A 112,258-nucleotide genomic window follows, 5' to 3' on the forward strand; every position below is an offset into this window, starting at 1 on the left:
GCTGGCTCAAAAAAACCTCGCTAGGCCTGTGATCAATGATCGCCACAGGGGAAGCGAAGGCATGACTGAAGCCGTTTTGGGCGCAATGAGCGGACTGCGCGTCATCGATCTCACGCGCGTGCTCGGCGGTCCCTACTGCACCCAGATCCTCGCCGACCATGGCGCCGACGTGATCAAGGTCGAGCCGCCCGCAGGCGACGAGGTGCGCGACTGGGGCCCTCCCTTCCACGACGAAGACGCCGCCTATTTCATCGGCATCAACCGCAACAAGCGCTCGATCGGCCTCGACCTCGCCTCCGAGGGCGGCCGTGTCGTGCTGCTGAAAATGCTGGAGACCGCCGACGTCCTGATCGAGAATTTCAAACCGGGCACGCTGGAGAAATGGGGCATCGGCAACGACGTCCTCAGCCAGAAATATCCGCGCCTCGTACATTGCCGGATCTGCGGCTTCGGCGCCGACGGTCCGCGCGGCGGCAATCCCGGCTATGACGCCATCATCCAGGCCATGACCGGCATGATCGCGGCGACCGGCTCGCCCGAGAGCGGACCGATGCGGATCGGCGTGCCCCTGGTCGACATCGGCACCGGACTGTATGCCGCGATCGGCATCCTGATGGCGCTGTCGGAGCGGCAGCGCTCAGGGCTCGGCCAGTTCCTGGAGACGACGCTGTACGAAACCGGCCTCGCCATCATGCATCCGCACACCGCGAATTATTTCATGCACGGCAAGCCGCCGTCGCTCACCGGCAACGAGCACCCGAACCTCGTGCCTTACGCGATCTTCCCGACCAAGACCGACAACATCTTCATCGGCGTCGGCAATGACGGCACCTTCCGCAAGCTCGCCAAGGAGATCGGCAAGCCCGAGCTCGGCACCGATCCGCGCTTTGCCCGCAACAAGGACCGCATCGCCAATCGCGAGGCGCTGCGCGCCGAGCTTGCCGCGGTGTTCAGCCAGCACGAGGCCGAGCCGCTGTGCAATCGCCTGCTCGCCGCAGGGCTTCCCGCAGGCCCCGTGCAGAAGATCGACCAGGCGTTGACGAATCCGCACACGATCGCGCGCGGCGATGTCATCGAGAAGGACTGGTACAAGGGCGTGGCCTCGCCGATCCGGCTCGATCGCAGCAAGCCGAACCTGCGCCGGCTGCCGCCGAAATTCAGCCAGCACGCACAGGAGGTGCTGGGCGAGTTCGGGTATTCCAAGGCCGAGATCGACGCGATGGTCGAGCAAGGCACCGTCTGCGGCCCCGAGCGCAAGCGCTGAGGTGATGCGCTCCCTCTCCCGCTTGCGGGAGAGGGTCGGGCATAGGTTTCGGAGCTCGCGGCCTGACGGCTGCCTCACACAATCGATGCCGCACTGCGGCGCGGGCGCGCATGTGCACCGCGAACGGAGGAGGCTGTCCGCTTCGTCTTCGCCTATTTGACGGCTTCCCTTTTCCAGCGCTTGCCGCTTTCGTTTCTCCCGCTTACACAGTCATGTGAACGTCATATGGCGCTGCTAGCGCAAGCGATCATTTTTGACGGCCCAAGGGAGGTTTCTTGATGGCTCTTCGACACTTTGGCGCGGCTGCCGCGCTTGCAGTCACCGTTGGTTTTGGCGCGTCGCCGGCATGGGCCGCGACTGAAATCCAGTGGTGGCACGCGATGACCGGCGCCAACAACGACGTCATCGTCAAGCTCGCCACCGACTTCAACGCGTCACAGACCGACTACAAGGTGATCCCGACCTACAAGGGCAACTATCCCGATACGATGAACGCCGGCATTGCCGCGTTCCGTGCCGGCAACGCCCCGCACATCATGCAGGTGTTCGAAGTCGGCACCGCGACCATGATGGCCGCAACCGGCGCCGTGAAGCCCGTCTACAAGCTGATGGCCGATGCCGGCGAGAAGTTCGATCCCAAGATCTACCTGCCCGCCATCACCGGCTACTACTCGACCTCGAAGGGCGAGATGCTGTCCTTCCCCTTCAACTCGTCGTCGACCGTGATGTGGGTCAACCTCGACGAACTCAAGAAGGCCAATGTCGAGATCCCGAAGACCTGGCCCGAAACCTTCGAGGCCGCCAAGAAGCTGAAGGCTGCCGGTCACGACACCTGCGGCTTCTCGGGCTCCTGGGTCACCTGGGTCAATCTCGAGCAGCTCTCCGCCTGGCACAACGTGCCGCTCGCCAGCAAGGCCAACGGCCTCGACGGTTTCGACACCGTGCTCGAGTTCAACGGTCCGCTGCAGGTCAAGCATCTCGAAACCCTGGTCGAGCTGCAGAAGACCAAGGTCTACGACTATGCCGGCCGCACCAACACCGGCGAAGGCCGCTTCACCTCGGGCGAATGCGCGATCTACCTGACCTCCTCGGCCTTCTTCGGCAACGTCAAGGCGCAGGCCAAGTTCAACTTCGGCGCCGTGCCGATGCCGTATTATCCGGACGTCAAGGGCGCGCCGCAGAACTCGATCATCGGCGGCGCATCGCTCTGGGTCATGGGCGGCAAGTCGGCCGACGAATACAAGGGCGTCGCGAAGTTCCTGACGTTCCTCTCCGATACCGACCGTCAGGTCTACATCCACAAGGCCTCTGGCTATCTGCCGATCACGAAGGCGGCTTACGAGAAGGCCAAGGCCGAAGGCTTCTACAAGGACCAGCCCTATCTCGAGACCCCGCTGCTCGAGCTGACCAACAAGGAGCCGACCGAGAATTCCCGCGGTCTGCGCCTCGGCAACATGGTCCAGCTGCGTGACGTCTGGTCGGAAGAGATCGAGCAGGCGCTGGCCGGCAAGAAGACCGCCAAGCAGGCGCTCGACGCCGCCGTCGAACGCGGCAACACGATGCTGCGTCAGTTCGAAAAGACCGCTGTAAAATAAGGTGAAGGCGTCGGCAGGCCGCAGGGCCCGCCGACGCCGCCCATCATGCAAAAACAGGCCATTTTCCAGTCCAAGCTATTGCCCTACGCGCTGGTCGCGCCGCAGCTGGCGATCGTCCTGATTTTCTTTTACTGGCCGGCGTTCCAGGCGGTGATCCAGTCGTTCCTGCTCCAGGACGCCTTCGGCCTGTCGACCACCTTCGTCTGGTTCGAGAATTATATCGACCTCTTCAAGGACCCCGCCTATTTCGAGGCGATCGTCCGGACCTTCCTCTTCTCGTTCGCCATCGCGGTGTCGTCGCTGTCGTTCGCGCTGCTGCTCGCGGTGATGGCGGACAAGCCGCTGCGCGGCTCGATGCTCTACCGCACGCTGCTGATCTGGCCCTATGCGGTGGCGCCGCCCGTCGTCGGCGTGCTCTGGATCTTCATGCTGCATCCCTCGCTCGGCGTGCTCTCGCGCTATCTGCGCAATTTGGGCGTCGACTGGAATCCGCTGCTCGATGGCGACCAGGCCGCGGCGCTGATCATCCTCGCCGCCGCGTGGAAGCAGATCTCCTACAATTTCCTGTTCTTCCTCGCCGGCCTGCAAGCCATCCCGAAGAGCGTATTCGAGGCCGCCGCGATCGACGGCGCGCGCCCGATGCGCAGGTTCTGGACCGTGACCTTCCCGCTGCTGTCGCCGACCATCTTCTTCCTGCTGGTCGTCAACATCGTCTACGCCTTCTTCGACACTTTCGGCATCATCGACACCATGACACGCGGCGGGCCGGGAACGTCGACGGTCACGCTGGTCTACAAGGTTTATTCCGACGGCCTGCTCGGCGGCAATCTCGGCAGCTCCGCGGCGCAATCGGTGATCCTGATGGTGATGGTCATCGTGCTGACGGGAATCCAGTTCCGCTTCGTCGAACGCAAGGTGACCTACTGATGGTCGAGGAAGAAGGTTTTCGACGCTACGTCGCGCACGCCATTCTCTGGATCGGGATCGCGATCGTCGCATTCCCCGTCTACGTCGCGTTCGTCGCCTCGACCCAGGACAACGCGCTGATCGCGAACGGACAGATGTCGCTGCTGCCGGGCGGCCATTTCTTCGAGGTCTACTACCAGACCATCTTCGTCGGCACGAGCGGCTCGACCCGCGAGCCCGTCGGCAACATGATGCTGAACTCGCTGGTGATGGCGCTGGCCATCGCGATCGGCAAGATCGCGATCTCGATCATCTCGGCCTATGCGATCGTGTATTTCCGCTTTCCGTTCCGGATGGCGATCTTCTGGATCATCTTCATCACGCTGATGCTCCCGGTCGAGGTCCGCATCTATCCGACCTACAAGATCGTCGCCGATCTGCACATGCTCGACAGCTATGCGGGTCTCGCGCTGCCGCTGATCGCGTCGGCCACCGCGACGCTGCTGTTCCGGCAATTCTTCATGACCGTGCCGGACGAGCTGCTGGAGGCCTCGCGCATCGACGGCGCCGGTCCCTTGCGCTTCTTCTGGGACACGCTGCTGCCGCTGTCGCGCACCAACATGGCGGCACTGTTCGTGATCCTTTTCATCCTCGGCTGGAACCAATATCTCTGGCCGCTGCTCATCACCACGCGCGACGACATGCAGACCATCCAGGTCGGCATCCGCAAGATGATCACCACCACCGACGCGCTGACCGAATGGCCGATCGTGATGGCCACCGCCGTGCTGGCGATGCTGCCGCCGGTGTTCGTCGTCGTCGCCATGCAGAAACTGTTCGTGCGCGGCCTGGTCGAGACGGAGAAGTAGAGAGTTATGGCCAACGTCACCCTGCGCAACGTCCGCAAGACCTATCCCGGCGGCTTCGAGGCCATCAAGGGCGTCAACGTCGATGTCGCCGACGGCCAGTTCTGCGTGCTGGTCGGTCCCTCCGGCTGCGGCAAGTCCACGCTGCTGCGCATGGTCGCAGGCCTCGAAACCGTCACCGGCGGCGAGATCGACATCGGCGGCCGGGTCGTCAACCAGGTCGAACCCGCCGATCGCGACATCGCGATGGTGTTCCAGAACTACGCGCTCTATCCGCATATGAGCGTCTTCAACAACATGGCCTACGGCCTGCGCAACCGCGGCATGAAGGAGGCCGAGGTCAAGACCCGCGTCGACGAAGCCGCGCGCGTGCTCGAGCTCATCCCGATGCTGGAGCGCAAGCCGCGCCAGCTCTCCGGCGGCCAGCGTCAGCGCGTCGCCATGGGCCGCGCCATCGTGCGCCAACCAAAGGTGTTTCTGTTCGACGAACCGCTGTCGAATCTCGACGCCAAGCTGCGCATCGCGATGCGCGTCGAGATCCGCAAATTGCAGCGCCGGCTCAACACGACGTCGATCTACGTCACGCACGACCAGCTCGAGGCGATGACGCTCGCCGACGTGCTCGTCGTGATGAATGGCGGCCAGGTCGAACAGGTCGGCAATCCCCTCGCGATCTACGAGAAGCCGGCGACGACTTTTGTGGCCTCCTTCATCGGGGCGCCGCCGATGAATTTGATGTCGACGCGCGCGGACGAGATCAAGTCGCAGCTCGGTGGCGGCGCAGGCGAGGCCGGCATTCTCGGCATCCGCCCCGAAGACTTCGTCATCACCGACCAGACTCCGGCAGGCGGCATCGCCTTGCCGCTCACCGTGGAAGCGATCGAACGTGTCGGCGCCGAAACTTTTGTTTACGGCTCGCGTGCTCAGGACGAGCAGCGCGTCGCCGCCACCCCCGGCGAGCTGCCGCCCGGTGAGGTCATTGTCCGCATCCCGGGTTCCGAGGCTCCGCCGATCGGCCAGAAAATCCGCGTCGCGGCGATACGGCCGAAGCTGCACCTGTTCAGTGGCGACGGTCGGACGCGAATCGAGGCCTGACGGGTTCCGAAGGGCCGGGGTAACAAAAAGCGCAAAAACAACCCCATGCACAGTAGCCGGCGGTCTGTTTTCACTCGGAAAATTCGCCGCGCAAAATCCTTACGCCGAGGCCTGTCAGCTTGACCCGGACAAAATCGCCAATGGGGCGTTCGGAGACATGGCTGACACATCAGATGGCGGAACGGGCGGGACTGCCGCCATGCCCCATCCACAGCCCTCCCGCTACCTGCTTGAACCACCACGGGGATATGCCCATATTGCTGACCAAGGGGCGCCTCTCAGGGCCCTGATGCACCAAAGTCGCTTCGAGAGGACTTTGTAAACTATGTCTCGTGTTCCCACGCTTTCCAGTCCGTTCCTTCTGGGCTTCGACGAGATCGAGCGCGTGCTCGACCGCGTCGTCAAAGGCGCCGACGGTTACCCTCCCTACAATATCGAGAGGTGCGACCGCTCGGACGGCCAGCCGGAGCGTCTGCGGATCACGCTGGCGGTCGCCGGATTCACCCGCGACCAACTCGATGTTACCATTGAGGAAAACCAGCTCGTCATTCGCGGACGCCAGCAGGACGACAAGACCCGGCAATACATCCATCGCGGCATTGCCGCGCGCCACTTCCAGCGCACTTTCGTGCTGGCGGAGGGGATGCTGGTGCTGGGTGCGGATCTGAAGAACGGGCTGCTGTCGATCGATCTAGCCCGGCCTGAACCGGAGAGGATCGTTAAGACAATCGCTATCAATGAGCACGAATAATGGAACGAGTAGCGGACTCGACCGCTTAGTTTCGAGATAGGAGTCGAGACCATGAGTGAAGGTCACGTTGTGTTCGAATACGAAGCCAGGAACGCCTCGCCCGAGACGCTGGCAAACCTCGGCGAAGGTCACATCGCCTATGTGAAGCAGATCCGCTCCGAAGACGTTCCGGGCCTGTTTCCCGAAGCGCCGAAAATCGCGCCGGGCCTCAAACTCTTCGCGCTCCACGCCGCCGACGGCACGCCGATCATGCTGACCGACAGCCGCGAAGCCGCCGTCGCAAATGCCTGGAGCAACGAGCTGCAAGCGGTGAGCGTGCACTGAGCGCACACGCGACGCAGGATTAGGAATTCAAGCGGGCATGCCTTCGGACGAAGGCGTGCCCGTTTTAGGTGATGAGGCCGTTGCGCGCGCCGTTTGGTGCTGCCGTCGAAATTGATCACCGGACTCTAAACTGCTTAGATGGGGCATGTCGCTCAACGCGAAACGTCTCCCCAAGCAACAGTTGTGGTTTCCGGCGGGACCTTATTTCCTCCGCACCGTCAAACGCGAAGATGCCTCGCAACGCTGGGCAGACTGGTTGTCCGATCCCTGGACAGTGCACGTGCTCAACACGTCGCCGCGCGCGATGACCAAGCTGGACATCGCCGACTACATCAAATCATTCGATCAGCGCGAACGGCTGCTGCTGGGAATCTTCGAGAAGGGTAGTCGCTCGCATGTCGGCTTCATCCGCCTGGACATCAACGCTGCAGCCAGCGAGGGGCTCGTCAGCGCCGTAATCGGCGAAAAAGATCACCGAAACGCGGGGGCCACGGTGAACACGTTCATTCCCCTGCTACGATTCGTGTTCGACGATCTCAAGCTCGGTCGTATTCGCGCGTTCGTGCTGGAGCGAAACCAGACGACCATTCAATATCTCTCGAAGCTCGGATGGATGCTCGATCCTGAACCCGAAAAGCCGGTGCAATCGCACACGGATGGATCGCTGCTGGTGCTGCGCCGGATGAGCTGGGATCGACCTGGTTTTCAGGCCTGGCTGAAAAGCCCGATCGGACAGCGGATCGTGAAACGCATGGAAGCGGCGCAGGGCTGATCCCGGCCGCTTCCTGTGTCAGCTTGATTTCGATCAGTACTTGGCAACGATCGCCGACCCACCGAACCGATAGTTGATGCCGACCTTCACGATGTCGATGTCCTGCTTGATGTCGATGAACGCAGTGCTTCCGGCTGGGTTCACGAAGGCGACCCGCTTGCTGTCGAAGCCATAGTGATTGTATTCGACCAGCGCCGACCAGTTGGGCGCGAAAGCCCATTCGAAACCCGCGCCGGCGACCCAACCAACGCGGTCGGTGCTTGCCGACGCGTTACAAGGGCCAAATGCGAAAACACCGGTCGGGCAGATAGCACCGCCTATATCAACGAAATTGTTCAAGCTGTAGCGGTCGTGAGCAAAACCTACACCGCCCTTGCCGTACACCAGGAAGCGATCCCAAGTATAGCCGACGCGTCCCGTGACACTTGCAACCCAATCCGTGCGGCTCGAGAGCGTGGCCGGGTTACCGCTCTTGCCAGCGAAGAACGGATCGTTTGCGACGCCATGGAGGTCGGTACCGGAGAAGTCGCCGGCGAGGCCGATCACCCAATTGTTCGAAAACTGGTAGTCGCAGCCCACCTGCACGCCGCCGACGACGCCAACGTCACCATTCACCGCGATCCGGTCGCCGGGCAGCAACCCGATGGTCGTCACCGGTGCCGGATTCGCCGAAGCAATGGCCGGATCCGTGAAGCCCGTCCGGCTCGCGCCGCCGCCAATGTGGCCGCCGACGTAGCAGCCGGTCCAGCTGAAGGGCACGGCTGCCGCGACCGGGGCCTTCGTGTACGGACGGGCGCCCAAATCCGCAGCCTGAGCGGAGCTTGCAATAATCAGAGCCGATGTCGCCAGAAGCAGTTTTTTCATTGTCATTCCCAACCAATCAGCAAATCGAAATCTTGCGTAGGGTACATTGGCCGGCGCATGCATGCTGTACCGACTCAGCAACACTCCGATACTTTAGGAAACGCTGCTCTGTTCAGAAGTGTACGCAAGGCGCACTTGCGACGCCTCAAGCTTGAAGACGGCGCTTCAATCCCAGCTCGGATGACTGTGCTTCTTTTGGCGCGATAGTTCCGCATCGTCCTTGCGCGAGCGCTTGCTACGACGCAATTCAGAGTCTTTTCGCGGAGAGTTCCAGGGATTGCTTCGCTGCGCTCGCAATGACGGAGGCAGGCTACGGCGTGCTTAGCTCGCGCCCATCCCAACCTGCTACTTCAAAAACCCCAGCCCCTCGCGCGCCGTGTCCACGGCCCATTTGTCGGTCGGCGGCAGCGCGAGCACGCTGTTGAAATCGGCGCGCGCGTGTTTGGTGTCGGACATCATCATGTAGAGCAGAGCCCTGTTGACCAAGGCATCCTGGTCTCTGGGATCGATTCGAAGCGCCTCGTTGTAATCGGCGAGCGCGCGAGCGTGCTCTCCCATTTCGCGCAACGCCATGGCCCGATTTTTATAGCCCGTCGCATTTCCCGGCTGCAGCCTTATCGCTTCATCGAAATCGGCAACCGCGCGTTTATCGTCGCCCTTCTTGTGCCAGGCGAGCGCGCGAGCAGAATAGGCCCTCATGAAGGTCGGATCGAGCCTTGTAACTTCGTTGAACTCCCGTATGGCGCCATCGGCGTCGTCCCTTTTCAGAAGAACGACAGCCCGGCAAAAGTGGCCCCCGGCGCTCCCTGGCTCCAGACGAACTGAATTGTTGCAGTCGTCGAGAGCCGCGTCGAATTCGCCCTTGTTGACACGGACGTTGCTTCGCAGCTCGTAAGGCGATGCGGCGGCCGGATTCAATTGCATCGCTTCGTTGTAATCGGCGACCGCGCGATCGGTGTCGCCCTTCGCCGCATACGCCTGCCCTCTCATGAGGGTCGCAAAGTAGATTTGCTTGGGGTTGCGTTCGATCGCATCGGTGAAGCCGGCGATGGCGAGATCCAGGTCGCCCTTGTTGAAATATTCCTGCGCCCGCGAGGTGTAAGACGGTCCGTAATCGGGATCGAGGCGAATGGCCTCGTTGTAGTCGGCCATGGCGTGATCGTGGTCGCCCTTCGAGGAATAGGCACGGCCGCGGCAATTGTAGGCTCGCCCGAAATTCGGATCGATCCGGATCGCGGCGCTACAATCCTCGAAGGCGCGGTTCTTGTCGCGCTTCATGTAATACGCTTCGCCGCGCAGCTCGTAGGCCACCGCATTGGTCGGGTCAGTCGCAATGATCTCGGTCTTCTCGGCGATGACGCGGTCGTTCGACGCATCGTCGGCATGGGCCACGGCCGTGGCAGCAATGGTGACCGTGCAAAGCAGACCGAAAACCCGGCCGATCGAACCGCAATTCATCGCGCAAAACCCCACGCCGAAATCGTGCCGGTCGCAGGTGGACATGATGGCGAAATATGCCAGCGCCCGGCTGCAAATAAGTCGCAGACGGCGCGGCGCGGGTTCGAACGGGAGAGGTTAAGCGGCAGTCGCCGGCGGCAGAGCGAGCACCGAATAGATCGCCTGGGCGTCGCGCGAGGCGCGGAGCTTCTTGGCGATGTCCTGGTCGCGCAGCAGGCGCGCGATGCGGGCTAGCGCCTTGAGGTGATCGGCGCCGGCGCCTTCGGGGGCGAGCAGCAGGAAGACGAGATCGACCGGCTGGCCGTCCATCGATTCGAAATCGATCGGACGATCGAGACGCGCGAACAGGCCGAAGATCTTCTCCAGCTTGGGCAGCTTGCCGTGGGGAATGGCGACGCCGTAGCCGACCGCGGTGGTGCCGAGCTTCTCGCGCTGGAGCAGCACCTCGAACACGGCGCGCTCGTTCTGGCCGGTCAGCTCGGCGGCCCTGGCCGCAAGCTCCTGCAACGCCTGCTTCTTGCTGTTGACCTTCAATGCCGGAAGTATCGCCTCGGGCGCGACCAGATCGGTAATCGGCATGAACGTCTTCCGAGGTGAATTAAACCGTCAGGTTCCGAAATGGCCGGCTTGGCAAGCGCCGAGCCGGGCCGGCAAGAAGGTGAAGCAGGAAGGGGACTTAGCCCGGTCCTGATGTGGGGCGCTTCTACTCCAACGCAATCCCGGTGCCAACTGCCGCGTGCGGCTTTGCCCCGGTCATTGTTAAGAGCTGTGGTTGCTACGGGGCCCGGTTCCAGCCCTATCCGCCCGCCTTGCCGTCCGGTTTCGCGCCCGGCGGGTCGATCCAGCCCACATTGCCGTCGGCCCGGCGGTAAATGATGTTCACCCGGCCGCTGGAGCCATGCTGGAATACCAGGCAGGGTGCCCCGCTGAGGTCGAGCTCCATGACGGCCTCGCTGACCGACAGCGGCTTCAGCGAAGTGGTGGCCTCGGCGATGATCACGGGGCTGTAGCCGGTGACCTCATCCTCGTCCTCACCCTCGCCCGGCGCCTCCAGCACGTAAGAAGTGGCATCCATGGCGGCGAGCGCGGCGGAGGCGACATGGGCCTTGCGGGCGGAGCGGTCCTTGAGCCGGCTCTTGTAGCGCTTGAGCCGCTTCTCGATCATGATCAGGGCCTGGTCCGCGCTGGCATAGGCGTCCGGCGCGTTCGAATCGGCCTCCAGCGTAATTCCCGAATCGAGATGCAGCGCGCAATCAGTCCGGAAGCCGAAGCCATCCTTGCTCAGCGTGATGTGGCCGGAGTAATTGCCGTCGTAAAATTTACGCAGGACCTCTTCGGTCCGGTCGGTGACGCGGCCGCGCAGGGCCTCGCCGACGCTGACGCTCTTTCCCGAGATTCGAAGAGTCATGTGATGCCTCGCTTGGTTTAAGTGCCCAGCTTGGATCGGTCTCGATGGGGAGGTGAGAGTAACGCGATTTGACGCCAGCGCAATCAGGCCAGCTCGGTGTTGCGGGAGCGATCGGACATTGCGGTGGAAAGGACGTTACCAAGAGCGCTCTGCTTGTCGCGGCGGCGTTGCACCGAGGAAGGAATGCGCATGGCTTCGCGGTACTTCGCGACCGTGCGGCGGGCAATATCAATGCCCGAAGCGCGCAAGCGTTCCACGATGGTATCATCCGACAGGATCGCGGCGGGGGCTTCCGAATCGATCAGCTGCTTGATGTGGTGACGCACGGCTTCCGCCGAATGCGCCTCGCCGCCGTCGGCCGAGGCGATCGAGGCCGTGAAGAAATATTTCAACTCGAATGTGCCGCGATTTGTCGCCATGTATTTGTTGGCGGTGACGCGCGACACCGTGGATTCATGCATCTGGATGGCGTCGGCGACGGCTTTCAGATTCAGTGGCCGCAGGTGCGCCACGCCATGGGTGAAAAAGCCGTCCTGCTGGCGCACGATCTCGGTTGCGACCTTCAGGATGGTGCGGGCGCGCTGGTCGAGCGCGCGGACCAGCCAGGTCGCGTTCTGGAGCGCGTCGGTGAAGTAGGACTTGTCGCCGTCCTTGCCGATCTTCTTCGAGAGTTGCGAATAGTAGGTCTGGTTCACCAGCACGCGCGGCAAGGTGTCGCTGTTGAGCTCGACATGCCAGCCGCCATCCGGACCCGGGCGGACATAGACGTCCGGCACCATGGTCTGGAGCCGCGCCGAGCCGAACTTCATGCCAGGCTTGGGATTGAGTCGACGAATCTCGCCGATCATGTCGGCGATGTCCTCGTCGTCGACGCCGCACAGCTTGCGCAGGGCGGAGATGTCGCGCTTGGCGAGGAGATCGAGATGCTCGACCAGGGCCTGCATCGCGGGGTCGTAGCGGTCGAGCTCGCGGAGCTGGATCGCCAGGCATTCGCTCAAATTACGCGCGCAGACGCCGGGCGGATCGAATTTTTGCAGCACGGCAAGGACGGCCTCGACGTCGGCCTGCGATGCGCCAAGCCGTTCGGCAGCCTGGCCGAGATCGCCCGGCAGGTAGCCGGCCTCGTCGACGAGGTCGATCAGGTACTGGCCGATCATGCGCTGCGCGGGCCCGCTGAAGGCGACCGAAAGCTGCTCGGCGAGATGGTCGCCGAGCGTGGTCTCGGCCGCGACGAAGGCCTCGAGATTGTAGTCCTCGTCACCGGAGGCACCGCCGCCCCATTCGGTATAGGTTGTCGGTGCGGCGTCCTGGGCGTTGCGGGCGGCGGTCTCGGCCGGTTCCTCGGAGAAGACGTTGTCCAGGCCGGTGTCCAGGGTCTGCTCGATCTCGGCGCGGGTGCCGAGATCCTTGCTCATCCATTCTTCCTGGCCCGGCTCGAAGGCGTTGTCGCTGCTGCCAAAGCCGTCGTCGCCGTGACCGTCACCCTGGCCACCGGAATCGTCGCTGAACTGGCCGGCCTCAGCGGAGGCTTCACCCGCGGGGGGCTCGTCGTTGGCGCGCTCCAGCAGCGGATTGCGCTCAAGTTCCTCTTCCACGAACGTCGTGAGATCGAGATTGGACAATTGCAGCAGCTTGATCGCCTGCATCAGCTGCGGCGTCATGACCAGCGACTGCGATTGCCGGAACTCTAATCTCTGCGTGAGCGCCATGAAGCAAGAACCGATCCCAAAAAGTTGGTCCGATTTTTGCTTATCCTAGTCTCAGCCCGATGTACACGGCTTGACGAAACCGAAAAACGGGCTAGAGGCGGAATTCCTCGCCAAGGTAAAGACGGCGAACATCCGGATCAGCGACGATCTCATCCGGGCTGCCCTCGGTCAAGATTTCACCGGCATAGACGATATAGGCGCGATCGGTGAGGCCGAGCGTCTCGCGCACATTGTGGTCGGTGATCAGCACGCCGATGCCGCGATTGGTGAGATGGCGGACGAGGTCCTGAATGTCGCCGACCGCGATCGGATCAATGCCCGCGAAGGGCTCGTCGAGCAGCATGTAGTTGGGACGCGTCGCCAGCGCGCGCGCGATTTCGACGCGGCGGCGCTCACCACCCGACAGCGCGATCGAAGGTGATTTCCGCAGGCGCGTGATGTTGAACTCGTCGAGCAGCGAGTCGAGCTGCGCCTCGCGTTTCTTGCGCGAGGGCTCGACCACTTCGAGCACGGCGCGGATGTTCTGCTCGACGGTGAGGCCGCGGAAGATCGAGGCTTCCTGCGGCAGATAGCCGATGCCGAGCCGTGCGCGCTGATACATCGGCAGCTTCGTCACGTCGTGGCCGTCGAGCTCGATCGCACCGCGGTCGGGCTTGATCAGGCCGGTGATCATGTAGAACACGGTGGTCTTGCCGGCGCCGTTCGGGCCGAGCAGGCCGACCGCTTCGCCGCGGCGCACATAGATGCTGACGCCGCGCACCACCTGGCGGCTGCCGAAACTCTTTTCCACGCTATGCACAGCCAGGAAACCCGGCCGCTTCAAGAGCTGCGGGCCACCGGCGCCGTTGGGCTTGCCGGCAGCCCTGACCGGATGAACGGCCTGCGCGCGCGGCGGCTCGGCCTGATAGTCGGTTTCGTAGTCCGCTTGATAGTCACCCTGGAACTGGCCGGGCGCGTGCATCGGCTGGTCGCGGGAGATCGGCGGCACGTCCCTGATCGGGCTGGCCACGAGGCCGCCGACGCTGTCACCGAGCGCGGTGATGTCCTGGCGCGCAAATCCTGGCCGGCCGCGTTTGGCGGGGCGCCGACGGAACATGCTGAAGAGATCGACCATCCCCGCCTTCTAGCCTTCCAAGGTGATCCTGCGCGATATCCGCACGATCTGCCGCGCCGGCTTTTCGATTCGCCGACACAGCATGAGTGAAGGGATGTCTCATGCCCAGTGAAACACGCCCGAAAAGCGGCAAACCCCGCTTCGAAAGCCCTGCGCGCTAGATACAGTCTCGCCGGGCAAGCTTCAACCTCGGATCGGCCGCATCCGGCCCAAAGCGTTGAAATCACGCCCGGAATTTACTTTTAGCAATTTATTTTTTGCCAACACCGGGCAGTTGCAGCGGCGCGCCCGGGCCGGGCTTCGCGGGAGCTGCGGGACTGCCCGATCCGCAATCATTGCCGGCGCCCTGCGGCAGCAGGACCTGAACCCGGCCGGTGTCTGATTCCACCCGCGACACCCCGGTCGTCATGTCGACCTTCAGCCGGTCGCCCCGCATCACGTTCTTGCACTGCGTCATGACCACCTGGCCCGAGCCGCCGCCAAGCATGGTGATGAGATTGGTCTTGGTATCGAACACGGCGGTCTCGCCCGTCACCACCTGGTCCTTCTGAGTGACCACGACATTGCCATGTGCTTCCAGCCGCTTGATCGAGGAGCTCCCGCCCGGGCCGGGCTGCGCCGATTGCATCGGCGCGCTCTTTGCGCCCTTCGCGGCCGGTGCTGGCGTCGCCGGCTTGTCGCCGCCACCCGATTCGTAAAACACCACGAGAGTCTTCGAGGTCATGGTGGTGTCGCCCTGGATGACCTTCACATTGCCGGAGAAGGTCGCTTCCTTCTTCTTGTCGCGCATCTCGAGCGAGGCGGCTTCGATCTGGATCGGCTGATCGCGGTTCTGCGAGAAGCCCTGCATCGCATTGGGTGGCGCCGGCTGAGCGCCTTGCGCGCGCGCCGCACCCGACGAGGCGAGCAGCACCAGGCCGGCCATCAGCGCGACCTTGCCGACGACAGTCTCGCGCGAAAATGGGGTCATCATGAAAATCACTTCGAATTGGCGGACTTGTTCTGAGGCGTACGTGTCTTTGCAGGCAGCGGCGCGGGCTCGGCCGGCGCCGGCTGCGCAGCCGGGTCGTCCAGCTTGTCCAGATGCATCACCACATTGCCCTCGAAGCGGATGACGTCGCCGCCCTCCGTGATGCGCAGCCGGTCGGCGGTCAGCGTGCCGTTGGTCAGCTTGACGTCGACATGCTCGTCCGACGAAACGGTGCCCTTGCCCATGTCGACGAAGGCCGAGTTCAGCCGCGCCTCGTAGCCGGTCGAGGTGCGCAGGAAGATATCCTTGTGCAGGTCGAGCTGCTGCTGCTTGTTGTCGAAGCGGCCCGTGCGGGCATCGAGCAGCAGGGTGGATTTGTCCTCCATCAGCACCTTTGCGCGCAAATCGTTGAGATCGACATGATCGGGGTCGGTGATGTCCTGCGTCGCGGTCTTGGCCCAGAGCTCGTAGGGCCGCTGGTCCGGGGTGAAGCCGGACATATGCGGCGATTCCATCGTGATCTTGGTGCCGGTCACCACGAGATTTCCGGAGTCGAGCTTCACGGGAATCTTGAAGGGATTGAGGATGGTCGAGATGGCGACGATTGCGGCCATGGATGCAACCACCGTCGCCGGCACCGCAACGCGCAGAATCCGCACCAGGCGGCTGTGGCGCGCCGCGCTGGCAAACTTCGCCGCAAGCGCGGCGTCGTAGGTGGGATTGTGGGCCGAATTCACCGCTGCTCCAGGGTGTCGCTCGCCTTGTCCGGTTGAAGGGCGCCTCATTGTACCCGGCGCCGCCAAAATATGCAGCCTTGGACATATCAGCTTTGGAAAGGCCGCACGAAAGTGACCGAAACGGGGCGGCCGGCAGCCTCAAGCTATGGTCGCGCGCGCGATTTACGAGTGCGCGAAAATGTCCTCTTCCTCCCAGCCCTGAAGGTCGAGCAGGCAGCGGGTCGGCAGGAAGTCGAAACAGGCCTTTGCGAGTGCGGTGCGGCCTTCCCGGACCAGCATGGCATCGAGCCGCTCACGCAGGCCGTGCAGATGCAGCACGTCGGAGGCGGCGTAAGCGAGCTGCGGCTCGGTCAGGCTGTCGGAACCCCAGTCGCTGGATTGCTGCTGCTTGGAGAGATCGACATTGAGCACCTCGCGCACGAGGTCTTTCAGGCCGTGGCGGTCTGTGTAGGTGCGGACCAGGCGCGAGGCAATCTTGGTGCAATAAATCGGCCCGGTCATGACGCCGAAGGTCTGGTAGAGCACCGCGACGTCGAACCGCGCGAAGTGGAAGATCTTGGTGATCTCAGGGTTGGCCAGCAGCGCCTTCAGGTTCGGCGCGTCGGTGTGGCCCTGGGGGATCTGCACCACGTCGGCGCTGCCGTCGCCGGGCGAGAGCTGCACCACGCAGAGCCGGTCGCGGTGCGGGTTCAACCCCATGGTCTCGGTGTCGATCGCCACCGCTCCGGAGTAGCGGGACAGGTCGGGCAAATCACCGCGATGCAGGCGTACGGTCATGGCGTGTCAAAACCTCGGTCAAAACCTTGGGTCGAATCGGTCTGTCGGCATCTTAAGCCAATCGGATGGCCCGCGATGTAGCCACTGGAAGCGGGCCGCGCAAGCGCCGGCTCAGATGGCGGCCAGCATGATGCAGATCATCGCCGCGACCGTGGTGCGGCTCGGGCCGTCGCGGAAGGCGTAGATGATGGGATCGTCGGGCATCTCGCGGCGATGCGCCATCATCAAGGCGCGGCCGAACCAGTAGAGCAGCAGCGGGGTGAGCAGCCACAGCATCCAGGGCCGGCTGTAGAGCGGCATCACCGCTGACGACGAGACATATAGCGAGAACACCGTCACCGCGTTCATCGCGCTTGCGGCCGCCATCGCGCCGATGATGTGGAGGTCGGTGATCCTGTAATCGCGGTTGGAGGGATCGGCGAGGCCCGCGGTCTCGCGCATGCTGAGCTCGCTGAAACGCTTGATTAGCGCCAGCGAGGTGAACACGAACAGTGAGAAGATCAGCAGCCATTCCGACAGCACGACGCCGACACCGACGGCGCCTGCGATGATGCGCAGCGTGTAGAGGCCGGCGAGCGTGACGACGTCGACCAGCATCTTGCGCTTGAGCACGAGCGAATAGGCGATGGTGGTGGCGAGATAGCCGCCGAGCACGGCGAGGAACAGCGGCGAGATGGCGAGGGCGGCCGTGACCGCGAACAGCCACAGCGCAGGGATCGCCAGCAGCGCGGACGAGATCGGCAAATCTCCTGCCGCAAGCGCGCGATGCCGCTTGGTCGGATGCTGCCGGTCGGCGGCGAGATCCAGCAAATCGTTCATCAGATAGGCGCCCGACGCGCAGGCCGAGAACGCCATGAATGCCAGCAGCGCCGAGCCGAGCGTCGCAAGATTCATCTGATGCGCGGTAAGCGCCGGCACGAACACCAGCGTGTTCTTGGCGTATTGATAGACCCGCAGCGCCTTCGCCCAGGTCTTGAGACTCGCGCGGCTGCGGGTTTGGTTGTCGATGCGGTCGATCGATGCGCGATCGAATGGCAGCTTGTTGCCTGCGGCGAGATCGGCCGGCGTCACGATGCCGTCAAAGCCGAGATGCGCGGCGATGCCTGCGGCATGACCGGGAAAGCGGCCCGCAACGAGATAGATCTTCCCGCCCCGCGCCCGTGCCGCCAGCGCCTGGTTCAGCACATCGGGCTCGTAGGGCAGATGGGCGTAGTCGAGTTCGGCCTGCGCCAGGATATCCGTGAGCGCCGCCATGCCAGGCCGTCCCCCCGCACCGAAGCGGGCCAGCAGGCGCCCGGGGCTGGAGAACAGCGCCTCCATCAGCAGTTCGGACCGCAGCAGGGCGCCTTCGAGATCGATGACGAGCGTCCGCGCAGCCGCCGGCGTTGCCGACGATGTCGGGACGCCAGAATCGTACTGCCAGGCAGGCTGCTCCATCCGAAAACGCTCTATTGCCGCAACACAGCCAGCCCGAAGACGAAGGAGGCCGGGGAGCAGGGAAATGGACGGCCGCGAGCCTAGGCGGCATTCACTAAGGGCGGCTTAATCGGGCGTCGAGGCGTAACCGGACATCGGAACGGAACGCCTGGCAGACGCAGCCAAAACTTATGCTTTGTCAGATGGATAAGACAGATATGCGACCCGGACGTCCGTCACGTCCTGTCACGGGTTCGTTCGCCCCATTTGCGAAATTGCAGTCCGAGCAAATCATAGCGGACACGAAGATAGCCATCGGGACCGTGCACCACGGCGTTCGGCGCGACCCGCTCGACCTCCTGGGCCATCACCCCGACATAGAACGTATCGTCCCAGAGATAGCGAAACCGGTAGAGGCAAATCCCGCTGTCGAGACACCGGAGCCGCAAGATATCCCGCTTGAGCCGCTGATCGGACGTCACAGGCGGAGGAGGTGGTGGTGGTGGCGGTGGTGGAGTTGGCGGCACGGGCGGCAATGTCGGAACCACGGCCGGCAGGGGCCGCGGAGGCGGCGGTCCATACTTGTCGTAAGACCGCTCGATCGATCTCGGCGTGCCCGTGTCCTGGCTCTCGCCACGGCTCTGCGAGGCCGACGCGCCGGTGTAGGACAGCTTCGGCTGCGTGAAGATGATCGCGCGCTGGCGCATCGACCTAGCGAGCCCGCCATTGACGCATTTGCCGCCGGCCGTCCTGCCCTCGGGGCATCTTGCTTGTGCCTGCGCCGGATCGGACATCGCCAAGCCGGCGACGAATGATGCGGCAAGAGCAAGGCTGCTCGATCTGATGATATGGCGCGTCAAAATTTCATGCTCCCGCCGAACATCGCGATCCAGCCGCGAACACGAAGGTCCGGCGTCAGCTCGGTGAGGTTCTCATTGATCCAGAAATGCTCCGCACTCGCTTTCAGCGACATTCCCTCGCTGATCGCGTATTGCGCAGAGGCGCCGGTGCCGATGCGCGTCTTTGCCGGAATGAACTGCTGCGTGACCGGATTGTAGGCGTTCTGATCGCGCCGCATGTAGTTCACCATCGGCGCGACAGTCCAGTTGTCGCGCGTGAAGCTTTGCTCGAGGCGGTACCGGTACACGGCGCTATTGGAGCGAAACGATTCGGGAACGACAGCCATCAGGTCCGGATCGAGGACCCTGTTCTTCTCGGCATTCGTCCATGTCGCCGTAAACGCCGTGCTCGACCATGGCGTCCATGCATACCCGACCGTGCCGGAGATCGTGTAACGGTCACCCAGCACATAGGATGCGACGTGATCGAGATAGGTCGTGGTTTCGTGGGCGTAGGACGCCGAAGCCAGCAGGGTCAGGTTTGCCTGCTGGTAGCCCAGCGATGCGCTCTGCGTTGCGATCCGGCCCGGCCCCACCAATGTGGTTGCCTGCTCCGGTGCCGTGGGATCGAGCAGCGCTTCCATGCGGTATCCGCCGCGCCAGGTATAGCCGGAGCCGAATGTCAGGATCAGCGCGTCACCGATGGGAATGTTGACGCCGATGGTCGGGCCCATGTTCAACCCTTCGCCGAATGTTGCGAGGTCGACGATGTCGGGATCCATCCGTGCATTCGCGGTGATGCCGTAGAGCGCCGTCGTTCCGGTGGGAAGGTTCAGGTTCATGGCGATGAAAGGCTGAATGCCGGGAATGCCGAGATAAGTCGCGGTCCCCGAGACGACCGTATCGGTCGTCGTCGCCAACGTGCCGCTCAGTCCGGGCGTCGATTGCCGCGACCAGACGGAGCCGCCCTTGGCCAGCAGCTCCACTTTCGTATCGTCGAGCGGTTGCCCGGTCGCCTGGATCGTGAGCGGCGCATATAGCTGCGCACCTGCACCCGGCGACGTCGAGCCGCCGGCGGGAAAACCTCTCGTTCCGCTCCAGCTGGAATAGCGCAGCTCCTGATCGGCGCTCAGCGACCAGTCGGCCTGAGCGGATTCGGCGGCCCTCACGGCGGAGGAGGCGGTTGCTACATAGGCAATCGCCAGCGTGAGCGCCAAGAGGGCACGGTTGATCGATGGCACGCGTGAGCACCGTGATGGAATGCGCTCGCATCCGTCTCGAACAAAAAGGCGCGCGCGCATGATGGGCTTACACGGAATGCTGCTGCAAACGATTGACGACAGCGAGGCCGCCGGATCTACGGCGACCTCGCTGTTCAACACACGGGTGTGACGGTTACGGCTTTTTGCCGGGAGCGGGCGCAGGCGGCTTGGGCGCGGCAGCAGGCTTCGGAGCCGGCGGCGTGGCCTTCTTCGCCACCATGCTGCTCAGCGACGGCGCATGTGTGTAAGCCATGGCCGGGCCTGCGGTGGTCGCCGCGAGCAGCGTCGCCGCGATCATCATTCGAAACATCATGAACCTGATTTCCTTTTCGAGTTCCGTCCTGGGAGCAATCCAGAATTCCAGCCGATGACGGCCGCGGCTGCGAATCTGTTGGCCGCGCGGCTGCGCCGGTGCGGCTGATCGGTGACTCATGGTGACTTCTTCTGCACGGACGCGACCGGCTTCGCGGGTGCCGCCTGGGCTTGCGGCTGTGCGGATGCGGATTCCGGCGTGGCGATGGCGATCCCGAACAGGCGCCATTGTCCGGCGACGATCTGAAACATGAGATCGAATTTGATCTGTTGCGGCTGGGTCGGAATGTGACCTGCAAGATGCAGCATTCCGCGCTGGTCGAGCGACGGCGCCTCGGTGAATTGCGGCGCCAGCAGTGCCGCGCCGTAGAGGTCGAAATTGCGACGCCGCAGGTCGAGAAAATTCAGCCCGAGATCGGCGGCGGTATTGCGCGCCTGGAAGTCGGGCGCGGCGAGATCGCGCAGCACGGTGTAATTACCGGTCCGGTTGGCGTCGTTGAGCGTAAGCAGCGTCGAGCGGATCAGGTAGAGCGCCTGCTCCAGCGTGACAGGCAGCGACGGCTGCGCGGGAGCGGCCGCCGGCGCAGGTGTCTTCTGTTGAGCCGCCGCCCTGTCGCCCGCACAGGCCAACAGCAGCATCGACGCGATCAGCGCACGCGCGATCAGGTGCATGGAATCACCGCGCCTGCCGTCACCAGCCGACGCGCATTCCGACGCGTCCGCCCAGTCCGCCGCCATTCGTGCCATAAGTGAGGCCGCCGCTGGCCTGCACGTGCTCGCTGATGCGGAGCGCCGCGCTCATCGAGAGTGCATTGGTATTCTGAAACGTGCCCCAATTCGCGGTCACCGCAATCTTCTCGGACGGCATCAGCCACGGCGAGCCGGACATCGCAAAGGCCATTGCGACACCGTTGATCGCCTTGCCGGTCCGGCCGTCGAGGTCGTTGAGGCGCGAATTGATGCCGGCGAGCTGGCCGTTGATGCCCGCGAGCTGACCGTTGATACCGGCGATGTCGCCGGAGCTAGCAAGCCCGAGCGCAGCCAGCGACGAGGAGGCGAGATTGCCGGAAGCATCCGTGGTGACGAGCTGCGTCGGTCCGGACTGCGCGGCCGTGCTCGCGGCCGAGGCGATGCCTGCCATCGTGTAGGTATTGGCGGCGGTGCCATAGACCTGCTGGTTCGCGCGCGTCGCGCTGGCGCCGTTGCCGATCGCGGTGGAATTGGCGAAAGTCGCCGACGCGCCGTTGCCGAACGCCGATGAATTCGCACCCGTGGCGTTGGAGCCGTTGCCCACCGCGGTATTGGCGACGCCGTTTCCACTGGCGTTGGCGTTAAGCCCCATCGCGACGTTTGCGCTGCCGTCGCCGTTCGCCAGGGCGCCAGGCCCCGTCGCGGTATTCCCGGCGTTGGCGCCGCTCGCATTGGAAAGATAACCGGTCGATGCGTTGAAGCTGCCGGCACCGCTTGCGTTGGCGCCGTCACCGGTCGCGACGTTTCGGCTTCCGGCTCCGCTCGCATTGGCGTTGAAACCGCTCGCGACGTTGGAGCTGATGTTACCGCTGGCGTTGGCGCCGACCCCGGACGCAAGGTTGTTGCTCGCGTTGCCGGTGGCGTTGGCGCTGGCCCCCATCGCAGTATTGTTGCTGCCGACGCCGCTGGCGGCGGCGCTGAACCCGGTCGCAACGTTCCGGCTGCCGTCGCCGTTCGCCAGAGCGCCAGGCCCCGTCGCGGTATTCCCGGCATTGGCGCCGCTCGCATCGGAAAGGTAGCCGGTCGATGCGTTGAAGCTGCCGGCGCCGCTCGCGTTGGCGCCGTCGCCGGTCGCGACGTTTCGGCTTCCGGCTCCGCTCGCGTTGGCGTTCAAACCGCTCGCGACGTTGGAGCTGGTGTTACCGCTGGCGTTTGCGCCGACCCCGGACGCAAGGTTGTTGCTGGCGTTGCCGACGGCATTGGCGCCGGCCCCCGTCGCGGTATTGCTGCTGCCGACGCCGCTGGCATGGGCGCTCGACCCGATCGCAACGTTCTTGCTGCCATCACCATTGGCGAGGGCGTCAAAACCGCTGGCGGTGTTGGAGCTGTTGTTGCCGTTGGCGACGGATTCGCCGGTCGCGGTATTGACGCTGTTGTTGCCGCTGGCATTGGCGTTGTCCCCGACCGCGGTATTGACGCTGGTATTGCCGCTGGCGTTGGCGAGGCCGACAGCGAGATTGCCGCTGACGTTGCCGCTGGCATTTGCGCCGGCTCCGATCGCGCTGTTGTTGCCGCCTGTGCCGGTGGCGTTGGCGTTGGTCCCGCAGGCGAAATTAGCGCCTGATCCGGTTGCCGTTGCGCCCTGGGCAGAGGCCGCGGTGTCGACGCACACGAACTGAGCTCGAGCCTGCGGCACGCCGGCAAAGGTCGCGATCACGGCAACAAGCGCGGCCGCAAGGAAAACGGCTGTTCGTGTTGGAGCCTTGGCTGAATTGTTCATGTTCTCCCCCGCCGTCTCCCAACTCGCTGTTGGGAAGAGGGCGCGGGAAGAATGAGCACCGCCGTCAATCCGGGCGTTAATCCGGCGTTAACCAGGCGTGAATGCCGGCTTAGCGGCCTTCAAAGCTGCAAGCTGTGTCTTTAGGGAGACTCGCGCTTGTGCCCACCAGGCTGTTGCCCGGATCCCACACCCGCCGCGAGCTTCGTGTTCGAGCAGGGCTCGTGGCATGCGGGCCCGTGAAAATCGCCCCGGCCCACCCTATCTGCCAGTTCTCTCCCCGCTCGCCATGAATCGAGACAAATGACCGAACAGACGCTCGCCGCGCCTCTCGACGACCCCCAGCAACGCCCACGCGGCTTCTCGCGCTACCAGGCGCTCCTCATCGCGCTGCTCGCGTTCACGCAGTTCACGATCATCCTCGACTTCATCATCATGTCGCCGCTCGGCGCCATCCTGATGCCCGCGCTCGACATCACGGCCACCCAATTCGGCGTCGCGGTGTCGGCCTACGCGTTCAGCGCGGGACTATCGGGCATTCTCGCCGCCGGCTTTGCCGATCGATTCGATCGCAAGCGACTGCTGCTGTTCTTCTATGTCGGCTTCACGCTCGGCACCCTGCTCTGCGCCGCGGCGCAGACTTACCATGTGCTGCTGCTCGCCCGGATCGTGACCGGTTTGTTCGGCGGTGTGATCGGCTCGGTCGTGCTGGCCATCGTCACCGATCTGTTTGCGCTGCATCTGCGCGGCCGCGTGATGGGCTTCGTGCAGACCGCATTCGCCGCAAGCCAGGTGCTCGGCGTTCCCGCCGGGCTGTTTCTCGCCAATCACTGGAACTGGCACGTCTGCTTCGTCGCGATCGTCGGCCTGTCGATCGTCACGATCGCCGTCATCGCGTTCGCCATGGAGCCGGTGGACGCGCATCTGAAGCTGAAGCAGGACAAGAACCCGTTCCATCATCTGATCGCGACGGTCGCCGAGCCGCGTTACACGCTGGCCTTCGCGGTCACGACGCTGCTGGCGACCGGCGGATACATGCTGATGCCGTATTCCAGCGCCTTCACCGTGAACAATATCGGCATCGACATGGCGCATCTGCCGACGATCTATCTCGTCTCCGGCCTGTTCAGCATCGTCACGGGACCGCTGGTCGGCCGCGCCAGCGACGCGTTCGGCAAATACCCGACCTTCGTGTTCGGCTGCGTCATGACCGTCATCATGGTGCTGATCTACACCCATCTCGGCCACGTCTCGCTCGCGACCGCGATCACCGTCAACGTGCTGATGTTCGTCGGCATCTTCTCGCGCATGATCCCGTCGCAGGCGCTGATCTCGGCGATCCCCGACCAGAGCCAGCGCGGCTCGTTCAGTGCAGTCAGCGCGTCATTGCAGCAGCTCTCCGGCGGATTAGGCTCGGTGCTCGCCGCGGCGATCATCTCGCAGCAGCCCGATGGCTCGCTGCTGCATTTCGAGCGGATCGGCTACGTCGTCGTCACGACGACGATCATCACGATGGTGATGATGTATTTTGTGCAGAAGGGGGTGGCGGAGCGGGCGGGGAGACGGGTGGTGTGAGGGCGAGGTCGGCCCGCGCCGCTTGCGTAAAAGGAGCTTGGCCACTTATCGTGACCGGCGCTCAAGCTCGGCGTCGATATCTTCCCAGGGAACCGCATCGCGGCAGTGCGCGTCAAAAGTCGAAAGCCGACGGTCCAGCTCGGCCTCCTGCGCAGGGGTCAGCCGCACGTCGGCCGCGGAGAGACTGTCCCAAAGCTCACCGATGAGGTCGAGCCGCTCCTTGGGCGTCAAGCGACTGATGTCGAGCGTTGCCATAGTCCCAAATTCCTTTGGCGCTTCCACCAACGAAATCACAATCCTTGCGAACCCGTCGAGACCAATATCACTATCGCAGCGGTCAGTGGGAAGAGGGCTTCGCCGAGCATTCATCGATTCCTGGATCGATTCCGCAACATTGTTGCGCACCCGGCCACCACTATGGAGACCGTCCACTAACCTTGGGCTGCGCCTTGAAGGGCATCCGAAAGGAAAGTGGTGCCCAGGAAAGGACTCGAACCTTCACGGCCGTTAAGCCACTGGCACCTGAAGCCAGCGCGTCTACCAATTCCACCACCTGGGCATGCCGTTTGGGGCACGGAGGCGGTTACTACGGTTCGGTGACGCCGTTGTCAATTCATGGTTCGGCTTGCCGATTGCGCATCGCAAACCGGACCGGTAGAAGCCTGATATCACGCACTCTTCCCGCAGGATTGGCTCCCATGGCATCGAATCTGGAAACTCTCGTCACGGTTTTCGGCGGATCGGGGTTTTTGGGCCGGAATGTCGTCCGCGCGCTGTGCCGGCGGGACTACCGGGTCCGGGCCGCGGTGCGGCGGCCGGAACTGGCCGGATACCTCCAGCCCTCCGGCAAGGTCGGGCAGGTCCACGTCGTCCAGGCCAATCTGCGCTATCCCGCCTCGATCGAGGCGGCGGTGCGTGATTCGGATGTCGTGATCAACCTGGTCGGCATTCTGGCCGAGGGCGGCGCGCAGAGCTTTGACGCCGTCCAGGCCAAGGGCGCCGAGACCGTCGCCAAGGCGGCGGCTGCCGCAGGCGCGCGCCTGATCCATGTCTCCGCGATCGGCGCCGACGCCGAATCACCCTCGCGCTATGCCAGGGCCAAGGCGGCCGGCGAAGCCGCCGTGCTGGCGGCGGTGCCGTCGGCGACGATCTTCCGCCCGTCCGTGATGTTCGGCCCCGAGGACCAGTTCACCAACCGTTTTGCGGCGCTGGCGCGGATGTCGCCGGTGCTGCCGCTGATCGGCGCCGACACGAAGATGCAGCCGGTCTATGTCGGCGACGTCGCCACCGCGATCGCCGATGCCGTCGACGGCAAGGCCAAGGCGGGCGCGACCTACGAGCTTGGCGGGCCGGAAGTGCTGACCATGCGCGAGATCATCGAGGCCATCGTCGCCATCGCCGACCGCAAGCCGGCACTGGTGCCGCTGCCGTTCGGCCTTGCCCGTTTCCAGGCCAATTTCCTGCAATTCGCGCCGGGCGCGCTGAAGCTGACGCCGGACCAGGTCACGCTGCTCGCACGCGACAATGTGGTGTCGGATGCGGCGAAGGCTGCCGGGCTGACGCTCGAAGGTCTCGGGATCACCGCCGATTCGCTCGAAGCGATCGCTCCGCAATATCTCTGGCGTTTCCGCCCGCAGGGTCAGTTCCAGCGCAAGAGCGCGTAGGGCTCTTCTCCACCTCGCCCCGCTTGCGGGGAGAGGTCGGATCGCCCCCGGCGATGCGAAGCATAGTCCGGCGCGATCCGGGTGAGGGGGTACAGGTCTCTCGACGACCTCGCATGGGGAGAGAGGCCCCTCACCCCAACCCTCTCCCCGTAAGAACGGGGCGAGGGAGCGCATCGTCAGCGCAGCGCCACCTCAAAACTTCAGCTTCTTGAACACCGCTTCCGGCAGCGTCTTGATGATCAGCATCACGAGACGCCATTTGCCGCTGACATAGACGACGTCGGTCTTGTTTTCGACGGCGCCGAGGATCGCATCGCCGACGACGGGCGCCTCGACGGTGAGCGGGCCGATCAGCTTCATGCCTTCGGTCATCTTGGTGCGGACGAAGCCGGGTTTCACCGTGACGACGTGAACGCCGCCGCGGCTCGCACGGGCGCGCAGGCCGGAGAGGAAAGCGGAGAAGCCGGCTTTCGCCGAGCCGTAGACGTAATTCGAGGCGCGCCCGCGATCGCCGGCCACGGACGACACGCCGACGATGGTGCCGTTGCCGCGCGCCAGAAATTTCTCCGCAAACAGGCCGAGGATCAGCGACGGACCTTCGTAGTTCGAGCGCATGATCGTGGTCGCGTGCGCGAGATCGCTCTCCGCATTTTGCTGCACGCCGAGTAGGCCGACGATCGAGATGACGACATCGGGCAACGCGGGAAGAGCGCCGACGAAGCCCTCGAACGCGGCGGTGTCGAGGACGTCGAATTGATGGAGACCGATCTCGACGTTGTAGCGCGCGCGCAGATCGGCGGCGTCGGGCTCCAGCGCGGCGATATCGCGGCCCGCGAGGCCGACGTCGTAGCCGGCCTTGGCAAAGGCGCGTGCAGCGGCGCGGCCGATGTCGGAGGAGCCACCGAGCACCAAAACGGTTTTGCGTGACGTCACGGCCTAGACCTCATCGAACAGGCGTTGTGAAAGCTTTGAGCGGATGCTTGCTGCGGGATCGAGCGATTTGCGGATCGCCTTGAAGCGCGACAGCGCGGGATAGCCGGCCTCGAACGTTGCGCGCGACTGCCGCGCGTCCTTGGCCAGATAAAGCCGGCCACCGGCGGCGACGACGAGACGATCGATCTCGTCGAGGAAGTTCAGGATGTCGCCCTTCAGCGGGAAATCCAGCGCCAGCGTGTAACCGGGCAGCGGGAACGACAGAATGCCGTCGCCCTGGCCGAGTTTCTTGAGCACCGCGAGGAAGGAAGCATCGCCGCGCCTGGAGACGCGGTCGAGGATGTCGCCGAGTACGGCGCGCGCGCCCTGCTCCGGGATCACGCATTGATGCTGGAGGAAGCCGCGCCGTCCATAGATGCGATTCCAGTCGGCGATGCTGTCGAGCGGAAAGAAGTACGGGTAGAGCGAGACCAAGTGATCGCCGCCGGCGCGCCGTGCGCCCATGCGGTAATAGAGCTCGTTGAAGGCGCGGATGCTGGTGCGATTCAGCGTCATCGACGGCAGGTCGATGGGCACGCTGAGGCCCGGATTCTTGCCGACGGGAAAGACGGCGGCACCGCCCGCGAGCTCGTCCTTGCCAGCGTGCTCGCCGAGATAGACCAGCGAGCGGCCGAGATCGCGGCCGCGCGCGGCGCAATCGATCCATGCCACCGAATAGGTCGCGGCATCGCCCGCCTCGAGCGCACGCATCGCGGCGTCGAGATCGGATGCGGAGATCAGGCGCTCGCGGATCCACCCCGTCTCGACCGGCCGCAGCCGCATCGTCGCTTCGAGGATCACCCCGGTGAGGCCCATGCCGCCGACGGTCGCGAAGAAGGCATCGGAATTTTGTTCGCGCGAGGTCTCGATGATGTCGCCCTGCCCGGTCCGCAGCAGGATGCTGTCGACATAGCGGCCGAAGCCGCCCTCGCCATGATGGTTCTTGCCGTGCACGTCGGCTGCGATGGCGCCGCCGACCGAGACGAACCGCGTGCCGGGCACGACGAAGGGCAGGAAACCGCGCGGGCCAAAGGTCTCGATCAGGTCCGACAGCAGCACGCCGGCTTCGAGACGGATGCGGCCGGTCGCGGGATCGAACGACCGGACCCGGTCGAACCCCGTCATCCCGATCGTCCTGACGACGCCGATCGCGGCATCGCCATAGGCGCGGCCGTTGCCCCGCGCCACCGAGCCCGCCACCACGGCCTCGCCCACCGCCTCGAACGAGCGCGGGCGCAGCACGTCGCTATCGACGACCGGGAAACGCCCCCAGCCGCTGACGAGGGTCATGGTTCAGCTCCTGTGCCGGGCGCGCGCCGCCCCGCTCTGGAAACTGCCTACCGATCAAAAGCTTATTTTACGTTGCGGCGTATCAGCGAGTTTTCGAGAGGTTAACGGCCGAGCGCCAGCGCGATCAGGCCGAGGGTGCCGACGATCACGCGCCACCAGGCAAACACGGTGAAGCCGTGGCGGGTGACGTAGCTCAGGAACGTCTTCACCACGATGATCGCGGTGATGAACGACACCACGAAACCGATCGCGACGATGCCCATGTGGTCCATCGTCATCTCGGAGCGGTTCTTGTAGAAGTCGTAGGCGAACGCGCCGATCATGGTGGGGATGGCGAGGAAGAACGAGAACTCCGCCGCCGCGCGCTTGTCGGCGCCGAGGAACATCGCCGCGACGATGCTGGCGCCCGAACGCGACACGCCCGGGATCATGGCGATGCACTGCGCGATGCCGATATAGAGGTACATCAGCAGCGGAAATTTGGTGGCGTCATGTTCGCGCGCCTTGAGGTCGAGCCGATCGACCCACAACAGGATGGCGCCGCCGACGATCAGCGAGAAGCACACGACCCACGGGTTGAACAGCAGGCTCTTGATGTATTTGCCGGCGACGAGACCGACGATCACGGCCGGCAGGAACGCCACCAGCACGCCGATCACGAAGCGGCGTGCATCGGCGTCGCCCGTGAACATGCCGATCGCCACATCCCACAATTTCTTGAAGTAGAGCACGACGATCGCGAGGATCGCGCCAAGCTGGATCAGAACGGTAAACGAATCCCAGAACGCGCCGTCGCCGAGATGGAAGAAACGCTCCGCAAGCAGCAGATGGCCCGTCGAAGACACGGGAAGGAACTCGGTCACACCCTCGATGATACCGAGGATCACTGCCCGTATTGCATCTGACATATTTACGGTCCATTTCGGCTGGAAAAGCGGGGCTCTTCTCGCCTATTCCCCCTTCTCTCGCAATCGCAAAATGCGACGCCCGCCCTTGCTTCGCGGTTTTGAAGGACTAGTGTGGCGCCGCACAAACATTGATGGATTCTTAAGCACCATCACATAGTCAAAGGCTTCATGTTTACGCTGTTTCATCATCCGTTCTGCCCGCATTCGCGTTTCATCCGCCTGATCGCGGGAGAATACGGGCTCGACCTGAAGCTGGTCGAAGAGCGCAGCTGGGAACGGCGCGAGGCGTTTCTGCTGCTCAATGCGGCGGGCACGACGCCCGTTCTGGTCGACGACGAACAGCCGCCCGTCCCGGGTGCGGCCGTCATCGCCGAATATGTCGACGAGGCCTATGGCGCCGAGATAGGACCCAAGCGCCTGATGCCCGATGCTGTCGCCGAGCGCGTCGAGGTGCGCCGGCTGATGGCCTGGTTCAACGAAAAGTTCTTCGAGGAGGTCTCGCACCCTCTCGTCACCGAGCGCATCTACAAGCGCTTCATGAGCGAGGAAAGCGGCGGCGGCCCACCGTCGCCCGACGTGATGCGCGCGGCGAAGGCCAACGTGCGCTATCATCTGGCCTATATCGGCTGGCTGGCGCAGACGCGTAACTTCCTCGCCGGCGACCGGATCACCTACGCGGATCTCGCCGCCGCGGCGCATCTCTCGGCGATCGACTATCTGGGCGACGTGCCATGGAGCGAGGACGACGCAGCAAAGGCGTGGTACGCGCGGGTGAAATCCCGCCCGTCGTTCCGTCCGCTGCTGAGCGAATGGCTGGCGGGCGTGCCGGCGTCGCGGACCTACGTGGACCTGGATTTCTGAACTCCGATCCGACCGAACTGAAGGCGGCGCTTGCGCGCGAAGCGCGGGCGCTCGGCTTCGACTGCATCGGGATCACAGAGCCCGGCACGATCGAAAAGGCCGGAGCGCATTTTCTCGAATTCATCGCCTCGGGCGGCCATGGAGACATGGATTGGCTTGCCGCGCAGCCGGAGCGCCGCGTCGATCCGCGCGGGCTATGGAGCGACGTGCGCTCGGTGATCATGCTCGGCGTCAATTACGGCCCGGACCAGGATCCGCTCGCGATCCTGGGAGAGCGCACGCGCGCGGCGATCTCGGTCTACGCACAGGGCGACGACTATCACGATCTCATCAAGAAGCGCCTGAAGGCACTGGCGCGCTGGCTGGTCGCGACCGCACCGAGCGAAGTGAAGGTGTTCGTCGACACCGCGGCCGTGATGGAGAAGCCGCTCGCCCAGACCGCAGGTCTCGGCTGGCAGGGCAAGCACACCAATCTCGTCTCGCGCGAATTCGGCTCGTGGCTGTTTCTCGGCGCGATCTACACCACACTGGAGCTGCCGCGCGATGACGCCGAGATCGATCATTGCGGCTCGTGCCAGGCGTGCCTCGACATCTGCCCGACCTCGGCGTTCCCCGCGCCTTACAATCTCGATGCACGGCGCTGCATCTCCTATCTCACCATCGAGAACAAGGGACCGATCCCGCGCGAGTTTCGCAAAAGCATCGGCAACCGCATCTATGGCTGCGACGACTGCCTTGCGGCGTGCCCCTGGAACAAGTTCGCGCAGGAGGGACGCGAGGCGAAGCTCGCGGCGCGCGATGAATTGCGTGCGCCTGGTCTTGCCGATCTCGCGCGGCTCGATGATGCCGCGTTCCGTACGCTGTTCACGAAGTCACCTGTGAAGCGGATTGGCCGCGATCGCTTTTTGCGCAATGTGCTGATTGCGATTGGCAACTCCGGCGAGGCCGCGCTGGCCGAAGAGGCGCGGCGATTGCTGGATGATGCGAGCCCGCTGGTGCGCGGAGCTGCGGTGTGGGCGTTGGCGCAGTTGGTGGCGCGGGATGAGTTTGAGGCAGTGAGAGCTGCCGCGGCGAACAACGAGCATGATGACAGCGTGCGTCAGGAATGGCAGACCGCCTCCTAACTCTCGGCGTCATGCCCCGCGAAGGCGGGGCATCCAGTACGCCGCGGCCCATCGACTCAATCACTGCTGTCTCTGGAATACTGGATCGCCCGCCTTCGCGGGCGATGACACCGTTTTGTGGTGACGGTACACGCTCTCACCACTCTTGATTTCCCCTCGCATTCCTTCAATCTCGCGCGCCATGACAAACATGCCTTTCTTCACCCGCGACGGCGATACATTCCATCCGACGGAAGTCGCCAATGGTCCCTGGGATCCGAAATCGCTGCACGGACGCGTCATCGTCGGCCTGCTCGGCTTCGCTATCGAGGAGCGCCATTCCGGCCCTGAATTCGTGCCGGCGCGGCTCACCGTCGACATGTACAAGCTGCCGACGATCGACAAGCCGATCGAGGTGACGACGCGGCTGGTGCGCGACGGGCTGCGCATCCGCGTGGTGGAGGCGGAGTTCTTCTCGGCCGGCGTCAGCATGGCGCGCGCCTCGTGCCAGTTGTTGCGCAAAACGCAGAACCCGGATGGCAATGTGTGGTCGCCGCCGAACTGGGACGTGCCGAAGCCGGCCGACATTCCGAAGCCGACCGATCCCAGGCTCGGCATGAACGGCAAATGGGCGACGCGCCCGATCGTCGGTCACATGGGCTCGCTCGGCCCGCGGCGGCTCTGGATGAGCGAGGTGCGCGAGCTCGTGGCCGGCGTGCCGATGACGCCGTTCGTCCATGTCGCAACGGGTGCAGATTTCGCAAGCCCGTTTGCCAACGCCGGCGACAAGGGGCTCGGCTACATCAACAGCGACGTCACGATTTATCTGCACCGGTTGCCGGTGACGAACTGGATCGGTTTCGACGTCGTCAACCACCAGGCCACCGACGGCGTGGCGATCGGCGAATGCTGGCTCTACGACGAGCAGGGCCCGATCGGCACCGCAACGGTCGCCGCACTCGCGCAGCGCAAGCCGATGGCGAAGCCACCGCCGCCGTAGCGGCCCTGCGGTCAGGCAAGATGCCGCTGCATCTCCGGCCGCGCCTTCAGCTCGGCGCCCTGCTTGCTGACGATCTTCGCAATTCGCTCCGGCGCAAACTTCAGATCGACGAACGCCGGCGCGGTGTTGGCGACCTCGTGATAGCTCACGATCCTGCCGTCGCGCAGCGTCATGATCGCGACGCCCTCGAACATCGCCCGCGCGCCCTGCGCGTCCGGCAAAGTCGAGCGGTAGCTGAACGTGTAGCGCGCGTAGAGCGTCGCGCCATTCGACACGGGGTCGTGCATATCCCAGCGAAAATCGGTCGCCGTGCGATAGAACCAGTCGTCGACCATCGCGGCGATCTTCTCGCGGCCTGCGAAGGCACCGTAGAAGACGTCGTGATAGATTCCGTCCTCGGTGAAGAGCTCGGCGAACGCTTTGCCGTTGCGCTGCTCGACCGCATCGCAGAACGCGCGCAGCATGGCGGTGGTGGTCATTGGCGTTTCTCCCAACTTCTTGGTCATGCCCCGCGAAGGCGGGGCATCCAGTACGCCGCGGCTTCTCGAGTAAGACACGACGGTCTCTGGAATACTGGATTGCCCGCCTTCGCGGGCAATGACACCGAGCTACACCTCACCCGATCTCGGCGACCGCCGCAAGAATGCGGGCGATGTCCTGCGGGCGGGACAGGCGGTGATCGCCGTCCTGGATCATCGTGAGCACGACGTCGTCGGCCGGCAGGCGATGCGTCAGCGCGAAGGCGTGCTGCCAGGGTACGTCGGGGTCCTGCGCACCTTGCAGAATGCGGACGGGACAGCCGAGATCGATGGCGCTGCCGAGCACGAGATGGTTGCGTCCCTCCTCAATCAGCCTCTTCGTGATCGGATAGGGCGAGCCGTCGCCATAGTCCGACGGCCGCAGCCAGAAGCCCTTGGTCTCGATCTCTGTCTTCACCGCGGGCGAAAAATTCTTCCACATCAGCTCTTCGGTGAAGTCGGGCGCGGGCGCGATCAGCACAAGCCCGGCGAGCGACCCATTGCCCGAACGCTTCCTGATCTCGCGTGCGAGCAGCAGCGCCATCCAGCCGCCCATGGACGAGCCGATCAGGATTTGCGGGCCGTCGCAGAACCGCTCGAACACGGCCACGCTGTCCTCGAGCCAGCTTCCAATGGTTCCATCGGCGAAATCGCCGCCGGATTCGCCATGGCCGGAATAGTCGAACCGGACCATGGCGCGGCCGTGGTCTTTGGCCCAGCCGTCCAGCGCCACGGCCTTGCCGCCCTGCATGTCCGACTTGAAACCGCCGAGCCAGACGAGGCCAGGTCCTTGGTCAGGTCCTTGGCCAGATCCTTGCCTAAGTCCTTGGTCAGGGTCGTTTCCGGCGCGGCGGCGCACCGCGATCTTCCGTGCGGACGGGCCCTCGCCCAGTTCGATGAAGTCGAGCACGGTATCGGGACTTGCATGGGTCATGGAACGTTTACTCTGTCTGGCCTGTTTGAGCTGTCTGGACCTGTTCCGCAGCGCGGCCCGGTATTGGTCCTTGGGGACGCTTGCGGAACAGAAGCAAGGTGTCTATGTCGTGCAGCGTGCCGACGGGCGTGGCCAAAATGCCTCGCATTTGAGGGTTCTTCGCCTCCTGCACGAGCGAATTGCTTGCCGGCAAACGCATCTTCCTTCAAAATAGCCGCTTCTTTCACAACTTTGGAGAACCACCCATTCGCCGTCCCAATAAAGCCCCGCCCGTTGCCAGCAAAGATGGGCCGCGCATCAATGATGATATTCGCAATGCGCAGATCCAGCTGATCGACCAGGCCGGTGACAACAAAGGCACCGTCGAGACCGTCATGGCCATCAAGATGGCCCAGGAAGCCGGCATGGATCTGGTCGAGATCTCGCCGAACGTCAGCCCTCCCGTCTGCAAGATCATGGACTACGGGAAATACAAGTATTCCGCCCAGAAAAAAGCCGCCGAAGCCCGCAAGCGGCAGAAGATCGTCGAGATCAAGGAGATCAAGCTCCGCCCGATGATCGACGATCACGATTACGAAGTGAAGATGCGCGCGATGCAGCGGTTCTTCGAAGAGGGCGACAAGGTCAAGATCACGCTGCGCTATCGCGGCCGCGAAATGGCCCACCAGGAGATCGGCACCAAGCTTCTGGACAAGATCAAAACCGACGTCGCCGAGCTCGCCAAGGTCGAGCAGGACGCGCGGTTCGAAGGCCGCCAGGTCGTCATGGTTCTGGCGCCGCGCTGACGCCGGCACTTCGGAACTGAAAGTTCAACGGCCCGTCCGGATCTCCGGCGGGCCGTTTTTGTGTGTCAGGAGCGGGTCGCCTGCCAGGTGCCGCTGCATTGGTCTCCGGAGATGATGCCTCGCCACGAGCCGGCGCCGGCCACACGGGCGAGCCGGCCGCCGCCCGTCGCGTGTGACGCGCCGACCGAGACCTGGACCGCGACGGCACCGCCGCGATTTATCGTGCCGGAAACCCGGCCACCGCCGGCGGACGACACCCGGCTGCCGGTGACGGTGAAGGGAACGCTGTAGCCGGAGCTGCAATTGCCGCGGGTGGTGGCGAAGGTGACATTCCAGATGCCGTCATAGCTTCCGGCGCGGGCATCCGCGGTCGAGGGCAGTGCAGCCGTGGCAAGCACGGCGAGCAGCGCCAGATGGCGCGGGCGGGCGAAATCAGTCAAAAAGAAACGAGATCGGAAGAAATGGGCCATTTTGGTCCTGCTCCAGGCGACGCGGCTTGGACATAAGGGTAACAATTCCGGATAGTCGCTGGCTAGGTTCCGGTGGTTCATCGTTGCCAATTCGCCCGTCCTCTGTCATAAGCCCAGCCTTCATCGCCCGGCTGATTAAGGGCTGCCGCGGCGATGTCCGTGCGGGTTTTCGCGCTTGTTCGTGAAAACCTGAGCACAATCAACGCTCTAACGAGCATTTTAGACGGCCAGCCGCCTTCACGGGCGGCATTCTGTTGTGGCCATAGGAGAGCAAAATGCCCAAGCTGAAGACCAAATCGGGCGCTAAAAAGCGCTTCAAGGTGACTGCCACCGGCAAAGTGATGTTCGCCCATCGCGGCAAGCGTCACGGCATGATCAAGCGGACAAAGAAGCAGATCCGTCAGCTGCGCGGCACCGCCGTGCTGTTCAAGACCGACGGCGACAACGTCAAGAAGTACTTCTTGCCGAACGCCTGATCGCGTCCAAGATCAGTCCAAGATCATTGCCATCTCCGCCGCACCTGGTGCGGCGATCCGAAAACCAAGTCATCCCTGAAGGAAATTTGTCATGGCTCGCGTCAAACGCGGTGTGACCGCCCACGCCAAACACAAGAAAGTCTACAAGGCCGCCAAGGGCTTCCGTGGCCGCCGCAAGAATACGATCCGCACCGCCAAGCCGGCCGTCGAGAAGGCTCTGGTGTATGCTTTCCGTGACCGCAAGCGCAAGAAGCGGACCTTCCGCGCGCTCTGGATCCAGCGCATCAACGCTGCCGTCCGTCCGTTCGGCCTGACCTACAGCAAGTTTATCGACGGCATGGCCAAGTCCGGTATCACCGTGGACCGCAAGGTGCTGTCGGATCTCGCGATCAACGAGCCCGCGTCGTTCCAGCTGATCGCCGAGAAGGCCAAGGCTGCTCTCGCCGCCTAAAGCTCGCGCTAACGGCCGGCTCCGCCGGCCTTCAGTGCACGCCGCGAGTAACGCTGGGCGACCTCCGCCCGGCAGAAGGCTGTTGCCGAAATATACATGGTGCCGGACTTGTTCCGGTACTTCCGGTCGCACGCCGCCAACTCGCGCTGGTAACTAAGCTTTTGCGGCGGCTTGGCCTGGCCGACAAAATCGGCCTCGCACTTCTTCTCGACGGCTTCGCCAAATTGCACGTCGCCACTGGCGCCGTAGGCGCAGGCCTCGAACAGCTTCATGGCACGGTCGCAACTCGGGGCTCCGTTCAGGACTGCGATGATGTCCTCCATCGCATTGGATTTGGCCGGGCATTCCTCGGCGGCCTGAGCCGCGCCTCCCGGGAAAGCTTCCAGGAGAACCAGGGCCAGACCGGCCAGGCAGGATCGCAAACGCATCGCCCTCTCCTTCATCAGGTTGGTGCAAGCCATGCCTAACAAGTCCTGCCTATCAAGTGATGCCTATCAAGCCACGCCTATCAAGCCATGCCCATAGCGTTCAAATGCCCTGCATTTACGACGGCTATACGGCTTGACGTTCCGGCCCGGCTGCGGCCACAACCGGCAGCCTTTTGAAAGGATCCGACCGTGTCCGACCTCGCCAGTCTCGTCCAATCCATCCTCGCGGAGATCGCTGCTGCCGGCGACGAAGCGGCCCTCGAAGCCGTCCGCGTTGCCTCGCTCGGCAAGAAGGGCTCGATCTCCGCCTTGCTCGCCACGCTCGGCAAGATGTCACCGGACGAACGCAAGACGCAGGGCGCTGCGATCAACCAGGCCAAGGACGAGATCACCCAGGCGCTCACTGCGCGGCGTGATCTCCTGAAATCGGCAGCGCTCGACGCGCGGCTGGCGTCCGAGACCGTCGACGTCACCTTGCCGCTGCGCGATGCGCCGGCTGAAGCCGGCCGCATCCATCCGCTGAGCCAGGTCTGGGACGAAGTCACCACGATCTTCGCCGACATGGGATTCTCGGTCGCCGAAGGTCCCGATATCGAGACCGACGACTACAATTTCACCAAGCTGAACTTTCCGGAAGGCCATCCCGCGCGCGAGATGCACGACACGTTCTTCTTCCATCCGAAGGAGGACGGCTCGCGCATGCTGCTGCGAACCCACACCTCGCCAGTGCAGGTGCGCACCATGCTGAGCCAGAAGCCGCCGATCCGCGTGATCTGCCCGGGCCGCACCTACCGCATCGATTCGGACGCGACCCATACGCCGCAATTCCACCAGGTCGAAGGCCTCGTCATCGACAAGATCTCGCATCTCGGCCACCTCAAATGGATCCTGCACGAGTTCTGCAAGGCGTTCTTCGAGGTCGACCACATCAACATGCGCTTCCGGCCGTCATTCTTCCCGTTCACCGAGCCGTCGCTGGAAGTCGACATCCAGTGCCGCCGCGGCAAGGACGAGATCCGCTTCGGTGAAGGCGAGGACTGGCTCGAGATTCTCGGCTGCGGCATGGTGCACCCCAACGTGCTGCGCGCCTGCGGCATCGATCCCAACGAATACCAGGGCTTTGCCTGGGGCATGGGCATCGACCGCATCGCCATGCTGAAATACGGCATCGCCGACCTGCGCCAGCTGTTCGACAGCGACGTCCGCTGGCTGTCCCATTACGGCTTCAAGCCGCTCGAAGTGCCAACGCTTGCCGGAGGGCTGAGCTCGTGAAATTCACCCTCTCCTGGCTGAAGGATCATCTCGACACCGACGAGCCGCTGGAAAAGCTCGCCGAGAAGCTCACCATGATCGGGCTCGAGGTCGAGAACATCGAGGACAAGGCGAAGGCGCTGAAGCCGTTCACGATCGCGAAGGTGATCTCGGCCGAGCAGCATCCGAACGCGGATCGCCTGCGCGTCTGCATGGTCGACACCGGGAACGGTGACGCGCCGGTGCAGGTGGTGTGCGGCGCGCCGAATGCGCGTGCCGGGCTCGTCAGCGTGTTCTCGCCGCCCGGCACCTACATTCCCGGCAAGGACATCACGCTCGGCGTCGGCACCATCCGCGGCGTCGAGAGCCGCGGCATGTTGTGCTCGGCGGCTGAACTCCAGATCTCCAACGACCATGACGGCATCATGGAATTGCCGGCGGACGCGCCTATCGGCGCGGGCTATGCCGAATGGGCCGCGCTGGGCGATCCCGTGGTCGAGATCAACCTGACGCCGAACCGGCAGGACTGCACCGGCGTGCACGGCATCGCGCGCGATCTTGCCGCCGCCGACATGGGCAAGTTCAAGGACCCGACCATCAAGGCGATCAAGGGTGAATTCCCGTGCCCCGTGACGGTCACGGTCGAAGACGCCGCGCTGTGTCCGGGCTTCGCGCTGCGTCTCGTGCGCGGCGTCAAGAACGGCCCGTCGCCGGAATGGCTGCAGAAGCGGCTGACCGCGATCGGCTTGCGTCCCATCAACGCGCTGGTCGACATCACCAACTTCATGACCTACGACCGCGCGCGGCCGCTGCACGTGTTCGACGCCAAGAAGGTGAAGGGCAATCTCGTGGTGCGCCGCGCCCGCGACGGCGAGGCGCTGCTCGCGCTCGACGGCCGCGCCTACAATCTTGATTCCAACATCTGCGTGATCGCGGACGAGGAGGGCGTCGAATCGCTCGCCGGCATCATGGGCGGGGAAGCCTCGGGCTGCGACGAGAACACCACCGACGTGCTGATCGAATCGGCGCTGTGGAACGAAATCAACGTCGCCCAGACCGGACGCAAGCTCGGCATCAATTCCGATGCGCGCTATCGTTTCGAGCGCGGCGTCGATCCGGCCTTCATGGTGCCGGGGCTCGAGCTCGCGACGAAACTCGTGATGGAGATGTGCGGCGGCACGCCGTCCGAGAACGTCGTCGTCGGCAAGGCCTTTGGCGACGACCGCGTGATCGATTTCCCTGTCACCGAGGTCAAGCGTCTCTCCGGCATCGAGGTGCCGCAAACAGAGATGAAGCGCATCCTGACCCATCTCGGCTTCATGATGGCGGGCCCCGGCCCGGTCGTGAAGGTCGCGGTGCCGTCATGGCGGTCCGACGTGCACGGCAAGGCCGACATCGTCGAGGAAGTCGTCCGCATCTTCGGTGTCGACAAGGTGCCGATGACGCCGTTCGAGCGCGGCGGCGATGCGCGCAAGTCCGTGTTGACGCCGCTCCAGCTCCGTACCCGCCGCGCCCGGCGTGCGCTGGCAAGTCGCGGCATCATCGAAGCGGTGACGTGGTCGTTCATCACGAAAGCTGCGGCCGAATTGTTCGGCGGCGGCCAGCGCGAGCTCGAGGTCGCCAACCCGATCGCCTCCGATCTCTCCGACATGCGCCCGACGCTGCTGGCGGGCCTGATCGCGGCAGCACAGGCGAACGCCAATCGCGGCGTGAACGATGTTGCGCTGTTCGAGGTCGGTCAGGTGTTCAAGGGCGACCGCCCACAGGATCAGTTCATGGCCGCGAGCGGCGTGCGCCGCGGCTTTGCGTCCGCGGAAGGTCTGGGACGGCACTGGACGGGCTCGGCGCAGGCCGATGTGTTCGACGCCAAGGCCGATGCATTGGCGGTGCTCGCTGCCGCCGGCGCGCCGATGCAGGCGCTCCAGATCGTCGCGGGCGGGCCGAACTGGTTGCATCCCGGCCGCTCCGGCACGATCCAGATCGGACCGCAGAACGTGCTCGGCCATTTCGGCGAGGTCCACCCCCGCGCGCTCGAAGCGCTCGGCGCCGACGGTCCGCTTGTTGTGTTCGAGGTGATCCTCGACCGCATCCCGGAAGCGAAGAAGAAGCCGACCCGCGCCAAGCCGGTGATCGACCTGTCGGCGTTCCAGCCGGTGACGCGCGACTTCGCCTTCATCGTCGATCGCACCGTGAAGGCCGGCGACATCGTCCGCGCCGCGCAGGGCGTCGACAAGAAGCTGATCACCGGCGTCAACGTCTTTGACGTCTACGAGGGCAAGGGCATCGACGACGGCAAGAAGTCGATCGGCATCGCCGTGATGCTCCAGCCGCGCGAGAAGACCCTGACCGACCAGGAGATCGAGGCCGTCGCCGCGAAGATCGTGGCGGAAGTCACGAAGAAGACCGGGGGCACTCTTCGCGGATGACACTTGCGGATTTCCTCCCCAAGGACGTCAGCCTCACCATTGCGATGGCGCTCTGCGCCGTCGCCTTCGTTTCCGGCACTGCGCGCGGCTTCTCCGGTTTCGGCTCGGCGCTGATCTTCATGCCGCTGGCGAGCAGCATCGCCGCGCCCCGGCTCGTTGCCGCCCTGCTGCTCGTGATCGATTTCGTCGCGGCAGCGCCTATGCTGCCCGATGCGTGGCGGAAGGCCGATCGCAAGGCCACCGCCGTGATCGTGCTGGGCGCGCTGGTCGGCGTCCCCATCGGCACCTATTTCCTCAGCGTGCTCGAACCCGTCACCACGCGCTGGATCATCTCCTGCTTCGTCGCAGCGCTCCTGCTTCTGCTGCTGTCGGGCTGGCGCTATCGCGGCAAGGACCACGCCTGGCTCTCGGTCGGGATCGGCGGTCTCTCCGGCTTCTGCAGCGGCCTGGCGCAGACCGGCGGTCCGCCGATCGTCGGCTATTGGCTCGGCCGCCCGATTGCGCCGATCGTCGCCCGCGCCAACATCGTCCTGTTTTTTGGCGCATCGGATTTCTTCTCGATGGTCAGCTACGCGACGACGGGGCTGATCTCGCGTGAGTCGCTCCTGCTCTCACTGATCGTCGGTCCGGTCTACGCGATCGGCGTCGCCTTCGGCGCCTCGCTGTTCGGCCGCGCGAGCGAAACGTCGTTTCGCAGGATTTGCTACGGGCTGATCGCGATCGCGGTCATCACCGGGCTGCCGGTACTGGACGGGATTTTGCGGTAGCAATCTCCGCTGTCGTCCCCGCGAACGCGGGGACCCATACCGCGTGATTTTTCGGTGAAACACAGATAGCAATACCGACCAAGGATTTGCGAACTGCTTGTCTTCGCCAAACCACTCCCTGTGGTTATGGGTCCCGGATCGGCGCTCCGCTTGTCCGGGACGACAGCGGAGATTGTTGCGGCTTAGTTGCCCTGCTGTCGCGGCGCGCGGCGCTTCTTCGTCGACTGTGTCGGCACCTCGGCCGGCTCGTCCTTGAGCGCGCCGATCTTGCGCAGCGCTGCATCTGCGGCACGCTCGCCGCTTTCCCAGGCGCCGTCGACGGTGCCCCACAGCGTCTCATGGGTGGCTTCGCCGGCGAGGAACATGTTGCCGATCGGCTCCGCCAAAATCCTCCGCGAGAGCTGACCGCCGGGCGAGGCCGCCGACATCGCGCCCATCACGAAGGGCGAGGCGTTCCAGCGCGTGACGCTGGTTTTCTGCACGGCCGCCGCAGCCTCGCTGCCGAACAGCTTCGTGATCCATTCCTTCGCGAAGGCGATCATTGCCTTCTCGCCCTGCCCGGTGAGATCGCGGCCGAATGCGCCGCCGACATCGATCGAGCACAGCGAGGATCCCCCGATATTGGCGTACATCAGCGCGGTGCGGCTTGAATTGCTCTGCTCGACGAGGATATCGTCGCGCGACAGGCCGAGCGGATTGCCCGGCAATTGCAGCACGATGTGATCGTAGCTGCCGAGGGTGAGCTTCGACGCCGCGTCCAGCGTGCGCTTGGGAATGTCGGGCCCGAACTTGATCGCGCCCGATGTCAGCACATTGGTCGAGACCGTGACGATGGCGGCGCGCGCGGCGATCTTGCCGGATGGCGTCTCCACGCTGACGTCGCGATTGCTCCAGGCGATGCGGCTCGCCGGCGTCGACAGCGCGATGGGCGCCTGCTCGCCGAGCTTGCCGATCAACGTGCCCAATCCCTGGCGGCAGGCGATCGCTGCATTGCGGTCCTGTGCGCGCGCCTTGTCGATCGCCGACAGCTCCTTCAGGTCCTTGCCGGCAAAGCTCGCACCGAGCACGAACTCGGCCGCGCCCGCCCAGTCACCGAGATCCCTGGGCAACACCGAGGCGCAGGCGGTGTCGAGCTTGCCGCGCGCGGCCTCGTCGATGGCACGGTTGGCACGGACCAGCGCAGCGAGAAACTCCTCGGTCTCGCCGGCGCGCGCGTTGCGGCGGCCGATGCGCATCTTCTGGCCGGCCGGCGCCTGCGCCACGTCGAGCCCGACGCTGCGCGCCAGGCGGATCATCGGATTGGTCTCGGGATTGTGCATCCAGCGCGCGCCGCGATCGAACGGCGTGTCGAAGGTCGTCGTATCCGTGATGCAGCGGCCGCCGATCTGCGAGGCCGCTTCCACCACCACGACCTTGCGATTGGCCGCCATCACGCGCCGCGCTGCGGCAATTCCGGCCGCGCCCGCGCCGATCACGACGATGTCAGCCTCACGCGGCAGGGGTGCGGCGGTTGCGCGCAGAACCGGCATCGCAGCAACAGCCGCCGACGCCGATAGGAAGCTGCGGCGCGTGATTGTCATGTCATGGTTTCCGGGGACTTGCGGCAAACGGGAACAGCTAGCGAACCTTGCCGTATCTGATGTTGCGCGGCAACCATCATGGTGAATCAATCGTGCTTGATCTCACAGACTGATGAACCGAATTGCAACACGTTTCGACCATGATAGAGAAGGGAAAAAGGCAGCCGGAAAAGGCCGCGGGGGGAGTTTGAAATGGGGACGGTCCTGGACTCAGTCGGCAAGCTGATTGCCGCGTACCTCTCGAAGGAGGTGCCGGGCTATGAGCCGTTCACGCCGAGCGACCCCGAGCATCTGCGCGGCGTCATCGAACCCGGCGACGTGCTTCTGGTCGAGGGCAACAACCGCATCTCCGGCATCATCAAATATCTGACGCAGTCGACCTGGTCGCATGGCGCGCTCTATGTCGGTCCGGTCGAAGGCGCTGTGGAGCCCGATGGCGAGCCGCATGTGCTGATCGAGGCCAATATCGGCGAGGGCGTCACCTCGGCGCCGCTGTCGAAATATTTCCCCTATCACACCCGCGTCTGCCGTCCGGTCGGGCTGTCCTATGAGGACCGCACCACGGTCTGCCGTTACGCGATCAACCGCATCGGCTTCGGTTACGACACCAAGAATATCCTCGACCTGATGCGCTTCCTGTTTCCGCTGCCGATCCCGCAGCGCTGGCGACGGCGCATGATCGCGATCGGGTCGGGCGATCCGACCAAGATCATTTGCTCGGCGCTGATCGCGCAGGCCTTCGACGCCGTGCGCTACCCGATCCTGCCGAAGATCACCAAGGCCGGCAGCCGCGCCGCCCGCCGTGAGATCCTGCACATCCGCGATTCCTCGCTGTACATGCCGCGCGACTTCGACATCTCGCCCTATTTCGAGGTCGTCAAGCCGACCATCGTCAATGGATTCGACTACACGGCTCTGCACTGGGCCGACAAGCAAAAGCCGCTCGAGGAGGTAGCAGGCTCATTCGGGGTGTTTCCAGAAACGTTCCGTGCGCCGCCGCTCGTTCCTGAAGCGCCTGACCAGGAAGCGCCGGCTGAAGTTTCGGCTGCGCAAATGATGCATGATGCGGCTGCGGAGATGGCCGTCACCTTCTCCGAGCATTTCGTGCTGCTGGACGATCTCGCGAAGTACCGCGCGGAGCACCGCGAGCGCGCACACGAGATCGCGGCGTAGCTGTCACTCCATCCTCGTTCCGGCGAACGCCGGGAGAGACGTCGCTCCTCTCTATCCACCGTCATTGCGAGCGCAGCGAAGCAATCCAGAATCCCGCCGCGGTGGGATTCTGGATTGCTTCGTCGCCAGCGCAAAATTGCTTCGCAATTTTGTCGCGGGCTCCTCGCAATGACGCGGAAAGCTACCTTTCCGCCCGGCCGATCACCGCCATCAGCTCCGCGATCTTCTCGCGCTGGTCGGCCTTGTCGCCGCTCGATATCGCGTGCTCGACGCAATGGGCGACGTGGTCTTTCAAAACCTCTTCCTCGACACGGCGCAGCGCAGCGCGCACCGCCGAGATCTGCGTCACGATGTCGATGCAGTAGCGGTCCTCCTCGACCATTTTCGAGAGGCCGCGAACCTGCCCCTCGATCCGGCCGAGACGTTTTCCGACGGATGCCTTGATGTCCTTGCGCATGGGCTCTATATACCCCCCTAGGGTATATGTTGCAAGACCTGAACGACAAGGCGGAGCATGGCAATGAACGACGCCGACCACGGGCACCATCACAAGCCGGAACAACATTCCGGATGCGGCTGTTCCGCCAAGGCTGCTCCGCCCGCCGACAAGCCCGCGGCGTCCTCCTGCTGCGGCGGGCATGGCGATCACGCACATCACCATGGCGATGCCCCGACAAAGGTCCTCGATCCCGTCTGCCGCATGACGGTCGATCCCGCGACCTCGAAGCACCACCTCACACATCACGGCGAGGCCTTCCATTTTTGCTCGGCCGGCTGCCGCACCAAATTCGCCGCCGATCCCGCAAAGTATCTTGCGAAAGAGAAAGCGCCCGGGCCAAAAATGCCCGAGGGCACGATCTATACCTGCCCGATGCATCCGGAGATCCGCCAGGTCGGACCCGGCAGCTGTCCGATCTGCGGCATGGCGCTGGAGCCGGAGGTCGCGAGCCTGGAGACAGGCCCCAATCCGGAGCTCGCCGACATGACGCGGCGGTTCTGGATCGGTGGCGTCCTGGCGCTGCCGGCGGTGGTGCTGGAGATGGGCGGCCATCTCGCCGGCCCGCACAACTGGATCGATGCAACGCTGTCGAACTGGATCCAGCTCGTCTTCGCCACGCCTGTGGTGCTGTGGGCCGGCTGGCCCTTCTTCGTCCGCGGCTGGCAATCGCTGCTGACGCGCAATCTCAACATGTTCACGCTGATTGCGATGGGCACTGGCGTGGCCTATGCCTACAGCATCCTCGGCACCGTCGCGCCGCAGATCTTTCCTGCAACCTTCCGCGGCCACGGAGGCGCGGTCGCCGTCTATTTCGAAGCAGCCGCCGTCATCACCGTGCTGGTGCTGCTCGGCCAGGTGCTGGAGCTGCGCGCCCGCGATGCGACGTCGGGCGCGATCAAGGCGCTGTTGCAGTTGGCGCCGAAGACCGCCCGCCGCGTCGACGCCGATGGCGGCGAGCATGAGGTCGAGATCGACTCGCTGCACGCTGGCGATTCCCTGCGCGTCCGTCCCGGCGAGAAGGTGCCGGTCGATGGAATCATCATCGAGGGCCGTTCTTCGCTCGATGAATCCCTCGTCACGGGCGAATCCATGCCGGTCACCAAGGAGGTCGATGCAAAAGTCATCGCCGGCACCCTCAACCAGTCCGGCAGCTTCATCATGCGCGCCGACAAGGTCGGACGCGAGACGCTGCTGTCGCAGATCGTGCAGATGGTCGCCGACGCGCAACGCTCGCGGGCGCCGATCCAGCGGCTGGCCGATCAGGTCGCCGGCTGGTTCGTGCCGACGGTGATCGCCGTCGCCATCGCCGCCTTTGCCGCCTGGTCCTGGTTCGGACCGGAGCCGCGGCTGGCGTTCGGTCTCGTTGCCGCGGTCAGCGTGCTGATCATCGCCTGCCCCTGCGCGCTGGGGTTGGCGACGCCGATGTCGATCATGGTCGGCGTCGGCCGCGGCGCGCAGGCTGGTGTGCTGATCAAGAATGCCGAGGCGCTGGAGCGGATGGAGAAGATCGACACGCTGGTGGTCGACAAAACCGGCACGCTGACCGAGGGCAGGCCAAAGGTGGTCGCGATCGCGCCGGCATCCGGCTTCGCGGACAACGACATTCTTCGGCTCGCGGCCAGCGTCGAGCGCGCCAGCGAGCATCCGCTGGCCGACGCCATCGTGCGCGCGGCGAAGGAGAAGCAGCTCACGCTCGGACAAGTCGAGGCGTTCGACTCGCCGACGGGCAAGGGCGCGACCGGCAAGGTCGAGGGCAAGACCGTCGTGCTCGGCAATGCCAGGTTTTTTGCCGCGATCGGGATCGACACCCGAACGTTCGACACCGAGGCCGAGCGCCTGCGCGGCGATGGCGCGACCGTCATCAACATGGCCGTCGACGGCAAGCTCGCCGGCCTGTTCGCGATCGCCGATCCGGTCAAGGCCTCGACGCCCGAGGCGTTGAAGGCGCTCGCCGCCGAAGGCGTCAAGGTCATCATGCTGACCGGCGACAACCGCACGACGGCAGAGGCCGTGGCGCGCCGGCTCGGCATCGCCGATGTCGAGGCCGAGGTGCTGCCGGACCAGAAGAGCGCCGTGGTCTCGCGGCTGCAAAAGGCCGGCCGCAGCGTCGCGATGGCCGGCGACGGCGTCAACGACGCGCCGGCGCTGGCGGCGGCCGAGGTCGGCATCGCCATGGGCACCGGCACGGACGTGGCGATGGAAAGCGCCGGCATCACGCTTCTGAAGGGCGATCTCACCGGCATCGTCCGTGCGCGAAAACTGTCGCAGGCGACGATGAGCAACATCCGGCAAAACCTGTTCTTCGCCTTCATCTACAACGCCGCCGGCATTCCGATCGCGGCCGGTATCCTCTATCCTGCTTTCGGCGTGCTGCTGTCGCCGATCATCGCTGCGGCGGCAATGGCGCTGTCATCGGTGAGCGTGGTCGGGAATGCGCTGCGGCTGCGGGCGACGAAGTTATAAAGGACTGCGTAGTCCGATTGCGCTTCGCTCCATCCGGGCTAGGGTTCAGCGGGCACAGGCGAGACGCGGGGAATATCTGATGCAACGTATCACCATCACGATCGAGGATGATTTGCTGGCGGAGATCGATGCCGCGGCCGAGGCGCGCGGCTACCAGAACCGCTCGGAGATCATCCGCGACCTCGCCCGCGCCGGGCTGCAGCAGAGCACCGAGGACACGGCGCAGACCGGCCCATGCGTGGCCGGTCTCGTCTATGTCTACGACCACGCCGCCCGCGACCTCTCGAAACGCCTGGTGCAGGAATTCCACGGCCACCACGACCTCGCGCTGGCGACGCTGCATGTCCATCTCGACGACAACAATTGCATGGAGATGACGGCGCTGCGCGGCGATGCCGGCGAGGTCAAGCATTTCGCCGACCACATCATCGCCGAACGCGGCGTGCGCTATGGGCGCGTGGTGATGATCCCGACCGGCGAAGGGAAGCCGGCCAAGGCACGGAAGCATGGGCATCGGCATGAGTAGATTGCTTTCGAGGGACCTCCTCGTCATTGCGAGCGCAGCGAAGCAATCCAGAATCTTTCCACAGAGACAGCCTGGATTGCTTCGCTGCGCTCGCAATGACGGGGGCTGAATGGCTCGCTGGGCCCTGATCGGCGCCAGAATTGGTCAGTAACACAGACCATTCGGCATCTGTAATTTCGATCTAAGATTGCAACCGTCGGCTGCCTCGGCCGACCAATGAAAGATATTTGTCAGAATCAATTGCGGAGACGACTGGCCATGGCGCAGATCACGATCAACGGCATCACCATCGATCCCTCGGCTCCGCAGGCGGAGCTCGCGGCGCTCTCTCTGGACCATGCGAATGCCAAGGCATCCGACTACATCATCGTGCAGACTGACCAGCCACTCAATGCCGAGCGCAGACAACAGTTGGCCAAGGCGGGCGCCAAGATCCTGGAAGCCGTGCCGGGCAGCGCCGTCATCTGTCACTTTCCGGCGACCGGCCTCGACAAGGTCCGCAAGCTGCCGTTCGTGACATGGGCGGATGTTTACCCCGGCATCGTGAAGATCGCGCCGGCCCTGCGCAATCTGGGCACGCAACCCGGCGGGGTCGCCGCCGCGCATGCGCTTGCGGCCAAGCCCGCCGCGCTCGATCGCACCAGCGTGACCGTCGACGTCATGCTCCATCGCAATGTCGGCGTAAAGGCCGCCGCGAAGAAGATCGCGGAGGCCGCGCACATCCATCTCGAGGACGTCGTCGCAGGCACCGCCAAGGTGCGCCTGACGCTTAAGATGCGCCGGCTTGCCGACGTTGCGGCGCTCGACCAGGTGCGCAGCGTCGAGAAGGTCTATCCCCGCAAGCTGCTCAACAACATCGCGCGGGACATCCTTCGCGTTCCCGCGGCAACGCCGGGCAATGGCGGCGAAGGCGCCGGCGAGATCATCGCGATTGCCGACACCGGTTTCGACAAGGGATCGACCACGAACACGCATCCGGCCTTCAAGGGGCGCGTGAAGAAGCTCTATGCGCTCGGCCGTCCCGGGCGGAAGGACGATCCCGATGGCCACGGCACCCATGTCGCCGGCTCCGCACTGGGCGACGGCGTGTCGACAAGCGACGGCCCCATCCGCGGCACGGCTCCCGGTGCAAAACTGGTGCTGCAATCGGTGCTCGACAGCGGCGGCGACCTCGGCGGCCTGCCCGACAGCCTCGATGAACTGTTCAGCCCGCCCTACAAGACCGACAAGGCCCGCATTCATTCCAACTCCTGGGGCAGCGACGGCAATGCCGGCGTTTATGACTCGCAAGCCCACGAGCTCGACGCGTTCGTCTACAAGCATCGCGACATGCTGATCTGCTTCGCTGCTGGAAATGAAGGCACGGACAAGGACGGCAATGGCCAGGTCGATCCCAACTCGGTGTCGCCGCCCGGCACGGCCAAGAATTGCATCACCATCGGTGCGTGCGAGAACGATCGTCCCACTCAGTCTCTGACTTACGGCGATGCGTGGCCCGAGGATTTTCCGGCCAAGCCCATCAGCACCGATCGTCTGGCCAACAATCCCGAGGGCATGGTGGCCTTCAGCAGCCGGGGACCGACGAACGACGAACGCATCAAGCCCGACGTCGTGGCCCCGGGATCGTTCATCCTGTCGACGCGCTCACGCGCGACGAAATCGAAGGGATGGAAACTCTCGAAGGACCCGCTCTACATGTTCGAGGGCGGCACCAGCATGGCCACGCCCCTCGTGGCCGGGTGTGTCGCAGTCGTCCGTGCCTTCCTGCGGAAAAGCCAGGGAGTGAAGTCGCCGAGCGCCGCATTGCTCAAGGCGCTCATCATCAACGGAGCCCGCAGTCTTGCCGGACAATACAATCCCTCTGAAGCGGGCTCTGTCGCGAACAACAGTCAGGGCTTTGGCCGGGTCGACGTTCAGGCCGTGGTCGGTCCCTATGCCGCGCATGAAACCCTGCAATTCTTCGACGAGAAGAAGAAGCTCGACGCCGGCAACCGCGAAGACCGCACGGTGACGATCCCTGCGGGAGGCCGCCGCCTGAAGGTCACGCTGGTCTGGACCGATCCGCCGGGCGAAGGCCTGCAAAGCGACCTCGACCTCGTCGTGGTCGCCAACAAGCAGGAACGTCACGGCAACATGCCGGCCGGCTCGAAGCAGTTCGACCGCAAGAACAATGTCGAGCAGGTCGCCTTCGACAATCTGCCGCCGGGGGAGGCCGTGATTTCCGTCATCGCGCATTCCGTCGCCGTCGCGCCGCAGACCTACGCCCTCGTCGTCAGGGTGAGCTAGCGCGTTCCCGGGAGGTTCGGCCTCTTGTCGAACCTTCCGCACATGTCTACCTCTCGCGGGTGGTTTTCCCTGAGAGGTCCTCCCATGCTGGATGCCGCCGTCAAGGCGCTGTCGCAAATGATGTCACCGGCGATGCGTTCGATCCTGTGGCGATCGATCGGGCTGGCGCTGGTGCTGATCATCGTGCTCGCGGTCGGCTTGCAGCGGCTGCTGAGCTGGTTTGCGACCTATGGCGAGGTCTGGCTGGAAGGCCTGCTCGGGCCGAGCTGGCATTCGTCACTCGAGGTCCTGGCGTGGATCGTCTCGATCGCGGCGGGCCTCGGCGTCGTGTTCGGCGGCGTGTTCCTGATGCCCGCGATCACCTCGGTGGTGGCGAGCCTGTTCGTCGACGACGTCGCCGACATCGTCGAGCGCCAGCATTATCCCGCGGAGCAGCCGGGCGCCGCGTTGCCATTCAGCCAGGCGATCTACGAGGGCGTCAAGACCGCGCTGTTGACGATCCTGGTCTATCTGATCGCGTTGCCGCTGGTGTTGTTCGCCGGCGCCGGCTTCCTGGTTTTCTTCCTCGCCGCCGCATGGCTGCTCGGGCGTGAATATTTCGAGCTCGCGGCGATGCGCTTCCGCTCGCCGGAGGAAGCCAAGGCGATGCGGCGCGACAATGCCGCGACCATCTTCACCGCCGGTCTCTTCATCGCCGCCTTCGTCTCGATCCCGATCGTCAATCTGGCGACGCCGATCTTCGGCATGGCGTTCATGGTCCACATGCACAAGCGGCTGTCAGGGCCCCGCCCCGAGCTGATCGAGCCGGCCCGGCAGATGCGGTGACGAGCCTTACACGGTCTTCTCCGGCCACCGGCAGAGGTCGTTGATCAGGCAGACCTCGCAGCGCGGCTTGCGCGCGAGGCAGGTGTAGCGGCCGTGCAGGATCAGCCAATGATGCGCATGCAGCATGAACTCGGCCGGTATCACCTTTTCAAGACCCAGCTCGACTTCGAGCGGATTCTTCCCGGGCGCCAGGCCCGTGCGATTACCGACGCGAAACACATGCGTGTCGACCGCCATGGTGTGCTCGCCGAAGGCCATGTTGAGCACGACGTTGGCGGTCTTGCGCCCGGCACCAGGTAGCGATTCGATTTCCGCGCGCGTGCGCGGCACCTCGCCGCCAAAATCTCTGAGCATCTTGGTCGACAGCGCGATGACGTTCTTCGCCTTGGTGCGATAGAGGCCGATGGTCTTGATGTAGTCGCGCAGACGCTCTTCGCCGAGATCGAGCATCTTCTGCGGCGTGTCGGCGATCTCGAACAAGGCGCGTGTCGCCTTGTTGACCCCGGCGTCGGTCGCCTGCGCCGACAGCACCACGGCAACCAGCAGCGTGAACGGATTGACGTGTTCGAGCTCGCCCTTCGGCTCGGGATTGGCGTTGCGAAAACGGCTGAAGACCTCGCGAACCTCCGCCGGCGTCCAGGGTTTTGGAGCTTTAAGCGATTTCTTCGCAGGAGCTTTCGGCTGCGCGACCGCCGCCTTTGCCTTTTTCTTCGGCACGGACGCTTTGCGCGGGGCCGGCTTGCGGGTGATTTTCGCCATGATCGGGATATACTGAGGGACGATGAGCACAGGCAACGAAATTGAGCGCGAACGCGAAACGCAGATCTTCTCTGCGCTGCTGACGCCGCACCGTTCGTTGAACCGCACCGGCTTCCTCGCCGTGATGCTGTTCCTCAGCGTCGTCAGCTTTGCCACCGGAATTGTCTTTCTGATGAAAGGCGCCTGGCCGGTGCTGGGCTTTTTCGGCCTCGACGTGCTCGTGGTCTGGTGGGCCTTCAAGGCCAATTTCCGCACCGCCCGGGCGCGTGAGGAGATCACCGTCACGACCTCCGAACTCCGCGTGCGGCGCATCAGCCATCACGGCCAGGTCGCCGAATGGACTTTCAATCCGCTCTGGGTCCGCCTCGACATGGAGATCGACGAGGATTTCGGCATCGAGCATCTCTATCTGATCTCGCGCGGCCACCAGATCCGGATCGCAAGGTTCCTGGGACCGGAGGAAAAGGCAAGTTTTTACAAAGGTTTGGTTGAAGCGCTGAACGCCGCCAGGCGCGGGCCCACATACAACCCGATCAGCTGATTGCACGTCGGAAATCGGGTGGTTTCCCAGCCGCGCGGCGCCTACATTTCCACGCATGATGACACTCGCCATAAACGACCAGCGCCTGGCCAAGCCGGGCCCCCAGCACGCCGCGTTGCGCGACTATGATTCCGTGCGCCGGGCGATCGCGTTCATCTCGGAGAACTGGCGCACGCAGCCGGCCATCGAAGCGATGGCGGATGCCGCCGGCGTCACGCCGGACGAGCTGCACCATCTGTTTCGCCGCTGGGCCTCGATCACGCCGAAGGCCTTCATGCAGGCGCTCACCCTCGACCACGCCAAGGGTCTGCTGCGGGATTCCGCGAGCATCCTCGACGCGGCGCTCGACTCCGGGCTCTCTGGTCCAGGCCGGTTGCACGATCTCTTCGTCACCCACGAAGCGATGTCGCCGGGCGAATGGAAGAACGGCGGCGCGGGACTCACCTTGCGCTACGGCTTCCATCCCTCGCCCTTCGGCACGGCGATCGTGATCGCGACCGACCGCGGCCTGTCGGGCCTCGCCTTCGCCGACCCCGGTGAGGAGAAGGTCGCGCTCGCCGACATGACGCGACGATGGCGCAACGCAACTTACGTCGAGGATCACGAAGGCACCGCACCGCTCGCGGCGCGCATCTTCGATACGAAAATGTGGCGGCCGGATCAGCCGTTGCGTGTGGTCATGATCGGCACCGATTTCGAGGTGCGGGTCTGGGAGACGCTGCTGAAGATCCCGATGGGCCGCGCGGTGTCCTATTCGGACATCGCCTGCAACATCGACAGTCCGAAAGCCTCGCGCGCCGTCGGCGCTGCGGTTGGCAAGAACCCGGTTTCGTTCGTCGTGCCCTGCCACCGCGCGCTCGGCAAGAGCGGCACGCTCACCGGCTATCACTGGGGCATCACCCGCAAGCAGGCGATGTTGGGCTGGGAAGCCGGGCAGTTGGGGATGCAGTGATGCCGCGTAGGGTGGGTTAGCATCAGCGTAACCCACCACTTCTGCCACCACGGAAACCAATGAGGTGGGTTACGCCGAGCGGTCTGCGCTTCGCGCAGTCCGCAGGGCTAACTTTGGTCTCTCAGGAGGTTGTCCATCTGGTCTGAACCGAGGAAGCTGAGGTTGCGAAGCTTCAGTATTCCAAGGAAAGACCAGATGAACGTCCACAAGAATGCGCCTTTGACGCCCAAAGGTCGAGAGGCGATGGTGCGCAGCGTCGTCGAGGGCGGGCTGAGCCCAGCCGACGCGGCCCACCAGTTCAACACGACAGCGAAGACCGTTGCCAAATGGGTCAAGCGGTTCCGCGCGGAGGGTGTCGAAGGGTTGCGGGATCGCTCCTCGAGGCCTCTTTCATCGCCAAGCCAAACCCCGCCAGCCACGCGCGCCGCCGTCGAGACGTTGCGCCGGCAGCGCCACACCGGCAAGCAGATCGCAGCCGAGGTTAAGGTGTCGCCGGCCACTGTCAGCCGCATCCTTCGTCACTTGGGATTAAGCCGGATACGCGATCTGGAGCCCGCCGAACCGGTGCGCAGGTACGAACGCGAGCAGCCCGGCGAACTCATCCATATCGACATCAAGAAGCTCGGCAGGTTCGTCAGACCAGGCCACCGCATCACACACGATCGCCAGATGGGCGAAAGCCGTGGCGCCGGCCACGAGTTCGTCCACGTTGCCATCGACGATGCATCGCGCCTGGCCTTCTCCCAGATCCGGCAAGATCAAAAAAAGGAGAGCGCCATCGCCTTCCTCAAGGAGGCCGTCACCTACTACCGCAGCCTCGGCATGAAGGTCACCGGCATCATGACCGACAACGGCTCCTGCTACCGCGCCAAGGCCTTTGCCAGAGCGTGCAGCAAGCTCGGCCTCAAGCACATCTTCACCAGGCCCTACAGACCGCAAACAAACGGCAAGGCCGAGCGCTTCATCCAGACAGTGCTCCGTGAGTGGGCTTATGCTCGGGCCTACGACACCTCAGATCAGCGCGCCAAAAACCTGCCAATCTGGCTTCATCACTACAACTGGCATCGCCCGCACGGCAGTCTGCAAGCCAAACCACCCATCAGCCGCCTCGGCCTACCGATGGACGACCTCCTGAGATTCCACAGCTAACCCACCTTACAAATTCAACCCGCCAGATCCAGCTTCGACGCCACCGTCGAATCCGCATTGAGCCGGTAGATGATCGGCACACCGGTCGCCAGTTCGCGCTTCAGGATGCCTTCGGGCGAGAGATTCTCCAGCACCATGATCAGCGCGCGCAGCGAGTTGCCGTGGGCGGCAACCAGCGTGCGCTTGCCGTTGAGCACGCCGGGCAGGATCTCCTGCACGTAGTACGGCAGCGCGCGCGCCAGCGTGTCCTTCAGGCTTTCGCCGCCGGGCGGGGGCACGTCGTAGGAGCGGCGCCAGATCAGCACCTGGTCCTCGCCCCATTTCTTGCGGGCGTCGTCCTTGTTGAGGCCGGAGAGATCGCCGTAATCGCGCTCGTTCAGCGCGAGGTCCTTGGTGGTCGGCAGGCCCTTCTGGCCGAGCTCGCCGAGGATGAGCTCGAGCGTGTGCTGCGCGCGGGTCAAGACCGAGGTGTAGGCGACGTCGAACTCGAGGCCCTGCGCCTTCAGCTTGCGGCCGGCTTCGCTGGCTTCCTTCACACCGAGCTCGGTGAGGTCGGGGTCCTTCCAGCCCGTGAACAGGTTCTTCAGATTCCAATCGCTCTGGCCGTGGCGCACGAGCACGAGGAGACGTTCGCTCATTGACTGCTTTCCATTGAGGTTCTTCAGATATCGGCGAGGCCGAGTACGTCGGCCATGGAGTAGTGCCCCGGCTTCTTGCCATGCGCCCACAGCGCCGCCTTCAGCGCGCCGTGCGCGAACAGCATGCGGTCTTCGGCGAGATGCGACAGCGTCAGGCGCTCGAACGGGCCGAGAAAGGTGACGCTGTGCTCGCCGGCGACGGTGCCGCCGCGCAGCGAAGCGAACCCAATGGCGCCGGGCTTGCGCGCGCCGGTGATGCCGTCGCGGCCGCGCTCGGAATGCTCGTCGAGCGGGATGCCGCGACCGCTTGCTGCGGCCTGGCCCAGCATCAGCGCGGTGCCTGATGGCGCGTCGATCTTCATGCGATGATGCGTTTCGACGACTTCGATATCAAAGTTCTCGTCGAGCGCTTTGGCGACGCGCTTGACCACGGCGGCGAGCAGATTGACGCCGAGGCTCATATTGCCCGACTGCACCACGACCGCGCGGTTGGTGACACTCTTGATCACGGCGTTATCGGAGCCTGAAAGCCCGGTGGTGCCGATGACATGCACGATGCCGCGCTCGGCCGCGATCGCGACATTGGCGATGGTCGCGGCCGGCACGGTGAAATCCAGAATGCCGTCGGCATCCTTCGACATCGCCCAGAGGTCGGCCGAAAGCTTGATGCCATTGGCCGGGAGCCCTGCGAGCACGCCGGCATCCTTGCCGAGCAGCTCCGAGCCCGGTGCCTCCAGCGCGCCCGCCAGCACCGCGCCTTTGCTGTCGGCAATCGCCCGCGTCAGCGCGCGGCCCATCCGGCCGCCGGCTCCAGCAACAATCAAGCGCATGTCGGACATGGTGCGATCCTCTCAGTTGCGTTGTAGCGGCGGGATGCAGTTCCGGCAACCGAGGGGGTAAACTCTACCGTCATGCCCCGGGCTTGTCCCGGGCATCCACGAAGGGCCACACACATGCTGCAAAGACGTGGATGGCCGGGTCAAGCCCGGCCATGACGGAGTTTGGTCCCGCCTCAACCGTCCGACGGTTGCGGGCCGTCATAGCCCTCGATGATGATGAGGTCGGCAATGGAGTGCGGCTGGCGCACCTTGATGTTGGCCTGGTATTCCGGCGAGTTATAGCAGGCGATCGCGGTCTCGTAGTCCGGGAATTCGATCACGACGTTGCGGGTGCGGCTGGCGCCTTCGACAGTTGTGAACTTGCCGGCGCGCACGGCGAAGCGGGCGCCCCATTTCTTGAAGATCGGACCGTTGGCGACGGCATAGGGCTTGTAGCCCTCGTCATTGCTGACATCGACGCGTCCGATCCAGTAGCCTTTTGCCATTGTTCTTCTCCCTGTGTTGTTGGTTAGCCGAGCGCCTGCGCGATCTCGGCGTGGATGGCGTCTGCGACAGCCTTGGGGTCCGCGGCTTCCACCACCGGCCGTCCGACGACGAGATAATCGGCGCCCGCGACAATTGCGCGGCCCGGCGTCATGATGCGTTTCTGGTCGCCGCTCGCCGCACCTGCCGGCCGGATGCCGGGCGTAACGAGGCTCATCTGGTGACCGACGATTTTTCGCAAGGCGCCGACTTCCTCCGGCGAGGACACGAGACCGTCAACGCCAAGCACCTGCGCCTGCTGCGCGCGCGCTTCGACCAGCTCGGAGACGCCGAGCCGAAAACCTGCCGCGTGCAGATCGTCCTCGTTGTAGGAGGTCAGCACGGTGACGGCGAGGATCTTCAGGCTCGCGCTGCCGCGGCCTTCGACGGCGCCTTTCATGGTCTGCGGATAGGCGTGCACGGTGAGGAAGGTCGCGCCGAGCTTCGTGATGCTTTCGACGCCTTGCGACACGGTATTACCGATGTCGTGCAGCTTGAGATCGAGAAACACCTTCTTGCCCTTGTCGGCGAGCCTGGCGACGAGCGGCAGGCCGCCGGCATAAGCGAGGCGATAGCCGATCTTGTAGAAGGTGACACTGTCGCCGAGCTTCGCGATCATCGCCTCCGCGGCATCGACGCTGGGTAGATCGAGCGCAACGATCAGGCGGTCTTTCGGGGCGATCTCGGCTGGCGTCATGTCACCTCACATCATGCGTTGGGAAATGTCGATCAACTGCCGCACCAGCTCCTTCAACGCGGCGATGTCGCCCTCGTTCTTGAGCCTGTCCATATCGTCATAGGCCTCGTCGGCAAAGGCGAGCGTGAGTTGGCTGGCAATCACATTGGCGTGGCAGGAGGTCAGGATCAGCCGCAACGCCTGCAGCGCGCGGGCGGCACCGAGCCGGCTCTGCGAGGCGCCGGCAAGCGCGAAGGCGCGGTTGCGAAACACGTCGCCGCGCGCCTCGTGCGGATCCTGCACGCGGCTAACCCAGTCGATCGCGTTCTTCAGCAGCGGCGGTACCGAGGCGTTGTATTCGGGCGAGACGAACAGCACGCCGTGATGCGTGCCGATCATGCGCTTGAGATTGATCGCGTGCTTGGGCACGCCGGATTTCGCCTGGAGATCGCCGTCGTAGATCGGCAGCGGGAAATCGGCCAGCGAGATGCGGGTCACGTCGAGGCCGGCCTTGGCGAATTCATGGGCTGTGACCGCCGCCAGCTTCGCATTGTGCGAGCCGGTGCGCAGCGAGCCGGGAATGACCAGGATTTTCGGTGCGGACATCCGCTTCCATGCGTTCGGCGAAACGAGCCCGCCGCGCAAAGGAGAATGCCGGCGGAATTAGTCCTTGCGATACACCCAGACGCGGGCCGGCGGAAGGTTCATCCAGATCCGGTCAGAGGCCTCTGTGGACACGCCGGGCAGCGATTTCGGGATCGGCGGCACCACCGCATAGGTGAACTGGACGAAGGGCGCGCCGGGCGCCAGCGCCGTGAAGGCGTCGCGAATCAGCCGCAGCCGCGTCAGCATCGGTTTGGTGACAAGCGGCAGGCCCGAGACGACCGCGCTGGCCGGTGCGCTCAGGACATTCCAGAGCGTGTCGCGCAGGCGATAGGCATCACCCTGCACCACCTTGGCCTGCGGATAGCGATCGCGCAGCAGGGCGCAGAAGCCGGGATTGTATTCGACGAGGACGAGACGTTTCTGATCGACGCCGCGCTCGACCAGAGCCGAGGTGATTGCGCCGGTGCCGGGCCCGAGCTCGACCACGGGAGCGTCCGAGTCGACATCAACGTAGTGGGCCATCTTCCGGGCGAGCAGCTTGCCCGACGGCATCACCGCGCCCATGTGGAGCGGCTTTTCGATCCACGATCTGAGAAAGCGCACCTCGTCATCAAGACGGGGCTTCTTCAACGCACGCGCGGACGATGGCAATGGCATGTCAGGACCGGACGGGACCGCGGGACGCGGCGTGTCAGAAAATGGTCATAAACAGGTATAGGCCGAAGGCGGTACGGTCAAGACGAGTCAGCTCGCCCGATTGCTGAACAGATCCTTGACCTTGGCGAAGAAGCCCACGGATTCCGGCTGGGTATTGCCCGAAGAGAGTTTTTCGAACTCGGCCAGCAATTCCTGCTGCTTCTTGGTGAGGTTCTGCGGGGTCTCGACCGCGACCTGGACGTACATGTCGCCCATCTGGCGCGAGCGCAGCACCGGCATGCCTTTTGATGCAATGCGGAATCGACGGCTCGACTGGGTTCCGGCCGGCACCTTCACTTTGGTCTTGCCGCCGTCGATGGTTGGCACCTCGAATTCGCCGCCGAGAGCGGCCGTCACCATCGAGATCGGCACCCGGCAGTGCAGATCGGCGCCGTCGCGCTGGAAGAGCTGGTGCTGGGCCAGCGACAGGAAGATGTAGAGGTCGCCGGGCGGGCCGCCGCGGACCCCGGCCTCGCCTTCGCCGGCAAGCCTGATCCTGGTGCCGTCCTCGACGCCTTGGGGAATATTAACCGACAGATTCCGCTCGCGGGTGACCCGGCCCTGGCCGGAGCAGGACGGGCAGGCATCCTCGATCATCTGGCCGCGGCCCTGGCAGCCCGGGCAGGTGCGCTCCAGCGTGAAGAAGCCTTGCGACTGCCGGACACGGCCGGCGCCGCCGCAGGTCGAGCAGGTTTTCGGCTTGGTGCCGGCCTTGGCGCCGATGCCCGAGCAGGCCTCGCAGGTGACCGAGACCGGAATCTCGATCTGGGCGGTCTTGCCGCCGAAGGCTTCCTCGAGGGTGATTTCCATGTTGTAGCGCAGGTCGGCGCCGCGCTCGCGGCCGCCGCGGCCACCGCGCTGCCCGGCCATGCCGAACAGATCTTCAAAAATGTCGGAGAAGGAGGAGGCGAAGCCGGCGCCGAACCCGGCACCGCCGCCGGGGCCGCCCTGCTCGAAGGCCGCATGGCCGAAGCGGTCGTAGGCCGCGCGCTTGTCCTTGTCCTTGAGGATCTCGTAAGCCTCGTTGATTTCCTTGAACTTGACCTCGCTGGTGTCGTCCCCGGGATTGCGGTCGGGATGAAACTTCATCGCGAGCTTGCGGAAGGACGTCTTCAGCACGGAATCGTCGGCAGAGCGCTCGACTTCCAGGGTCTCGTAATAGCAGCGCTTGGTGGACATGGCGGGCTCGGTCTATCCAATCGCGATTCACGTCGGAGCGAAACTACGTCGTCACGCGACGATATAAGCAGCCTTCCGCTGATCGGCAGAGGGCAGCACGGCGGCGTTCAGCTTAGCTGTAGGGAATTGATCGATCGTAACGGGCATCCCGCCCGTCGAGCCCGACACGAAGGCCTCCCCCCTGAGGGGGAAGGCCGACTGAGCGTGTGGGGTCCAAGCCGTCCGCATCATCACCCTCTTGGGGTTCAGGCGGACTTCTTGTTGTTCTTGTCGTCGTCGACTTCGGTGAACTCCGCGTCGACGACGTCGTCCTTGGCCGCGTCCCGCTTGGCGTCGGCCTCGGCCTGCTGCGTATACATGGCCTCGCCGAGCTTCATCGAAGCCTGGGCCAGCGTCTGGGTCTTGGCCTTGATCGCCTCGGCGTCGTCGCCCTTCAACGCTTCCTTGAGGTCGCCGACGGCATCCTCGATGGCGCGGCGCTCGGGCTCGCCGACCTTCGAGCCGTGCTCGGCCAAAGCCTTCTCGGTCGAATGCACCAGACCATCCGCCTCGTTCTTGGCCATGACGGCCTCGCGGCGCTTCTTGTCGGCCTCGGCATTGGCCTCGGCGTCCTTGACCATCTTCTCGATGTCGGCTTCCGACAGGCCGCCGGAGGCCTGGATGCGGATCTGCTGCTCCTTGGCCGTCGCCTTGTCCTTGGCCGAGACGTTGACGATGCCATTGGCGTCGATGTCGAAGGTCACCTCGATCTGCGGCATGCCGCGCGGAGCCGGCGGAATGCCCATCAGGTCGAACTGGCCGAGCATCTTGTTGTCGGCCGCCATTTCACGCTCGCCCTGGAAGACGCGGATGGTGACCGCGTTCTGGCTGTCCTCGGCGGTCGAGAACACCTGGCTCTTCTTGGTCGGGATCGTGGTGTTGCGGTCGATGATGCGGGTGAACACGCCGCCCAGCGTCTCGATGCCCAGCGACAGCGGGGTCACGTCGAGCAGCAGCACGTCCTTGACGTCGCCCTGGAGCACGCCGGCCTGGATCGCGGCACCGATCGCCACGACTTCGTCCGGGTTGACGCCCTTGTGCGGCTCCTTGCCGAACAGCTGCTTCACGACCTCCTGGACCTTCGGCATACGCGACATGCCACCGACCAGCACCACTTCGCCGATCTCGGCCGCGGTGAGGCCGGCATCCTTCAGCGCCTTGCGGCAGGGCTCGACGGTTTTCTGCACGAGGTCGTCAACCAGCGCTTCGAACTTGGCGCGGGTGAGTCTCATCGTCAGATGCTTCGGACCGGTCTGGTCCGCGGTGATGAAGGGCAGGTTGATTTCGGTCTGCGTCGTCGACGACAGCTCGATCTTGGCCTTTTCAGCGGCTTCCTTCAGGCGCTGCAACGCGAGCTTGTCGTTGCGCAGGTTGATGCCCTGCTCCTTCTGGAACTCGTCGGCGAGATAGCCGACCAGGCGCATGTCGAAATCTTCGCCACCGAGGAAGGTGTCGCCGTTGGTCGACTTCACCTCGAACACGCCGTCGCCGATTTCGAGAATGGAGACGTCGAACGTGCCACCGCCGAGATCGTACACGGCGATCGTGCCGGCCTTGGTCTTGTCCAGACCATAGGCGAGCGCCGCCGCGGTCGGCTCGTTGATGATGCGCAGAACTTCAAGGCCCGCGATCTTGCCGGCGTCCTTGGTCGCCTGGCGCTGGGCGTCGTTGAAGTAGGCGGGAACGGTGATGACGGCCTGGTCGACCTTCTGGCCGAGATGGGCTTCCGCGGTCTCCTTCATCTTCTGCAAGATGAACGCAGACACCTGCGAGGGCGAGTAGGTCTGGCCGTCGGCCTCGACCCAGGCGTCGCCGTTGGAAGCCTTCACGATCTTGTACGGAACGAGCTTCTTGTCCTTTTCGACCATCGGGTCGTCGTAGCGGCGGCCGATGAGGCGCTTCACTGCGAAGAACGTACGCTCGGGATTGGTAACGGCCTGGCGCTTGGCAGGCTGGCCGACGAGGCGCTCACCGTCGTCCGTCACGGCGACGATCGAAGGCGTCGTGCGCATGCCTTCGGAATTCTCGATGACTTTGGCGTTCTTGCCATCCATCACGGCGACGCACGAATTCGTGGTGCCGAGGTCGATCCCAATGACCTTTCCCATGGTCCTGATATCCTTGTTTTTGCGGCAGGCTGGTTGGGCCCAAGAGGCACCCGGTCCAGACCCCCTAAGATCAAACATCCGCGATATTGCGATGATTGAGCCTCATATAGGAGGGGGGGTGGGGCCCGCAAGGACCGAGCGCAAGCTTCAGCCGTGAAAACATTGGGTTTTGGAAGATCATATCCGGGCTCAACCGCCCTTGCGGGTGATGAATTATTAACAGGTTCAGGCATCAGCCGGCCCCCGCCACCGTGATGGGCCCTGCCCTGTTACCGGCGGGCCAAACCCGCTAAAAGGCGGCGGCCGCAGAGCGCCATCGAGGCTGCTCCGCGCGACAAAGCGGCCCAATGGCCGACCATCGAACGGCCTCAATGTGAACCAATCAGAGTGCCCATGAAGCTGATCCGCCCCCTCGCCGCGCTCACTCTCCTCGCCGCAACAGTGTTTCCGGCCTTTGCTGCCGACGCCGTTTTCCCGCCTGGCCTGCGCCTCGGCATGGTGCCGCTGGTCGGCCTCAACACGGCAAAGACTTTTCCGGGCTTCGAGAGCGAGGACGGCAACGTCAAGGTGCTGATCACCGAGCTGCCGCCGGCAGCCTATGGCGAGGTCGTGAGCGCCTTCAACGCCAATCCCGCGGGCACCCCCGGCGTCAAGCAGGACAAGATCGAGACCCCCGCGGGTCTTGCCTATTTCACCACCGAAAGCGGCAAAGCCGGCGAGACCCCGGTGAAGCGCTATTCGATGATCGTGCCGGGCGCCGGCTTCTCCGGCTATGTCGCGGTCCAGGTCCCGGAGAACGCAGCCAAGATCTACACCGACGAGGCAGTGCGGCAGATGTTTGCGAGCACCATGACCCGCAAGCAGGTCTCGGCCGAAGAGCAGGTCGCGCTGATGCCGTTCAAGATCACCGACCTCGCCGAGTTCAAGGACATCCGCACGCTGGCGCCGGGCTCCAGCATCATCCTGGCCGACGGCAACGAGAGCACCGGCTATGAATCGAAGCCGTTCATGATCCTCGGCCTGATCGGCGCCACGCCGCAGCAAGCCGACGATCGCGCCCGCTTCGCCCAGGAGGCCGCCCTCCAGATCCCCGGCGTGCGCGAATCCCGCGTCACCATGTCGGAGCCGATCCGCATCAACGGCCAGCAGGGTTTTGAGACCCGGATCGACGGCGTCAGCGGCAAGGACAAGACCCCTGTCACCGTGGTGCAGTGGATCCGCTTCTCGACCGGCGGCGCCTCGCTGCGCATTATCGCCAGCGCCCCGCGCGACCAGTGGCTCGCCGCCTTCACCCGCTTCCGCGCCGTGCGCGACGGGATTCAGCCGAAGGGCTGAGCCAAGGTGCCCCAACACACCCGGTGTCATCCCCGCGAAAGCGGGGATCCATACCGCGTGATCTCGCGATTGGGGTTGGTCGCAATACCAAACTCTGAGTCATCGCCAAACATCTCCCTGGGGGTATGGGTCCCGGATCTGCGCTTCGCTTGTCCGGGACGACAGTGATGTTGGGGTTGGCAAGCCCAAGCGCTCACCAGAACCGGCTGCATTTTCGGGCTTCTGTTCGTATACGAACGGAACTAGGCTTCCCTCCGTTGGATCATCCTGGAGGGAGGCGAACGATGCTTGATCGACGACAAATCCTCGCGGCGCTTGGGACAAGCGCTCTCGTAGCTCTTGCTCCATCCGCACTCTTCGCAGCCGCACCGATCAAGCCGGACGATACATCCGCGCTGCTGGTGATCGACGTGCAGAACTGCTTCCTGCCGGGCGGCAGCCTTGCGGTGAAGGAAGGCGAGCAGGTCGTGCCCGTCATCAACAAGATCTCGAAGGCGTTTGCGAACGTGGTGATGACGCAGGACTGGCACACGGCCGGCCACGTCTCGTTTGCGTCGACCCATTCCGGCAAGAAGCCGTTCGAGACCGTCGATCTCGCTTACGGCAAGCAGGTGCTGTGGCCCGACCATTGCGTGCAGGGCACCGATGGCGCCGCGCTGTCGAAGGACCTCGCGATCCCGCATGCCGAGCTCATCATCCGCAAGGGCTTTCACAAGGACGTCGACAGCTACTCGGCCTTCCTCGAAGCCGACGGCAAGACGTCGACGGGCCTCGCCGGTTACCTGAAGGGCCGCAAGATCAAGCGCGTCTTCGTCGTGGGATTGGCGACCGATTTCTGCGTCGCCTGGACCGCGCTCGACGCGCGCAAGGCGGGCTTTGAAGTCTATGTCGTGGAGGACGCCTGCCGCGGCATCGACACGCAGGGCTCGCTGGCCAAGGCCTGGGCCGATATGGCCAAGGCCGGCGTGAAGCGGATTCAGTCTGCGGATATCGCGGTGAGCGCGTAAGCGACGCGAAAAGCTACCAAACCCTCATCCTGAGGAGCGCGCGTCTTCGCGCGCGTCTCGAAGGATGGAGGCCCCGCTGCTACAGTTCGGCCTGCATGGTTCGAGACGGCGCTTTGCGCCTCCTCACCATGAGGCGTGAGAGCTCAATTCAACTCGTTGCTGTTGGCGGCTGCCGCCGCCTTGGCGCCGCCCTTGGCGACACCGACCAGGGCCGGGCGCAGCACGCGCTCGCCGATGGTGTAACCGGCCTGCATGACCTGCACGACGGTGCCGGCGGGCACCGACGCATCGGGCACCTCGTACATCGCCTGATGGAAGTTCGGATCGAACTTCTGGCCCTGCGGATCGAGCTTCTTCACGCCGTGCTTTTCCAGCGCGCTGAGCAGCGAACGCTCGGTGAGCTCGACGCCCTCGATCAGCGAGGTCAGACCGGAATCGGCCGCGGCACGCGCCTCGGCCGGAACGGCATCGAGCGCGCGCTGCAGATTGTCGGCGATGTCGAGCACGTCGCGGGCAAAGCCGGTGACGCCGTAGAGCTTGGAGTCGGCGACTTCCTTGGCGGTGCGCTTGCGAAGGTTCTCCATCTCGGCCAGCGTCCGCAGCGTACGGTCGCGCGCCTCGGCGACTTCCTTCTGCAACAGCTCGACCGAGCCCGGCTCGGGATCGTCGGGCATGATGTAGGGCTTTGACACCACGGGCTCGCCGGTCGGCGGGGACGTGTCTTCGGGCTGCCGGTCTCGATCGGTCATCGACTCTCTTCTCGAACTCGTCTGGTCTTAAGGTGATCTGGGATTGTTGGCCCGGATATCGTGCCTAAACGTCCGAAAATCAAGCGCCCGTGATCGACGGAAACGCCGGTCAGCCCCCCAGAAGGCGGCTGACGATGCGCGCGGCGTAGTCCACGGTCGGGATCACGCGGGCATAATTCAGCCGCGTCGGCCCGATCACGCCCAAAACGCCGACGATATGGCCGGCGGCATCCCGATACGGCGAGATGATCGTGGAGGAGCCGGACAAGGAGAACAGTTTGTTCTCGCTGCCGATGAAGATACGCACGCCTTCCGCGGTTTCGGCCCGGCCGAGCAAATCGACCACGCCGCGCTTGGTTTCGAGATCGTCGAACAACAGGCGAACACGCTCCAGGTCCTCCAATGCGTGCAAATCCTCCAGCAGATTGGCGTGGCCGCGCACGATCAGTTGACGATTTTCGTTTTCGCCGCCGGACCAGCTGGCAATGCCGGCTGCGATCACCTTCTGGGTCAGCTGGTCGAGCTCGGCCCGCGCCTCGCCCAGTGCCGTTTCAAGCTCGAGCCGGGCCTCGGCCAGCGTTCGGCCGCGAATCCGCGCATTGAGGAAGTTGCCGGCCTCGGTGATCGCGGAGGAGGGAACTCCGGGTGGCAGCGTCAGCACGCGGTTTTCGACCTGGCCATCCTCACCGACCAGGATCACCAGCGCCTTTTCGGGTTCCAGCCGGACGAATTCGATATGTTTCAGCCGTGAGTTGGATTTTGGCGTCAGCACCACGGCGGCGGCGCGGGTAAGGCCGGACAGCCGCGTCAGCGCTTCGGACAGCGCCGCCTCGACCGATTGCGCGTGGCCCACCGACGTCAACTGGCTCTGGATCGACTGCCGCTCGGCCTCGTTGAGGTCGCCGACCTGCATCAGGGCATCCACGAAGAACCGCAGGCCGAGTTCCGTCGGCAGACGACCCGCGGAGGTGTGCGGGGCGTAGATCAGGCCGAGCTGTTCCAGATCGGCCATGACGTTGCGGACCGAGGCTGGCGACAGCGGCATCGCGATCAGGCGCGAGATATTGCGCGAGCCCACCGGCTCGCCGGTCGCGAGATAGCTTTCGACAATTTGACGAAAGATGTCACGGGAACGCTCGTTGAGCTGAGCGAGGCCTGCGCGCGGCGCGATCAGATGGATCGGATCGTGATGGGCCACAGACGGTAACTCCTCTCAGACGCTCATAATTTGTCTATCCCGGAGGGTTCTGACAAGCGTGGCGTTTGCGGGGTGGAAAACCGCGGGTGAAAAAGCCTTGTTCTCCCCACTCACCCCCCCTACAAGCACCGCGAACAGCCCTTTTCCGAGAGTTTTGGAGGATTTCCCATGCGGCCAAGCCGCCGTGCGCCCGACGAATTGCGCCCCGTGACGCTCGAGCGTGGCGTGGTCAAATATGCGGAAGGCTCCTGCCTCGTGAAATTCGGCGACACCCATGTGCTGGTCACCGCCACGCTGGAAGAACGCCTGCCGCCGTGGCTCAAGGGCCAGGGTCGCGGCTGGGTCACTGCCGAATACGGCATGCTGCCGCGCGCGACCTCGGAACGGACCCGCCGCGAGGCCTCCGCCGGCAAGCAAAGCGGCCGCACCGTCGAGATCCAGCGCCTGATCGGCCGCTCGCTTCGCACCATCGTCAATCTCGAAGCGCTCGGTGAGCGCCAGATCACGGTCGATTGCGACGTGCTTCAGGCCGATGGCGGCACGCGCACGGCGTCGATCACCGGCGCCTGGGTCGCGCTCGCCGACTGCCTCAACTGGATGAAGGCGCGCAACATGGTCAAGGCCAATGTGATGCGCGACAACGTCGCCGCGATTTCCTGCGGCATCTACAACGGCACGCCGGTGCTCGATCTCGACTATGCCGAGGATTCGGAAGCCCAGACCGACGCCAATTTCGTCATGACGGGCGATGGCCGCATCATCGAGGTGCAGGGCACCGCGGAACGCGAGCCGTTCACGCAGGACGAGCTGCTGGCGCTGATGGCGCTGGCCCAGAAGGGCATCGCGCGTCTGGTAGACTTGCAGAAACTGGCCGTCGCGTAGTCAATAGGCCCATGCACCGCCGAATCACCGGAAAGCTCGTCATCGCGACCCATAATCCCGGCAAGCTCGCCGAGATGAAGGAACTGCTCGCGCCTTACGGCATCGAGGCGGTGTCGGCCGGTGAGCTCGGCCTGCCCGAGCCCGACGAGACCGGCAACGATTTCCGCAGCAACGCCGCGATCAAGGCGATCGCGGCGGCGCAGGCAACGAAGCTTCCCGCTTTCGCCGACGATTCCGGCATCGTGGTCGACGCACTCGACGGCGCACCCGGCATCTACAGCGCACGCTGGGCGGGACCGTCCAAAGATTTTGCCGCGGCGATGGCGCAGATCGAGCGCCTGTTGCAGGAGCGCGGCGCCAAGACGCCGGACAAGCGCAAGGCGCATTTCGTGTCCGCGCTCTGCGTCGCCTGGCCCGACGATCATCTCGAAGAGGTCGAGGCGCGCGTCGATGGCACATTGGTTTGGCCGCCGCGCGGCACGGCCGGCTTCGGCTACGATCCGATGTTTTTGCCCGACGGCCACAACCGCACCTTCGGCGAGATGACCAGCATCGAGAAGCACGGCCTGCCGCCGCTCGGCCTCGGCCTGTCGCACCGCGCCCGCGCCTTCGTGAAACTGGCGGAGATCTGCCTTGAGCCGCGATAGAGCGTTTTCGAGCGAAGTGGGTACCGGTTCGCGCCAGGAAAACGCGTCAAAACAAGAATCCGAAGCGTTCGGCGTTTACGTGCACTGGCCGTTCTGCCTGTCGAAGTGCCCGTATTGCGACTTCAACAGCCATGTCCGCCACGCCGCAATCGACGAGGCGCGATTTGCCTCGGCCTTCGCGCGCGAGATCGAAACCACCGCGCAGCGCTCGCCCGGCCGCAAAGTCACCTCTATCTTCCTCGGTGGCGGCACGCCGTCGCTGATGCAGCCCGCAACCGTCGGCGCGGTGCTCGATGCGATCGGCAAGCATTGGACGGTCGCGGGCGATGTCGAAGTCACGCTCGAAGCAAATCCGACCAGCGTCGAAGCCACGCGCTTTGCCGGCTATCGCTCAGCCGGCGTCAATCGTGTGTCGCTCGGCGTGCAGGCACTCGACGATGCCTCGCTGAAGGCGCTCGGCCGCATGCACAGCGCGCGCGAAGCCCTCGACGCGGTCGCCATCGCGCGCCGCTCGTTCGACCGCTATTCGTTCGACCTGATCTATGCTCGCCCCGACCAGACGCCGGCGATGTGGGCCGATGAACTCAAGCTCGCGATCGACGAAGCCGCCGAGCATCTGTCGCTCTATCAATTGACGATCGAGGAAGGCACGCCGTTCTTCGGCCTGCACCAGGCCGGCAAATTGAAGACCCCGGACGAGGCGATGTCGCGCGCGCTCTACGACGTCACGCAGGAAACCTGCGACAAGCTCGGCCTGCCCGCTTACGAAATTTCCAATCACGCGCGACGCGGCGCCGAGTGCCGGCACAATCTGGTCTATTGGCGCGGCGAGGAATATGCCGGCATCGGCCCCGGCGCCCATGGCCGCCTCGATATCGACGGCGTGCGCCATGCCACCGCCACCGAGAAGCGTCCCGAAGCCTGGCTGATGCGGGTCGAGACCAACGGCCACGGCAACGTCACCGACGATCTCCTCAACAGCGAAGAACGCGCCGACGAGTTTTTGCTGATGGGGCTGCGCTTGGCAGAGGGCATCGATCCCGAGCGCTACAGAGCGCTCTCCGGCCGCTCGCTCGATCCCAAGCGCATCACGCTGCTGCGTGAGGAAGGCGCGATCACGGTGGATTCGACGGGCCGCCTGCGCGTGACCAGCAGCGGATTCCCGGTGCTCGATGCGGTGGTTGCGGATCTCGCGGCGTAGCGCAGTGCCGTAGGGTGGGCAAAGGCGCACTGGCGCCGTGCCCACGCATTCCATGTGATAGCTGAGAGATCGTGGGCACGCTTCGCTTTGCCCACCCTACGGCACAGTCGTCCGGAGCTAAGCCCCAAAACTCTTCGGCGAGCCCGCGACCGCAACGCCACCACCCGTCGTCACCTTCATCACCGCAAGCCCGCGCTCGTTCGTGCCATCGGCGCGGAAGCGGAACAGGCCGTCGATGCCGGCAAAGCCCGACGGATTGGTGAGCACGTCCGGCGAGAAGCGCGTGGGGCCCTGCGTGCGCGCGAGTGCGGCGACGAGGGCCACGGCGTCATAGGCGAGTGTCGCGGTACGGATCGGCTCGGCGCCGTATTTGGTGCGGTAGCGGCCGGAGAACGCGCGAAAACCGGCCGGATCGGGCGCGGCGTAAAGGCCGCCTTGCAGATTTGGGCTGGCATAGACGCGCGGACTGTCCCACAGGCCGGTGCCGAGCAGCTGGATGTTGCGCAAATTCGCGCCCGCCGCCGTCATCGCATCCGCAACGCTGACAACAGCGTCGCCGTCATCGGCGATGAACAGCGCATCGGCGCTGCCGAGCTGCTGCGCCACCGTGCGCGCCGGCGTGGCGCGATCGGCGCCGTATTTCTCGAACGCGACGATGCGGCCGCCGCGCCGCGGCACCGCCGCCTTCACGGAGGCTTCGACCACGTTGCCGTAGGCATTGTCAGGTACGAGTACCGCGACGGAGCGCTTTCCGATGCTGGCGGAATATTCGACGATGCGGTTGACGTCGGACTCGGGAAGGAAAGACAGCAGATAGACGCCGCGGCCGGCGATGCTGGAATCGGTTGAGAACGCGATCACCGAGATGCCGCGCGTGCGCGCGACCTGTGCCACCGCCGGCACGGACTGCGCGAACAGCGGTCCCAGGATGATCTCGGCGCCTTCATCGATCGCCTGCTGGGCACCTTGCTGCGCGCCTTGCGGGCTGCCGTTGTCATCCTTGATCAGGAGCTGGACGTTGGGATTCTGGAACTCGGCCAGCGCCATCTCGGCGGCGTTGCGCATCGACTGCGCGGCAAGGCCGGCATTGCCCGAAGCCGAGAGCGGCAGGATCACCGCGACCTTGACGCCACCGGTGCCGGCAGTCGTGGCCTGCTGCGGCGGGCCGGCCGGCTGGGCCGGGGGCGGTGAAGAGCTGCTGAACGGGTTGGAGAACTGGCTGAGGCTCTGCTGCACGCCGGCGCAGGCCGACAGCAGCGGCGCGCCGAGCAACAGGCCGAGCGCGCTCCGCCGGGTCGCCCCTGATATTGGGGGCCCCTGAACGGGAGACTTTGGATCACGCGGGCCCATGGCAGCTTCTCTTCTGACCAGCCGGGAGCCGGCCGGTCACAACAATCTTTCCGCGACAGAACCCGCGGATTCAGGCATATTGTCGGCAAATAGTTAACTAAAACAAAAGGATAATGCCCGCTTAACGCGGTCGTTCCTCGAGTCCTGGCTAGCTGTCCACCGTCCGTCACAAACCATCAAGGCGGCGTTTCCGCCGCGAATATGGCGCTGACGCTTCATTCCCTTGGGAATGTGATGCCGCATGGATCACTTTCCAATCTTCCTCACCCCTGACCCAGGCACGATCTTTTTCCGGGGACCGGTTCCCAGCCCCTGACATCATGCCTAAGTTCGATTCATTATGCGCGCAAAGCCGACCCCGATAAATACGCCTGAAGGCACAGACGCCGCCCCGCGCGGCTTCTCCATCGACGCCCATCGGCTCCCGGCCCCGAAGGCGGCGCCGGGCCTGCATCTGGTCGCGACCCCCATCGGCAATCTCGGCGACATCACCTTGCGGGCGCTTCAGACGCTCGCCGGCGTCGATGTCATTGCCTGCGAGGACACCCGCATCACGCGGCGGCTCACCGAGCGCTACGATATCTCGGCGCAGCTCAAGCAATATCACGAGCACAACGCGGAGGCGGCGCGGCCAAAGATCCTGGAGGCGCTTGCCGCAGGCGGCTCGATCGCGCTGGTGTCGGACGCCGGCACGCCGCTGATCTCCGACCCCGGCTTCAAGCTTGTGCGCGAGGTCTGCGCTGCGGGGCATGCGGTCTATGCACTGCCGGGCCCGTCCTCGGTGCTGGCGGCACTGTCCGTCGCCGCACTTCCGACCGATCGCTTCTTCTTCGAGGGCTTTTTGCCGGCCAAGTCGGCTGCGCGAAAGTCGCGCCTGACCGAGCTCGCCCGCATCGACGCGACATTGGTGATGTTCGACTCCGGCAACCGCGTGCAGGACACGCTCGCCGAGCTCGCCGAGATCATGGGCACGCGCGAGGCCGCGATCTGCCGCGAATTGACAAAACTGCACGAAGAGATTTCGCGTGCGACACTGCATGAGCTGGCGCGCGACGCTGCGACGCTCGAGACGCGCGGCGAATTCGTGCTGGTGATCGCTCCGCCAGCGGCCGACGCTGAAATGCTGACATCGGATGCGCTGGACGGTCTGCTGCGCGAGCAGCTTGCCTTGCACAGCGTCAAGGATGCGGTGGCGCACGCGGTCGCGCTTTCGGGCCGGCCGCGCCGCGAGGTCTACGCCCGCGCTCTCGAGCTCGCCAAGAATCTCAGGAGCGGCGATGGCGAAGACTGAGGGCGCCAAGGAACCCAAAGTCGCCTCGCCCGAACGCGTCGCCGCGTTCCGCACCGGCATCTCGGCCGAGAGCCGCGCCGCCGCCTATCTCATGGCCAAGGGCTACCGCATCCTCGCCAAGCGCTTTCGCACGCCGCATGGCGAGATCGACATCGTGGCACGCCGCCGCAACCTGATCGCCTTCGTCGAGGTCAAGGCGCGCGCGACGCTGGATGATGCCGCCTTCGCCGTCACCCCACGCCAGCAGCAGCGCATCATCGACGCCGCACAAGGCTGGCTCGTAGCGCATCCCGAGCATGCCGAATTCGACCTGCGATTCGACGCCATGCTGATTGCGCCGCGCTCACTTCCGCGCCATGTGTTGGCGGCATTCGACGCCTCGACCTGAAAGGCAGACCATGAAACTGAACGTCGCCGTCCAGATGGACCCCATCGCCCGCATCAACATCAAGGGCGATTCCACCTTCGCGCTGCTTCTGGAGGCGCAGAAGCGCGGCCACGGCCTGTCTTATTACACGCCCGACAAGCTCTCGATGGTCGGCGAGGAGATCGTCGCGCCCGTCCAGCTCCTGACGGTGCGCGACGAACCCGGCAACCACTTCACGCTCGGCGAGCCCAGGCGCGAGGCGCTGAACGGTTTTGACGTCGTGCTGCTGCGCCAGGATCCGCCGTTCGATCTCGCCTACATCACCTCGACGCATCTGCTCGAGCGCATTCATCCGAAGACGCTGGTCGTCAACGACCCTGCCTCGGTGCGCAACGCGCCGGAAAAGCTGTTCGTGATGAATTTTCCGCAGTTGATGCCGCCGACGCTGATCTCGCGCGACCTCGACGAGATCAACGCGTTTCGCGACAAGCATGGCGCCGTCGTGATGAAGCCGCTGCACGGCCATGGCGGCGCGGCGGTGTTCCGCGTGCTGCCGCAGGACATGAATTTCGGCTCGCTGTACGACATGTTCTCGGTGACGTTCAAAGAGGCCTGGGTGATCCAGCAGTTCATCCCCGAGGTGAAGCACGGCGACAAGCGCATCATCCTCGTCAACGGTGAGTTCGCCGGCGCGGTCAACCGCGTACCGGCCGCGGACGATCTCCGCTCCAACATGGTGCGCGGCGGCGCGGCGCAGGAAACCGAGCTCAGCCCGCGCGAGCGCGAGATCTGCGCCACCGTCGGCCCGGCACTGCGCGAGCGCGGCCTGCTGTTCGTCGGCATCGACGTCATCAACGGCAACCTCACCGAGATCAACGTGACCTCGCCCACCGGCATCCGCGCGATTGCAAAGCTCGGCGGGCCTGACGTTGCGGCAAAGGTCTGGGACGTCATCGAGCAGAAGCGGAAGAAGTAGAGCACGGGCATCGGCGGAAACGCTGCCGCGAATTTTCTCCGCCGTCGTCCCCGCGAAAGCGGGGACCCATACCGCGGGATCTATCGGTTGGGATAAGGTGCGTGTACCGGACTTCGAATCTTCGCCAAACTGCTTCCTGGGGCTATGGGTCCCTGCGTTCGCAGGGACGACAGTTTTGTTGTGGCGCGTTGCTGCCGTCTCATGTCCTCACCGCGCCGCATCAATAACCACCCATTCACCATGACGCCGCGCGTCTCGTTCGAACGCACGAGCCGCCGCGCGTGATTCTACGGGGCCATTGGCCGACCGGATAACGCGGCATTCACCATCTGCCGAGAACGCGGGCCGTCACTGGCCATCACACTCGGCCTCGCAACACCCCTTATACTTTTACTCCCTACTCATCGACGCAGGGGAACCCGCCAAATGCGGTTCGAGTGCCCCGCGTAAGAGTAGAAGCGTATGAACACCGCACGCATTGTCGTTCTCGTCATCGCGCTGGGCGCCGGCGGCGTCGCCGCGTATCTGGCGAGCGGTTACGACAACAGGCCCGCGCCCGCTCTTCCCGTCGCAGAAAAGCTGCCGACGGTCGAAGTTCTGGTCGCGAAGAACGACATCCAGCTCGGCCAGGCCGTCAAGCCGGACGATCTGCAATGGCAGACCTGGCCATCGGCCACTGCGAGCAGCGCCTTCATTCGCCGCGACAGCAGGCCCGACGCGCAGACCCAGATCGCCGGCTCGATCGCGCGCGTGCCGTTGATGCAGGGCGAGCCGATCCGCGAGCAGAAGCTGGTGAAGGCCGAGGGCTCCGGCTTCATGGCCGCGATCTTGCCCTCCGGCATGCGGGCCGTCTCCACCGAAATTTCAGCCGAGACCGCCGCCGGCGGCTTCATCCTGCCGAACGACCGCGTCGACATCGTGCTGACCCGCCGCCTCAAGAATCCCGACGGCGCCAACGGCCCAACCGGCGGCAACGACCTCATCCTGTCCGACGTCATCCTGACCAATATCCGCGTGCTCGCGATCGACCAGGCGCCGAAGGAAAAGGACGGCCAGAACGCCGTCGTCGGCAAGACCGTCACGCTCGAGCTCAAGCCCGAGCAGGTCGCCACGCTTTCGGCCGCGCGCCAGGGCGGCACGCTGACACTCGCGCTGCGGAGCATCGTCGATGCCAACGCGGTCGACCTCAAGCTCGACGACCAGACAGCCAAGCGTTCCGGCGGCGTGAACGTGATCCGCTACGGCGTGCAGGCACAGCAACTGACGTCACAGAAGTGATGATGGGGATACCATGAAGGACGGGGACAATCGTACGAGCGTGCGCATTCGGGGGAAGCGCGCATACTCGTTCTGGGCAGGGGCCGTGTTGATGCTGGGGCTGGTTGCAGCTCCCGATCTCGTCAGCGCCGCGGATGCGCCGGTCGGCGACCAGGCGCCGATGCAGGCGCCGGATCTCGAGGTGTCGCCGGTTGCAACCGTCGCCCCGGCGCGGACACGCTCGCTGTCGCTCGGCGTCGGCAAGTCGGTCGTCATCGACCTGCCGCGCGAGGTCAAGGACGTGCTGGTGGCCGATCCCAAGATCGCCAATGCGGTGATCCGTTCGTCGCAGCGCGCCTATATCATCGGCGGCCAGGTCGGCCAGACCAATGTCGTGTTCTTCACCGCCGACGGCCAGCAGGTCGCGGCCTACGACATCGCGGTGAAGCGCGATCTCAACGGCATGCGAACGGCGTTGCGCTCGACGCTGCCGGGCGTTCAGATCGAAGGCGTCGGCGACAGCGTGATGCTGACCGGCTCGGTGTCGAGCCCGGTCGAGGCCCAGCAGGCCGGCGACGTCGCCGCAAAGCTGGTTGGCAGCGCCGATAAGGTCGTCAACAACATCGTCGTGCGCGGTCGCGACCAGGTGATGCTCAAGGTCGTCGTCGGCGAAGTCCGCCGCGACATTGTCAAGCAGCTCGGCGTCGACCTCAGTGCCAGCCTGAATGCCGGCACCGCGGTGGTGAATTTCAACAACTCCAACCCGTTCTCGGTGAGCGGCGGGCCGATCGTCGGCAGCAATGGTCTCGGCGTGGCCGGCCTCGCCAAGGGCGTCGCCACCGTCAGCGCCACGATGCGCGCGATGGAGAGCGCCGGCGTCATGCGCACCCTCGCCGAACCGAGCCTGACCGCGATCTCGGGCGAATCCGCCACCTTCATCGCTGGCGGCGAATTCCCGATTCCCGCAGGCTATTCCTGCGATCCGGTCACCCACGTCTGTACCACCCAGATCACCTACAAGAAGTTCGGCATCTCCCTGAACTTCACCCCGGTCGTGCTCAGCGAAGGCCGCATCAGCCTGCGCGTGATGACCGAAGTCTCGGAGCTGTCGAACACCAACGCGATCACGCTGACGCAGGCGGTGTCCTCGACCTCGAGCAACTCGGTCACGATCCCCTCGATCCAGACCCGCCGCGCCGAGACCACGCTGGAAATTCCCTCCGGCGGCTCGATGGCGATGGCCGGCCTGATCCAGCAGAAGACCAAGCAGGCGGTCAACGGCCTGCCCGGCATCGACCAGGTGCCGATCATCGGCGCGCTGTTCCGCAGCCAGGACTTCGTCAACAACGAGACCGAGCTGATGGTGATCGTGACGCCCTATGTGGTGCGCGCGGTCGCCCAGAAGGAATTGTCGCGCCCGGACGACGGCTTCGCGCCGGCCTCGGACGCGCAGTCGGCGCTGCTCGGCCGCATGAACCGCCTCTACGGCGTCGCCCGCCGCGTCGATCCGATCGACGGCATCGGCGGCGATTTCGGCTTCATCATCGACTGAGACGGACGGTTTGGGGACCGGACAAGACACGGGAAGAGGGGACCAGGCGATGACGACACCATCAGCCGATCGACGTCGCAAGCTGCATATCGCGCTGGCACTGACGGGGCTCTCCGTCCTGCTCGGCGCCTGCAACACCACCGGTGAGATCGTCACCCAGACGGTGCCGACCGACTATCGCCAGCGTCACCCGATCGCGGTGCAGGAAGCCAAGAAGTCGATCGTGATCTTTGTCGGCAAGGCCAGGGGCGGACTTTCGGCGCCGCAGCGCGCCGACGTCGCGGGCATCGCCCGGGACTGGGTTCGCGAAGGCACCGGCTCTGTCGTGGTCGACGTGCCGGCCGACACCGCGAATTCGCGCGCCGCGGCGGCGACCTACCAGGACATTCGTTCGGTGCTCGCGTCCGGCGGCGTGCCGTCGCGCGCCATCGTCCAGCATCCCTATCGCCCCGAGGATCCCGGCCTGCTGCCGACGATCCGCCTCAGCTATTCGAGGATCGCCGCGGTCGCCGGCCCCTGCGGGCTGTGGCCGGAAGACGTCGGTCCGAACATCCTCGACCCCGGCTACAACGAGAACCGGCCTTACTTCAACCTGGGCTGCGCCAGCCAGCGCAACCTCGCGGCCATGATCGACAACCCCGCCGACCTCGAGCAGCCACGGGCCGAGACGCCCGCCTACACCGCGCGGCGCGACATCGCCTTCGACCGCTACCGCAAGGGCTCGACGACCACGACCACCTATCCCGAGGCCGAAAAGGCCAAACTCAGCGACACCGGCAAATGACAAGTCTTCACGACGACGAAGCGGACGATCCGCGGCACCCCGAGGAACACATTGCGCCGGTTCCGCGCATCTCGGTGCAGGCCTTTTGCGAGACCGAGCAGACGCTCAAGGCGATGACCGCGGCCGGCGAGGATCGCCGTCTCGCCAAGGCGCATCTCACCGCCAAGGACGGCGGCCTGGCCGCGGCGATCGAAGTCTATGAGACGATGCCGACGCCGAACGTCATCGTGATCGAATCGGACGGCACACGCGACATCCTCGAAGGCCTCGACGATCTCGCCGGCGTCTGCGATCCCGGCACCCGCGTGGTCGTGATCGGCAATCCCAACGACACCGCGCCCTATCGCGAGCTGGTGCGCCGCGGCGTCAACGACTACGTGGTCGGACCGGTCGAAACCCTCGACGTCGTCCGCTCGATCTGCAGCCTGTTCTCGGCCTCCGAAACCATCATCACCGGCCGCGTCATCGCGGTGGTCGGCGCCAAGGGCGGCGTCGGTGCGTCCACGGTCGCGCACAACGTGGCCTGGACCATCGCGCGCGACCTCGCGCTCGATTCCGTCGTGATCGATCTCGACCTCGCCTTCGGCACCGCCGGCCTCGACTACAACCAGGACCCGGCGCAGGGCATCGCCAATGCGGTGCTGTCGCAGGACCGTCCCGACACGGCGCTGATGGAGCGCCTGCTGTCCAAATGCACCGAACGTCTCAGCCTCCTTGCCGCGCCCGCGACGCTCGACCGCGTCTACGATTTCGGCGCCGAAGCCTTTGACGCCATCTTCGACACGCTGCGCATGACCACACCCTGCATCGTGCTCGACGTTCCCCATCAATGGTCGGGCTGGACGCGCCGCGCGCTGGTCAACTCCGACGACATCGTCATCGTGGCCGAGCCGGATCTCGCGAACCTGCGTAACACCAAGAACATGCTCAGCGTGCTGAAGGCGGCACGGCCGAACGACCGGCCGCCGCTCTACTGCATCAACCAGGTCGGCATGCACAAGCGGGCGGAGATCGACGTCAAGTCGTTCGCCAAGACGATGGAAAGCCAGCCGATCGCGGTGATCCCGTTCGACTCGAAGCTGTTCTCGACCGCAGCCAATAACGGCCAGATGATCGCGGAGGTGTCCAAGAGCCACCGCACCACGGAGCTGTTCCAGAACATGGCGAACCGTCTCGCCGGGCGCGGCGATGTGAAGAAGCCGAAGCGCTCGCTGCTCGGACCGCTGCTCAAGAAGTTGAAGGGCAGGGCAGGCCGCGGGTCGGCCCCGCATCGCAAGGCGTCTTAAAGGCAGGAATCGCGAAGGCCGGAAAGAGGGCGGACTATTTGTCCGCCCTTTGCTGTTTCTTAGCCAGCACCTGGCGCAGCGCCGCGATCTTGGCCGCGGCCTGGTCTGGCGGCAAATCTGCCTTCACAAGGTTTTCAGCCTCGTTCTGGCGGCCCTGCAATCCCAGCACGAGCGCGAGATTGGCACGGACCCGCGCATCGTTCTGATTGCGCTGATAAGCGCGGCCCAGCACCTGTTCGGCCTTCGACAGATTGTTTTGCAGCATATACGACAGGCCGAGATTGGACAGCACCGTCGGCTCCTCGGGCACGATCTTCAGCGCGGCCGCATAATATTGCTGCGCCTCTTCGTTGCGGCCGAGCTGGTCGAGCGCCGCGCCTTGCGCCGACAGGATCCGCCAGTCGGGATCTTCAGGCGTATGCGCGCGGCCGAGCACGTCGAACGCCCGCTGGAAACTGCCACTGTCGGCGAGCGCGCGGCCGTAACCGGCGAGCAGCGCCTTGTTGTTGGGATGATTGAGCACCGCCTGCTCCATCACCGCGACGGCCTGGGCGCGCTGGCCGGTCTCGCGCAGCGCCATGCCGTATTCGAGGGCGATGTTGGGATCACCGGGCTTGGCGCGATAGCGCTCGCGAAGGGCGTCCATGTCCGGCTTGGAATCGGCCTTGCCGGCGGTTTCCGACTTGCCGCCGAGCGCCCCGGTGATGTCCTCCAGACCTGTGGTCTGGCAGCCGCCCAGCGCCAACATCAGAAGCGCAGAGACCAGATATCTCGCCGGGGGGAAGGCAAGGGACGAACGCTTGGACATACTCTGATCACTCGGCGACTGATCAGAGATGCTTACCGATTAACGCTAAAGTCCGGTTAAGGGACCCGGCCCGTCCGGCTCAATCGGTGAATTCGGCACCGAATTCGCAGCCGATGCGCCAGCGCAGACGGCACTGGCGGGAATAATCGGGCGCGAAGATGATGGTGAATTGCGGCGGCACTTCCAGAAACTCCGCCACGACTTTCACGCCGCCATCCGAGATATCCGTGATCGTGCAGTCCCGCGGCAGCGATCCGGCGCCAAAGTGAATCTTGGCAAGCCGGGTGCACACCCGTCGTTCGCTTCTCCGGCGATTTGCTGCAAGCATTTGAATTGTTCACCCGTTACGTCACGGCCCATCCCGTTGCCTTGGAGTAGCGGATATTCGTTGGGATGTGCTGTGCAGAGCCGTTCGCATTCGAGGCTTAGTGTCTGGGCCACGTTTACGGCTGGTTAGGGATTTCCGGGTCGCCAACAGTGTTCCTGTATTGTTCTTGCGAAATGAGCCGTGCTCTGCTACCCCTAATTGCACAAGAGGGCAGCCTGGTTCGAGCATGGTTCAGCGGGTTTCTACCGTCGCCTTTGAGGGGATCGAGGCCCGCGCGGTCGACGTGCAGGTGCAGGTCGCGCCGGGCTTGCCGGCCTTTGCCATCGTCGGCCTGCCGGACAAGGCGGTGTCCGAGGCGCGCGAACGGGTGCGCTCGGCGCTGATTGCCTCGGGCCTGGCGCTGCCGGCGCGGCGGATCATCGTCAATCTCGCGCCCGCCGATCTGCCGAAGGAAGGCAGCCATTACGACCTGCCGATTGCGCTCGGACTGATGGCGGCGATCGGCGCGATCCCACCGGATGCGCTCACAGGCTATACCGTGCTCGGCGAACTCGGCCTCGACGGTTCGATCGCGCCTGTCGCAGGCGTTTTGCCCGCTGCGTTCGGCGCCAGTCTGCGCGAGGAAGGATTGATCTGCCCGGCCTCTTGCGGCTCCGAAGCGGCATGGGCGAGCCCCGACATCCAGATCATCGCCGCACATTCGCTGATCCAGATCGCAAATCACTTCAAGGGCACGCAGGTGCTGTCGCGGCCCTCGCCGAAGGTGCATGAGGCCGCCGCCTCCACGCTCGATTTGCGCGACATCAAGGGCCAGGAGAGCGCCAAGCGCGCGCTGGAGATCGCGGCCGCGGGCGGACATCATCTCTTGATGATCGGCGCGCCCGGCGCCGGCAAATCGATGCTGGCGGCGCGGCTGCCCTCGATCCTGCCGCCGTTGTCGCCGGGCGAATTACTCGAGGTCTCGATGATCGCGTCCGTCGCGGGCGAGATCAAGGGCGGCGCGCTGACCGCGCAGCGGCCGTTCCGCTCTCCGCATCATTCCGCGAGCATGGCCGCCCTCACCGGCGGTGGCATCCGCGCAAAGCCCGGCGAGATCTCGCTCGCGCATCAGGGCGTGCTGTTCCTCGACGAGCTGCCGGAGTTCGATCCGCGCGTTTTGGATTCGCTGCGCCAGCCCTTGGAAAACGGCGAGGTCGCGGTGTCGCGCGCCAATCATCGTGTGACTTATCCCGCGCGCTTCATGCTGGTCGCCGCGATGAACCCGTGCCGCTGCGGCAACGCGTTCGAGCCGGGCTATGCCTGCAAGCGCGGCCGTATCGATCGCTGCACCGGCGACTATCAGGCGCGCATCTCCGGCCCGTTGATGGACCGCATCGATCTGCGCATCGAGGTTCCCGCGGTGACCGCGGCCGATCTGATCCTGCCGCCGCCGGCGGAGGGCTCTGCCGAAGTCGCAGCACGCGTGGCGGCGGCGCGCGACATCCAGCTCGCCCGCTATGCGGATGCCGGCCTGCCACATGTCCGCACCAATGCCGAGGCGCCCGCCTCGGTGCTGGAGGACATCGCAAAGCCCGATGCGCAGGGGCAGAAGCTGCTGCGCGACGCGGCCGAGACCATGCGGCTGTCGGCGCGCGGCTATCATCGCGTGTTGCGGGTGGCGCGCACGCTCGCCGACCTCGACGGCGCCGACAAGATCGGCCGGCTGCATCTCGCCGAAGCGCTGTCCTACCGCGCACTCGCGGAGGATGTGCGCCAGATGGCCTGATCATTCCGCGCATCAACCCGGCGGTAACGAGTTTCCTTTACGCTCTGCAAACCATAAGGCCCAAAGTTCCGTGCGAGTTCCACACAGGGCCTGGCGAGTAGAGTGTCATGTTGCGTTTCAAGATCCTGGCCTCGGCCATTCCCCTGCTGGCAGCCGCGGTGTTCGCCCGCGCCGAGATCGGATCGGTCTCGCATCCCTGCATCGCCGTTGGCGATACCTCGGTCGAGCTGACCTCGCTGTTCTGGACCGCCGGCATCCATGTCGCCTTCACCGACGATTTGTCGCGAGCCACGGTGCGGGTGCGGATCACCGACGATGCCGACGAAGCAGACTTCGCCGTCGTGGACGATGGCTCCGGTTCCGAGACGGAATCCTGCGAGGCCCATCCGGCGAACCGTCTCATCACCATTGCCGCGCAGCCGGTCGACGGCGGCCCGGTGATTTATCTCTCCACTGACGGTCCGGCCGATTACCGCATCTATGTGCGCTCGAAGACCTTCTCGCAGCGCGAGGCGGCGGCGCTGATCGTCGGAGCCCATGGCGGCCAACGCCCGCTCCCGCTCCAGGCCGCCTCGCTTTGACGTTTGAGCATGATCTCTCCGGAAAACCGCTGCGCACTTTTCCGGATCATGCTTGAGCCATTAACACCTCGTTAACCCTGTTTGGAGGCCGAACCAAAGCCTCAAGCTGTTCGCAAGGTCGGCGAGACATCGTCGCACCCGGCGGTGGCGGGGTTTCGGACAAGAGTCGGGGTCGGTGACGATGGGTCGGACGTTCCGGATCAAGGTGCGCATGCGCCGCTTCAGGCGGCAGTATCCCAGGATCGCCTTTGCGATCCGCTCCTTCATGATCTTCTCGGCGACGTTCGGCGGCGCCTATGGATTCGTCACCGGCAGCCGCTCCGAGAATTCCGGTTACGATCCCAATACTTTTGCGGTCGGCGCGAGCTTTTTGTTCGCCCTCGCCTGCCTCGGCTTGGCCACGCTCAGCATGCGGCTGCGCTTCGTCAACAAGCGGATGCGTGCGCTGGCCGCCCATAACGAGGCGCTGATCGACCGCAATTGGGAGCTGAAGGAAGCCGAAGAACGCGCCCGCAGTCTTTTTGAGTCACAGGGTGATCTCATCGCGCTGCGCGACCATCAGGGCCGCATCACCTTTGCCAACGAGGCCTATTGCGCGCTCGCCGGACAGGCGCGCAACGCGCTGGTCGGCACGCGTTTCGACTTTGATGTCCTCGAGCAGGGCGACAGCGCCCGCGAAAGCAACGGCACGCGGATTCACGACCAGAGGATCACCACACTGCTCGGCGCGCGCTGGATCGCGTGGCGCGAAGGCTATGTGCGCCTCGACGCCGGCCAGCCCGCCGAATTGCAGAGCGTCGGCCGCGACGTCACCGACCGCACCGAGACCGAACGGGCGCTGTCGGAGGCGCGCGACCAGGCGGACGCCGCCAACCGCGCCAAATCGCGCTTCCTCGCGATGGCCTCGCACGAGATCCGCACGCCGCTCAACGGCATCATCGGCATGGGCGGGCTTTTGCTCGACACCCATCTGACACCGGAGCAGACCACCTACGCCCGCGCAGTGAAAACATCAGGCGAAGCCTTGATGGCACTGATCGAGGAACTGCTCGACTATTCCAAGATCGAGGCCGGCAAGCTCGATCTCGAGCAGCGTCCGTTCGCGCTCTCCACCCTGATCGAGGAGATCACCGAGCTGCTGGCGCCCCGCGCGCAAGCGAAGACGCTCGAGATTGCCGCTTACGTCGACGAGCGCTTGCCGCTCGAAGTGGTCGGCGATGCCGCACGGCTGCGCCAGGTGCTGCTTAATCTCGCCGGCAATGCCATCAAGTTCACCGCGAACGGCGGCGTTGCCCTGATCGTCGAACCCGGGATATGGCCGAACGAGATCAGTTTCCTGGTGCGCGACACCGGCATCGGCATTGCGCCGGAGGCGCAGCAGCGCATCTTCCGCGAATTCGAGCAGGCCGACGAGCGCGTCGCGCGCACCTATGGCGGCACCGGGCTTGGCCTTGCGATCAGCGAACGCATCGTCAAACGCATGGGCGGCCGGATCACACTCACGAGCGAGCCGGGCAAGGGCGCAACCTTCGAGGTCGCGATTCCGCTTGCGGCATCGCAGGCCAGCGCAGGGCAGACCGCGTTCCCAAGCCCCGACCTCGCCGGCAAATCGATCCTCCTCGTCGCCGACGGCATCGAGGCCTCGCTGATCGCGCGGCGGCTGGAGCGCTGGGGCGGACAGACCTGCCTGGTTTCGGACGCGTCAGTCGCGGAAGCGCTGCTGCCGGAGCGCTCATGGCATGCGGTCCTGATCGATCGCGCGATCGGCGCCACCGACCATCTGGGTGACGTCGCCCGGGCGCATGCGCAACAGCGGCTGGTGCTGCTGACGTCGAGCTCGCGCCATGAAAAACTCTCTGCGGCCTTCACAGGCTTCCTGGTTAAGCCACTGCGCGCAGCCTCGCTCGCCGCGCGCCTCGCACTCACGCCGGAAGTCGCCTCGCCCGATCTGGCGCCGGAGCCCTTGGCCGACTCCACCACCGGCGCCGCATCGGGAAAAGGCCTTTCGATCCTCGTCGCCGAGGACAACGAGATCAACGCGCTGTTGATGCGCTCGCTGCTGAGCAAGCTTGGCCATCGCGTCGTCATCGCCGTCCATGGCGAGGCGGCGCTGGAATCCTGGCTCGCGGCCTCGTCGGCCGGCACGCCCTACGATCTGGTCCTGATGGACATCCAGATGCCGCGTCTCGACGGCATCGAGACGACCAAGCGCATCCGCGCGCACGAGGCCGCCACCGGCGGCCACCACACGCCGATCCTGGCGCTGACCGCCAACACGCTGGTGGAGGATCGCTACGCCTGCTTCGAGGCCGGCATGAATGGTTTCCTGATCAAGCCGCTCGACCGAGAGAAATTGGAAGAGGCGCTGGCCGGGCTGGCGACGTCGCGGCATCTGGCGGTGTAGGCCCCCGCTCGCTCCCCGTCATTGCGAGGAGCACTTGCGACGAAGCAATCCAGACTGCCTCCCTAGAGGGATTCTGGATTGCTTCGCTGCGCTCGCAATGACGATGTGGAGACAGGCGTGCCCCAAGCCCTGGTATCGTAGGGTGGGTTAGCCGAAGGCGTAACCCACCACTGTCAATCTCCGCGGAAACAGAAGAGGTGGGTTACGCCTTGCAGATACGCTTCGCGCATCTGCAAGGCTAACCCACCCTACAGACAGTCACAGCCGCCTGAGCGCCACGCTCGCCACCGTGTGGTCCGCGCCCTTCTTCAGGATCAGCGTCGCGCGGGGGCGAGTCGGCAGGATGTTGTCCTCGAGATTGGCGAGGTTGGTACGTTCCCAGATCGCGATCGCGGTTGCGGTGGCTTCCTCGTCCGACAGCAGCGCATACCGGTTGAAGTAGGATTTCGGATTGGTGAAGGCGGTGTCGCGCAGCGACAGGAAACGCCTGATGTACCACCGCCGCAGCGCCGCTTCGTCGGCGTCGATATAGACCGAGAAATCGAAGAAGTCGGAGACGACAGGCACCGCCTTGCCGTCACGCGGCAGCTTGCCCGTTTGCAGCACGTTGACGCCCTCGACGATCAGAATGTCGGGCTGGTCGATTTCGGCCCACTGGTTCGGCACGATGTCGTAGGTCAGATGCGAATAGACCGGCGCACGCACGTGGCGGCGGCCGGCCTTGATGTCGGAGAGGAAGCTGAGCAGCAGCGGCAGATCATAGCTCTCGGGAAAGCCCTTCTTCTGCATGATGCCCTGCCGGTCGAGCACGGCGTTGGGATACAGGAAGCCGTCGGTGGTGATCAGCTCGACCTTCGGCCGCGGCGACCAGCGCGCCAGCAATGCCTGAAGCACGCGCGCGGTGGTGGACTTTCCGACCGCGACAGATCCCGCAACGCCGATGACGTAGGGCATCTTGCGATCGCGGATGTTGAGAAACTGGCGCTCTGCGTAATACAGACGCTGCATCGCATCGACATAGATCGACAGCAGGCGCGACAGCGGAAGATAGATGTCCTCGACCTCCTGCAAGTCGAGGCGATCGTGCAGCGAGCGCAGCCGGTCGAACTCGCCCGGCTCCAGCGTCATCGGCGTGTCGTCGCGCAGTCGCGACCACTGCTCGCGCGTATAGACGCGGTACGGATTATACTGCTGTTCGGGTGCGCGGATATCCATGACGCCGCCTTTCGACCTCAGCTAATTGCCGCCCTTGCGGGATGCCTTCTCTTCCAACCCTGACATATTGGTCCGCTTGTCCAGCGCGGCTTCCACCTCTTCCAGCTTTACGCCGCGGGCCTTCAGAAGAACAAGGAAATGGTAGAGCAGGTCGGCGCCTTCGGCGATCAGATGCGCGCGATCGTTTTCGACTGCTGCGATGACGGTTTCGACGGCTTCCTCACCGAACTTCTTGGCGCAATGTTCGGCGCCCTTGTCCAGGAGCTTGCGGGTATAGGAGGCCTCGCCCCCGGCAGCCGCGCGGGCATCGATGGTTGCGGCCAGATCGTGGATCGTGAAACGGGGCATACTGAATACTCAGAAACACATCCGGCCAGAGGCCAATCCCTGCCAGCCTGTGTAGCATTTTTATGAAGGGGAGTCGTCAGGCATCCAGGCGCATGGGCAACCCGCGCCGGGACATGTGTTCCTTGGCTTCGCGGATGGTGAACTCCCCGAAGTGGAAGATCGAGGCGGCCAGTACCGCGGTGGCATGCCCGTCGCGGATACCGTCGACGAGGTGATCGAGATTGCCGACGCCGCCGGACGCGATCACGGGAACGGGAACGCTGTCGGCGATCGCCCGGGTCAGCGGGATGTCAAAGCCCTGCCGGGTGCCATCGCGGTCCATCGACGTGAGCAGGATTTCACCGGCGCCGAGCGAGACCACTTCCTGGGCATATTCGATGGCATCGATGCCGGTCGAGTTGCGGCCGCCATGGGTAAAGATCTCCCAGCGCTCGCCGCCGCCGGCGCGCTTGACCCGCTTGGCGTCGATCGCGACCACCACGCACTGCCCGCCGAACTTTTCGGCAGCTTCCTTGACGAACTCGCGCCGCGACACCGCCGCGCTGTTGATCGAGACCTTGTCGGCGCCGGCGCGCAGCAGCGTCTTGATGTCGTCAACCTTGCGGACACCGCCGCCGACGGTGACAGGCATGAAGCAGGCCTCCGCCGTGCGCCGGACCACGTCCAGCATGATGCCGCGGTTCTCATGGGTGGCGGTGATGTCGAGGAAGGTGAGCTCGTCGGCGCCGGCCGCGTCATAGGCGATCGCAGCTTCGACGGGATCGCCGGCATCGCGCAGATCGACGAAATTGACGCCCTTGACGACCCGGCCGTCCTTGACGTCGAGGCAGGGGATCACGCGCACCTTGAACATCGATGTCTCCTAGGCGGCGCGCGCGTTGCGGATCAAGGTGAGGGCGTCGGCGGGATCAAGCCGGCCGTCGTAAAGCGCCCGACCGGCGATCGCGCCGGCGAGCGTTTGCGCACGCGGCGTCAGCATGGCCTTCACGTCCTCGATCGAGGCGAGGCCGCCGGAGGCAATCACGGGGATCGAGATGGCGTCGGCGAGCGCGATGGTCGCGTCCAGGTTCAGGCCCTTGAGCAAGCCGTCGCGCGCGATGTCGGTGAAGATGATGGCGGCGACGCCGGCATCCTCGAACCGCCGCGCGATCTCCAGCACCGTCACCTGTGAGGTCTCGGCCCAGCCTTCGACCGCGACCTTGCCGTCGCGGGCATCGAGCCCGACCGCGACACGGCCCGGGAATGTCTTCGCCGCCGCCTTCACCAGTTCGGGATCGCGCACCGCGGCCGTTCCGATGATGACGCGGCTGATGCCCTTGTCGAGCCAGGCTTCGACGGTCGCGAGATCACGAATGCCTCCGCCGAGCTGCACCGGGATCTTGACCGTCTTCAGCATCGCCTCGACGGCCTGCGCGTTCACCGGCTTGCCGGCAAAGGCGCCGTCGAGGTCGACGACGTGGAGATATTCAAAGCCCTGTTCGACGAAGCTCTGCGCCTGCGCGGCCGGATTGAGGTTGAACACGGTCGCGCGCGCCATGTCGCCTTGCTCGAGGCGCACGCACTGGCCGTTCTTGAGGTCGATCGCCGGAAAGAGAATCATGTCGCACCTTTTCCCGTCCCAAGCATGGGAACTGGGCTATCACACACGCACTCCGTCATTGCGAGGAGCGCAACGACGAAGCAATCCAGACTGCGTCCACGGAGAGACACTGGATTGCTTCGCTGCGCTCGCAATGACGACGCGGCCATCACGGTTTCCATCGCAAAAAGTTCGAGATCAGGGCCAGGCCAAAACGCTGGCTCTTCTCGGGGTGAAACTGCGTGCCGATGGCGGTGTCCTTGCCGACGATCGCGGTGACGGGACCGCCGTATTCGGCGCGCGCGAGCACGTCCGCCTCGTTGGCGGCATTGAGGTGGTAGGAGTGCACGAAATAGGCGTGCTGGCCCTTGGGGCCGAGCGGCAGCCGCTCCAGCACCGGATGCTCGCGCAGCACCTCGAGCGTGTTCCAGCCCATGTGCGGGATCTTCAGGCTCTCGTCGCGCGGCGTGATCTTCTCGACGTCGCCGCCGATCCAGTTCAGGCCGTCGGTGATGACGTGCTCCTTGCCGCGGCTCGCCATCAGTTGCATGCCGACGCAGATGCCGAAAAACGGCCGCGCCTTGACGCGCACCGCTTCGGTGATCGCATCGACCATGCCGTTGACGGCATCGAGACCGCGCCGGCAATCGGCAAAGGCGCCGACGCCCGGCAGCACCAGACGGTCGGCTTCATAGGCCTGATCGGGATCGCTGGTGACGAAGACTTTCTGCGGAATCTCGAGGCTGCGCGCCGCGCGCTCGAAAGCCTTGGCGGCGGAATGCAGATTGCCGGAACCGTAATCGATGATGGCGACGCTCATCGTGACCCTCCCGGTTCTGGAAACAAACCAATGATGCCGCCCGAGGGCAGCGGTGGCGGATTTGAGAATGGCTGACCCGGCACACCGCGGGTCGGCGGCGGGCCGCCGCGATCGACCGCCCATTGATCGTTGACGATGCCGCGCTGCTTCTGGCTCCAGCGCTCGAAGAAGCGACGCTCGGCGGTGTCCTCGTCGTCGGCAACCACCACGTCGAGCTGGCGCCATTTGCCGCGCGACAGGGTCCAGCGGCGCAGGCTCGAAGCCTCAAGCCCCATCAGCAGCGCAACGATGACGTCGGCGAAGAAGATCGATGAAGCTCCGGCACCGAGACTGGAGAGCCCGGCGTTGAACGCGGCCAAAAAAATCACCCAGCCGATCAGCGCCAGCCAGAGCCGGTGCCAGAGCAGCCAGAGCGGACCGAAGATCATCGCCCAGAAATGGAAACCGTCGCGCACGAACACGAACTTGTCGGTCGCGCGCAGATCGGCTCCGGCAGGCGAGGGAGCATGAACTGTGTAGACAGGCATGGTGCTGCCCCGTTCTCTAAATTCAGTGATACCGCAAGCGGCGCGTGCCGCCGGGTGCGAGACGTCAGCCGCCGAGCGAACCCTTGGTGGACGGGATTTCGCCCGCCGTCTTCGGATCGATCGCGACGGCCGTGCGCAGCGCCCGCGCCAGACCCTTGAAGCAGGACTCGGCGATATGATGGCTGTTATCGCCATATAGGGTCTCGACGTGCAGAGTCACGCCGGCATGCATGGCGAAGGCCTGGAACCACTCGCGCACCAGCTCGGTGTCGAATTCACCGATCTTGTCGCGGGGGAAGTCGGCCTTGAACACCAGGAACGGGCGGCCCGAGATGTCGATGACCACGCGCGACAGCGTCTCGTCCATGGGCATGTGCACGCCGGCATAGCGGGTGATGCCCGCCATGTTGCCGAGCGCCTGCTTGACCGCCTGGCCAAGCGCAATGCCGGTGTCTTCGGTGGTATGGTGATAATCAATGTGCAGATCGCCAACCGCCTTGACCGTGAGGTCGATGCGGGAATGGCGGGCCAGGAGATCGAGCATATGGTCGAAAAAGCCGATGCCGGTCGCGATATTGGCCACGCCGGTGCCATCGAGGTTCACGGAGACCTCGATGTCGGTTTCCTTGGTCTTGCGCTTGATCGTCGCGGTGCGCATGGAAAATCGGTTTCCATTCTGGTTTTGAGCCGAAAACGCCGGTCTTTTAACAGCCAAATGACGCCTTCGCTACTGCGGGAACGCTCCGGCAGGCCAGCACTTCCGCCTATGGTGAGCGAAATCTAGGGCCGGAACGGCCCGTTGTGCCGCCGCCCCTGACCGCCTAAATCAGGCCGGACAACGAGGTACTTCATGCAGGATTCCCAGAACAGCTCGCCGGGCTGGCACGGCACCACGATTTTGACGGTCCGCAAGGGCGGCAAGGTGGTGGTCGGCGGTGACGGCCAGGTTTCGATCGGCCAGACCGTGATCAAGTCCAACGCCAAAAAGGTCCGGAAGCTCGGCAAGGGCGACGTGATCGGCGGCTTTGCCGGCGCGACCGCCGACGCCTTCACCCTCTTTGAGCGCTTGGAGAGCAAGCTCGAGCAATATCCGGGGCAGCTGACCCGGGCGGCGGTCGAGCTGGCCAAGGACTGGCGCACCGACCGTTATCTGCGGCGGCTGGAGGCCATGATGATCGTGGCCGACAAGGACGTGTCCCTGGTCCTGACAGGCACCGGCGACGTGCTGGAGCCCGAGTCCGGCGTCATGGCGATCGGCTCCGGCGGCAATTACGCCCTGGCGGCGGCCCGCGCCCTGCTCGACACCGACAAGGATGCCGAGACCATCGTCCGCCGTTCCCTCGACATCGCTGCCGACATCTGCGTCTACACCAACCGCAATTTGACCGTCGAAGTGCTGGCGACCGGCTAGCAGATGGCATTGGCGCGAAGCACCAGCCCGACCGTCCCCGCTTTCCCGGCTCTCGCCTGGGTCGGCATCGCATTGTTACTGCTCGCCCTGCAGGCTTCGATCCTGTTCGCGATGGGGCGGGTGCCGATCTGCACTTGCGGCTACGTCAAGCTCTGGCATGGCGTGGTGAACAGCTCGGAAAATTCGCAGCACATTGCAGACTGGTACACCTTCTCGCACATCCTGCACGGCTTCCTGTTCTACGGCCTGACCTGGCTGCTGTTCGCGCGGCTGCCGTTCCTGCGCCTCTCCTGGCCCGCGCGTCTGATCATCGCGATGCTGATCGAAGGCGCCTGGGAGATCGTCGAGAACTCGCCGTTCATCATCGAGCGCTACCGCGCCGGCACGATCTCGCTGGATTATTTCGGCGACAGCATCGTCAATTCGGTCTCGGACAATCTGGCGATGATGCTGGGGTTCCTGGCCGCACGCGTGCTGCCGGTGTCGGTGACCGTCCTGCTCGGGCTCGCCTTCGAGATCATGCTGGCGCTCCATATTCGCGACAATCTGACGCTCAATATCCTGATGCTCATTCATCCGATCGATGCCGTGAAACAATGGCAATCGGGGCCACCGATCATCTGACGCAAAAAATGCGGCTTGTCCTTGGCCGCCTCCCGCCCTAGCTAAACAGACATGACAGACTTCTCCCCCCGCGAAATCGTTTCCGAACTCGACCGTTTCATCGTCGGCCAGGCCGACGCCAAACGCGCCGTCTCCATCGCGCTGCGCAATCGCTGGCGCCGGCAGCAGCTCGAAGGCTCCTTGCGCGAGGAGGTGCTGCCGAAGAACATCCTGATGATCGGCCCCACCGGCGTCGGCAAGACGGAAATCGCGCGGCGGCTCGCCAAGCTCGCGAACGCGCCGTTCCTGAAGGTGGAAGCGACCAAATTCACCGAGGTCGGCTATGTCGGCCGCGATGTCGAGCAGATCGTCCGCGACCTCGTCGAGGTCGCGATTGCCCAGGTGCGCGAGAAGAAGCGCAAGGACGTGCAGGCGCGTGCCCAGCTCGCCGCCGAGGAGCGGGTGCTCGATGCGCTGGTCGGCGCGAACGCCAGCGCGGCGACGCGGGAATCCTTCCGCAAGAAGCTGCGCGCCGGCGAATTGAACGACAAGGAAATCGAGATCGAGACGCAAGGCGGCGGCAGCGGCATGCCGATGTTCGAGATCCCGGGCATGCCGGGCTCACAGATGGGCGCGATCTCGATCGGCGATATCTTCGGCAAGCTCGGCCGCCGCACCAAGACCCGGCGTCTGACGGTGGAGAACTCCCACGAGATTCTCATCAACGAAGAATCCGACAAGCTGCTCGACACCGAGCAGTTGACGATGGAGGCGATCAGCACGGTCGAGAACAACGGCATCGTGTTCCTCGACGAGATCGACAAGATCTGCGCGCGCGACGGCCGGGTCGGCGGCGATGTCTCGCGCGAAGGTGTGCAGCGCGACCTGCTGCCGCTGATCGAGGGCACCACCGTCTCGACCAAGCACGGCGCGGTGAAGACCGACCACATCCTGTTCATTGCCTCCGGCGCCTTCCACGTCGCCAAGCCGTCCGACCTGTTGCCGGAATTGCAGGGCCGCCTGCCGATCCGCGTCGAGTTGCAGGCGCTGACCCGCGACGACATGCGCCGCATCCTGACCGAGCCCGAGGCCTCGCTGATCAAGCAATATGTCGCCTTGATGCAGACCGAGGGCGTGACGCTCGACATCACCGACAACGCCATCGACGCGCTGGCGGACGTCGCGGTCGCCGTCAATTCCACCGTCGAGAACATCGGCGCGCGGCGGCTCCAGACGGTGATGGAGCGGGTGCTGGACGAGATCTCCTTCACCGCCCCCGACCGCAGCGGCGAGACCGTCAGGGTCGATGCCGATTTCGTGCAGAAGCACGTAGGCGACCTCGCCAAGAACGCCGATCTGAGCCGGTTCATTTTGTAATTCGCCGGAGGTCGGCTATCTATCCGCTGTCGTCCCCGCGTACGCGGGGACCCATAACCACCAGCGGTTCTTGTTAGAAAAAGATAGCGGCTCCAGCCTTGGCTCAAACAACGTCCTGTGGTTATGGGTCCCGGGTCGCGCTTCGCTTGCCCGGGACGACAACGGAGGTTAGTCGCACCAGCTCAGGTGCCGCGTGACCGCTCGCATCCTACAAAATCCCTGGCGCCTTCTGCTCGCGATCAACGTGGCGGTCATCGCCGGCGTATTCGTCCACAAGATCCAGCTGCCGCCTTACGTCCCCTACATCCACCTCCTCGTCGACTATCATTTTGGTTTCATCAAGCGCGCGCTGATCGGCGCGGCCGTCGCGCTGTTCACGGACAAGGTGCCGGTCTGGCTGGTGTTCGCACTCGGCGGCATGACCTGGCTGGTGACGCTGGCGCTCTACGCGAAACTGTTCCAGAAAACGTTCGGCTTCACCGCGAAAACGCTGCCGCTGTTCGTCTTCATCGCGGGCTCGCCGTTCTTCCTGAAGAACTTCATGCACACGCTCGGCCATTTCGACATCTATGGCTGTGCGCTCGCGATCACGCTGCTGCTGATGCCGGCGGGCTCATTGTTGTATGTTGCGACGGCCGCCTTGTTCGCGATCGTTCTCGTGCTGATCCATCACATTCATCTGTTGATGTATGTGCCGACGGTCATCACCATCGTTATGATCAGGCACTATCTCACGTTCGGCTGTAATCGCAGCAATGTCGCATTCGGCATGATCGCCCTCGCCGTCGTCTCCGCGCTGTTCTTCGCCGCGCAATTCCTGGGAACGATGCCGATCCCCGAAGCGGACTTTGTCGCGTATCTCAAGACCCGGATGGCCGATCCGTCACGGACCGATCTCCTGCAGTTCGCCTATATCTGGTACCAGCCGCTGGCGAAGGAGATTTCGGACACCTGGGGCCGGCTGCCGCACAACATCCTCGGCGTGCCCGTGTTCGCGCTGCTGATCTGGCTGCACACGCCGCTGTGGCGCTTCTTCGCGAACCTGATCGGCGCACTCGCTAGCGATCTGCACCGCCGCCTCGTCATCGCGGCGCTGATCGGAATCAGTCTCGCCTATCTCGTGATGTTCGCGATGGTGTTCGACTATTCGCGCTGGATCTCGAACTGGGCGGTCTGCATGTTCCTGATCCTGCATGCGGTGAAGACGCTGCCCGCGGCGAGGGAGACGCCGCCGATCCCGGCGGACGATCAGAGGACCAACATCTTCGGCCTGATTATCACGCTCATCCCGCGCGTCGGAATCGTCCGGCCGTTCTAAAATCTCGCCCGACGAATTCGCACATAAAGCGCGCCCTCGCCGCCATGGCCGATAGCGGCCTCCTCGAAGCCGACCACAAGAGAGCGGAATTCCGGCAGGCTCAGCCATTCCGGCACCTGGCGGCGGAGCACGCCGCTTTCGCCGCCGCTGCGGCCCTTGCCGGTGATGACGAGTACGAAAGTCAGGCCGTCATGATGGGCGCGATTCAGAAAACCGGTCAGCGCGCGATGAGCACGCATCTGGGTCATGCCGTGCAGATCGAGCCGCGCCTCGATCTCGCTGCGGCCACGCGACAGTTTCGTGCGTTCGCGCTTGCCGAGCGGCGCCAGCGGCGGCATCGCCGGCTTTGTCACACGCGGCGCCGGAGCAGCAGCAATCGGCCGCGGCGATGGTAGGGGACGCGTGGCCGGCGTTGCGGGCGAGGGCTCGGCACGCGGCGCGGCATGCGCCTTCGCCACGCGATGCTTGCGCAACGGCTTGACCTGCTTTGCGACCGTGTCCCACAGCGCGCGCTCCTCTTCGCTGAGCGCGCGGCGGCGCGGCGAGGGGCGAGGCTCCAGCACGGGCGGACGGGACGATCGCTTCATTGCTGGTCGGAACGACGATTCACGCGCTTGCGCTGTTCGCGATCGGGCTTGATGTTGGGACGCGGCTCCGGCAGCGGCACCGGGCTTGCCACCGAAACGGCGGCATCTTTGGATTGATCTTTGGCTTGTGGCACGGCCGGCGAAGCCGCACCAGCCTTCACAGGTTCAGCCTTGCTCGGTTCGGCTGGTTTCGCTGCTGCCGACGCGTTCTTCGAATCCTTGGCGGGATCGGTCTGCGGAAACAGTTTTGCGATTTTTTCCGAGGGCCGCGGGTCCGGCACCGGCAGCCGCGCGGCGCGCATTGAGGGATCGAGGCCCTTCGGCACCAGCATGACAAAATGCATGGGATGGCGCAGCCGCCCGGAGACACGGCCGGCTTCCTGACCGGCGCCGAAATAGAGATCGGCGCGCGCGGGGCCGATGATGGCCGAGCCGGTGTCCTGCGCGATCATCAGCCGGTGAAACGGCGTCTTGGAGCGTTCCGAATCGATCGGCAGCTCGCCCTCGATGAAGAACGGCGTGCCGTAGACATGCAGCGCCTTGTCGACCGCGATCGAGCGGCCGGCGGTCAGCGGAATGCCCTGCGCGCCGATTGCCTCTTCCTTGTCGGAGAGATTGACCTCGCGGAAGAAGATGTAGGCGCGGTTCGCGCGCCGCAGCTCCTTGGCGCCGTCAGGGTTTTGCGTCATCCACTCCCTGATCTTCTGCATCGACATCTCTTCCCGGGGAATGATGCCGCGCTCGATCAGGATGCGACCGACGGCGGTGTAGGGAAAGCCGTTATAGGCATCGTAGTTCAGCCGGACCGTACCGCCGTCATCGAACTTGATCCGCGCCGAGCCCTGTATCTGAGCGAACAAGAGATCGGTCGGATCCTTCAGCCAGGCGATCTCCAGCCCGCGGCCGGCGATCTTGCCGTCCTCGATCTCACCGCGATCGTAATAGGGCACCAGCTTGCGGCGGCCGATCTTGCGATAGACCGGGCCCTTGTTGGGCAGGCTGACCGAGTCCTGCTTGTAGCCGCGGACGAACAGATTCGACGGCCGGCGATACACCGGCACATTGAAGACGTCGGTCTGCGTACGCGATCCCTCCAGCACCGGCTCGTAATAGCCGGTGACGAAGCCATCAGGCTCGCCGAGGCGCGAGATGCGCAGCGGCGCAAAATTGTCCTCGAAGAAGGTTTTTGCCTTGGCGTCGTCAGTAAGCTCGAGCGACTTTGCGGCCCGGCAGGGTTCGCTGAGCGAGCTGCCAATGGCTTTTGATTCGGCCTTCGCCTCGGACGCGGCAGTCTGCGCGTTGATCGTCCGGCAGCTCGCACGAAACGTCTTGTACGCCGGAAGGTGAGTGTCGTCGTTCCAGCCTTTGACGTCGGCCCAGGCCAGCGGCAGATATTGCGCACCTGATATTTCGAACGGCAGGGGAAGCTGCGGATAGGGCAACGCCCGCGGCGGGGCCGCAGGCAGTGCCGGCGGATGGTGATGATGGCTGCGGTAGTGGCGCCGCGCAGCCTCGGCGCCGAGCGAAAACGACGACAGCACGACGACACCTGCGCAAAGGGCCGTCGCGCTGTTCTTCAGGAATATCTTAATTCGCGCTTCCGGTGCCAACCAGCTTCCAGTTTGGATCGCGAGAGGTGATGTCGCGGGCGAAAGTCCAGATGTCGGTGATGTCGGCGACCGTGTCGGCGCTGCCGTCGACGATATTGCCGGTCTTGTCGCGTGTGGCCGAGATCATCTGCGAGACGAATCGGATGGTGAGCTGAGCCGTGCGGTCGCGCAGCTCGGCGCCGACTAGCTCGGCCTTGTCGATCGAGACGAAACGCGTCTCGGTCTTCTGCTCGTTCTTCTCGCGGTCCTTGATGACGGAGTCGAAGCTGTCATAGACCTCCGACGACAGCAGCTCTCGCAGCGCGCGGCGATCGCCATTGGCAAACGCCAGCACGATCATCTCATAGGCGCCGCGGGCACCCGAGATGAAATGGCGCGGGTCGAAGGTGGAATCCTTGTCGACGATGGCGTCGAGGCCCTGGGCCAGCGCGGTACCCGGCTCGGTCAGACCCTTCCAGCGGTCGGAGGGCGGGGCCGGCTCGGCCGTCGGCGCCAGCGGGGCCTGGTCGATCACCTTGCCCGGCATGGTCACGACGTTCTTGTCCTGGGCACCCCCCAGCGCATTCCGGGCGGCAGTCCGGTCGAACGGCGGCCGTTCATTGCCGGTCCGCTGCCCCAGCACGCTGCGCAGCCTCAGGAAGATGAAGACCGCCAGCGCCAGGAAGATGATGGTGTAGATGTCCACGTCGTATCCGCTTTCTGGTCGTCGCGAGAAGGGGCCGTCTCGAAGAGTCGTCGCCGGGAAAATCAATCCGGCCAGTAGACCGTTCCATACGGGAACGGCAAGTCTACATCACCATTTTAGGTCCCGCGTGTCAGGTCCGTGGGATGTAGGCACGAAATCTTGCCCGGCCAATGGCGCCTTTTGGCACAGCACCGAGTGTAGCGCGTTTTATGCTTAAGGGGAAACCCGATCCTGACCGGAAATCGCGCATCTTCAAGCGTTTAACGTACGATTTCGCCGGCAGGCCGCCTTGAACGTCACAGTTGTGGGCGCGGCCCGGATCCCACGTCCGGGACCGTTCGTCCTTGTGGAACGAGGCGGCCCTATGTTAGCCAACCGCCGCGAAATTCAGCCCAAATCGGGTAAGGAGAGACTCTCATGACCAACGGTAACGGCACCCCTCCCGAGGCGGCCCAGGCTCCCCAGCTCAACGTGCTGGCGCAGTACACCAAAGACCTTTCGTTCGAAAATCCGAACGCGCCCAGCTCGCTCCAGCAGCAGGGCCAGCCGCCCCAGATCAACATCCAGATCAATGTCAGCGCCAACAACCTCAGCGATACCGAATACGAGGTGACGCTGTCGGTCGAGGGCAAGGCCGAGACCGCGGGCAAGATCATGTTCTCGTTCGAGCTCGCCTATGCCGGCGTGTTCCGCATCGCCAACGTGCCGAAGGACCAGCTGCATCCGGTGGTCATGATCGAGTGCCCCCGCCTGCTGTTCCCGTTCGCCCGCGAGATCATCGCGACCGCCGTGCGCGACGGCGGGTTCCCGCCGCTGATGCTGGATCCGGTCGATTTCGTCGGTCTCTACCGTCAGAACATGGAGCGGCAAATGGCCGCCGGTGGCCAGCCAGCAGGCCAGGCTTAACCAGCGGGCCTAACCAGCCGGAGAAACGACTGGAGCGGGCAGAAACTCGTTCCAGATCGCCTTGTCGCCCATCGTCGCAATGAAGGCCCGATGGGCCTCGCGCTCGGCATCGGTCACCCGCGGCGCGAGCGGCACCAATCGCTGCCGCCGCGGCGTATCGCCGGCGGCATTGACCCTGATGTCCTCGCCTTCCGAAGCCAGCAGCAACTGCGACTGCCGCGCGCCCACCAGATCGACATAGACTTCCGCCAGCAGTTCGGCGTCGAGCAGTGCGCCGTGCTTGGTGCGGTGTGAATTGTCGATCGAATAACGCGAGCAGAGATCGTCGAGCCGGTTCGACACGCCCGGATGCTTGCGCCGCGCCAGCAGCAGCGTATCGACCAGCCGCTCGCGCGGGATTGCCGCGCGCTTGATCCTGTCGAGCTCGGCATTGATGAAGCCGATGTCGAACGAGGCGTTGTGGATCACCAGCGGCGCATCGCCGATGAATTCCAGGAACGGGTCGACGACCTCGTGGAACAGCGGCTTGGTCGACAGGAATTCGGCCGACAGCCCGTGCACCGCGAAAGCTTCCGCCGGCATGTCGCGCTCGGGATTGATATAGACATGATACGACTGGCCCGTCGGCATGCGGTTGAAAATCTCGACGCAGCCGATTTCGACCAGCCGATCGCCGCGCAAGGGATCGAGGCCGGTGGTTTCGGTATCGAGAACGATTTCACGCATGATGTGGGACGCCGTGCAAGGAGCCTTGTAAGCGCGGCGAATCAGGCCCGCCGCTGCGGCATCTTAGCGACCTCGGCCAGGATGTGCGTGATTTGGGCGCGCACCGGTTCAAGTCCGTGCGACGTATCCACTACGAAATCGGCCCGCTTGCGCTTCTCGGCATCGGGCGTCTGCTTGGCAATGATGGCGTCGAGCTTGGCCTCGTCCATCGTCCCGCGCGCCAGCACGCGTTCGCGCTGAAGTTCCGGCGAGGTCGAGACGACGACGACCGCATCGACCCGCTTCTCGCCGCCAGTTTCGAACAGCAGCGGGATATCGAGCACAACGACCGGCGCTTTCACCGCCTCGGCGGCGGCAAAGAATTTTTGTCGGGACGCGCCCAGCATCGGATGGACGATCTGCTCGAGCTGCTTGATCGCCGCGGGATCATGCACCACGCGCGCGGACAGTTTGGGGCGATCGACCTTGCCGTTCGCGGTTGTGCCGGGGAAGGCGGCCTCGATCGCGGGCGCGGCCTCGCCCTCGTAGAGCTGATGGACGGCAGCATCGGCGTCGTAAACGGGGACGCCGGCTTCCGCGAACAATTTCGCGGTGGTGGATTTGCCCATCCCGATCGAGCCGGTCAGTCCCAGGATCCGCATCAGCGCCCAGCCTTGTCTCGTAATCACACCGCAACTAGCCGTTCGCCGCGCAGGAACGCAAGCAGCGGCAGCAGCGGCAGGCCGAGAATGGTGAAATGGTCGCCCTCGATGCGCTCGAACAGATGGATTCCCAAGCCCTCGAGCTGATAAGCGCCGACGCTGGTGGTGACGGCGTCGCCGGCGGCATCGAGATAGGCCGAAAGCTCCGCCTCCGTCATCTGCCGCATGGTCATGCGGGCGACCGAAACATCCTCGAAAACAATCTTGCCGTCGTGTGCCACGGCGACGGCGGAATTCAGCTCGTGGCTGGTGCCGGCGAGATCGCGCAATTGCGCCATTGCCTGGGCGCGGCCGGCCGGCTTGTTGAAGAGACGCTCACCCAGCGCCAGCGTCTGGTCGGCGCCGATCACGTAGCTTCCGGGATGCTTGGCTGAGACGGCCTTCGCCTTCTCGCGCGCCAGCAGCAGGCCGATCTCTCGGGGGTTCGACAGTTTTGACGCCGCCTGAATGCCGCGCTCGTCGATATCGGCCGTGACGGTCTCGAATGCGAACCCGGCATTCGCCAGCAGCACTTTCCGTGCGCTGCTCTGCGAGGCCAGGATCAACGGAGATGTGCCGAGCCACAGACCCATCGTGAAGACTATTCCCCAGTCAATTAAGACTATTAAGACGGCCGATTGCGCTGACGATCACTGTACAGCTTCATGATCGCCGCCGCGGTTTCCTCGATCGAGCGGCGGGTGACATCGAGCAACGGCCAATCGTGTTTGGCACTCAGCTTGCGCGCGAATGCGACCTCCTCGGCGACCAGCTGCTTGTCGGTGTAGGAATCACTGCTGGAATCGGCGCCCATCGAGAGCAGGCGGTTCTGACGGACCTGGATCAGGCGTTCCGGTGTCGCGTGCAGGCTGACCACCAGCGGCCGCGTCAGCGTCTCCAGCTGCGCCGGCACCGGAATGCCCGGCACCAGCGGCACGTTGGCGGTGCGGATGCCGCGATTGGCGAGATAGATCGACGTCGGCGTCTTCGACGTGCGGGACACACCGACAAGCACCACGTCGGCATCGTCGAGACCTTCGACATGCTGACCGTCGTCATGGATCATCGTGTAGTTCAGCGCGTCGATGCGCTTGAAATATTCTGCGTTGAGGACGTGCTGCGCGCCGACGCGGCCGGTGGTCGCAGCCCCGAGATAGGCTTCGAACAGCTGCATCACCGGACCGATGATAGACAGGCTCGGAACGTTGATCTCCTTGCACTTGTCCTCGAGCCGGGAGACCAGATCCTTCTCCAGCAGCGTGAACAGCACGATCCCCGGCGCTTCCTCGATCTCGTCGAGCACGCGATCGAGCTGTTTCTGGCTGCGCACCAGGGGATAGACATGCTCGACGGCGGTCACATTGGCGTATTGCGCCGCCACCGCGCGTGCGACCGTGATCAGCGTCTCACCGGTGGAGTCGGACACGAGGTGCAGATGGAAATAATTGTTCGAGGTCGGCACAAAAACTCTTTGTATGAGGACGGTGTGGTTTGTGGATTTCTGTGGAGCTTAACCCCTCGGAAAGGGATGTGCGACACCGGGGGCGGGACAAGTGCCAATTTTCTTCACACCACTGCCTGTCGGAATAAGTTCGACGCCCGGTCGAGAGGGAAACGGGATTGCGTGGACAAGCCCTTTGATAAGCTGCTGAAAGAACCGCGCAAGCCTTTGACGCTGGCCAACTTATCGGAAGCCGCCGGAGCCGTCGGGGATATGTTGATGGATGTGAACAAGCGCGCGTGATCGTGCGGACAGAATCTTGTGAGTCCAATCCACGGTCACATAGACTCAAACCTTAAGAATCTAAGATTCTAGTTTTGAGGAAGGCGCTATCGACGGATAAGTGTGCAAGGTAAGACCTTAACGAGTTCTTACTATCCCCAGTTCCATTCGCTGGCAGAAATCCGGGCGCAGAACATGTTCGAAGACGTCTATCTCTGGATCAAAGCGCTGCATGTGATCGCGGTCATCTCCTGGATGGCCGGCATGCTCTATCTGCCGCGGCTGTTCGTTTATCACTGCGAGGCCGAGATCGGCTCCAAGCAGTCCGAAACGTTCAAGGTGATGGAACGCCGGCTGTTCAAGGCCATCATCAACCCCGCCATGATCGTGACCTGGCTCGCCGGGATCTATCTCGCCTGGGCCGGCCACTGGTTCTCATTCGGCTGGCTGCACGTAAAACTGGCACTGGTTCTGGCGATGTCGGCGGTCCACGGCTTTTTTTCCCGTTGGCTGAAGGATTTCGCCGCCGACCGGCGCCCGCGGAGCCAGAAATTCTATCGGATTATCAATGAGGTGCCGACCGTTCTGATGATTTTGATCGTCATCATGGTGATCGTGAAGCCGTTCTAGGCAAGGGTCGTGACGAATCGCTCAGCGCATCGACTTGCGGAGTGGGGGGTGATTTTCTATACTGGCGATATCCCACCCAACGCAGGCGGATGTGGTTGTGTCTGAGCTTTCCAGAGGCCGGACACCGCATCAGGTTTGAAGCCTCACCGGCACTCACCTTGCCAGACCTGCGGACCTAATCTTTTCGCGTCCGCATTTCAGAGCCTCCTCGCACCCCCTCCCAAGGTTACCCCACAGGACCACCCCAATGCGGGAAATGAAACTCGAAGACCTCAAGTCCAAAACGCCGGCCGAGCTCGTCTCGTTTGCGGAGGAGAACGGGGTCGAGAACGCCAGCACGATGCGCAAGCAGGAGCTGCTGTTCGCCATCCTCAAGCAACTCGCACTCGCCGAGACCGACATTGTCGGCCAGGGCGTCGTCGAGGTGCTCTCCGACGGTTTCGGCTTCCTCCGCTCGCCGGATGCGAATTATCTGCCGGGCCCGGACGACATCTACGTTTCGCCCTCGCAGATCCGTCGTTTCGGCCTGCGCACCGGCGACACCATCGAAGGCCACATCCGCAGCCCGAAAGAGGGCGAGCGTTATTTCGCGCTGTTGAAAGTCAACACGCTCAATTTCGAGGACCCGGAAAAGGCCAAGCACAAGGTCAATTTCGACAACCTTACGCCGTTGTTTCCGAATCAGCGTTTCCGCATGGAAATCGACGATCCGACGCGAAAAGACTTGTCTGCAAGGGTGATCGACATCGTCGCGCCGATCGGCAAGGGCCAGCGCGCCTTGATCGTCGCGCCGCCGCGCACCGGCAAAACCGTGCTGATGCAGAACATCGCGCACTCGATCGCGCACAATCATCCCGAATGCTATCTGATCGTTCTCCTGATCGACGAACGTCCGGAAGAAGTCACGGACATGCAGCGCTCGGTGAAGGGCGAGGTCGTCTCCTCGACCTTCGACGAGCCGGCGGTGCGCCACGTCCAGGTCGCCGAGATGGTGATCGAGAAAGCAAAACGCCTGGTCGAGCACGGCCGCGACGTCGTGATCCTGCTCGATTCGATCACGCGCCTCGGTCGCGCCTACAACACCGTGGTGCCGTCATCCGGCAAGGTGCTGACCGGCGGTGTCGACGCCAATGCCCTGCAGCGCCCGAAGCGCTTCTTCGGTGCCGCCCGTAACATCGAGGAGGGCGGCTCGCTGACCATCATCGCGACCGCGCTGGTCGATACCGGCAGCCGCATGGACGAAGTCATCTTCGAAGAGTTCAAGGGCACCGGTAACTCCGAACTGATCCTCGACCGCAAGGTTTCGGACAAGCGCACCTTCCCGGCGATCGACATTTCCCGCTCCGGCACCCGCAAGGAGGAGCTGATCACCGATCCGCTGGTCTTGAAGAAGATGTACGTGCTGCGGCGTATCCTGAACCCGATGGGGACGATGGACGGAATCGACTTCCTGCTCGACAAGCTGCGCTCGACCAAGAGCAATTCAGAGTTCTTCGATTCCATGAACACCTGATTGCAGTGCAGCATGAGATCAAAGGGCGCCTGCGGGCGCCCTTTTTGTTTGTGCGGTCTTGTTGCGGTGAAAGTGCAGCATGGCGGGACGGCGGGATACGGATCCGATACTGTATAAGCTTTTGATATATCGACGTAATGCTTGACGATGCGGCTTCATCCCCGGAAGCGGCCGGGGACGTTGTTGCAGCAAAATGCCGGCGCTATACCGCGCTGCAACATGAGCTTTGCTGCGGTCCTGACTGCAGCAAAATGCGGAATCGCCGCGCTCGGGAAAGCGCTGTTTGCCTTTTCCCCGTCAGCCGGACAAATAGGCGATGCATCCGCGAGACCAGACCATCTTCGCGCTGTCGTCCGGCCGTGCGCCGAGCGCGATTGCCGTGGTGCGCGTCTCGGGCGCTCAGGCCGGCCAGGTGCTGACGACGCTTGCGGGCCAATTGTCGGCGCCGAGGCTGGCGAGCCGCCGGCTGCTCCGCGACGGCGCGGGCCAGCCGATCGATGATGCGGTCGTGCTTTGGTTTCCGGGGCCGGCAAGCGCGACCGGCGAGGACATCGCGGAATTCCATGTCCACGGAGGTCGCGCCGTCCTGGCCGCGCTCCTCGCAACTATTTCGCTAATTCCGAATACGCGGGCGGCGGACCCCGGTGAATTCACCCGGCGCGGATTCGAGAACGGCAAGCTCGATCTCACCGAAGCCGAAGGTCTCGACGATCTGATTCACGCCGATACCGACCGCCAGCGCCGCCAGGCTCTGCGCCAGTTGCAAGGCCTGCTCGGCGATCGCGCGCGCGACTGGCGCGATCGCATCATCGAGGCCTCGGCCTTGATCGAAGCCGGCATTGATTTCTCCGATGAAGGCGATGTGCCCGCCGAATTGAGGGCACCGGCGGTGAAAGCGATCAAGGATTTGCATGATGAAATTGCAAAGGTCCTTGCGGCACAGGGACATTCTGAACGCCTGCGCGATGGTTTGGTGGTTGCGATCGCCGGCGAACCGAATGTCGGCAAGTCGACGCTGATCAATCAGCTCGCGCGCCGCGAGGTCGCAATCGTCTCGCCATATGCCGGCACGACGCGCGACGTGATCGAGGTGCAGCTCGACCTCGATGGTTATCCGGTGACTGTCATCGACACCGCCGGGATTCGCGAGACCGACGATCCCGTCGAGCAGGAAGGTGTGCGCCGGGCACGGGCGCGCGCCGAGGACGCCGATCTCGTGCTCTGGCTGGTTGAACCGGAGCAGGTGGTCGATCCGGAAGCCATACGGCCGCTTCGGAAATCCAGCGATGGACGCGACCGGTCCGACGGCTCGGTCTGGATCGTGCGCAACAAGATTGATCTGGGTGCGGGCGGGGGCGCCGGGCCGTGCGGCGAGTTCGGGATCTCGGCCAGCCGTGGCGATGGCATCCCGGAGCTGGTCGCGGCTCTCGTGAAGTTCGCCGCCGCATTTTTTGGAACCAGCGAAGGTGCGTTGGTGACCCGCGCCCGTCAGCGCGATCTGTTGAGCCGCGCATCGGACAGCTTGCGCCGGAGCCTGGAGATTGTAGAAGACGGCGAGGAGCTCGCCGCCGAAGAGCTGCGGGCTGCGGCTTATGCGTTGGGCCGGCTGTTGGGCCGGGTGGACGTCGAGGACGTCCTTGGGGCCATTTTCCAGAAGTTCTGTATCGGAAAGTAGTGCTAGTACTACATTGTAGAACTAGGACTTTGTTCCACTGCTTGGTGTTTCACGTGGAACAGCGATGAGGGGCGTTCCGTCCTGTTTCACGTGAAACGGGCGACCCTGGTCACGGCTTCTAGACCCGCAGGCTCGGAAGGGAGATTCGATCTCGCCCGTCCAGTGATCTCAGTTGCGAGCGACGCCCGTCCCCCGTCATTGCGAGGAGCCCTCGCGACGAAGCAATCCAGGCTGCTTCCGAGGAGATAGTCAGGATTGCTTCGCTTCGCTCGCAATGACGGGGCCCGGAGCGGGTGTTTGATCCCTCGTCTCGCACCTTGGTAGCCAACATTGTTTCACGTGAAACAGTAGCCATTCCAACGTCCCTCCTACTGTGCACGGGGTTGTTTCCGCGACAACGCCCAATTGCCACCCCAGCCCGCCCGCGTTTCACGTGAAACACCCGCACTGCTAGTTTCCACTTCCGGCTTCCCTGCCGCTGGGATAGAAGTCCGCCATGCGAGCAGAGCGAGAGTGTTTCGACGTCATCGTCATTGGCGGCGGCCATGCCGGCTGTGAGGCCGCGGCTGCGGCTGCGCGGATGGGCGCGGCGACGGTTCTGGTCACGCACCGTTTCTCCACCGTCGGAGCGATGTCCTGCAATCCTGCCATCGGCGGGCTAGGCAAGGGGCATCTGGTCCGCGAAGTCGACGCTCTCGATGGTCTGATGGGCCGGGTTGGGGATGCTGGCGGCATCCAGTTTCGCGTTCTCAATCGCCGCAAGGGCCCCGCGGTCCGCGGTCCCCGCGCGCAGGCCGATCGGAAGCTTTATGCGGCCGCGATGCAGGCCGCGATCCGGGAAACAGAGGGTCTTTCCGTCATCGAGGGTGAGGCCGACGAGCTGATCGAGGTCGAGGGACGGGTGACCGGACTGCGCCTGGCGGACGGCCGGGAGCTTCGGGCAGGGGCTGTTGTCGTCACGACAGGCACGTTCCTCCGTGGTTTGATCCATCTCGGTGAGAAGAATTGGCCCGCCGGCCGGGTCGGTGAGGCCCCCGCCATGGGTCTTTCAAGCTCCTTTGAGCGGGCCGGCTTTACCTTGGGACGGCTCAAGACCGGCACCCCGCCCCGTCTCGACGGCGCGACGATCGACTGGTCCGCGGTCGAAATGCAGCCCGGCGACGAGCCGCCGGAGCCGTTCTCGGTGATGACCGAGCGGATCACGACCCCACAAATCCAGTGCGGCATCACCCGGACCACGTCTGCGACCCATGAAGTGATCCGGGCGAACGTGCATCGCTCGCCGATGTACTCCGGCCAGATCAAAAGCTCCGGACCGCGCTATTGCCCGTCGATCGAGGACAAGATCGTCCGCTTCGGCGACCGCGACGGCCATCAGATCTTCCTGGAGCCGGAAGGGCTCGACGACAGCACGGTCTATCCCAACGGCATCTCGACCTCGCTTCCCGAAGAGGTTCAGCTCGCGATCCTCACCACCATCCCCGGCCTGGAGCGGGTGAAGATGGTCAGGCCAGGCTACGCCATCGAATACGACCACATCGATCCCCGCGAGCTCGATCCGACCCTGCAGACCAAGCGTCTGCGCGGTCTGTTCCTGGCCGGGCAGATCAACGGCACCACCGGATATGAGGAGGCCGCCGGGCAGGGCATCGTCGCCGGCCTGAACGCGGCACTCGCCGCGAGCGGCGCCGCGCTGACCGTGTTCGACCGAGCCGACGGTTATCTCGGCGTCATGATCGACGACCTCGTGACCCGTGGGATCAGCGAGCCCTATCGCATGTTCACCTCCAGGGCCGAATACCGGCTGACGCTGCGAGCCGATAACGCCGATCAGCGCCTGACTGAGAAGGGGATCGCCTTGGGATGTGTCGGCAGTGCCCGGACGCAGCATCATCGCACCAAGATGGACGCCCTGAATGCGGCGCGGGCGCTCTCGAAGTCGCTCACCATCACCCCGAACGAGGCGATCAAGCAGGGACTGTCCCTGAACCGGGATGGTCAGCGCCGCTCGGCTTTCGAGCTGATGGCCTATCCTGATATCGGCTGGAGCCAGGTCCGCGCGATCTGGCCCGAGCTGTCTGCGATCAATCCGGTCATCGCCACCCATCTCGAGATCGACGCCAAATACGACGTCTATCTGGAGCGCCAGAGCGCCGACGTCGAAGCCTTCCGGCGCGATGAGGGGATGGTGCTGTCCGACGTCGACTACAGCCTCGTCCCCGGTCTCTCCAACGAGGTTCGCGCCAAGCTGGAGAAGGCCCGGCCGTTCACCGTCGGCCAGGCCGGCCGGATCGACGGCATGACGCCGGCGGCGCTCGGCATCCTCGCGGCCTATCTCCGCCGCGAGGCTCGGAAGACTTCCAAAGCAATCGCATAGGCGTTTCACGTGAAACAGCGCGGATCGGGCGGGGACAGACCGCTATCGCGACGACCCGGAGCGGGCGAGGGTATTGCTTGTCCATCCGAACCCGCGCCGGCCAGACCGAAGGTCGACAAGGCCAGCGCGAACGATCAATCGCTCGACGCCATCATCGCTTCGGACAAGCGCGCGGCTCTGAAGCTCGCTCCCGTTTCACATGAAACGGAAGCGCGTCTCGATCGCTACATCGCGCTGCTCCGGGAGTGGCAGGCCAAGACCAATCTGGTCGCGCCCTCGACCCTGCCAAACCTCTGGACCCGGCACATCGCCGACTCGCTCCAGCTCGTCGATCTCGCGCCACCCGCAAAGCGCTGGGCCGACCTCGGCAGTGGCGGTGGATTTCCTGGTGTCGTCCTCGCCTGCGTCATGGCCGGGACGCCGGACGCGAAGGTCCATCTCGTCGAGCGAATCGCCAAGAAGGCTGCATTTTTGCGCGAAGCGATCCGCGTCACCACATCTCCGGGGGTCGTACATCTCGCTGAGATCGGGGATAATGTGGATAGAATCACCGGCCCCGTCGATTGCGTCACCGCGCGCGCATTGGCTCCGCTACATCAACTCATCGGCTTTGCGGAGCCGCTGATGCGCCAGGGCGCAAAGGCGTTGTTTCTCAAGGGTCAAGATGTAGAGGCTGAATTGACCGAAGCCGCTAAATATTGGAATATTCAGCCGCAGCTCCACCAAAGCCGCACCGGTGATGGTTGGATCGTCGAGCTGACTTCAGTTGAACGGCGCGGGTGAGGCGTTCAGGGGTTGAGTGGGGAATTTCGATGACCGTGATTGACGAGCCGCAGCAAGACCAGACCGCAGACGTCCCGCACGGTCACCCGCGCATCCTGGCGCTGGCGAATCAGAAGGGCGGCGTGGGCAAAACAACCACGGCGATCAATCTCGGCACGGCACTCGCTGCGATTGGCGAGCGCGTCCTGATTGTCGATCTCGATCCGCAGGGCAACGCCTCGACCGGGCTCGGCATCGACCGCCGCAACCGCTCCTGCTCGACCTATGACGTGCTGATCGGCGAATCGAGCTTGCGCGAAGCGGTGGTGTCGACGGCGGTGCCGCGGCTGCACATAGCGCCCTCCACCATGGATCTCTCCGGTCTCGAGCTCGAGCTCGGCACCACGCCCGGCCGCGCCTTCAAGCTGCGCGACGCGATCGGCGCGCTCAACAACAACGTCTCGCCGGACGCCGACTACACCTATGTGCTGATCGACTGCCCGCCGTCGCTCAATTTGCTCACGGTGAACGCGATGGCGGCGTCGGATGCGATCCTGGTGCCGCTGCAGTGTGAGTTCTTCGCGCTCGAAGGTCTGTCGCAATTGCTGCAGACGGTGGAGCAGGTGCGCTCGACGCTCAATCCGAACCTGTCGATCCATGGCATCGTGCTGACCATGTTCGACTCGCGCAACAACCTCTCGAACCAGGTCGTCGCCGACGTCCGCCAGTTCATGGGCGAGAAGGTCTACAAGACCATGATCCCGCGCAACGTCCGTATCTCGGAAGCGCCGTCCTACGGCAAGCCGGTGCTGGTCTACGATCTCAAATGCGTCGGCAGCGAAGCTTACTTACGGCTCGCCACCGAGGTGATCCAGCGCGAGCGCGAGCTGCGGGTTACGCATTGACGGTGCCGTAGGGTGGGTTAGCCGAAGGCGTAACCCACCACTGTCGATGTCCGCTGAAACAGAAGAGGTGGGTTACGCCAAGCAGATACGCTTCGCGCATCTGCAGGGCTAACCCACCCTACGATTCGAAATTCAAGTTCTGGAGTGCTGCACCGTGAATCCAAGGGAGCTTCCAATGGCCGACGAAGCGCGTTCGCGACTGGGCCGGGGTCTTGCAAGTCTGATCGGTGATGTCGGCGGCGAGGCGCAGCACGTCGATCGTCCGCGCGCGCAGCGCAAGGTGCCGATCGAATTCATCAAGCCCAATCCGCGCAATCCGCGCCGCACCTTTTCGGAGACCGAGCTGAAGGAGCTCTCCGAGTCCATCAAGCAGCACGGCGTGATCCAGCCGATCGTGGTGCGTCCGGTAAAGGGCGCGCAGGACCGTTTCGAGATCATCGCCGGCGAACGGCGCTGGCGCGCTTCGCAGATCGCCGGCCTGCACGAGGTGCCGATCGTACCGGTCGACATCAGCGACAGCGATGCGCTGGAGTTCGCGATCGTCGAGAACGTGCAGCGTGAAGATCTCAATCCGCTGGAAGAGGCGCTTGGCTATCACGCACTCGCCAACGAGTTCAAACGCAGCCAGGACGACATCGCAAAAGTCGTCGGCAAGAGTCGCAGCCACATCGCCAACATGATGCGGTTGACCAAGCTGCCGACCGAAGTGCAGGCCCTGATCACGAGCGGCGAGCTGACGGCCGGCCACGCCCGCGCGCTGATCGGCGTGCCCGATCCACTCGCCTCCGCCAAACGGATCGTCGAGGAGGGCCTCAACGTCCGCCAGGCCGAAGCGTTGGCGCATGAAGAGGGCGTGCCGGAGCGCAAGCCGCAGAAGGCGCGCGCCACCGGCGGCAAGGACAAAGACCCCGACACGATCGACCTGGAAAAGCGCGTCAGCGACGCGCTTGGCCTCAAGGTCACCGTCAGTCACCGCGACCCCGGCGGCTCGGTCCAGATCAACTACCGCAACCTCGATCAGCTCGACGAGGTGATGAAGCGGCTGGCGAAGGGCGCGCTGTAGGCCGCATCGCCTTTTTGTAACCGTCACCCTGAGGTGGCCGTTTCTTCAGCGGCCATCGAAGGGCGACGGCCCGGCTGCATCCGGGCTATTCATCCTTCGAGGCTCCCCGCGCGCCGCGTTGCGCCGCGCGGCTCGCACCTCAGGATGACGGATTTGGTGCTTCGCTTCGTCATTGTGACGCACATCTGTTTCCACGTCGTCATTGCGAGCGCAGCGAAGCAATCCAGAATCTTTCCGCGGAGAGACTCTGGATTGCTTCGTCGCTTGCGCTCCTCGCAATGACGAGGGGAGGACGGAATTTACCCCCGCCGCCTCGCATTCGCGGCGATCGCCATCAGCGTGCGCTGGGCGATGGCGGCGGCGAGCGTCGATTGCTTGCGGGTGTCGAGCGCGGCCGTGGCGAGCTGCTCGATGATGGCGGCAAGCCGCGCCACGCTGAAATTGCGCAGCGCGGTTTCGACCGCCGGCTTCCGTGAAAAATGCAGCCGCGGATAGCCGCCGTCGAGCACGGCGGAGGCAGGCTGGCCGTCGGCGATCGCCAGCGCCGATTTATGCAGCCACGCGGCCTGGCGTTGCGCGGCGGAGATGATCATGCCGGGATAGGTGCCGGCGATCATGGCCTTTGCGAATTCGGTCTCGACAATGTCGGGCCGGCCGGCGAAGGCGCCGTCGACGATGGGATCGAGTTTCAATTCGGATGCATCGGCGACCACGGACATCACGTCGTCCAGCGTGATCTCGCCCTTGCCATGCGCGTAGAGCGTCAGCTTGCGCAGCTCGTTGCGCGAGGCCTGGCGGTCGCCGCCGAGGAACGACATCAGCGCCGCGCGGGCGTCCTGTGCGATGCGCAGATTCGCAATCCGCAGCTCGTCGTCCATCAGCTTGGCGAGGTCGCGCTCGGTGTCGGGATAGCAACCGATCGCCACGGCCGTCTTGGCCTTCTCGCAGGCCTTGCGCAGCGGCGATTCCGGGCGCAGCTCGCCGGCCTCGATCACGATGCGGCAATCCTTCACGCCCATCTCGGCCAGCGTGTCGACGCCGCTGGCAAAGCTGCGCGAGCCGGCGCGGATGCGGATGGCGCGGCGGCCGCCGAACAGCGGCACGGTCATGGCCTCATCCACGAGCCGCGACGGCTCAGCGGAGAGCTCGTCGCCGTCCAGCTTGACCATCGCAAACGGATCATTGGGATCGTCGACCGCGGAGGCGATCAGCGCATCGGCGCGCTCGCGCACGAGACCGGCGTCAGGACCGTAGAGCAGAATAATGGGGCGGCCCGCATCGGGACGGGCGAGGAAGGCGTCGATCTCTTTTCCGCGCAGCGCGACCATCGGGCCCGATCGTCATTCCGGGCGCGCGACGCGAACCCGGAGAATTGGGAATGAATCAGGTGCCCGCGGTAAAGAACGAGGCGAGCCGGGTCGTGATGTTCTCGGCGATCTCGTTGGCGGCACGATCCTCGGCATCGCGATAGGCCCGGTTGCGGGCGAAGCGCTGATAGGAGCCGGGCATGTCATAGGACACGCGCGAGAACGTGGTGCCGGTCATCACCGATTTGCCGCTGACGACCTCGACCAGATTGTACTGGGCGTCGATGCCGTAATTCTCGCTGGTCGGCAGGCCGGTGTTGGCGTCGACGATCAGGGACGAGCGGCTGGACGAGAAGCGGATCTCGAGGCGGTGGGTCGGCGGCATGCCGGTGGCGGTGCCGTAGAGCTTGAAGGCGAGGGCGTTGCGGACCTCGACGCCGACGCGGGCCTCGCGGGAGGCATTCGCCTTGTTGATCGGCGGGAGATCGACCCCCATCAGCTTTTCGCGCAGGCCGGGGGTCCCATCGGTACGCTCGGCGTACATCGGCTGGAAGCAGCCGGCCGTCAGCGCCGCCAGAGCGGCGACTGCCAGCAGGCGGGCTGCGATACGGATCCTAGCCGACAACATTCACGATCCTCTTGGGGACGATGATCACCTTGCGGACGGGCTTGCCGTCCAGAGCCAGTTTTACCGCATCGAGGGCCAAAACGGCAGCCTCGATTTCCGGATTCTCGGCCGCTGTTGCAACTGTGACGTCACCCCGCTTCTTGCCGTTGACCTGGACCACCAGGGTCACACTGTCTTCAACCAGCAAATCGCGTTCGATTTGGGGCCAATTGGCCTCCGAAACCAGCCCGGACTGACCCAGAACCTGCCAGCACTCCTCGGCCAGATGCGGCATCATCGGGGAGAACAGCTGGACCAGGATCTGGCTGGCCTCCCGGATCGCCCAGGCGAGGTCCGGGGCCGGCTGGCCCGGACGCTGGAGCACCTCGGAAAAAATATTCGTGAATTCGCGGATATGGGCGAGGCAGACGTTGAAGTGCAGCCGCTCGACGCCGGTGGTGACCTTGTCGAGCGCCCCGTGGGCGGCCTTGCGCAAAGCGAGCGCATCCGGACCGAACGAGGCCGGCCGGGCCGCGGGGGCGCCCTTGCCGAGTTCCACAGCGTCATTCACCAGCCGCCACAGCCGCTGCAGGAAGCGCGAGGCTCCTTGGACGCGCTCGTCGCTCCAGATCACGTCGCGGTCCGGCGGGGAGTCCGACAGCATGAACCAGCGGGCGACGTCGGCGCCATAGGTCGCGATGATGTCGTCGGGGTCGACCGTGTTCTTCTTCGACTTCGACATCTTCTCGATCGGACCGATCGTGACGTCCTCGCCGGTGCTGAGCAGTGTTGCGCGGCGGCCGTTGCCGCCGACCTCGATCTTCACTTCGGCGGGCTGCACCCAGCTGCCGTCGGCCTTCTGGTAGGTCTCGTGCACCACCATGCCCTGCGTGAACATGCCGGCGAACGGCTCATCCAGCGCGATGTGCCCGGTCGCCTTCATCGCGCGAGTGAAGAAGCGGCTGTAGAGCAGATGCAGGATCGCGTGCTCGACGCCGCCGATATACTGGTCGACCGGCAGCATCCGGTTGGCGACCGCAGGCGTCGTCGGCGCGGTCTCGTTCCAGGGATCGGTGAAGCGCGCGAAGTACCAGGACGAATCCACGAAGGTGTCCATGGTGTCGGTTTCGCGCTGCGCCTTAGTCCCGCACTTCGGGCACGTGACGTGCTTCCAGGTCGGGTGATGGTCGAGCGCGTTGCCCGGCTTGTCGAAACTCACATCCTCCGGCAGCACCACCGGCAAATCGGCATCCGGCACCGGCACCACGTCGCACGTCGGACAATGGATCACCGGGATCGGGCAGCCCCAGTAGCGCTGACGCGAAATGCCCCAGTCGCGCAGGCGGAAATTGACCTGACGCTCGCCGACCGGCGCATTGCCGCGCAGCTCGGTTTCAAGTCGTTTTGCAACTTCGTCCTTGGCCTGATCGATCGTCATGCCGTCGAGGAAGCGCGAATTGATCATGCGGCCGTCGCCGTCATAGGCGGTGTCGGTGATGACGAATGATTTCGGATCCTGGCCTTCGGGGCACACCACCGGCGTATTGCCGAGGGCGTACTTGTTGACGAAGTCGAGGTCGCGCTGGTCGTGCGCGGGGCAGCCGAAGATCGCGCCGGTGCCGTATTCCATCAGCACGAAGTTGGCGACATAGACCGGCAGCGTCCAGCTCGGGTCGAACGGATGCAACGCGCGGATCCCGGTGTCGAAACCCTGCTTCTCTGCGGTGTCGATGATCGACTGCGCGGTGCCGATCTTCTTGATGTCGGCAATGAATTCCGCAAGCTTCGGGTTCTTCGCGGCGGCGGCCTGCGCCAGCGGATGATCCGCCGAGATCGCCATGAACTTCGCGCCGAACAGCGTGTCGGGACGCGTCGTGAAAATCTTCAGCTCGCTTTCGCCGGCGGGCGTGGTCGCCGCATCCAGCGCGAATCGGATCAGCAGGCCTTCCGAGCGACCGATCCAGTTGCGCTGCATCAGCCGCACCTTGTCGGGCCAGCGGTCGAGGCCATCGAGCGCGGATAGCAGCTCCTGTGCGTACTTCGTGATCTTGAAGACCCACTGGCTCATCTCGCGCTGTTCGACAACGGCACCGGAGCGCCAGCCGCGGCCGTCGATCACCTGCTCGTTGGCGAGCACGGTCATGTCGACCGGATCCCAGTTGAGCTTGCGCTTCTCGCGCTCGGCGAGGCCCGCCGCGAGCATGTCCAGGAACATCTTCTGCTGATGCTTGTAATAGCTGGGGTCGCAGGTCGCGAATTCGCGGCTCCAGTCCAGCGACAGCCCGATCGAGCGGAGCTGCTTCTTCATCGCGGCGATGTTGTCGTAGGTCCAGGCCTTCGGCGCCACCTTGCGCTCGATGGCGGCGTTCTCGGCCGGCAGGCCGAACGCGTCCCAACCCATCGGGTGCAGCACGTTAAAGCCCTTGGCGCGCATGAAGCGGGCCAGCACGTCGCCGAGGGTGTAATTGCGGACATGGCCGATATGGATGCGCCCGGACGGGTAGGGGAACATCTCCAGCACATAGTATTTCGGCCGGGAATCATCGTTCTTCGAGACGAAGATCGCCTGCTGGTCCCAGGCAGCCTGCCAGCGCGGTTCGGCGTCGCGGGCGTTGTAGCGTTCGGAGGTCATGGAATCGTTTGGTTTTTGTGGATACGGCCGTCTGAAGACGGCGGACTAGGCCATAGAAGTCCT

Annotated in this window: 110 protein-coding genes and 1 tRNA gene; 54 read left to right on the forward strand and 57 right to left on the reverse strand. The window is 64.4% G+C overall.

What is annotated here, in order from left to right:
- Window positions 1-61: 61 nt before the first annotated feature.
- From AB7532_RS00505 to AB7532_RS00540, 8 genes are all read left to right on the forward strand, one after another.
- A complete protein-coding gene (locus AB7532_RS00505) occupies window positions 62-1,264 on the forward strand; it encodes a CaiB/BaiF CoA transferase family protein (protein WP_441232894.1) in 1,203 nt (400 codons plus the stop codon).
- A gap of 278 nt (window positions 1,265-1,542) precedes the next feature.
- A complete protein-coding gene (gene ugpB, locus AB7532_RS00510) occupies window positions 1,543-2,859 on the forward strand; it encodes a sn-glycerol-3-phosphate ABC transporter substrate-binding protein UgpB (RefSeq protein ID WP_441232895.1) in 1,317 nt (438 codons plus the stop codon).
- A gap of 45 nt (window positions 2,860-2,904) precedes the next feature.
- Window positions 2,905-3,786, forward strand: coding sequence for a sn-glycerol-3-phosphate ABC transporter permease UgpA (gene ugpA / locus AB7532_RS00515; protein WP_441232896.1), 882 nt, complete (start codon window positions 2,905-2,907; stop codon window positions 3,784-3,786).
- Entirely contained in the window at window positions 3,786-4,634 is an 849-nt protein-coding gene (gene ugpE / locus AB7532_RS00520; RefSeq protein WP_441232897.1) for a sn-glycerol-3-phosphate ABC transporter permease UgpE, read from the forward strand. Before ugpA ends, ugpE begins: the two co-directional genes overlap by 1 nt.
- A gap of 6 nt (window positions 4,635-4,640) precedes the next feature.
- On the forward strand, window positions 4,641-5,726 hold the full coding sequence (locus AB7532_RS00525; protein ID WP_441232898.1) for a sn-glycerol-3-phosphate import ATP-binding protein UgpC: 1,086 nt from the start codon (window positions 4,641-4,643) through the stop codon (window positions 5,724-5,726).
- 325 nt (window positions 5,727-6,051) lie between these two features.
- Window positions 6,052-6,477 (forward strand): Hsp20 family protein, encoded by a 426-nt coding sequence (locus AB7532_RS00530; RefSeq protein WP_011083554.1) that lies wholly within the window; start codon window positions 6,052-6,054, stop codon window positions 6,475-6,477.
- Between the two features lie 51 nt (window positions 6,478-6,528).
- A complete protein-coding gene (locus AB7532_RS00535; protein WP_129270350.1) occupies window positions 6,529-6,801 on the forward strand; it encodes a DUF1150 family protein in 273 nt (90 codons plus the stop codon).
- 145 nt (window positions 6,802-6,946) lie between these two features.
- Window positions 6,947-7,573, forward strand: coding sequence for a GNAT family N-acetyltransferase (locus AB7532_RS00540; RefSeq protein ID WP_008141243.1), 627 nt, complete (start codon window positions 6,947-6,949; stop codon window positions 7,571-7,573).
- A 33-nt stretch (window positions 7,574-7,606) separates the two neighbouring features.
- On the opposite strand, the gene AB7532_RS00545 is transcribed toward AB7532_RS00540, so the two are convergent.
- The 15 genes from AB7532_RS00545 to AB7532_RS00615 form a co-directional block, all read right to left on the reverse strand.
- Entirely contained in the window at window positions 7,607-8,437 is an 831-nt protein-coding gene (locus AB7532_RS00545) for an outer membrane protein (RefSeq protein WP_441232899.1), read from the reverse strand.
- A 345-nt stretch (window positions 8,438-8,782) separates the two neighbouring features.
- A complete protein-coding gene (locus tag AB7532_RS00550; protein WP_441232900.1) occupies window positions 8,783-9,940 on the reverse strand; it encodes a tetratricopeptide repeat protein in 1,158 nt (385 codons plus the stop codon).
- A 72-nt stretch (window positions 9,941-10,012) separates the two neighbouring features.
- On the reverse strand, window positions 10,013-10,474 hold the full coding sequence (gene ptsN, locus AB7532_RS00555; RefSeq protein ID WP_314953926.1) for a PTS IIA-like nitrogen regulatory protein PtsN: 462 nt from the start codon (window positions 10,472-10,474) through the stop codon (window positions 10,013-10,015).
- A gap of 217 nt (window positions 10,475-10,691) precedes the next feature.
- Entirely contained in the window at window positions 10,692-11,303 is a 612-nt protein-coding gene (gene hpf / locus AB7532_RS00560) for a ribosome hibernation-promoting factor, HPF/YfiA family (protein ID WP_441232901.1), read from the reverse strand.
- A gap of 83 nt (window positions 11,304-11,386) precedes the next feature.
- On the reverse strand, window positions 11,387-13,012 hold the full coding sequence (rpoN, locus tag AB7532_RS00565) for an RNA polymerase factor sigma-54 (RefSeq protein ID WP_441232902.1): 1,626 nt from the start codon (window positions 13,010-13,012) through the stop codon (window positions 11,387-11,389).
- 91 nt (window positions 13,013-13,103) lie between these two features.
- Window positions 13,104-14,126, reverse strand: a complete 1,023-nt coding sequence (gene lptB, locus AB7532_RS00570; RefSeq protein ID WP_441232903.1) for an LPS export ABC transporter ATP-binding protein — start codon at window positions 14,124-14,126, stop codon at window positions 13,104-13,106.
- A 250-nt stretch (window positions 14,127-14,376) separates the two neighbouring features.
- Window positions 14,377-15,099 (reverse strand): LptA/OstA family protein, encoded by a 723-nt coding sequence (locus AB7532_RS00575; RefSeq protein WP_441232904.1) that lies wholly within the window; start codon window positions 15,097-15,099, stop codon window positions 14,377-14,379.
- Window positions 15,100-15,104: 5 nt separating this feature from the next.
- Window positions 15,105-15,833, reverse strand: coding sequence for an LPS export ABC transporter periplasmic protein LptC (lptC, locus tag AB7532_RS00580; protein WP_441232905.1), 729 nt, complete (start codon window positions 15,831-15,833; stop codon window positions 15,105-15,107).
- Between the two features lie 162 nt (window positions 15,834-15,995).
- Entirely contained in the window at window positions 15,996-16,610 is a 615-nt protein-coding gene (locus AB7532_RS00585; protein WP_441232906.1) for a ribonuclease D, read from the reverse strand.
- 111 nt (window positions 16,611-16,721) lie between these two features.
- Window positions 16,722-18,047: a UbiA family prenyltransferase gene (locus AB7532_RS00590; RefSeq protein WP_441232907.1), complete on the reverse strand. Its 1,326-nt coding sequence runs from the start codon at window positions 18,045-18,047 to the stop codon at window positions 16,722-16,724.
- A gap of 215 nt (window positions 18,048-18,262) precedes the next feature.
- Window positions 18,263-18,886 (reverse strand): tail fiber domain-containing protein, encoded by a 624-nt coding sequence (locus AB7532_RS00595; RefSeq protein WP_441232908.1) that lies wholly within the window; start codon window positions 18,884-18,886, stop codon window positions 18,263-18,265.
- Complete coding sequence (locus tag AB7532_RS00600) at window positions 18,883-20,106, reverse strand: hypothetical protein (RefSeq protein ID WP_441232909.1); 1,224 nt, start codon at window positions 20,104-20,106, stop codon at window positions 18,883-18,885. The genes AB7532_RS00595 and AB7532_RS00600 overlap by 4 nt, the downstream gene beginning before the upstream one ends.
- A gap of 154 nt (window positions 20,107-20,260) precedes the next feature.
- The gene (locus AB7532_RS00605; protein ID WP_441232910.1) at window positions 20,261-20,440 is read right to left on the reverse strand and encodes a hypothetical protein; all 180 of its coding nucleotides are present in this window, start codon (window positions 20,438-20,440) and stop codon (window positions 20,261-20,263) included.
- 116 nt (window positions 20,441-20,556) lie between these two features.
- Window positions 20,557-21,111, reverse strand: a complete 555-nt coding sequence (locus tag AB7532_RS00610; protein ID WP_441232911.1) for a hypothetical protein — start codon at window positions 21,109-21,111, stop codon at window positions 20,557-20,559.
- A gap of 19 nt (window positions 21,112-21,130) precedes the next feature.
- A complete protein-coding gene (locus tag AB7532_RS00615; protein WP_441232912.1) occupies window positions 21,131-22,909 on the reverse strand; it encodes a YadA family autotransporter adhesin in 1,779 nt (592 codons plus the stop codon).
- Window positions 22,910-23,209: 300 nt separating this feature from the next.
- Here AB7532_RS00615 and AB7532_RS00620 point away from each other — a divergent pair, with 300 nt between their 5' ends.
- Window positions 23,210-24,481: an MFS transporter gene (locus tag AB7532_RS00620; RefSeq protein WP_441232913.1), complete on the forward strand. Its 1,272-nt coding sequence runs from the start codon at window positions 23,210-23,212 to the stop codon at window positions 24,479-24,481.
- A gap of 45 nt (window positions 24,482-24,526) precedes the next feature.
- Here the strand turns inward: AB7532_RS00620 and AB7532_RS00625 are convergent, their stop codons facing one another.
- Window positions 24,527-24,736: an addiction module protein gene (locus AB7532_RS00625; protein ID WP_441232914.1), complete on the reverse strand. Its 210-nt coding sequence runs from the start codon at window positions 24,734-24,736 to the stop codon at window positions 24,527-24,529.
- A 217-nt stretch (window positions 24,737-24,953) separates the two neighbouring features.
- Window positions 24,954-25,040: transfer RNA gene (locus tag AB7532_RS00630), tRNA-Leu, on the reverse strand.
- Between the two features lie 139 nt (window positions 25,041-25,179).
- Between AB7532_RS00630 and AB7532_RS00635 the strand changes: the two genes are divergently transcribed.
- Window positions 25,180-26,145, forward strand: a complete 966-nt coding sequence (locus tag AB7532_RS00635; protein ID WP_441232915.1) for a complex I NDUFA9 subunit family protein — start codon at window positions 25,180-25,182, stop codon at window positions 26,143-26,145.
- A gap of 192 nt (window positions 26,146-26,337) precedes the next feature.
- Here AB7532_RS00635 and AB7532_RS00640 read toward each other — a convergent pair whose 3' ends face one another.
- The 3 genes from AB7532_RS00640 to AB7532_RS00650 all read right to left on the reverse strand — a co-directional run bounded on the left by AB7532_RS00640 (window position 26,338) and on the right by AB7532_RS00650 (window position 29,315).
- Window positions 26,338-27,078: an SDR family oxidoreductase gene (locus tag AB7532_RS00640; RefSeq protein WP_441232916.1), complete on the reverse strand. Its 741-nt coding sequence runs from the start codon at window positions 27,076-27,078 to the stop codon at window positions 26,338-26,340.
- 3 nt (window positions 27,079-27,081) lie between these two features.
- Window positions 27,082-28,407: an FAD-binding protein gene (locus AB7532_RS00645; RefSeq protein WP_441232917.1), complete on the reverse strand. Its 1,326-nt coding sequence runs from the start codon at window positions 28,405-28,407 to the stop codon at window positions 27,082-27,084.
- A 101-nt stretch (window positions 28,408-28,508) separates the two neighbouring features.
- A complete protein-coding gene (locus AB7532_RS00650; protein WP_441232918.1) occupies window positions 28,509-29,315 on the reverse strand; it encodes an undecaprenyl-diphosphate phosphatase in 807 nt (268 codons plus the stop codon).
- 168 nt (window positions 29,316-29,483) lie between these two features.
- Here AB7532_RS00650 and AB7532_RS00655 point away from each other — a divergent pair, with 168 nt between their 5' ends.
- The 3 genes from AB7532_RS00655 (at window position 29,484) to AB7532_RS00665 (ending at window position 32,279) form a co-directional block, all read left to right on the forward strand.
- A complete protein-coding gene (locus AB7532_RS00655; RefSeq protein ID WP_441232919.1) occupies window positions 29,484-30,176 on the forward strand; it encodes a glutathione S-transferase family protein in 693 nt (230 codons plus the stop codon).
- A complete protein-coding gene (gene queG, locus AB7532_RS00660) occupies window positions 30,125-31,300 on the forward strand; it encodes a tRNA epoxyqueuosine(34) reductase QueG (protein ID WP_441232920.1) in 1,176 nt (391 codons plus the stop codon). Before AB7532_RS00655 ends, queG begins: the two co-directional genes overlap by 52 nt.
- A 181-nt stretch (window positions 31,301-31,481) precedes the next feature.
- Window positions 31,482-32,279 carry an acyl-CoA thioesterase domain-containing protein gene (locus AB7532_RS00665; protein ID WP_441232921.1) on the forward strand — a complete coding sequence of 266 codons (798 nt, stop codon included), beginning with the start codon at window positions 31,482-31,484 and terminating at the stop codon, window positions 32,277-32,279.
- Between the two features lie 11 nt (window positions 32,280-32,290).
- On the opposite strand, the gene AB7532_RS00670 is transcribed toward AB7532_RS00665, so the two are convergent.
- Window positions 32,291-32,758, reverse strand: a complete 468-nt coding sequence (locus AB7532_RS00670) for a nuclear transport factor 2 family protein (protein ID WP_441232922.1) — start codon at window positions 32,756-32,758, stop codon at window positions 32,291-32,293.
- Between the two features lie 136 nt (window positions 32,759-32,894).
- Complete coding sequence (locus AB7532_RS00675) at window positions 32,895-33,731, reverse strand: alpha/beta hydrolase (protein WP_441232923.1); 837 nt, start codon at window positions 33,729-33,731, stop codon at window positions 32,895-32,897.
- A gap of 245 nt (window positions 33,732-33,976) precedes the next feature.
- On the opposite strand from AB7532_RS00675, the gene infC reads away from it, so the two are divergent.
- Window positions 33,977-34,516, forward strand: a complete 540-nt coding sequence (infC, locus tag AB7532_RS00680) for a translation initiation factor IF-3 (RefSeq protein WP_441239161.1) — start codon at window positions 33,977-33,979, stop codon at window positions 34,514-34,516.
- A 65-nt stretch (window positions 34,517-34,581) separates the two neighbouring features.
- Here the strand turns inward: infC and AB7532_RS00685 are convergent, their stop codons facing one another.
- The gene (locus tag AB7532_RS00685) at window positions 34,582-34,986 is read right to left on the reverse strand and encodes a hypothetical protein (protein ID WP_441232924.1); all 405 of its coding nucleotides are present in this window, start codon (window positions 34,984-34,986) and stop codon (window positions 34,582-34,584) included.
- Between the two features lie 275 nt (window positions 34,987-35,261).
- Here AB7532_RS00685 and rpmI point away from each other — a divergent pair, with 275 nt between their 5' ends.
- Both rpmI and rplT read left to right on the forward strand, forming a co-directional pair.
- Window positions 35,262-35,462 carry a 50S ribosomal protein L35 gene (gene rpmI / locus AB7532_RS00690; RefSeq protein WP_008143958.1) on the forward strand — a complete coding sequence of 67 codons (201 nt, stop codon included), beginning with the start codon at window positions 35,262-35,264 and terminating at the stop codon, window positions 35,460-35,462.
- A 91-nt stretch (window positions 35,463-35,553) separates the two neighbouring features.
- Complete coding sequence (gene rplT / locus AB7532_RS00695; RefSeq protein WP_441232925.1) at window positions 35,554-35,913, forward strand: 50S ribosomal protein L20; 360 nt, start codon at window positions 35,554-35,556, stop codon at window positions 35,911-35,913.
- Window positions 35,914-35,921: 8 nt separating this feature from the next.
- Here the strand turns inward: rplT and AB7532_RS00700 are convergent, their stop codons facing one another.
- Window positions 35,922-36,341, reverse strand: coding sequence for a hypothetical protein (locus AB7532_RS00700; protein WP_441232926.1), 420 nt, complete (start codon window positions 36,339-36,341; stop codon window positions 35,922-35,924).
- Window positions 36,342-36,530: 189 nt separating this feature from the next.
- On the opposite strand from AB7532_RS00700, the gene pheS reads away from it, so the two are divergent.
- The 3 genes from pheS to AB7532_RS00715 are packed head-to-tail and all read left to right on the forward strand — an operon-like array spanning window position 36,531 to window position 40,785.
- Window positions 36,531-37,613, forward strand: a complete 1,083-nt coding sequence (gene pheS, locus AB7532_RS00705) for a phenylalanine--tRNA ligase subunit alpha (RefSeq protein WP_441232927.1) — start codon at window positions 36,531-36,533, stop codon at window positions 37,611-37,613.
- Entirely contained in the window at window positions 37,610-40,018 is a 2,409-nt protein-coding gene (gene pheT, locus AB7532_RS00710) for a phenylalanine--tRNA ligase subunit beta (RefSeq protein WP_441232928.1), read from the forward strand. The genes pheS and pheT overlap by 4 nt, the downstream gene beginning before the upstream one ends.
- Window positions 40,015-40,785, forward strand: coding sequence for a sulfite exporter TauE/SafE family protein (locus tag AB7532_RS00715; protein ID WP_441232929.1), 771 nt, complete (start codon window positions 40,015-40,017; stop codon window positions 40,783-40,785). Before pheT ends, AB7532_RS00715 begins: the two co-directional genes overlap by 4 nt.
- 182 nt (window positions 40,786-40,967) lie before the next feature.
- Here the strand turns inward: AB7532_RS00715 and AB7532_RS00720 are convergent, their stop codons facing one another.
- Window positions 40,968-42,365 carry a flavin monoamine oxidase family protein gene (locus AB7532_RS00720; RefSeq protein ID WP_441232930.1) on the reverse strand — a complete coding sequence of 466 codons (1,398 nt, stop codon included), beginning with the start codon at window positions 42,363-42,365 and terminating at the stop codon, window positions 40,968-40,970.
- A gap of 192 nt (window positions 42,366-42,557) precedes the next feature.
- Here AB7532_RS00720 and AB7532_RS00725 point away from each other — a divergent pair, with 192 nt between their 5' ends.
- Window positions 42,558-43,538: a YiiX/YebB-like N1pC/P60 family cysteine hydrolase gene (locus tag AB7532_RS00725; protein ID WP_441232931.1), complete on the forward strand. Its 981-nt coding sequence runs from the start codon at window positions 42,558-42,560 to the stop codon at window positions 43,536-43,538.
- A 181-nt stretch (window positions 43,539-43,719) separates the two neighbouring features.
- On the opposite strand, the gene AB7532_RS00730 is transcribed toward AB7532_RS00725, so the two are convergent.
- The gene (locus AB7532_RS00730) at window positions 43,720-43,995 is read right to left on the reverse strand and encodes a metal-sensitive transcriptional regulator (protein WP_063685637.1); all 276 of its coding nucleotides are present in this window, start codon (window positions 43,993-43,995) and stop codon (window positions 43,720-43,722) included.
- A 63-nt stretch (window positions 43,996-44,058) separates the two neighbouring features.
- Between AB7532_RS00730 and AB7532_RS00735 the strand changes: the two genes are divergently transcribed.
- From AB7532_RS00735 to AB7532_RS00750, 4 genes are all read left to right on the forward strand, one after another.
- The gene (locus AB7532_RS00735; RefSeq protein ID WP_441232932.1) at window positions 44,059-46,500 is read left to right on the forward strand and encodes a heavy metal translocating P-type ATPase; all 2,442 of its coding nucleotides are present in this window, start codon (window positions 44,059-44,061) and stop codon (window positions 46,498-46,500) included.
- Between the two features lie 79 nt (window positions 46,501-46,579).
- Entirely contained in the window at window positions 46,580-47,026 is a 447-nt protein-coding gene (nikR, locus tag AB7532_RS00740; RefSeq protein WP_441232933.1) for a nickel-responsive transcriptional regulator NikR, read from the forward strand.
- 258 nt (window positions 47,027-47,284) lie between these two features.
- The gene (locus AB7532_RS00745) at window positions 47,285-49,312 is read left to right on the forward strand and encodes a S8 family serine peptidase (RefSeq protein ID WP_441232934.1); all 2,028 of its coding nucleotides are present in this window, start codon (window positions 47,285-47,287) and stop codon (window positions 49,310-49,312) included.
- 84 nt (window positions 49,313-49,396) lie between these two features.
- The gene (locus AB7532_RS00750) at window positions 49,397-50,137 is read left to right on the forward strand and encodes a sulfate transporter family protein (protein ID WP_441232935.1); all 741 of its coding nucleotides are present in this window, start codon (window positions 49,397-49,399) and stop codon (window positions 50,135-50,137) included.
- Window positions 50,138-50,143: 6 nt separating this feature from the next.
- Here the strand turns inward: AB7532_RS00750 and nth are convergent, their stop codons facing one another.
- Entirely contained in the window at window positions 50,144-50,896 is a 753-nt protein-coding gene (gene nth / locus AB7532_RS00755; RefSeq protein WP_441232936.1) for an endonuclease III, read from the reverse strand.
- Window positions 50,897-50,918: 22 nt separating this feature from the next.
- On the opposite strand from nth, the gene AB7532_RS00760 reads away from it, so the two are divergent.
- From AB7532_RS00760 to AB7532_RS00770, 3 genes are all read left to right on the forward strand, one after another.
- Window positions 50,919-51,437 (forward strand): DUF2244 domain-containing protein, encoded by a 519-nt coding sequence (locus AB7532_RS00760; RefSeq protein WP_441232937.1) that lies wholly within the window; start codon window positions 50,919-50,921, stop codon window positions 51,435-51,437.
- A gap of 55 nt (window positions 51,438-51,492) precedes the next feature.
- Window positions 51,493-52,389, forward strand: coding sequence for a methylated-DNA--[protein]-cysteine S-methyltransferase (locus tag AB7532_RS00765; RefSeq protein ID WP_441232938.1), 897 nt, complete (start codon window positions 51,493-51,495; stop codon window positions 52,387-52,389).
- A gap of 195 nt (window positions 52,390-52,584) precedes the next feature.
- On the forward strand, window positions 52,585-53,538 hold the full coding sequence (locus AB7532_RS00770) for an IS481 family transposase (protein ID WP_441232939.1): 954 nt from the start codon (window positions 52,585-52,587) through the stop codon (window positions 53,536-53,538).
- 14 nt (window positions 53,539-53,552) lie between these two features.
- On the opposite strand, the gene AB7532_RS00775 is transcribed toward AB7532_RS00770, so the two are convergent.
- From AB7532_RS00775 to dnaK, 8 genes are all read right to left on the reverse strand, one after another.
- Window positions 53,553-54,176: a 2,3-bisphosphoglycerate-dependent phosphoglycerate mutase gene (locus AB7532_RS00775; protein WP_441232940.1), complete on the reverse strand. Its 624-nt coding sequence runs from the start codon at window positions 54,174-54,176 to the stop codon at window positions 53,553-53,555.
- 23 nt (window positions 54,177-54,199) lie between these two features.
- Entirely contained in the window at window positions 54,200-55,015 is an 816-nt protein-coding gene (gene dapB / locus AB7532_RS00780) for a 4-hydroxy-tetrahydrodipicolinate reductase (protein WP_441232941.1), read from the reverse strand.
- Between the two features lie 173 nt (window positions 55,016-55,188).
- A complete protein-coding gene (locus AB7532_RS00785) occupies window positions 55,189-55,500 on the reverse strand; it encodes a DUF1330 domain-containing protein (RefSeq protein ID WP_334532967.1) in 312 nt (103 codons plus the stop codon).
- 23 nt (window positions 55,501-55,523) lie between these two features.
- Window positions 55,524-56,234: an orotidine-5'-phosphate decarboxylase gene (gene pyrF, locus AB7532_RS00790; protein WP_441232942.1), complete on the reverse strand. Its 711-nt coding sequence runs from the start codon at window positions 56,232-56,234 to the stop codon at window positions 55,524-55,526.
- 6 nt (window positions 56,235-56,240) lie between these two features.
- Window positions 56,241-56,819, reverse strand: a complete 579-nt coding sequence (locus AB7532_RS00795) for an NADPH-dependent FMN reductase (RefSeq protein ID WP_441232943.1) — start codon at window positions 56,817-56,819, stop codon at window positions 56,241-56,243.
- 57 nt (window positions 56,820-56,876) lie between these two features.
- Entirely contained in the window at window positions 56,877-57,476 is a 600-nt protein-coding gene (locus AB7532_RS00800) for a class I SAM-dependent methyltransferase (RefSeq protein ID WP_441232944.1), read from the reverse strand.
- 87 nt (window positions 57,477-57,563) lie between these two features.
- Window positions 57,564-58,694, reverse strand: a complete 1,131-nt coding sequence (dnaJ, locus tag AB7532_RS00805) for a molecular chaperone DnaJ (protein WP_441232945.1) — start codon at window positions 58,692-58,694, stop codon at window positions 57,564-57,566.
- A gap of 245 nt (window positions 58,695-58,939) precedes the next feature.
- Complete coding sequence (dnaK, locus tag AB7532_RS00810; RefSeq protein WP_441232946.1) at window positions 58,940-60,841, reverse strand: molecular chaperone DnaK; 1,902 nt, start codon at window positions 60,839-60,841, stop codon at window positions 58,940-58,942.
- 393 nt (window positions 60,842-61,234) lie between these two features.
- Here dnaK and AB7532_RS00815 point away from each other — a divergent pair, with 393 nt between their 5' ends.
- Complete coding sequence (locus AB7532_RS00815; protein WP_441232947.1) at window positions 61,235-62,176, forward strand: hypothetical protein; 942 nt, start codon at window positions 61,235-61,237, stop codon at window positions 62,174-62,176.
- A gap of 284 nt (window positions 62,177-62,460) precedes the next feature.
- Window positions 62,461-63,183: a bifunctional nicotinamidase/pyrazinamidase gene (gene pncA / locus AB7532_RS00820; protein ID WP_441232948.1), complete on the forward strand. Its 723-nt coding sequence runs from the start codon at window positions 62,461-62,463 to the stop codon at window positions 63,181-63,183.
- A 143-nt stretch (window positions 63,184-63,326) separates the two neighbouring features.
- On the opposite strand, the gene grpE is transcribed toward pncA, so the two are convergent.
- Together grpE and hrcA are read right to left on the reverse strand one after the other, a co-directional pair.
- On the reverse strand, window positions 63,327-63,932 hold the full coding sequence (gene grpE, locus AB7532_RS00825; protein WP_441232949.1) for a nucleotide exchange factor GrpE: 606 nt from the start codon (window positions 63,930-63,932) through the stop codon (window positions 63,327-63,329).
- A 109-nt stretch (window positions 63,933-64,041) separates the two neighbouring features.
- Window positions 64,042-65,130, reverse strand: coding sequence for a heat-inducible transcriptional repressor HrcA (gene hrcA / locus AB7532_RS00830; protein ID WP_441232950.1), 1,089 nt, complete (start codon window positions 65,128-65,130; stop codon window positions 64,042-64,044).
- 168 nt (window positions 65,131-65,298) lie between these two features.
- On the opposite strand from hrcA, the gene rph reads away from it, so the two are divergent.
- Genes rph through hemW form a run of 3 tightly spaced genes read left to right on the forward strand, consistent with a single transcriptional unit; the run spans window position 65,299 to window position 67,860 of the window.
- Window positions 65,299-66,012, forward strand: coding sequence for a ribonuclease PH (gene rph, locus AB7532_RS00835; RefSeq protein ID WP_441232951.1), 714 nt, complete (start codon window positions 65,299-65,301; stop codon window positions 66,010-66,012).
- A gap of 11 nt (window positions 66,013-66,023) precedes the next feature.
- Window positions 66,024-66,659, forward strand: coding sequence for an RdgB/HAM1 family non-canonical purine NTP pyrophosphatase (rdgB, locus tag AB7532_RS00840; RefSeq protein WP_441232952.1), 636 nt, complete (start codon window positions 66,024-66,026; stop codon window positions 66,657-66,659).
- A gap of 16 nt (window positions 66,660-66,675) precedes the next feature.
- Window positions 66,676-67,860 (forward strand): radical SAM family heme chaperone HemW, encoded by a 1,185-nt coding sequence (hemW, locus tag AB7532_RS00845; protein ID WP_441239162.1) that lies wholly within the window; start codon window positions 66,676-66,678, stop codon window positions 67,858-67,860.
- A 117-nt stretch (window positions 67,861-67,977) separates the two neighbouring features.
- On the opposite strand, the gene AB7532_RS00850 is transcribed toward hemW, so the two are convergent.
- The gene (locus tag AB7532_RS00850) at window positions 67,978-69,210 is read right to left on the reverse strand and encodes a penicillin-binding protein activator (protein ID WP_441232953.1); all 1,233 of its coding nucleotides are present in this window, start codon (window positions 69,208-69,210) and stop codon (window positions 67,978-67,980) included.
- A 340-nt stretch (window positions 69,211-69,550) separates the two neighbouring features.
- On the opposite strand from AB7532_RS00850, the gene rsmI reads away from it, so the two are divergent.
- The 7 genes from rsmI to AB7532_RS00885 all read left to right on the forward strand — a co-directional run bounded on the left by rsmI (window position 69,551) and on the right by AB7532_RS00885 (window position 76,723).
- Window positions 69,551-70,501, forward strand: coding sequence for a 16S rRNA (cytidine(1402)-2'-O)-methyltransferase (gene rsmI, locus AB7532_RS00855; RefSeq protein WP_441232954.1), 951 nt, complete (start codon window positions 69,551-69,553; stop codon window positions 70,499-70,501).
- Window positions 70,488-70,889 carry a YraN family protein gene (locus tag AB7532_RS00860; RefSeq protein WP_441232955.1) on the forward strand — a complete coding sequence of 134 codons (402 nt, stop codon included), beginning with the start codon at window positions 70,488-70,490 and terminating at the stop codon, window positions 70,887-70,889. The genes rsmI and AB7532_RS00860 overlap by 14 nt, the downstream gene beginning before the upstream one ends.
- A 10-nt stretch (window positions 70,890-70,899) precedes the next feature.
- The gene (gene gshB, locus AB7532_RS00865) at window positions 70,900-71,844 is read left to right on the forward strand and encodes a glutathione synthase (RefSeq protein ID WP_441232956.1); all 945 of its coding nucleotides are present in this window, start codon (window positions 70,900-70,902) and stop codon (window positions 71,842-71,844) included.
- Window positions 71,845-72,306: 462 nt separating this feature from the next.
- Entirely contained in the window at window positions 72,307-73,122 is an 816-nt protein-coding gene (gene cpaB, locus AB7532_RS00870; protein WP_441232957.1) for a Flp pilus assembly protein CpaB, read from the forward strand.
- A gap of 13 nt (window positions 73,123-73,135) precedes the next feature.
- Complete coding sequence (locus AB7532_RS00875) at window positions 73,136-74,653, forward strand: type II and III secretion system protein family protein (RefSeq protein ID WP_441232958.1); 1,518 nt, start codon at window positions 73,136-73,138, stop codon at window positions 74,651-74,653.
- Window positions 74,654-74,702: 49 nt separating this feature from the next.
- Window positions 74,703-75,437 (forward strand): CpaD family pilus assembly protein, encoded by a 735-nt coding sequence (locus AB7532_RS00880; protein ID WP_441232959.1) that lies wholly within the window; start codon window positions 74,703-74,705, stop codon window positions 75,435-75,437.
- Window positions 75,434-76,723, forward strand: coding sequence for an AAA family ATPase (locus tag AB7532_RS00885; RefSeq protein ID WP_441232960.1), 1,290 nt, complete (start codon window positions 75,434-75,436; stop codon window positions 76,721-76,723). Before AB7532_RS00880 ends, AB7532_RS00885 begins: the two co-directional genes overlap by 4 nt.
- A gap of 34 nt (window positions 76,724-76,757) precedes the next feature.
- Here the strand turns inward: AB7532_RS00885 and AB7532_RS00890 are convergent, their stop codons facing one another.
- Window positions 76,758-77,531 (reverse strand): tetratricopeptide repeat protein, encoded by a 774-nt coding sequence (locus AB7532_RS00890; protein WP_441232961.1) that lies wholly within the window; start codon window positions 77,529-77,531, stop codon window positions 76,758-76,760.
- Between the two features lie 79 nt (window positions 77,532-77,610).
- Window positions 77,611-77,859 (reverse strand): PilZ domain-containing protein, encoded by a 249-nt coding sequence (locus tag AB7532_RS00895; RefSeq protein ID WP_441232962.1) that lies wholly within the window; start codon window positions 77,857-77,859, stop codon window positions 77,611-77,613.
- Between the two features lie 226 nt (window positions 77,860-78,085).
- On the opposite strand from AB7532_RS00895, the gene AB7532_RS00900 reads away from it, so the two are divergent.
- From AB7532_RS00900 to AB7532_RS00910, 3 genes are all read left to right on the forward strand, one after another.
- On the forward strand, window positions 78,086-79,624 hold the full coding sequence (locus AB7532_RS00900; RefSeq protein WP_441232963.1) for a YifB family Mg chelatase-like AAA ATPase: 1,539 nt from the start codon (window positions 78,086-78,088) through the stop codon (window positions 79,622-79,624).
- 107 nt (window positions 79,625-79,731) lie between these two features.
- Entirely contained in the window at window positions 79,732-80,205 is a 474-nt protein-coding gene (locus AB7532_RS00905) for a hypothetical protein (protein WP_441232964.1), read from the forward strand.
- Window positions 80,206-80,386: 181 nt separating this feature from the next.
- Window positions 80,387-82,609, forward strand: a complete 2,223-nt coding sequence (locus tag AB7532_RS00910; RefSeq protein ID WP_441239163.1) for an ATP-binding protein — start codon at window positions 80,387-80,389, stop codon at window positions 82,607-82,609.
- Window positions 82,610-82,867: 258 nt separating this feature from the next.
- Here the strand turns inward: AB7532_RS00910 and coaA are convergent, their stop codons facing one another.
- The 7 genes from coaA to hisB all read right to left on the reverse strand — a co-directional run bounded on the left by coaA (window position 82,868) and on the right by hisB (window position 87,756).
- Window positions 82,868-83,824, reverse strand: a complete 957-nt coding sequence (coaA, locus tag AB7532_RS00915) for a type I pantothenate kinase (RefSeq protein ID WP_441232965.1) — start codon at window positions 83,822-83,824, stop codon at window positions 82,868-82,870.
- Between the two features lie 21 nt (window positions 83,825-83,845).
- Entirely contained in the window at window positions 83,846-84,172 is a 327-nt protein-coding gene (locus tag AB7532_RS00920) for a phosphoribosyl-ATP diphosphatase (RefSeq protein ID WP_441232966.1), read from the reverse strand.
- Between the two features lie 76 nt (window positions 84,173-84,248).
- Entirely contained in the window at window positions 84,249-85,025 is a 777-nt protein-coding gene (gene hisF, locus AB7532_RS00925; RefSeq protein WP_441232967.1) for an imidazole glycerol phosphate synthase subunit HisF, read from the reverse strand.
- A 9-nt stretch (window positions 85,026-85,034) separates the two neighbouring features.
- Complete coding sequence (gene hisA / locus AB7532_RS00930) at window positions 85,035-85,772, reverse strand: 1-(5-phosphoribosyl)-5-[(5-phosphoribosylamino)methylideneamino]imidazole-4-carboxamide isomerase (protein ID WP_441232968.1); 738 nt, start codon at window positions 85,770-85,772, stop codon at window positions 85,035-85,037.
- A gap of 148 nt (window positions 85,773-85,920) precedes the next feature.
- Entirely contained in the window at window positions 85,921-86,571 is a 651-nt protein-coding gene (gene hisH, locus AB7532_RS00935) for an imidazole glycerol phosphate synthase subunit HisH (RefSeq protein ID WP_441232969.1), read from the reverse strand.
- Window positions 86,568-87,098, reverse strand: coding sequence for a DUF2628 domain-containing protein (locus tag AB7532_RS00940; RefSeq protein WP_441232970.1), 531 nt, complete (start codon window positions 87,096-87,098; stop codon window positions 86,568-86,570). Before AB7532_RS00940 ends, hisH begins: the two co-directional genes overlap by 4 nt.
- Window positions 87,099-87,162: 64 nt before the next feature.
- A complete protein-coding gene (hisB, locus tag AB7532_RS00945) occupies window positions 87,163-87,756 on the reverse strand; it encodes an imidazoleglycerol-phosphate dehydratase HisB (RefSeq protein ID WP_441232971.1) in 594 nt (197 codons plus the stop codon).
- Between the two features lie 192 nt (window positions 87,757-87,948).
- Between hisB and hslV the strand changes: the two genes are divergently transcribed.
- From hslV to AB7532_RS00965, 4 genes are all read left to right on the forward strand, one after another.
- Complete coding sequence (hslV, locus tag AB7532_RS00950) at window positions 87,949-88,509, forward strand: ATP-dependent protease subunit HslV (RefSeq protein WP_441232972.1); 561 nt, start codon at window positions 87,949-87,951, stop codon at window positions 88,507-88,509.
- A 3-nt stretch (window positions 88,510-88,512) separates the two neighbouring features.
- A complete protein-coding gene (locus AB7532_RS00955) occupies window positions 88,513-89,133 on the forward strand; it encodes a DUF2585 domain-containing protein (protein WP_441232973.1) in 621 nt (206 codons plus the stop codon).
- 51 nt (window positions 89,134-89,184) lie between these two features.
- A complete protein-coding gene (gene hslU / locus AB7532_RS00960; protein WP_441232974.1) occupies window positions 89,185-90,489 on the forward strand; it encodes an ATP-dependent protease ATPase subunit HslU in 1,305 nt (434 codons plus the stop codon).
- A 193-nt stretch (window positions 90,490-90,682) separates the two neighbouring features.
- On the forward strand, window positions 90,683-91,807 hold the full coding sequence (locus tag AB7532_RS00965; protein ID WP_441232975.1) for a hypothetical protein: 1,125 nt from the start codon (window positions 90,683-90,685) through the stop codon (window positions 91,805-91,807).
- Here the strand turns inward: AB7532_RS00965 and AB7532_RS00970 are convergent.
- Genes AB7532_RS00970 through AB7532_RS00980 form a run of 3 tightly spaced genes read right to left on the reverse strand, consistent with a single transcriptional unit; the run spans window position 91,804 to window position 94,689 of the window.
- Window positions 91,804-92,394 (reverse strand): Smr/MutS family protein, encoded by a 591-nt coding sequence (locus AB7532_RS00970; RefSeq protein ID WP_441232976.1) that lies wholly within the window; start codon window positions 92,392-92,394, stop codon window positions 91,804-91,806. The two genes, AB7532_RS00965 and AB7532_RS00970, sit on opposite strands and share 4 nt — an antisense overlap.
- Window positions 92,391-94,004: a murein transglycosylase A gene (gene mltA / locus AB7532_RS00975; RefSeq protein WP_441232977.1), complete on the reverse strand. Its 1,614-nt coding sequence runs from the start codon at window positions 94,002-94,004 to the stop codon at window positions 92,391-92,393. The genes AB7532_RS00970 and mltA overlap by 4 nt, the downstream gene beginning before the upstream one ends.
- Window positions 93,982-94,689, reverse strand: a complete 708-nt coding sequence (locus tag AB7532_RS00980; RefSeq protein WP_441232978.1) for a Tim44/TimA family putative adaptor protein — start codon at window positions 94,687-94,689, stop codon at window positions 93,982-93,984. Before AB7532_RS00980 ends, mltA begins: the two co-directional genes overlap by 23 nt.
- A 417-nt stretch (window positions 94,690-95,106) precedes the next feature.
- On the opposite strand from AB7532_RS00980, the gene secB reads away from it, so the two are divergent.
- Complete coding sequence (secB, locus tag AB7532_RS00985) at window positions 95,107-95,595, forward strand: protein-export chaperone SecB (protein WP_441232979.1); 489 nt, start codon at window positions 95,107-95,109, stop codon at window positions 95,593-95,595.
- Between the two features lie 9 nt (window positions 95,596-95,604).
- Here secB and dnaQ read toward each other — a convergent pair whose 3' ends face one another.
- The 4 genes from dnaQ to AB7532_RS01005 are packed head-to-tail and all read right to left on the reverse strand — an operon-like array spanning window position 95,605 to window position 98,463.
- Complete coding sequence (gene dnaQ, locus AB7532_RS00990) at window positions 95,605-96,321, reverse strand: DNA polymerase III subunit epsilon (protein ID WP_441232980.1); 717 nt, start codon at window positions 96,319-96,321, stop codon at window positions 95,605-95,607.
- Between the two features lie 41 nt (window positions 96,322-96,362).
- A complete protein-coding gene (gene coaE / locus AB7532_RS00995) occupies window positions 96,363-96,962 on the reverse strand; it encodes a dephospho-CoA kinase (RefSeq protein WP_441232981.1) in 600 nt (199 codons plus the stop codon).
- 23 nt (window positions 96,963-96,985) lie between these two features.
- Entirely contained in the window at window positions 96,986-97,594 is a 609-nt protein-coding gene (locus AB7532_RS01000; protein ID WP_441232982.1) for a Maf family nucleotide pyrophosphatase, read from the reverse strand.
- A 32-nt stretch (window positions 97,595-97,626) separates the two neighbouring features.
- Entirely contained in the window at window positions 97,627-98,463 is an 837-nt protein-coding gene (locus AB7532_RS01005) for a pyruvate, water dikinase regulatory protein (protein ID WP_441232983.1), read from the reverse strand.
- A 456-nt stretch (window positions 98,464-98,919) separates the two neighbouring features.
- On the opposite strand from AB7532_RS01005, the gene hemJ reads away from it, so the two are divergent.
- From hemJ to AB7532_RS01040, 7 genes are all read left to right on the forward strand, one after another.
- On the forward strand, window positions 98,920-99,354 hold the full coding sequence (gene hemJ, locus AB7532_RS01010; protein ID WP_441232984.1) for a protoporphyrinogen oxidase HemJ: 435 nt from the start codon (window positions 98,920-98,922) through the stop codon (window positions 99,352-99,354).
- Between the two features lie 247 nt (window positions 99,355-99,601).
- Window positions 99,602-100,867 carry a transcription termination factor Rho gene (rho, locus tag AB7532_RS01015; RefSeq protein WP_441232985.1) on the forward strand — a complete coding sequence of 422 codons (1,266 nt, stop codon included), beginning with the start codon at window positions 99,602-99,604 and terminating at the stop codon, window positions 100,865-100,867.
- A 316-nt stretch (window positions 100,868-101,183) separates the two neighbouring features.
- Entirely contained in the window at window positions 101,184-102,542 is a 1,359-nt protein-coding gene (gene mnmE / locus AB7532_RS01020) for a tRNA uridine-5-carboxymethylaminomethyl(34) synthesis GTPase MnmE (protein WP_441232986.1), read from the forward strand.
- A gap of 496 nt (window positions 102,543-103,038) precedes the next feature.
- Window positions 103,039-104,919, forward strand: a complete 1,881-nt coding sequence (gene mnmG / locus AB7532_RS01025) for a tRNA uridine-5-carboxymethylaminomethyl(34) synthesis enzyme MnmG (RefSeq protein ID WP_441232987.1) — start codon at window positions 103,039-103,041, stop codon at window positions 104,917-104,919.
- A gap of 150 nt (window positions 104,920-105,069) precedes the next feature.
- Entirely contained in the window at window positions 105,070-105,702 is a 633-nt protein-coding gene (gene rsmG, locus AB7532_RS01030) for a 16S rRNA (guanine(527)-N(7))-methyltransferase RsmG (protein WP_441239164.1), read from the forward strand.
- A 29-nt stretch (window positions 105,703-105,731) separates the two neighbouring features.
- Entirely contained in the window at window positions 105,732-106,586 is an 855-nt protein-coding gene (locus AB7532_RS01035) for a ParA family protein (protein WP_441232988.1), read from the forward strand.
- Window positions 106,587-106,761: 175 nt separating this feature from the next.
- Window positions 106,762-107,649 carry a ParB/RepB/Spo0J family partition protein gene (locus AB7532_RS01040; RefSeq protein ID WP_441232989.1) on the forward strand — a complete coding sequence of 296 codons (888 nt, stop codon included), beginning with the start codon at window positions 106,762-106,764 and terminating at the stop codon, window positions 107,647-107,649.
- A gap of 299 nt (window positions 107,650-107,948) precedes the next feature.
- Here the strand turns inward: AB7532_RS01040 and holA are convergent, their stop codons facing one another.
- Genes holA through leuS form a run of 3 tightly spaced genes read right to left on the reverse strand, consistent with a single transcriptional unit; the run spans window position 107,949 to window position 112,195 of the window.
- Window positions 107,949-108,977: a DNA polymerase III subunit delta gene (gene holA / locus AB7532_RS01045; protein ID WP_441232990.1), complete on the reverse strand. Its 1,029-nt coding sequence runs from the start codon at window positions 108,975-108,977 to the stop codon at window positions 107,949-107,951.
- Between the two features lie 55 nt (window positions 108,978-109,032).
- Entirely contained in the window at window positions 109,033-109,584 is a 552-nt protein-coding gene (gene lptE, locus AB7532_RS01050; protein WP_441232991.1) for an LPS assembly lipoprotein LptE, read from the reverse strand.
- Window positions 109,571-112,195, reverse strand: a complete 2,625-nt coding sequence (gene leuS, locus AB7532_RS01055) for a leucine--tRNA ligase (protein WP_441232992.1) — start codon at window positions 112,193-112,195, stop codon at window positions 109,571-109,573. Before leuS ends, lptE begins: the two co-directional genes overlap by 14 nt.
- Window positions 112,196-112,258 lie beyond the last annotated feature (63 nt).

The organism is Bradyrhizobium sp. 930_D9_N1_4 (genome assembly GCF_052076015.1).
Lineage (GTDB): Bacteria > Pseudomonadota > Alphaproteobacteria > Rhizobiales > Xanthobacteraceae > Bradyrhizobium.

Excerpts from the sequence above, each read along its gene's own strand:
- AB7532_RS00850 (WP_441232953.1), bottom strand. The coding sequence starts at position 69,210 with ATGGGCCCGCGTGATCCAAAGTCTCCCGTTCAGGGGCCCCCAATATCA.
- AB7532_RS00610 (WP_441232911.1), bottom strand. The coding sequence starts at position 21,111 with ATGCACCTGATCGCGCGTGCGCTGATCGCGTCGATGCTGCTGTTGGCC.
- AB7532_RS00525 (WP_441232898.1), top strand. The coding sequence starts at position 4,641 with ATGGCCAACGTCACCCTGCGCAACGTCCGCAAGACCTATCCCGGCGGC.
- AB7532_RS00890 (WP_441232961.1), bottom strand. The coding sequence starts at position 77,531 with ATGTCCAAGCGTTCGTCCCTTGCCTTCCCCCCGGCGAGATATCTGGTC.
- hslU (WP_441232974.1), top strand. The coding sequence starts at position 89,185 with ATGACAGACTTCTCCCCCCGCGAAATCGTTTCCGAACTCGACCGTTTC.
- AB7532_RS00880 (WP_441232959.1), top strand. The coding sequence starts at position 74,703 with ATGACGACACCATCAGCCGATCGACGTCGCAAGCTGCATATCGCGCTG.
- nikR (WP_441232933.1), top strand. The coding sequence starts at position 46,580 with ATGCAACGTATCACCATCACGATCGAGGATGATTTGCTGGCGGAGATC.
- AB7532_RS00745 (WP_441232934.1), top strand. The coding sequence starts at position 47,285 with ATGGCGCAGATCACGATCAACGGCATCACCATCGATCCCTCGGCTCCG.
- hisF (WP_441232967.1), bottom strand. The coding sequence starts at position 85,025 with ATGTTCAAGGTGCGCGTGATCCCCTGCCTCGACGTCAAGGACGGCCGG.
- AB7532_RS00655 (WP_441232919.1), top strand. The coding sequence starts at position 29,484 with ATGTTTACGCTGTTTCATCATCCGTTCTGCCCGCATTCGCGTTTCATC.
- AB7532_RS00540 (WP_008141243.1), top strand. The coding sequence starts at position 6,947 with ATGTCGCTCAACGCGAAACGTCTCCCCAAGCAACAGTTGTGGTTTCCG.
- AB7532_RS00775 (WP_441232940.1), bottom strand. The coding sequence starts at position 54,176 with ATGAGCGAACGTCTCCTCGTGCTCGTGCGCCACGGCCAGAGCGATTGG.
- queG (WP_441232920.1), top strand. The coding sequence starts at position 30,125 with ATGGCTGGCGGGCGTGCCGGCGTCGCGGACCTACGTGGACCTGGATTT.
- hisA (WP_441232968.1), bottom strand. The coding sequence starts at position 85,772 with ATGATTCTCTTTCCGGCGATCGACCTCAAGAACGGCCAGTGCGTGCGC.
- AB7532_RS00545 (WP_441232899.1), bottom strand. The coding sequence starts at position 8,437 with ATGAAAAAACTGCTTCTGGCGACATCGGCTCTGATTATTGCAAGCTCC.
- gshB (WP_441232956.1), top strand. The coding sequence starts at position 70,900 with ATGAAACTGAACGTCGCCGTCCAGATGGACCCCATCGCCCGCATCAAC.
- rho (WP_441232985.1), top strand. The coding sequence starts at position 99,602 with ATGCGGGAAATGAAACTCGAAGACCTCAAGTCCAAAACGCCGGCCGAG.
- rpmI (WP_008143958.1), top strand. The coding sequence starts at position 35,262 with ATGCCCAAGCTGAAGACCAAATCGGGCGCTAAAAAGCGCTTCAAGGTG.
- AB7532_RS00585 (WP_441232906.1), bottom strand. The coding sequence starts at position 16,610 with ATGACCGTACGCCTGCATCGCGGTGATTTGCCCGACCTGTCCCGCTAC.
- nth (WP_441232936.1), bottom strand. The coding sequence starts at position 50,896 with ATGGCGAAAATCACCCGCAAGCCGGCCCCGCGCAAAGCGTCCGTGCCG.
- AB7532_RS00675 (WP_441232923.1), bottom strand. The coding sequence starts at position 33,731 with ATGACCCATGCAAGTCCCGATACCGTGCTCGACTTCATCGAACTGGGC.
- AB7532_RS00535 (WP_129270350.1), top strand. The coding sequence starts at position 6,529 with ATGAGTGAAGGTCACGTTGTGTTCGAATACGAAGCCAGGAACGCCTCG.
- AB7532_RS00905 (WP_441232964.1), top strand. The coding sequence starts at position 79,732 with ATGTTGCGTTTCAAGATCCTGGCCTCGGCCATTCCCCTGCTGGCAGCC.
- AB7532_RS00900 (WP_441232963.1), top strand. The coding sequence starts at position 78,086 with ATGGTTCAGCGGGTTTCTACCGTCGCCTTTGAGGGGATCGAGGCCCGC.
- AB7532_RS00860 (WP_441232955.1), top strand. The coding sequence starts at position 70,488 with ATGGCGAAGACTGAGGGCGCCAAGGAACCCAAAGTCGCCTCGCCCGAA.
- AB7532_RS00645 (WP_441232917.1), bottom strand. The coding sequence starts at position 28,407 with ATGACCCTCGTCAGCGGCTGGGGGCGTTTCCCGGTCGTCGATAGCGAC.
- AB7532_RS00635 (WP_441232915.1), top strand. The coding sequence starts at position 25,180 with ATGGCATCGAATCTGGAAACTCTCGTCACGGTTTTCGGCGGATCGGGG.
- AB7532_RS00875 (WP_441232958.1), top strand. The coding sequence starts at position 73,136 with ATGAAGGACGGGGACAATCGTACGAGCGTGCGCATTCGGGGGAAGCGC.
- secB (WP_441232979.1), top strand. The coding sequence starts at position 95,107 with ATGACCAACGGTAACGGCACCCCTCCCGAGGCGGCCCAGGCTCCCCAG.
- lptB (WP_441232903.1), bottom strand. The coding sequence starts at position 14,126 with ATGGTCGATCTCTTCAGCATGTTCCGTCGGCGCCCCGCCAAACGCGGC.
- rsmI (WP_441232954.1), top strand. The coding sequence starts at position 69,551 with ATGCGCGCAAAGCCGACCCCGATAAATACGCCTGAAGGCACAGACGCC.
- AB7532_RS00735 (WP_441232932.1), top strand. The coding sequence starts at position 44,059 with ATGAACGACGCCGACCACGGGCACCATCACAAGCCGGAACAACATTCC.
- ugpA (WP_441232896.1), top strand. The coding sequence starts at position 2,905 with ATGCAAAAACAGGCCATTTTCCAGTCCAAGCTATTGCCCTACGCGCTG.
- rdgB (WP_441232952.1), top strand. The coding sequence starts at position 66,024 with ATGCACCGCCGAATCACCGGAAAGCTCGTCATCGCGACCCATAATCCC.
- mnmE (WP_441232986.1), top strand. The coding sequence starts at position 101,184 with ATGCATCCGCGAGACCAGACCATCTTCGCGCTGTCGTCCGGCCGTGCG.
- AB7532_RS00815 (WP_441232947.1), top strand. The coding sequence starts at position 61,235 with ATGAAGCTGATCCGCCCCCTCGCCGCGCTCACTCTCCTCGCCGCAACA.
- AB7532_RS00700 (WP_441232926.1), bottom strand. The coding sequence starts at position 36,341 with ATGCGTTTGCGATCCTGCCTGGCCGGTCTGGCCCTGGTTCTCCTGGAA.
- hpf (WP_441232901.1), bottom strand. The coding sequence starts at position 11,303 with ATGACTCTTCGAATCTCGGGAAAGAGCGTCAGCGTCGGCGAGGCCCTG.
- AB7532_RS00715 (WP_441232929.1), top strand. The coding sequence starts at position 40,015 with ATGACACTTGCGGATTTCCTCCCCAAGGACGTCAGCCTCACCATTGCG.
- AB7532_RS00770 (WP_441232939.1), top strand. The coding sequence starts at position 52,585 with ATGAACGTCCACAAGAATGCGCCTTTGACGCCCAAAGGTCGAGAGGCG.
- AB7532_RS00650 (WP_441232918.1), bottom strand. The coding sequence starts at position 29,315 with ATGTCAGATGCAATACGGGCAGTGATCCTCGGTATCATCGAGGGTGTG.
- AB7532_RS00605 (WP_441232910.1), bottom strand. The coding sequence starts at position 20,440 with ATGATGTTTCGAATGATGATCGCGGCGACGCTGCTCGCGGCGACCACC.
- ugpB (WP_441232895.1), top strand. The coding sequence starts at position 1,543 with ATGGCTCTTCGACACTTTGGCGCGGCTGCCGCGCTTGCAGTCACCGTT.
- holA (WP_441232990.1), bottom strand. The coding sequence starts at position 108,977 with ATGGTCGCGCTGCGCGGAAAAGAGATCGACGCCTTCCTCGCCCGTCCC.
- coaA (WP_441232965.1), bottom strand. The coding sequence starts at position 83,824 with ATGGATATCCGCGCACCCGAACAGCAGTATAATCCGTACCGCGTCTAT.
- AB7532_RS01000 (WP_441232982.1), bottom strand. The coding sequence starts at position 97,594 with ATGGGTCTGTGGCTCGGCACATCTCCGTTGATCCTGGCCTCGCAGAGC.
- AB7532_RS00575 (WP_441232904.1), bottom strand. The coding sequence starts at position 15,099 with ATGATGACCCCATTTTCGCGCGAGACTGTCGTCGGCAAGGTCGCGCTG.
- mnmG (WP_441232987.1), top strand. The coding sequence starts at position 103,039 with ATGCGAGCAGAGCGAGAGTGTTTCGACGTCATCGTCATTGGCGGCGGC.
- ptsN (WP_314953926.1), bottom strand. The coding sequence starts at position 10,474 with ATGCCGATTACCGATCTGGTCGCGCCCGAGGCGATACTTCCGGCATTG.
- AB7532_RS00920 (WP_441232966.1), bottom strand. The coding sequence starts at position 84,172 with ATGCCCCGTTTCACGATCCACGATCTGGCCGCAACCATCGATGCCCGC.
- AB7532_RS00895 (WP_441232962.1), bottom strand. The coding sequence starts at position 77,859 with ATGCTTGCAGCAAATCGCCGGAGAAGCGAACGACGGGTGTGCACCCGG.
- dnaJ (WP_441232945.1), bottom strand. The coding sequence starts at position 58,694 with ATGTCCACCAAGCGCTGCTATTACGAGACCCTGGAAGTCGAGCGCTCT.
- grpE (WP_441232949.1), bottom strand. The coding sequence starts at position 63,932 with ATGACCGATCGAGACCGGCAGCCCGAAGACACGTCCCCGCCGACCGGC.
- AB7532_RS00620 (WP_441232913.1), top strand. The coding sequence starts at position 23,210 with ATGACCGAACAGACGCTCGCCGCGCCTCTCGACGACCCCCAGCAACGC.
- AB7532_RS00685 (WP_441232924.1), bottom strand. The coding sequence starts at position 34,986 with ATGGCCCATTTCTTCCGATCTCGTTTCTTTTTGACTGATTTCGCCCGC.
- AB7532_RS00730 (WP_063685637.1), bottom strand. The coding sequence starts at position 43,995 with ATGCGCAAGGACATCAAGGCATCCGTCGGAAAACGTCTCGGCCGGATC.
- dnaK (WP_441232946.1), bottom strand. The coding sequence starts at position 60,841 with ATGGGAAAGGTCATTGGGATCGACCTCGGCACCACGAATTCGTGCGTC.
- AB7532_RS00725 (WP_441232931.1), top strand. The coding sequence starts at position 42,558 with ATGGGGACGGTCCTGGACTCAGTCGGCAAGCTGATTGCCGCGTACCTC.
- rph (WP_441232951.1), top strand. The coding sequence starts at position 65,299 with ATGCGGCCAAGCCGCCGTGCGCCCGACGAATTGCGCCCCGTGACGCTC.
- AB7532_RS00670 (WP_441232922.1), bottom strand. The coding sequence starts at position 32,758 with ATGACCACCACCGCCATGCTGCGCGCGTTCTGCGATGCGGTCGAGCAG.
- AB7532_RS00720 (WP_441232930.1), bottom strand. The coding sequence starts at position 42,365 with ATGACAATCACGCGCCGCAGCTTCCTATCGGCGTCGGCGGCTGTTGCT.
- hslV (WP_441232972.1), top strand. The coding sequence starts at position 87,949 with ATGCAGGATTCCCAGAACAGCTCGCCGGGCTGGCACGGCACCACGATT.
- ugpE (WP_441232897.1), top strand. The coding sequence starts at position 3,786 with ATGGTCGAGGAAGAAGGTTTTCGACGCTACGTCGCGCACGCCATTCTC.
- cpaB (WP_441232957.1), top strand. The coding sequence starts at position 72,307 with ATGAACACCGCACGCATTGTCGTTCTCGTCATCGCGCTGGGCGCCGGC.
- AB7532_RS00940 (WP_441232970.1), bottom strand. The coding sequence starts at position 87,098 with ATGCCTGTCTACACAGTTCATGCTCCCTCGCCTGCCGGAGCCGATCTG.
- AB7532_RS00550 (WP_441232900.1), bottom strand. The coding sequence starts at position 9,940 with ATGTCCACCTGCGACCGGCACGATTTCGGCGTGGGGTTTTGCGCGATG.
- leuS (WP_441232992.1), bottom strand. The coding sequence starts at position 112,195 with ATGACCTCCGAACGCTACAACGCCCGCGACGCCGAACCGCGCTGGCAG.
- dapB (WP_441232941.1), bottom strand. The coding sequence starts at position 55,015 with ATGTCCGACATGCGCTTGATTGTTGCTGGAGCCGGCGGCCGGATGGGC.
- AB7532_RS00760 (WP_441232937.1), top strand. The coding sequence starts at position 50,919 with ATGAGCACAGGCAACGAAATTGAGCGCGAACGCGAAACGCAGATCTTC.
- hisB (WP_441232971.1), bottom strand. The coding sequence starts at position 87,756 with ATGCGCACCGCGACGATCAAGCGCAAGACCAAGGAAACCGACATCGAG.
- pyrF (WP_441232942.1), bottom strand. The coding sequence starts at position 56,234 with ATGACGCCAGCCGAGATCGCCCCGAAAGACCGCCTGATCGTTGCGCTC.
- AB7532_RS01035 (WP_441232988.1), top strand. The coding sequence starts at position 105,732 with ATGACCGTGATTGACGAGCCGCAGCAAGACCAGACCGCAGACGTCCCG.
- AB7532_RS00885 (WP_441232960.1), top strand. The coding sequence starts at position 75,434 with ATGACAAGTCTTCACGACGACGAAGCGGACGATCCGCGGCACCCCGAG.
- rpoN (WP_441232902.1), bottom strand. The coding sequence starts at position 13,012 with ATGGCGCTCACGCAGAGATTAGAGTTCCGGCAATCGCAGTCGCTGGTC.
- AB7532_RS00615 (WP_441232912.1), bottom strand. The coding sequence starts at position 22,909 with ATGAACAATTCAGCCAAGGCTCCAACACGAACAGCCGTTTTCCTTGCG.
- AB7532_RS00590 (WP_441232907.1), bottom strand. The coding sequence starts at position 18,047 with ATGGAGCAGCCTGCCTGGCAGTACGATTCTGGCGTCCCGACATCGTCG.
- pncA (WP_441232948.1), top strand. The coding sequence starts at position 62,461 with ATGCTTGATCGACGACAAATCCTCGCGGCGCTTGGGACAAGCGCTCTC.
- dnaQ (WP_441232980.1), bottom strand. The coding sequence starts at position 96,321 with ATGCGTGAAATCGTTCTCGATACCGAAACCACCGGCCTCGATCCCTTG.
- lptE (WP_441232991.1), bottom strand. The coding sequence starts at position 109,584 with ATGTTGTCGGCTAGGATCCGTATCGCAGCCCGCCTGCTGGCAGTCGCC.
- AB7532_RS00910 (WP_441239163.1), top strand. The coding sequence starts at position 80,387 with ATGGGTCGGACGTTCCGGATCAAGGTGCGCATGCGCCGCTTCAGGCGG.
- AB7532_RS00795 (WP_441232943.1), bottom strand. The coding sequence starts at position 56,819 with ATGTCCGCACCGAAAATCCTGGTCATTCCCGGCTCGCTGCGCACCGGC.
- AB7532_RS00765 (WP_441232938.1), top strand. The coding sequence starts at position 51,493 with ATGATGACACTCGCCATAAACGACCAGCGCCTGGCCAAGCCGGGCCCC.
- AB7532_RS00665 (WP_441232921.1), top strand. The coding sequence starts at position 31,482 with ATGACAAACATGCCTTTCTTCACCCGCGACGGCGATACATTCCATCCG.
- AB7532_RS00505 (WP_441232894.1), top strand. The coding sequence starts at position 62 with ATGACTGAAGCCGTTTTGGGCGCAATGAGCGGACTGCGCGTCATCGAT.
- AB7532_RS00625 (WP_441232914.1), bottom strand. The coding sequence starts at position 24,736 with ATGGCAACGCTCGACATCAGTCGCTTGACGCCCAAGGAGCGGCTCGAC.
- AB7532_RS00800 (WP_441232944.1), bottom strand. The coding sequence starts at position 57,476 with ATGCCATTGCCATCGTCCGCGCGTGCGTTGAAGAAGCCCCGTCTTGAT.
- hisH (WP_441232969.1), bottom strand. The coding sequence starts at position 86,571 with ATGAGCGTCGCCATCATCGATTACGGTTCCGGCAATCTGCATTCCGCC.
- hemJ (WP_441232984.1), top strand. The coding sequence starts at position 98,920 with ATGTTCGAAGACGTCTATCTCTGGATCAAAGCGCTGCATGTGATCGCG.
- rplT (WP_441232925.1), top strand. The coding sequence starts at position 35,554 with ATGGCTCGCGTCAAACGCGGTGTGACCGCCCACGCCAAACACAAGAAA.
- AB7532_RS00970 (WP_441232976.1), bottom strand. The coding sequence starts at position 92,394 with ATGAAGCGATCGTCCCGTCCGCCCGTGCTGGAGCCTCGCCCCTCGCCG.
- AB7532_RS01040 (WP_441232989.1), top strand. The coding sequence starts at position 106,762 with ATGGCCGACGAAGCGCGTTCGCGACTGGGCCGGGGTCTTGCAAGTCTG.
- AB7532_RS00955 (WP_441232973.1), top strand. The coding sequence starts at position 88,513 with ATGGCATTGGCGCGAAGCACCAGCCCGACCGTCCCCGCTTTCCCGGCT.
- AB7532_RS00750 (WP_441232935.1), top strand. The coding sequence starts at position 49,397 with ATGCTGGATGCCGCCGTCAAGGCGCTGTCGCAAATGATGTCACCGGCG.
- AB7532_RS00785 (WP_334532967.1), bottom strand. The coding sequence starts at position 55,500 with ATGGCAAAAGGCTACTGGATCGGACGCGTCGATGTCAGCAATGACGAG.
- coaE (WP_441232981.1), bottom strand. The coding sequence starts at position 96,962 with ATGCGGATCCTGGGACTGACCGGCTCGATCGGGATGGGCAAATCCACC.
- AB7532_RS00530 (WP_011083554.1), top strand. The coding sequence starts at position 6,052 with ATGTCTCGTGTTCCCACGCTTTCCAGTCCGTTCCTTCTGGGCTTCGAC.